The organism is uncultured Desulfovibrio sp. (assembly GCF_902477725.1).
Lineage (GTDB): Bacteria > Desulfobacterota > Desulfovibrionia > Desulfovibrionales > Desulfovibrionaceae > Desulfovibrio.
Genome location: NZ_CABSIF010000009.1, coordinates 67,501 through 154,197, shown reverse-complemented (window position 1 = coordinate 154,197; position 86,697 = coordinate 67,501). Strand labels below are relative to the sequence as shown.

Genomic DNA, 86,697 nt, shown 5'->3' with positions numbered 1-86,697 from the left:
TTCGGGGGGGATGCAAGGGGGGCCGAGAAGGGGGCGTAGCCCCATAACCGGCCCCGCCTTGCTGCGCGCCGCACAGGCGTCCCAAACCCCGCCGGAAGGCGGAAAATTGCGCCCGAAGGGCAGAAAAAAATAGTATCGTACAGATCGGCCGAAAACGCGCCTCATCTACGCCCAAAATATATCCCAAAACGTAAAAAGCCCCCGGCTCAAAAACTATGCGTTTCCGTCGGGGGCTTCACTCTGGCTTATAGGACAATATCTAGTGCAACACCTGCGCCTTGCGGAAGTTCACATAGGCCTCGCGCATGGCAATGTAGGGATCGACAGCCACGGTGTTCAGGTCTTCATACAGAGGCAGCACATCGCCAAGGGCGTTGAACCGCAGGCCGCCGCCAACGCCAAGGCCCAGTTCTGTGGGTTGCAGGTAGAAAAGCGGGTCGGCAAACAGATCACCAGCGCGGCCCACAGTGTCGCGCACGGAGCTTGGGCCAATGATGGGCCAGACAATGTAAAAACCATGCCCAAGGCCCCAGCGGCCGAGAGTCTGGCCAAAGTCTTCGCCTGTGGGATCAATGGGCACAATGGTTTTGTGTCCCTTTGCGACATCGGCAAAGCCCGCGCTGGAAGTGGTGTTGATGACAAACCGCCCAAATTCCACCCCCGCTTCAAAAAAGCGGAACTGCAGAATGTTGTTCACAAAACGCACAGGAAACAGAAGGTTGGAAAAGAAATTTTTCAACCCGGAACGCAACTGGTGCGGCGTGACGGTTTCCCATGCTGTGTAGGTGGGTTTGGCAACGTAGAGAAAGAAAATGTCGTTGAAGTGGAACCAGAACCTGTTCCAAGGCTCAATGGGGTCAGAAATGCTCTGGATCGGCTCGTTGTCGTAGTCGTCCAGGGTATTGTCTGCACTCATGGTTCCGTAGGGCGTTACTGTGATGGCCCCAGGCTGAAGCTGAGGTGACTTGCCGTACACAGTGGAGGGTGCAGGCGCCTGACTGGGGGCCGCACTGGCTGGCGCATGCCACAAGCACAGCAGTGCGGCCAGCAGAAAACCGGGCACATAGAGATGTCCCGGCAGCGTTGAGGAGTAGCTACTGGCCATTGCCCTGCCGGACCTCCTGCGCCTTGGCCTTGACCCTGGCAATAAGCTGGTCAGGGCTGCCGGTGTTCAGAATGTCCTGAAACTGGGTGCGATAGTTTTTGACCAGGCTGATATTTTCAATCAGCACGTCATAAACAAGCCATGATCCGTTTTTGGGGAGCATGCGATAAGCAACGGGGACTTTCTTCGAGTCCTTCATGGTGATGATTGTGCGCACTTCGGTGCGGTCGCCCTTGGGGGACGAAACCTCGCCAGTGTACACGACCTGCTCGCCATTGTAGCCGTCAATCTTGCTCAGGTAGGTATTCAGGAGCAGTTCGGCAAAGGCATCGCTGAACTGCTGTTGCTGCGCCGGGCTGAATGTGCCCCAGCGCGGCCCCACCGTGCGCGAAGAAAATTCTTTGAAATCAAAAATGTGCAGGACTTCATCTTCAATCTGCTGGCGTAGCGGGCGGCGCGTGGCAGGATTGACGTAGTCGGGGTTCTTGATGGAGTTGAGGATGCGGCTGATGGAAGTCTCCAGCGCCAGCTGCGCAGGAGAACTCGCACTGGCCGCGCCGGGCAACAGCGCAACCGTCAGCAGCGCAAGCAGAAAGCCTGCGGCTATATGGCGTGTGATCGCATGAATGGTCATTGTTATTTGACTCCTCCGAAGGCGTACTTGCCGATGAGGGAACCGAGGTCAACGGCGGATTCCGTTTCAGTAATTGTGTCGCCAGCCGCAAGGACATGCTCCGAACCACCGCGCGAAAGGCTGACATATTTGTCGCCAATGAGGCCACTGGTACGGATGGAGGCGATGCTGTCGTCCGAAAGTTTCAGGTCTTTGTCGAGCCGCAGGCGTACCACTGCCTGATTGCGCACCGGGTCTGGGTCAAGACCAATGCTTACCACGCGGCCCACCGGCACCCCGGCCATTTCAATATCCGCCCCGACCCGTAGGCCGGAAACAGAATCAAAGTTGGCAGAAAGTTCAAAGCCCTGCTGGTTGAAAACTTCCATCTTGCCCAGCTTGATGGTCAGGTAAGCAACGCATACAAGGCCGAACAGGACAAAAAGGCCCACAGCGGTTTCACGAACAGTACTCATAAGGTTCAGGTAGCTCCACAGATAATTCGGCAATAAGATCAAATCTCAGTATAAGTGCGCCATGACAAAGTTTCAAGCCCTACTGTTGAGTAGGGAATCGCGAATCGCCTGGTTATCGCAATTTATTATGCAGGCGGCGCATTTTTTATGATGCCAGCCAGCGGTCAAGGGCCTGCCGCACCGCCGGATCTGGCGCTTCGCCCATGGCGGCCTGCGTGTCGCCGGGTTCGCGCAGCAAAAATTGCCGCAGATACGGGTCATTGTTTGCTTCAAGCTCGGCCAGCGAGCCGGAAAAAAGCGCGCGGCCTTCGCCCAGCACCAGAACATGGTCGGCAATGGCCCGCAGGCTGGCAAGATCGTGGCTGACCACAATCACCGACATGTTGGTATATTGCCTGCGCATGGCAAGCAGTAGTTCGTCCATGCGGGCGGCGGTGATGGGGTCAAGGCCGGAGGTCGGCTCATCGCACAGCAAAATGCGCGGTTCGGCCACAATGGCCCGCGCAAGGCCCGCGCGTTTGCGCATGCCTCCAGAAAGCTGGTTGGGATAAAAATCGGCAAAATCTTCAAGACCCACCATGCGCAGCACGCGCAGGCCCGCCTCGCGAACAAGTTTTTTGGGAAGGTTCAGATGTTCTGTGAGGGGCAGGGTGACGTTTTGCACCAGCGACAGCGCGCCCAGCAGCGCGCCATCCTGAAACAGCACGCCCATGTTGCGGCGCATGCGCCGAAATTCTTTTTGGGGCAGGGCAAAGAGGTCTTTGTCGCCTATGAGCACATGACCAGCCTGTGGGCGCGAAAGGCCGATAATATGGCGCAGCAGGGTGGATTTGCCGCAACCGGAACCGCCAAGAATTACAGAAACCTTGCCGCCCGGAAGCACCGCATTGACATCGCGCAGAACCACATGCTCGCCGTAGCCCACGCTAAGAGCCCGAAATTCAATGTCCCATGCCTGCATGAATACCGCCTGTCGCCTCTGATATGGATTATCGGTTGGAGCAGATTATCATTGGAAGTATGCATCTGCTCTGCACGTTTTTTTGTAAAAACTCCCGCTAAAAAATATTTTGCCAGGCGAATCCGTTTCGCCTTCAAGCAAGTATTTCAACGTGAGAATGCCTTGATGTAGGAGCGCCGTCAGCAGGTGGATGGCCTGCGGGCCTTGTGACGCTTTGTCAGTATAACGCAGGGAGGCAGGAGGAACAAGTGCGGTTGATGCGCAACGCTGGAGGCACGGTCGGCGTGATTTTGCGAAGTTTGGCTGGCTGCGCGGGGGAGTGACCCGTCTTACAAACGGGATTCTCCCCCGCCAGACATCTCAAAGTGAATATGCGTTAGTCGGTGGGCATATCGTCGGGGAAGTCCGCGTTGGCATAGACATTCTGAACGTCGTCATTGTCGTCCAGCGCGTCCATGAGGCGCAGCACCTTCATGCCCACTTCGGCGCTCACAGCCACAAGATTCTGCGGAATCATGGCCAGTTCGGCTTCCTGCATGGCAATGCCGGCAGCTTCCAGCGCATCGCGCACAGCGGTGAAATCGGCCATGGCGGTGTGGATGGTCCACACGTCCTCATCATCGATGACATCGTCTGCGCCGGCTTCAAGAGCGGCTTCCATGATTTTGTCTTCGGGGTAGGCCGCCTTGTCCACGGCGATAACGCCCTTGCGGTCAAACATCCAGCCCACGCTGCCATTTTCACCCATGGCGCCGCCATGTTTGGTAAAAAGGTGACGAACTTCGGCCACGGTGCGGTTTTTATTGTCAGTGGCAACTTCCACCATGATGGCGATGCCGCTGGGCCCGTAGCCTTCGTAGAAGGTTTCTGTCAGGTCGCCGCCTGCGTCTTCACCCGTACCCTTGCGGATGGCTGCCTCAATCTTGTCCTTGGGCAGATTGACGGCCTTGGCGGCGGCTATGGCCGCGCGCAGACGGGAGTTGCCCACAGGATCGCTGCCGCCCTTGGCTGCGATGATGATTTCTTTGGCGGCCTTGGTGAAAATCTTGCCGCGCTTGGCGTCCTGGCGACCCTTACGGTGCTGGATATTGGCCCATTTACTGTGACCTGACATAAAACCTCCGAAACCTCATGTAGAGTATGTTTATATACCCGGCGGCGCGTCGTCGGCAACTTCGTGCGAAGTTTCCCCGGCGGTTTCGCCCGGCATGTGCGCCGTTGGGGCCGCGCCCGCCTGACCACGAAAACCAAGGCCGACAAAAAATGTTTCCTTGCTTTCGGCCCGCGAGCTTTTGGGCTTGAACGATTTGACCGCATCAAAAGCTTTGCGCATAGGTGCAAGCAGCTCCTGAATATCCGGCCCCATAAAAATTTTGACCACAAAGCTGCCGCCCTTTTTGAGGTGCAGACAGGCTACAGCCAATGCCTCAACCGTAAGCTCAAGAGAACGGGCCTGATCCGTAAAGCGCGTGCCCGTAGTGCGCGGAGCCATGTCGCTGATGACAACGTCGAAAGGCCCCAGCTCCTTGAGCTTGGCTTCAAATTCGGCAGAGCGGTTGAACACGTCTTCCTGCATGAATGTGACCTGCGGCGGAAACACCGTTTCGGTGCTCTGAATGTCGCAGGCAAGCACAAGTCCACGCGTGCCGACCTTTTCCGCTGCACCCATGGACCACGAGCCGGGGGCCGCGCCAAGGTCGAGAACCCGCTGGCCGAGGCGCAGCAGGTGGAACTTGGAGTCCAGCTCCTTGAGCTTGTAGACCGAGCGGGCGGGATAGTTCTCGCGCTTGGCCTTCAGAAAATAATGATCTCGGTATTCTTTCATGGTAAATTCCAACAGGGGATCATACCCTTTTTTCTTGCGCTCGCCAAGTGCGCAGTGCAGCCCCTCGTGATGAGCCGCGCAAAATTGCTGAACAGGTTGACCTCCAGGATTTATCAGGATATTTTTTCAATAAGTTTCCAGAACCTTTGATCTCGCACACTATCACCAGTAAGGAGAGGCTATGAAACGGATTCTGTTGGCCGCTTGTCTTGCGGGTTGCGCGCTCGCCTTTGGAGCGCAGACGGTACGGGCGGAAAGTGTTAAAGTTCCTGTGAACAAGATCAGCAGCGAAGGTGTTGGCGAGGCCATCGGCTTTGTTGTTTTTGAGGACGACGGCAAGGGCGGCATGGATATTATGGTTGATGTCGTCGGTATCCCTCAGGGCGACCACGGCATGCACGTGCATGAAAATCCTTCGTGCGCGCCCGCTGCCAAGGATGGCGTCAATGTGGCCGGCCTTGCCGCCGGGGGGCATTATGATCCCTCCCACGCTGGCAAACATGAAGGCCCCGGCAAGCATGGGCACAAGGGTGATCTGCCGCTTATAACCGCCGATGCGCAGCAAAATGTGAAGGCCAAGTTGCATGTGGCTGATCTGACCACAACCGACATCAAGGGCCGCTCGCTCATGATCCATGCTGGCGGCGACAACTATTCCGACCAGCCAGCTCCCCTTGGCGGCGGCGGGGCGCGTATCGCCTGCGGTGTGATCCAGTAGGATTATGTTTTTTGCGTTCACGCGGCAGAGAAGTTACCTGCTTGCGTGGATAGTTCATGCATTCCCTTGTGTGGGTCTTGCAGTTCTGGCAATGGCGCGCCATTATCGGCGCAAAGTATGCCAGCCACAGGGGAGAACCTCCGGCTGCCGTAATCGGCGCGGAGCTTAGGATTATTCTGCCCCGCTTGCTTGCCGCAGCGGGGCTTTTTATTGATGGGACAGTTCCGCAAGGAGCCTGCATTGGCGGAGAAGAAAATGGCCGAACAAAACAAACGCCCGCAGCGGGTTCGCCTGCTGGATTTTGCGGGCCGGGCCGTGAGCCTGCCCGATGGCCCGGAAGCCTGGACCTGCCGGGGAGAGGGAGATGCCGTGCTGCTGCTCGGGCTGGGGCCAGAATCAGGAGCAAACCTGCCGCAGGTTTTGCCCCTGATTACCAATGCTCCCGCCGTATACTGGCTGGAATCCCCACTTGTGGCCCGCGCCATGGAGGTATGGAGGCTGGAGGCCGGGCTTTTGCCACGCGAGCCGTTGCCCGCCAGCTGGCGCGCGGTCACCGCAGAGCAGGCAGCGACTCTGGCCGGGCAGTGCCTTTGCTGCTTTTACACGCCCGGCTTACGGCTTGATCCTGATTTTTGGGGGCCATTGCTGGGCCGCGTGGATGCGACCCTCGCCCTTCCTGCATCTGCTACGCCGAGTGGGCCCATGACGGCAGCGGGCAGGGGAGGCTTCCCTAGAGTTGGGGCAGGCGCGCGCGGGGCAGTTCTGCTGCCGGGTAACGATGGGCAGTTGCTGCATCAGGAATTACGCACGGCTCTCGCCGGGTGCGGTTTCGGGCCGGTGGTGGATGCCCAGCCTCAGCCTGTATCTGACATGAGCGGAAAGCGGGCGTCCCGTGAAAATGATTTCTTGGCCCGCTGGCGCGTCCTTTTGCGAGGAGGCAATCCTGCATTTATGCTCTCGGTCAACATGCGCGGGCTGGACGCTGACGGGCGCGTTTTTGAGCTTTGCCGGGCCCTTGGGATTCCCGTTGCCCTGTGGTTTGTGGACAATCCCTGGCATGTTTTGTCTGGTGTGCGGCTGCCCTGGTGGCGGGATGCCCATATTTTTGTGACGGATGTCAGCTTTGCGCACGGCCTTAGAGAACATGGCGCGGGCCAGGTTTTTCATCTGCCCCTGGCTGTTGCACCACATATGTGGCGCGATCTGCCGAGCTTTGCTCCGTCATCAATTAATATGGAGCCGCCCCTGTTTGTGGGGCGTTCCGCCTTTCCTGAAAAAGAGCGCTTTTTTGCTGCGGCCAGTGTGCCGCAAGCTTTGGAGGCTGAGGCCGCAGCGCTGCTTGAGGCCAGCACTGGGCCGCAGAATGCGCCGCATTTTTTCTGGTGGCACGACAAACTGGGGGGCAGGCCGTGGCCTGGTTATGATGTGCGCCGTCCGGGCCTCGGGGCCGAGCGTTGCGCGCAGGCCAACAGAAAACGCTGGCTTTTAGCCGCAGGGGCTGGCAAGGGCGGGCTGCGCGTCATCGGCGATGACGGCTGGAAGCCCCTGCTGCCTGGCACGGAAATACTGCCGCCAGTGGATTACTATACGGCACTGCCCGAAGTGTATGCGCGGGCAGAAGCCGTGCTGAACGTAACGAGCCTCCTGTTGCCGCACAGCTTGAGTCAGCGCCATTTTGACGTTTGGGCCAGCGGCGGATTGCTGCTCAGTGATGCCACATCTGGATTGGAAATCTTCCCTGCGGAATTGACCGAACCCATGACATTGCGCGGGCTGAGCGACTTTATGGTCAAGCGCGCATGGTTTCGGGCGCATCCGCAAGCTGCGTATGATCTGCGGCGGGCATGGCGCGAGCATCTGCGCGCGCAGCACGGCTATGAGCAACGTATTCAGCAGATTATCGAAACTTTTGCCTGACAGGCGGCGGAGGCTGGATGCACAGCTGAACAGGAGAAAGGCTTGACAAGTCGTGCGGTTTTGCCTATTGCTCATTTCCTGCGTTAAGCTTTCCATTGTGGGGAAGTAGCTCAGCTGGGAGAGCATCGCCTTCGCAAGGCGGGGGTCGAGGGTTCAAATCCCTTCTTCTCCACCACAATATCAAGGGGTTACGGATAATACCGTGGCCCCTTTTTTATGCGTTACATGTCCGTAAAGGCAGCTGTGCGGACTTTGAGGTTTTGTATGCACGGCGGTCAGATTCCGTACGGAGCCTGTATGCGTCAAAATACATTGGCAATCGGGCTGCAAGTTGGATAAAAGATATGCATTGTTCTTTTGGTCTGGAATGAAAAGGGCAATGCATCAATATAATTCAGAAGAGGGACGTCATGGGCAATTCACTTTCATGCTTCAAAGCCTACGATATCCGGGGCCGTGTGCCGGGTGTTCTCAATGCGCCGCTGGCGCGCGCACTGGGCAGGGCCGTTGTTGAAATACTGGGCGCAAAAAGCATTGTGATTGGCCGTGATGCCCGGCTTTCCGGCCCCGAACTGCGTGATGCGCTGGCCTTTGGTTTGCGTGAGGCCGGGGCGCAGGTAACGGACATCGGCATGTGCGGCACGGAAGAAATCTATTATGCCGCCGCCAACCAGCCCTTTGGCGCGGGCGTCATGATTACGGGCAGCCACAATCCGGCGGACGAAAACGGCTTCAAGCTGGTGCGCGGCGGGGCCATACCCATCAGCGGCGATTCCGGCCTGTTTGCCCTGCGCGACCGCGTGGAGGCCATTCTTGCCGAAAACGGCGACTCTGCCGAGTCCCTTGAAGTCTCCCCTCTGCACCATGCCTCGTTCCGTGCTGACTATGTGGCCTGGCTGCTGGAATACAGTGGTACAGCGCAGCTTGCACCAATTGCTGGACGCAAGCCCCTGAAGATTGTGGCTGATGCGGGTAATGGCTGCGCCGGACTAGTGCTGAAAGATCTGATGGCCTCGTTGCCCTTTGAATTTGTCTGCCGACAGATGCAGCCGGACGGAACTTTTCCCGATGGCGTGCCCAACCCCCTGCTGCCGGAACGCCGTGCGGCTACAGCCGCTGCCGTGCGCGAATCTGGTGCGGACATGGGCGTTGCCTGGGACGGCGATTTTGACCGCTGCTTTTTTTATGACGCGGACGGCAATTTTATTGAAGGTTACTACTGTATAGGCCTGCTGGCGCGGGAGCTGCTGCTGCGTGTGCCTGGCGGCAAGGTGGTGCACGACACCAGAGTGTACTGGAACACCCGAGAGGTGGTGCAGGCCGCAGGCGGGCAGCCCGTCATGGGCAAGACCGGACACGCCTTCATGAAGGAACGCATGCGCGCCGAAGATGCCGTGTATGGCGGCGAGATGAGCGCGCATCATTATTTTCGCGATTTTGCCTACTGCGATTCGGGCATGCTGCCCTGGCTGCTGGTGGCCTCGTTGCTGCATCGCACGGGCAAGCCCCTGGCCGCGCTGGTGGCAGAACGCATGGAGGCCTATCCGTGCAGTGGTGAAATCAACCGCCGGGTGCAGGATGCACCCGCGCTCATGCGGCAGGTGAGGGATCGTTATGCGGCTTCGGCTTTGCACGAAGACAGCATTGACGGCGTTAATCTGGAATTTGCCGATTGGCGTTTCAATCTGCGCATGTCCAATACCGAACCCCTGTTGCGCCTGAATGTGGAGAGCAGGGGGAACCGCGTACTAACGGAAGAAAAAACGGCTGAAATACTGCGGTTTCTGGAAGAACAGGGAGGGGCCATACCTGCCTGAGGTAACCTTTAGCGGTCCCCAATAGGCACGGCCGCCGGCGCTTGTTTGAGGGCGGGGGATGACGTAGCATGGGCTCGTTGACCCTTCTGGCGGTGTGTCAGATCGGCGTTCCAGCATTGACGCAATGGTGAGGAAATTTATGCAGAATATTGCCCCTGTGATTCTGTGCGGAGGTAGCGGTACACGTTTGTGGCCGCTCTCGCGCGAGACATACCCAAAGCAGTTTGTGGATCTGGGCGGCGGGAAAACGCTGTTCAGGGATACCGTGATGCGGGCGCAGCACACGCCGGACAGCCTGGAGCCTGTTATTGTGTGCAATGAGGCTCACCGTTTTTATGTGACCGCCGAACTGTACCAATGCGGCGTCCATGGCAAAATTCTGCTGGAACCTGCACCGCGCAATACTGCGCCGGCTATTGCACTGGCGGCATTTGCCCTGACGGAAGACGGCGCAGATCCGCCCATGCTGGTATTGCCCTCTGACCATGCCATTGGTGATGAAGATGCATTTTTTAAGGGCGTAAAAAATGCGGCGGCCCTGGCGGAACAAGGGTATATTGTCACCTTTGGCATCGCCCCCACCGGCCCGGAAACCGGTTTTGGCTACATCGAACAGGGCGCGGCCCTTGGGGCCAATGGCTACAGGGTTGCCCGTTTTGTGGAAAAACCCGATGCGGACAAAGCTACGGGCATGCTGGCCAGAGGCGGCTATTCGTGGAACAGCGGCATGTTTCTGCTGCGGGCTTCTGTGTATCTGAAAGAGTTGGAACGTTTTGCCCCCCAGATATACGCCGCCTGCAATGCCGCCTGGAAGGGCCGCAAGGATGATCAGGCATTTTCCCGCCCGGACAGCGAGGCATTCCTTTCCTCCCCGTCTGATTCCATAGACTATGCGGTCATGGAGCAAACGGGTCTGGCGGCTGTTGTGCCGCTGGGCGTCAGCTGGAGCGACCTTGGCTCGTGGGAAGCCTTTTATCAGATAGGGCAGCAAGACGCCGCCGGCAACGTATGCTCTGGCGATGTCATGACCGAGGGTGCCGAGGATTGCTATTTTAACGCCAACCACAGGCTGCTGGCGGCCATAGGCGTGAGCGGGCTCGTGGTGGTGGAAACGCAGGATGCCGTGCTTGTTGCACCGCGCGACCGTGTGCAGGACGTCAAAAAGATTGTTGGCCGCCTGCAAAGCGCACAGCGGCCCGAATGCAGGCAACATCCCCTGGTGTACCGCCCGTGGGGCAGCTATGAAACCCTTGTCATGGACGGGCGATTTCAGGTCAAGCGCATCATTGTGAACCCCGGTGCCGAGCTTTCTTTGCAGATGCACCACCACCGCGCCGAGCATTGGGTCGTAGTGAGTGGCACGGCAGAAGTGACCAACGGCGATCTGGTTAAGCTGTTCACGGAAAACCAGTCGACCTACATACCTGTTGGCACCATGCATCGTTTGAAAAATCCAGGTGTTATTCCTCTGGTGCTTATTGAAATCCAGTCAGGCTCCTATCTCGGTGAGGACGATATCGTGCGCTTTGCAGATGTATACGGGCGGGAAGGGTAACACGGCTGCCAGTATGGCTGCAGCACGACTGCTGTTTTGACCAGTGGACAATGGTAGTCTTGCAAGGTATTTTACCCGCCTCTTAGCTGGCAGCAGAGAGTTTCAGCCCTCGTAGCTTCACCATTAAAACGATAATATACTAAAATTATGAAAAAAGCGCTTATAACTGGCATCACCGGACAGGATGGGGCTTACCTTGCGGAGTTTCTGTTGCAGAAGGGCTACGAGGTGCACGGCATCAAACGGCGCGCCTCGTTGTTCAACACCGACCGCATTGATCATCTGTATGAAGACCCGCATGTCAATCGGCGGCACTTTGTCTTGCACTACGGAGACCTAAGCGACTCCAGCAATCTTGTGCGCCTTATGCAGGAAGTGAAGCCGGACGAAGTGTATAATCTGGCTGCGCAGAGCCATGTGCAGGTTTCTTTTGAGTCCCCCGAATACACTGCGGATGTGGACGCCCTCGGAACCTTACGCCTGCTCGAGGCCATTCGCATTGCTGGGCTCACGGAGACCACGCGTTTTTATCAGGCCTCGACCTCTGAACTTTTCGGGCTGGTGCAGGAAGTGCCGCAGACGGAAAAAACACCGTTTTATCCCCGCTCTCCCTATGCCTGCGCCAAGCTTTATGCCTACTGGATTACGGTCAACTATCGCGAAGCTTACGGCATGTATGCCTGCAACGGCATCCTTTTCAATCACGAATCGCCCATCCGTGGTGAGACCTTTGTGACCCGCAAGATCACCCGCGCCATGTCGCGCATGGTGCTTGGCTTGCAGGATTGCCTGTACCTCGGCAACATGGATGCCAAGCGCGACTGGGGTCACGCGCGCGATTACGTTGAAATGCAGTGGCTTATGTTGCAGCAGGAAAAGCCCGATGATTTTGTTATCGCCACCGGACGGCAGTTTTCCGTGCGCGATTTTGTCAATGCCGCAGCCGCAGAACTTGGCGTCTGCCTCAGCTGGCAGGGCACTGGCGTGGAAGAAACCGGCACCGTAACAAGCGTTGACGTGAGCCGCTTGCAGCAGGTTGCTGGCAACCGTCAGGGGCTGGAATGCCATCTCAAGCCCGGCGATGTTATTGTGCGCGTTGACCCGCGCTACTTCCGCCCCACAGAAGTGGAAACATTGCTGGGCCAACCGGCCAAGGCCAAGGAAAAGCTGGGGTGGGAGCCGAAAACATCTTTTGAAGACATGGTGGCCGAAATGGCGCGCGAAGATCTTGCCCTGAGCATGCGCGACGCCGTGTGCAAGGTGGCGGGATTTAAAACCTTCAGCCATAACGAGTAGGCCATGCTCAAGGATGCTCTGGTTTATGTGGCGGGGCACAGGGGGCTTGTAGGTAGCGCCCTGTGCCGTGCCTTGACGCGCTCTGGGTATGAGCGGCAGCTCACACGCACCCATGCGGAACTGGATCTGTGCGATCAGGCCGGGGTGCGGGCTTTTTTTGCCCAGCACAGGCCTGATGTGGTGATCCTTGCCGCCGCCAAGGTGGGGGGCATCCACGCCAATGCCACATATCCTGCAGAATTCATTTATCAAAATCTGCAAATCCAGAACAACGTCATCGACAGCGCATACCGCAACGGCTGTAAAAAGTTGCTGTTTCTTGGGTCGTCATGCATTTACCCCAAGTTGTGCCCGCAGCCCATTAAGGAAGAGTCTCTGCTTACCGGGCCGCTGGAGCCAACCAATGATGCTTACGCACTGGCTAAAATCTCGGGCATCAAGATGTGCCAGGCCTACCGCAAGCAGTATGGCTTTGACGCCATCAGCGCTATGCCTACCAATCTGTATGGCCCTGGAGACAACTATCATCCGGAAAACAGCCATGTAATCCCTGCGCTGATTCGCCGCTTTCACGAGGCAAAGGAAGGCGGAGCCGCCAAGGTGACCATTTGGGGTACAGGCAAGGCGTTGCGAGAATTTTTACACGTGGACGACATGGCGGAAGCCTGCGTGTTTTTGCTCGAGAACTATTCTGACTTTGAACACGTGAATGTGGGCTGCCAGCAGGAATGCACCATTATGGAAGTTGCCCGGCTTATTGCCAGGGTTGTGGGCTTCAACGGCGAGATCGATACTGATTCTGCCAAGCCGGACGGTACGCCCCGCAAGCTCATGGATTCGGGCAAGCTTTTGGGCATGGGGTGGAAACCCCGCGTTGGGCTTGAGGAAGGCCTGGGCGATGCGTACAGCGATTTTTTGCAAAACCAGCATAAGCGGGGTTATTAGCGTTTATGGCTCACGAGCTTGTCATTGAGGCCGGTCGCGCAGAGCGGCAATACTGGAAAGACCTGTGGCGTTATCGGGAGCTTTTTCTCATATTGACATGGCGCGATGTGGCTGTGCAGTACAAGCAGACCGTGGTGGGTATTTTGTGGGCTGTGCTGCGCCCTTTGCTGACTATGGCGGCCTTTACGTTTGTGTTTGCAAAGGTGGCAAAACTGCCTTCCGAAGGCGTGGCTCCATATCCACTGATGGTTTTTGTGGCCATGCTCCCCTGGCAGATGTTCGCCACGGCTATCGCTGCCATTGCCAACAGTCTGGTTGCCAACAGTAATCTGATTTCCAAGGTTTATTTCCCCAGGATTATCGTCCCCGCTGCGACCATGGGCGTAGCTGTAGTGGACTTTGTTATTTCTTTTGTGCTGCTGGCATTGATGATGGTGTTCTATCAGTATGTGCCACCCGTGCAAGTTCTGGCTGTTTTGCCCCTGACCTTACTCGCCGCCCTTGTTGCATTGGGGCCGGGGCTTATACTTTGCGCGCTTAACGTAACGTACCGTGACTTCCGCATCATTGTTCCCTTCATTACCCAGTTCGGCCTGTATCTGTCGCCCGTGGGCTTTTCGTCAGGCATTGTGCCGGAGAAGTGGCGTCTGCTTTACGAGTGCAATCCCATGGTCGGCGTTATTGATGGTTTTCGGTGGGCTGTGCTTGGCAGCATGGAATGCCCTGTTCGGGCGCTCTCCATCAGCGTGGGCTACGCGGTTGTACTGCTATTTTGCGGCATCAGAACTTTTCGCAATACTGAACGCACTTTTGCGGACGTTATATAGGACGAGTAGATGAAACCCATCATATCAGTTGAAGGGCTCGGCAAGAGCTATACCATCCGACACGAAGGGCAGACCCGCTACAAGTCTTTGCGTGAGGAACTTTTTAAGCTGCCCAAACGCCTACTCAGCAGGGGCGGGCAGAGTCAGGAAGAATTCTGGGCGCTCAAGGATGTGAATTTTGACATCATGCCGGGTGACCGCGTGGGGATTATCGGGCGCAACGGCGCGGGAAAATCCACCTTGCTCAAGCTGCTCTCGCGCATTACCGAGCCGACAACCGGGCGCATTACCCTGCGGGGCCGGGTAGCCAGCCTGCTCGAAGTTGGCACGGGCTTTCACCCGGAGCTGACGGGCCGGGAAAATATTTTTCTCAATGGCGCCATTCTAGGCATGAGTCGGGCCGAAGTTCGCCGCAAGTTTGATGAAATAGTGGATTTTGCCGGGGTGGAGAAGTTTCTGGATACCCCCGTGAAGCGCTATTCCTCCGGAATGTATGTGCGGCTTGCCTTTGCCGTGGCGGCCCATCTGGAGCCTGAAATACTTATTGTGGATGAAGTGCTGGCTGTGGGTGATGCCGAGTTTCAGAAGAAATGCATAAAAAAAATGGAAAAAAGTAAGAGCGACGATGGACACACCGTTTTGCTTGTAAGTCATAATCTAGCCATTGTTGAAAATTTGTGCAGTTCAATTTTTGTTGTTGATAAGGGCATGGTGCGCGGATTTTCAGACAATAATGCCGCAATAAAAAATTATATTGGGCACAATGCGATTGATGTTGCGCAAACAGAGTGTGAGCTTCAAGGTCATAAATTTAGATTTTACAGCACTGATGTTCATGGAAATCAAGTTGTAAAATTTAAAGTAGGCGAAGATATTATTTTTAGATTCGATTTTGAGAAGAGCGATTTTTTTCTTTCACAGATGAATTTTAACGTTGCAGTGTCATCAAATGAAAGCCGTATTCTTACCGTGAGTAGCCTTTTGATGGAAGGTAATGGCTTTGAGATCAATGGTGGCGATCGGTTGGTTGCAACGTTGGAAAAAAATTATCTTGCACCAGGAATATACACTGTTTCACTTGGCGCCTATGCAAATCGTGTCTTTTTGAAGAGTTGGGATGTCCTGCTGTCAATAGAAATAGTTGAAACAGATTATTATAAAAATGGAAAGATCCCGGACGCCGGAATGGGTTTGGTTTATCCAGACTTTACGTGGAGCAAGCTGAATGGCTGTGATATCTAATGCTGTAAAGAGATTGAAGATTGGATTGCGGGCTTTGCAGATGTCTTCTCGAGCCTGTCGATTCGTTGAGGCTGCTATTGCAGAAGACAGGATTATGCAATCTCTGAACAGACAAATTCAGTATATCCCAACCCCCACAAAAAGGGTCGAAAGGGCTGATGTGGATTATGTCTGGCAATTTTGGGGACAGGGGATCGAAAATGCTCCTCCGATAGTCAAGGTGTGTGTCAAATCTGTTTCTCATAATCTCGCGCACAAAAGGCATGTTGTGCTCAGTCGAGATACTGTTTGTAACTATGTTGATCTTCCGGCATATGTCTGGGATAAATACGAAAAGAAAATAATACCTGAGGCCCATTTTTCTGATATAGTCCGGTTGATGTTGCTGCGTAAATATGGAGGGACATGGATTGATGCCACCGTGTTGCTCACAAAACGGCCCCCAGATGCGTTTTTTACTGCACCTTTTTTTTGGTTTTCCTGCCCTCCTGAGAGCCTTTTAGGTGGGAGCAGAATACTGGGGTCTGTTTGGTATCTGCATGCAGCTAAGGGGCAAGAGCTTGTTCGAGCATCGCTTGATGCACTATTAGAGTACTGGAAAAATTATGATTACTTAGCTCATTACTACATTTTGCATTTAATTTTTTCTAATCTCATAGAGAATTATAAAGTGCTCTGGAAAGAATGGGAGAGTATTCCATTCTATAGTAGTGTGCCACCACATGTATTGCAGCTTGAACTATCAAAGCCATTTAATCAAAGTCGATTTGAGGATATTCTCGAAATGTCCGCAGTGCATAAATTGACATACTATGGAATTAACGGCGATAGGGAAAGCGGTATGATGACATTTTATGATTATTTAACCACTAGGTTTGGAGAGGGCGAAGATGTTATTTAGCCGTTCAGTTGTCAAAGAAGTGCCGTTAAAAAAGATTCTCCTTGGGGGTGAAAATGACCTTCCTGGGTATAAGTATTCATTGATGACTGGAAATTTCGTGCGTCCTTCCACTCGTGTAGAAGATGGGCCGCATGCGCTTTTGTTGAAGCAGTATGATAAAATTGGCGATAGTATATTCGACGATGAGATATTTAAAAAAACTGACTATTACATTAATGCTAGAGATTGCATTGAGCTTTTTGGAGAGTATTTTCCGAAAATTACCTCTGAAGACAAAATATTAAATTGCGCACAACGCTTTGTAAAGCTTTATAAAAATGAGTCAGTAGATGGATTTTTGTCCGAGGGGCACTCCAAGGATGGTGAAATTATAGAGTTGGCGCCGATTCAAGACTCTGACTGTTATCAGCTTATACAAGGTAATCATCGGTGTGCATTTGCAGTCGCGTCTGGGAAAAGTCATATCAAGGCAAAAATTTTAAAGAAAAAAATTACAAGGACACCAGTTCAATTTCTTTTGGAGAATTTGCAGTGGGAAGATGGTGACCGCATCCTTTACCAGCCTTTGGCGTGCCCTGAACTTGAAAGTCGTTGGGTGCTGGCTCGTCGTTGTTCGGATCGTTTTGGAAAAATGCATTCTTTTTTAAAGAAAAACTGTTCCGATGCAAGGTCAGTTTTGGATCTCGGCTCTTACTATGGTTGGTTTGTTAACGAGTTTGGTAAGGCTGGATATGACGCGTTTGGTGTTGAAAAAGACAATACAGCGATTATGGTAGGTAATATATTTTTTGAAAAAACGCGAAATAAAATTTTTAAAAATGAGATTGTGCGTTTTTTGACAACTTGCGAACAGTATGACGCAGTTTGTTGTTTAAGTATAATGCATCATTTTGTTACAGGCCGCATTCCTGGTGTCGCAGAGCACATGTTGCATCTTCTTGATGATGCAACGAAGTCTGTTTTGTTTTTTGAAATGGCAGATTCACATGAGCAGTGGTTTGCAGAGAGCTTGGCGGGCTGGACAGTAGACTCGATTGAAGCTTGGGTGCTTAAAAATTCTACATTTGAACATGCAGTCCGGCTGGGTGCAGACAATGATGGTGTTGGAGCTTTTAAAGGAAATTTTGGGAGGACTTTAATAGCTTTCACTCGCTAGACTTTAGGTTTACAGAACCCGATGATCATCCAGAAATTCCCCCCTTGCACAGCTTATTTCGGCTGCATCTGAATAAGCTGTGCAAGGCTTGGTCGGTGCTCTTACTTTCAGGAGTAAAACAACACTCTGTTATAAGCTTGCTATCTACCTTTCTTTAACATGATTGCGCAATTGCATCTTTAGTTGAACATGTGATTAGCGACAGGGCTCGTTATGTATATTTTTTATGCAACTATTGCTGTTTAGTTGATTGTTTGTGAAAATTAGGAGATTTTTGCATGGCTAAACTTAGCTTGAAAAATATTTTGCCTGGTCCTATCAAGCGCTGGATAAAGTTAATACCGAAAACTCTTCTGTGCAGTATATTTTTTTTGTTGAGTAAGTTGCCTCTTGGCTCTCTGTTCAGAAATGCTGGTGTATGGGCGCTTGAACGAAAATTTTTTCGGGTGGCGGAATTTATTGCAGTCGTTCTTTGCAAGCAGCAGCGGATGCAGGGGGGAGGGGCTTCACCTGATTTTTCCTGCTTTGGTAGTAATGATGTGGGTCAAATCAGGCTTTCAGTGATTATTCCGACATATAATCGCGCGGACATGCTTCCGGGCCTTTTTGAATCTCTTTGTCTACAGACTTTGAGTAATAATTATTTTGAAATTATTGTTGTAAACAATAATTGCTCCGACGAAACGGATTCTATTTGCGACAGTTATAAAAGTCGGTTTCGTTTTTTTCGAGTTGTTTATGAGCGGGATCAGTCGCTCTCAGCTGCTCGGCATGCGGGCTGGAGGGCTGCAAGGGCCGAAATTTTAGTTTTTTGTGATGACGATATTGAAGCTTTCCCTAGCTGGCTGGCCGCCATTGATAACGCATTCTCAACTAATGCGAGACTCGGCTTGGTGAGCGGAAATAACATTGGTAAGTTTACCTCTCCGTTGCCAATCTGGTTTGACATGTTGTGGAGCCAGGATACTTCTGGAATAAAAATTAATGTATATTATTCATTGCTTGAAGGTGTTGAAACGCCAACTTTTATTGCAAATCCTCAACTAGTCTTTGGCTGTAATTACAGTATTCGACGTAAGGCGCTTGAAGAACTTGAAGGATTCGAACCTGATTGCATGCCAAATGTGCTTTTTCAGGGGGGGGGGAGACTGGACCGAGTTTGAAGCTTAAAGATAACTGGCTTTTTTTGCTTCACCCTGATGCCTCAGTGTATCATAGAATGCCAGACAGCAGGCTTACATTCGAGTATTTGCGCAAACGTTCAGTTTTTTTTGCGGCAACACAGTTATATGATGCTTTCAGAAATTGTATATTACCGCCAAAATATTTGTTTGGGGATAATTTGTTGTGCAAATTGGGCATTGATTTACGCGCGAGTGTAGAACAATTAAGGATTAGCTATATTACGGCCCTGCTGAACTTTTCTGATTTTAGAATGTGGGTTACACGCAGAACATACTTTGATCATGAGATGCCTTCGCAAGAACTAATTTTGTGGGCAAACAAAACACTTTCAAATGTAAGCTGGCATGCACCAGTTGAAATTTTACAGCGCTGATTTTGAGTTGCAGGTGCTGTTTGTCTTTGAATTTTGTGCTTGGTGCGAAAATTTAATGTTTGGATAAACTGACTTTGGTCGGGCACTTCATTGATAGTTTTCATGCCATTTGGAGGCTTTCTTGGCTAAATTTCTTCCTGTCTGCGAACCGCTTTTGGCAGGCAATGAACTGGCCTATGTAACTGAGGCTGTTTCCACTGGCTGGATTTCCTCTGCTGGCAAATACGTTAAGGCCTTTGAAGAAGCCTTTGCCCAGTACTGCGGTGTTAAGCACGGTATCGCCGTGAGCAATGGCACGGTCGCCCTGCATCTGGCCCTTGTTGCTCTTGGAGTGGGCAAGGGAGATGAAGTTATCATCCCCGATTTTACTATGATGGCCTCCGCGCTCGCTGTTTGCTACACCGGGGCAATGCCGGTTTTTGTGGATGCCGATACGGAAACCTGGAATATTTCGCCAGCCGCCGTGGCCGCAAAAATTACCCCGCGCACCAAGGTTGTCATGCCTGTGCATATTTTTGGTAATCCCTGCGACATGGCCGCTCTTGAAAGTATCTGTGCTGACAAAAATATTATCCTTTTGGAAGATGCGGCCGAAGCCCACGGTGCCTCTTTTGGCGGTAAGCGGGCTGGCGGTCTTTCCCGCATTGCAGGATTCAGCTTTTTTGCCAATAAAAATGTAACTACAGGTGAGGGCGGCATGGTAGTCACAGATGATGACGACCTTGCCCAGGCCTGCCGTTACTACAAAAATCTTTGTTTCCCTCTGGATGCGCCGCGTACCTATCTTCATGCGGATATTGGCTTTAATTACCGTATGAGTAATATCCACGCGGCAATAGGCCTTGCACAGACCGAACGGGCCGATGACCTCAAGCAGCAGCGCCAAGCACACGGGCTACTTTATCGAGAGCGCCTGGCTGAAATTCAAGGTGTTTGTCTGCAACAGGATCAGCCTGGTGGCGAGAATGTGTTCTGGATGAATGGGCTTGCTGTTACGCCTGAATATGGCCGTTCGCGTGATGAACTCGTTGCGTACCTCAAGGAGCAGGCCATAGACACCCGCCTGTTCTTCAACGGCATGCATCGTCAGCCTGCGCTTGAGAAATACGGTTGCGATTGTCGCGGTGCGTATCCTGTTTCTGATATGTTAGCAGATAATGGCTTTTATCTGCCAAGCGGGAGCGGTTTGTCGAATGATGATATACATCGCGTGTGCGATGTGGTGGCCGCGTTCAGAAGATAATCCTGGAGATCAGAATGTCAGTATTTGGTGACTACGCGCGTTATTACAATCTGCTGTATAAAGATAAAGACTATCGGCAGGAAACGGGCTTCGTGCTTGAGCGATTGAAAGCATGCGGCTGCAATCCGCGTACGCTTATACTGTCTGGATGGCGCTGAAAAAATGAAGATTCGCATAGCAGTTATCAGTCGGATGGAGCGGGAAGGCGGAGGGAGCTTTCAGTACGGAGCTTCTCTGCTAGAGGCTTTGGCAAAACTGCCCAAAGATCAATATGAAATTTGCTTCTGGTATAACAGTGCCGCACTCGATGGCTTTGTAGAAAAGTTGCCTTATTTGCATGCGAAGCCAAAATGGTATTTTGTGCAATTACTTCGTGTTGTCATGAAGATTGCTAGAGTTGCAAATAAAATTTTAAAAAGCGACAGGATAAAAGACTGGCTGGAGTTTGATGCCCTTATTCGTGCTGCTCGTGCATGGAAGCCAGATATTTGCATATCGTTGGAACAGTCATATAATCCTCTTTCAAAAAACATTCGCGTAATTGGTCCTGTGCACGACCTTATGCACCGTTATGAAAGCTCATTTCCTGAAGTTGGCGCACCCGCGGAATACGAAGCAAGGGAAAAGCTCTTTAGTCGCCATGCGAGAAATGCTGCCGCTGTACTTGTAGATTCAAATGTTGGAAAGCAACAGCTTATTGAAAGCTATGGCATTTCGGCAGACAAGGTACACATTTTGCCTTTCGTTGCCAGCCCTCTCCTCGTAGAGTCAACATCTCCCCCACAATCCTTTGCTGGTGATCACGACCCGTTTATATTTTATCCGGCACAATTTTGGCCTCATAAAAATCACATGGCAATAATTCAGGCACTTTCGCTACTGCCAAGTGATTTGCCGCTGCACTGTGTTTTTGCCGGAACGACAGATAAAAATGCTTTTGGTCCTGTCCGCAATGCTGTTAGAGACGCAGGGCTCGAAAATCGGGTGCATATTCTTGGATATGTGCCTGATGCGGATGTTGTGTGGTTTTATAAAAATGCATTTGCGTTGGTGATGCCAACATTTTTTGGGCCAACGAACATACCTCCCTTGGAAGCTATGCAATATGGCTGCCCAGTAATTGTCTCAGGAATTTATGGAATGCCAGAACGCTATGGCGATGCAGCTCTTTATATCAATCCTAAAAATCCCGGGGAAATCGCTCATGCAATTTCTCGGATTGCATCTGAGCCGGGTTTGCGGCAGCGTCTTATAAGCAATGGCTATGCACAGGTTGCTAAATGGACCAAGGAGGATTTTCAGAAAAAAATTTTGGAAGTTGTTACATCTGTTAGCTCAAGCTTGGTTCGACCCTAGTAACGACAATTTTTTAAGATAGTTGGCCCATGTGTGTGCATGCACAAAAACTCGACTTAAAAGCGGCGCAGGTACAATCCGTGTTGAGGCGTATCGAAGTTGTTAACCTGTCCAACCAAGCCGAACCACCACCAATCAAAATTTTAGATCTTATTTTTTCCAACAGGGTGGCAACCCACGCAGTTGACGTATTTTGTCCAGTAGGGCGGCACCTCTTTCAGGTCCCAATGTACGGAAAGCGGTACTCACCAGACCTGCCTTGATAAGCATTCTCGCTCGATCAATCTCCCACACGTTGTGGAAATGTCGGGCAGCAATACGCGCGTTCTCCCATGCGGCGGAGAACTGGTTTGCAGGGTCTGACGAAATCCCCCCCTCAAGCATGATGCAAACATCAAAATCCAGGCCGACAGCTTTCTGATCGTCCCACGATCTGCATAAAAAATCGTAGTCAGCGCTAATTTTCAGGCTGGCATCAAACTGATTGCTCTCGGCAACATCCCGCCTGATAAACAATCCGGGAAACGCTGCAGGGGCGATGTATTTTAATCTTGAGCGTCCCCCGTTCAACACTGGCTTTGCATAAAGCGTGCAGTTGTCAAGGTTGTCCACCATACGCACTGCCCCAGCGCCGAAAGTAATATTGTCAGGCTGGGCTTGGAGAGTGTTGCTGGCTTTCTCTAATACGTCTTTTTCGGCCAGATGATCATCTGCTCCCAAGAACAATAACCACTGTCCTTTTGCTCTGCGTACAGCTTTGTTCCAAGCATCGTAAATACCAAGGTCACGTTCAGAGGTTATTTGCACCGCAGGCAGGCGGTGTGTTGCGTTGGCAAGGATTTCCAGTGTACCATCAGTTGAAATTGCATCCTGGACAACAAGCTCAAAATTTGTAGCACTCTGAGTTTCAATGCTTTTTAAAAGATTGGAGAGGGTGCTTTCAGCATTTTTTGTTGCTGTAATTATGGAGATGTATGGTGTCATATTGTTCTTTATTGTAAGAGTCATATTTGCTGGATTTATTAACTATTTGCGATGTTCATCAATGAGTCTGTGCAGCAATCGTTTGCATTCGCTAGGAGACCGTATGATGCTGCAAATTGTTTGAAATAATCCAGTGCAAAGAAGCGCAATAAAATCGAAGGCCCCTTTGACGATTGTTCTTCCTGCGATTTTTTCATGATGATGAAGATATAGGTAAAAACCACACAATTCTTTAGGCTTAAGCAATAACCAGCGCATGATTGCCCAGGCTTCTTTGCGAGCTTCAATCCGGTGTTTTTTCAGAAAAATAGCATCGTCCTGCCAGTGTGAGGCAACCATAATACGGCTGTGCAGGCGGGAACGGGCACGTACTTCAGCGCTCATGGTTCGTTGATGGCTATTCGGCACCAGTCGGATTTTTGTGAGTGGTTCGTCAACAAGGTGGGCTGGTCCGTACTGTGCCAGTCTTGCCCACATATCCCAATCTTCTCCACCAAAGTGTTGATCCTGATCAAAAAGACCTGCGTCAAGAAGCAACTTGCGACGGGTGACAACCGACGAGGCAGAACCTATGACAGAGTAAATGCCCAGACGGATGTTGTCAAAGCTCGGTGCGTAAATGTTAGTTTTATATAGGGTGGTTAAAATGGGTTTACCATATATGTCAATTGCTGAAGCTTGGGTATGAACAAAAGATAACTTCGAATTGGATAAAAATGGTGCCTGTTTATTTATTTTTTGTGGATCCCACATGTCATCCGCATCAAGGAATGCTATAAATTCTGCTTCTGATGCAGTAATTCCCTTGTTTCTCGCGGCACTTGCACCTTGATTTGTGCCGTTAAGCAGGATTATGCGCTTGTCTTTTTGAGCCAGTTTAGTTACTTTAAGCGGCCCGTCATCTGTCGAGCCGTCGTTGACCACAATTATTTTATCCACCGCCATTACTTGACGCTGTACGGAATAAATTGCGTATTCAATATATGATGTGCAATTGTACAGGGGAATAACAACATCTATACTATCCACAATTGCTCCTTAAGTTGTAAATTATGGACACTATCTCAGTAATTATTCCTGCATATAATGTCAATGGATATCTTCATGAGGCTTGCGAATCTGTATTGTCGCAAACATTTAACGATTGGGAATGTATCATTGTCGATGATGGTTCTACAGATGGTACGTTTTCTGTAGCAGAGCAGTATTGTCAACGAGACGCACGGTTTCGTGCAATCAGACAAGAAAACGCAGGTGTTGCCATTGCTCGCAATGTGGGGCTGAGTCAAGCTTGTGGCCCTTTTGTTGTCTTTCTTGATGCAGATGACGTGCTGGAGCCAACCGCGTTTGAGTGTTGGGTAAATGCCTTGCTGGCGGCACCTGAGTGTGTTCTTGCATGGGGGAGCGCCATACGCTTCGAGGATAAAACCAATATTGTTAAAGAGATTCCCTGGAAGAACTATTTGGCTACGGGTTGCGCGTGGCACGATATGCTGGTTCATGATTTTTTGCCAGTTGGAACATTTTGTCTTCGCCGCTCGGCACTGCCTGTAGGATGCCAGTTTAATCCCCTATTTACTCACGCTGAGGATAGGGATTTTCTTTTGCGGGTCTTGCGTGGAAATTGTATTGTGTATGCAAACCGTCAGGTTTTGCGATTCAGGCTGCGGGGGGATTCTGCCAGTAGCGACTTTCAGGCTGCGATTGAAAATGAACTGAACGTCATGCAGATGCATCTCGCAGATCCTGATGTGCCAAGCAAGATTAGGCGCAGGGCAAGATCTGCTCTGGCCTTTCGCTGTGCCGTTGTCGCGGCTTTTACCGGACGGCAGTATGCCAAAGCATGTGGCTGGTATCTTAAAGCGATTTTGATAGACCCCCTGAATGTTAATTTGTTTTTATTGCCATTAAGGAAATGCGCCATGGCTTTGCGCGAGAAATTAAGAAATATAAGTTAAGCTATATTCGTGCATTGTTTGTTGCTTGTTTTGACAGGAGTTTTATAATGATGGCTTCAATGAAAAATTGTGTTTTTTCAACTATCCATGTTCCGTGGCCTTGGATGCGGCAGACTTTGGATGGTCATGGGCGAATGGCTGACTGTGATATTCAGATAAATACTAATGATACCAATGCACAGTGGTTGGTTGTTTTTGATGAGCCGTACACTAATACAGTAACTTCTGTGCCAAAAGAAAGGCGTATACTTTTTATTACAGAACCTCCAGAAGTAAAACCATATCCTGCATCATATTTGCGACAATTTGGTAGAATTGTTTCGCCTTTTACTATTAAGAGCGTTCCGTCTGGCACTGTGCTGATAGAAAACCCATGTCTTAACTGGCACTACGGTGTGGAAACAGTCAGTGGCAATTATTCAAGCGAGTTCAGCAAGCTTGATGACTTTCGAAACATGTCCATTCCTGCAAAGGAAAAGATGCTTTCTGTCATCTGTTCGACTAAAACATACACAACTGCACAGCGCAAAAGAATTGCATTTGTAGAAAAGTTGCAGGCCCGTCTTGGTTCCAAGGTTGATATTTATGGTCGCGGAAGAAACCCGATATCAGACAAACGAGATGCCATTGCTCCGTACAAGTACCATCTCGTGCTTGAAAACAATTACAGCAATTTTTTTTGGACAGAAAAGCTTTCTGATACATTGATCGGGTTTTCTTATCCCATTTATCTTGGGGCCCCGAATCTTGGCAGTTTTTTTCCCAAAGGCTTTTTGTCATCTTTACAGCCAGATAGCGATGAAGCGAACATTGCCTTGATAGAAGAGCTGTTGAGCGATGACCCTTGGGAACGTTCCCTTTCTGCAATTGTTGAATGTCGCAACTGGATACTTGAGACAACAAATGTCTTTGATCGGGTGAACCGGTTTATCCGTGAGGGGGCCCAGGCGCCCATGTCTCCGAATCATGCGGAGCCTGTGCAAATTAAGCCAACAGGGCGTTGGGAAAAAGCTCTTTTGAGACGCGTTATGCGTTTGGGGCTATATAACCCGTTTGTATGAAGATGGGAAATTTACAGTTACCACCACTTTCTCCTGCAGGGCCCTCTATTGATCTGCTCGTGGCAACCATTGGGCGGGCAAATGAGCTTGACCGGCTGTTTACGTCACTTGAGGGGCAGTCGTACAAAAACTTCCGGATACTTCTGGCAGATCAGAATCCTCCGGGTTATCTGGATAATATGCTTGCCCGCCATTCCGGCTTGCCCATTACTCGTACTATGCTGCCCCCGCAGGGAGTTTCAGTTGCCCGCAATGTCTTGCTGGAACAAGCCAATGCAGACATCATAGTTTTTCCTGATGATGATTGCTGGTATGCGCCGGATACCCTTGAACGCGTGCGCGAAACGTTTGCCGCCTATCCTTTTTGCGGAGCTTTGCTGGGAGTGTGGACCTCCTCGCCCGATGTTTATGCCTCGGGAGTGCCCGAGGGGAGCGTCAGCCGGGCGGGGCTGTTCCAGCTGGCAGGAACATGCGTACAGTTCTATCGCAGAGAAGCCGTGACTGGTCTTCGCTTTGATCCCCTGCTTGGGCCGGGAACCGGCTTGCCCTACGGTTGCGGCGAAGACACCGACTATCTTTTGTACGCGTACGCCCGTACAGAGGTACGCCGGTATGCAAAAATTCGTGTGTTCCATCCTTCGCCGAAAGAAATTCAGCCCTCGCCGCAAAAGGTGGCAAGCTATGCAGCCGGGCGCATGTATTTGTTGAAAAAGCATGGTTTTTCATGGCTGTTTATGCTGTTCAATGTGCTGTACCCCCTCTGCGTGGCCCCCGTGGACGCCCTGCGATACGGGACGGCGCAGGGTGCCTATCGGTTGCGCATGTTCGTTGAGCGTCTGCGCAACTGGCGTTAACAAGGCTGGGAATCGCGGCAGTTTTCATACGCAAGGGGAATACCTCCATAGCCTGCCTGTGCAGCGTTTGATTGTGGAGCGGGATGTTGCTCATTTCTCTCTTTTCAATGCGCTGCCATTAGTGTAATTTTCTTTGTTGCATTGCCTTGGCGCGGCTGCATAATGCAGATCCGTTGAATGTATGCAGGCCGCCCATTCCGTGGCAGCACGAATACTACTCGTTTCCTCCGAGGCCCATAGGCCCCGGACCGTATGAAATAGCGGAATGAGACTGAAGGAAAGCATGCTGATTTTCATGTGATTTTTGTTCTTTTCTTGAAAATCAGGTGATCACAGAGTGTTCAAGGGTGTTGCAGCTTTACTGTTCATGCGGCATGTTGGCCAACGCTGCGATGCGGACTTTTTTACTTCACACAAGATTGCGTCTGTGGTTCCGTTGAAGGAATCCAGTAGTATTGAGGACAATCAGATGGTTTCATTTGAAGACCTGTTGGCAAAGAAATCTTCCGTGGCTGTGGTTGGCCTGGGTTATGTGGGCTTGCCCCTGGCTGTTGCCCTTTCCCATCACTTTGATGTCATTGGCTTTGATATCAATGTGGCGCGGGTAGATGCGCTCAACAAGGGACACGATGCCACCAATGAGGTTGACGATGCTTCCCTTACCGCCAGCACGGCCCGTTTTACCAGCGATGCAGCCGAACTTGCCAAGGCGGGCGTGATCATCGTGGCTGTGCCTACCCCGGTAGACAGCCACCGACAGCCAGATCTTACGCCTGTGGTGGGCGCAAGCCGCACGGTTGGACGCCATATGCCCAAGGGCTGCGTGGTGTGCTATGAGTCTACGGTATACCCTGGTGTTACCGAGGACGAATGCATCCCCCTGCTGGAAAAAGAATCAGGCATGCGCTTTCCTGCGGATTTTGCCGTGGGTTATTCGCCCGAGCGCATCAATCCCGGTGACAAGGTTCACCGGCTTGAAACCATCCGCAAGGTTGTTTCCGGCTCTGACGCTCCCACCGCAGACCTGTTGGTAAAGGTCTATGGCGCGGTGGTGACAGCGGGCATCCACAGAGCCTCGTGCATCAAGGTGGCCGAGGCCGCCAAGGTTATTGAAAACACGCAGCGCGATATCAACATCGCCCTGATGAACGAACTGGCCCTTATTTTCAACCGCATGGGGATTGATACGCTGGAAGTGCTTGAGGCCGCAGGCAGCAAGTGGAACTTCCTGCCGTTCCGTCCGGGTCTTGTGGGTGGGCACTGCATTGGCGTGGATCCCTATTACCTGACCTACAAGGCCGAAGAAATCGGCTGCCACCCCGAGGTTATTCTTGCAGGCCGCCGCATCAACGACGGCATGGGCAAGTACGTGGCAGAAATCTGCGTAAAGCGCCTCATCAATGCGGACAAGCATGTCAAGGGCGCGCGCGTGGGCCTGCTGGGCTTTACATTCAAGGAAAATGTGCCTGATATCCGCAATACCCGCGTGGTGGACATCATAGCGGAACTGAAGGAATACGGCATCACGGCTCTGGTGCATGATCCCGAGGCCGATGCTGCGGAAGCCCATCACGAATACGGGCAGACTCTATTGCCCCTGAGCGATCTCAAAAATCTGGATGTTCTTATCCTGGCTGTATCGCACGAGGGTTTCCGCCAGCTTGACCATGCGGCCATACGCGCCATGTTTGCAGGCGATGCGGTTACACTTATGGATATCAAGGGCTTCTGGAACAAGCAGGAAATGCTTGCTGCCGGGTTTGATCTCTGGAGGCTGTAATTTGAACGCGCGCATGCCCTGTCAGCTGGTTACTGGTGGTTCGGGCTTTATCGGGTCCTGCTACGTTCTTCAGGCCCGGCGGCAGGGTGTGCGCGTCATCAACCTCGACAAACTGACCTACGCCGGGAATCCTGCCAATCTGGCAGTACTGAAAGACGATCCGAACTACGTCTTTGTGCGAGGCGACATCGGCAATGCCGAGCTGGTTGCCTGGCTGCTGGAAACCTTCCAGCCTGATGGCATCGTGAATTTTGCTGCGGAAAGCCACGTTGACCGTTCCATTGTTGACCCCGATGCTTTTGTGCGCACCAATGTGCTGGGTACGGCCACGCTGCTGAGGGTGGCTGCCCAGTGGTGGCGCGCGCTGCCTGCGGAACGCGCTTCAGGCTTTCGCTTTCTGCACGTGTCCACCGATGAGGTATATGGCGCGTTACAACCGGGCGATCCAGCTTTTACTGAAGCGACCCCTTACAGCCCCAACAGTCCATATTCTGCTTCCAAGGCCGCCAGCGACCATATGGTGCGCGCTTTTCACGAAACCTACGGCCTCCCGGTGCTGCTTACCAATTGTTCCAACAATTACGGGCCGCGCCAGTTCCCTGAAAAACTCATTCCCCTGATGATCTGCAATGCCCTTGATGGCAAGCCTTTGCCTGTCTACGGCAAGGGGGCCAATATTCGCGACTGGCTACATGTAGAAGACCATTGCGCTGCCATAGCCCGAGTGTTTGAAGCGGGCAGGGTAGGGCGGTGTTACAACATCGGCGGGCATGCGGAAAAGACCAACCTTGAGGTTGTGCAGGCCGTGTGCTCCATCCTTGACCAGTTGGTTCCCTCGGCTCGTGGGTCTTACGCCGATCAACTTACCTATGTGGCCGACAGGCCCGGTCATGATTTTCGGTACGCCATAGACTGCAGCAGAATAGAAGCGGAGCTTGGCTGGAAGCCGAGCCACAAGTTTGATTCCGGCCTGCGTGAAACCGTTCGCTGGTATCTTGAACATACCGCGTGGGTTGAAAATGTCCGTAGCGGCGCTTACAGGGAATGGATTGCAGCCAACTACGCCCATCGCGCTTGCGGTGGGGCCAACTGAAAGAAGGGGGCGGCATGAGCGGCTGGAAAGGCATTGTTCTGGCTGGTGGATCTGGCTCGCGCCTGTATCCCCTGACCCTGAGCGTGAGCAAGCAGCTCATGCCCATCTATGACAAACCCATGATTTACTACCCGCTGTCTATTCTGATGATGGCGGGCATTCGGGATATCTGCCTTGTTTCCACCCCTGAGCATCTGCCCCTCTATAAGGCTTTGCTGCATGACGGCTCGCAACTGGGGTGCAATTTCAGCTACGTTGTGCAACCCCACCCTGAGGGGCTGGCCCAGGCTTTTTTGTTGGCGGAAGAGCACATTGCGGGGCACAATACCTGTCTGATTTTGGGTGATAATGTTTTTTTCGGGCATGGATTGCCAGCACTTACACATGCTGCCATGGCCCGCGAGTGCGGAGCGACCATTTTTGGCTACCATGTGCGCGACCCTGAGCGTTACGGCGTCGTGGAATTTGACGATGAGCGGAATGTGGTCAGCATTGAAGAAAAACCCGCCCTTCCAAAGTCCAACTTTGCGGTGACAGGCCTGTATTTTTATGACCAGAAGGTGCTGGATATCGCCCGCGCCGTACGCCCCTCGGCCCGGGGCGAACTGGAAATCACAGATGTGAACAATGCCTATCTGCAGCAGGGCAATTTGCATGTAGAGCTTATGGGGCGGGGCATTGCCTGGCTTGATACAGGCACGCATGATTCTCTCATGGATGCCGGAGCCTTTGTGCAGGCGGTAGAAAAGCGCCAGGGGCTCAAGGTGGCCTGCCTGGAGGAAATAGCCTGGCGCAACGGCTATATTGATGCGGACGCCGTACGCGCACTGGTAAAGCCCATGGCCAAGACCGGGTACGGGCAATATCTTCTTGAACTTGTGGATGCGGGGATTGGGCTGTGGAAGTAGTTCAGACGCCTATTGCCGGGGTACTGCTGATCAAACCCAAGGTATGGGGTGATCAACGCGGCTATTTTGTGGAAACCTGGCAGCAGCAGCGCTACGAAGCGGCAGGCATTGCCTTGCCCTTTGTGCAGGATAACCATTCCATGTCCGCCCGTGGCACTCTGCGCGGCCTGCATTATCAGAAAACACGTCCTCAGGGTAAACTGGTCTATGTTTCGCTGGGCAGTGTTTTTGATGTGGCTGTGGATATTCGGCGAGATTCCCCCACGTTCGGCAAGTGGTTTGGCGTAGAACTTTCGCAGCAGAACCAGTGGCAGTTGTGGGTACAGCCCGGCTTTGCGCACGGATTTGTGGTAACGAGCGAAACTGCCCATTTTCACTACAAGTGCACAGATTACTACTGCCCCGAGGATGAAGCGGCCATCCGCTGGAACGACCCGACCCTGGGCATTGTCTGGCCCGTGGACGAACCTCTGCTTTCTGCCAAGGATCAAGTTGCTCCGCTGTGGGCTGAGGCCATGCAGGCTGCCGGACGCTGAACCGGTTGCAGCTGACTGCGGCATACCCCCGTTAGATTTTACCCACTTGGGCATGTGACCGCTGCATTTCATCAGGTGGGCATTTCAAGATAGGGATCGCTCTGGGCCAGATAGGTGCCCACATACTCCGCAATGCCCTGTTCCAGCGATGCAAAGCGCACTGGGCAGTTTTTTTCTTGCATCCAGCTCATATCCGCCTGGGTGAAGTTCTGGTATTTTCCGCGCAGGGCTTCAGGCATGTCCATATATTCAATCTGAGGTTCTTTGCCCAATGCGGCAAATATGGCACAGGCCAGATCGTTCCAGCTCCGCGCCTTGCCCGTGCCCACATTGAGAATGCCATTGGTTGCCGGGTTTTCAAGCAGCCAGAACATCAACTCCACGCAATCCTTCACGTAGACAAAATCGCGCATCTGGCCGCCGTCGGCAAAATCCGGCGTGTTTGATCTGAAAAGCCGCAAACGCCCCGTAGTGCTGATTTCATGAAAGGCCTTGCAGGCTACGCTGCGCATGTCCCCCTTGTGGTATTCATTGGGGCCGTAGACGTTGAAAAACTTGAGGCTGGCCACGCTCTCTGTAAGTTTGTTATCCAGCAGCCACAAATCGAAAAGGTGTTTGGAGTAGCCATACATGTTCAGGGGCTTGAGGCGGCGGGTCGTTTCCGGCCTGTCAGAGAAACCCTGTGAACCATCCCCGTAGGTAGCGGCTGACCCTGCATTGATAAAGCGCGCTCCGTGTTCGAGGGCAAACCTGCACAGTTCCACAGTATAGGCCGTGTTGTTAGCCATCAGAAAATCTGCGTCTTTTTCTGTGGTGGAAGAACAGGCCCCCATGTGCACGATTGCCTCAACCTTGCCGCCCAGCGTGTTGCCTCGCAGCATTTCCAGGAATTCAGACCTGTGTACATAGCGGGCGTATCGCCGGTTGACGAGATTCTTCCATTTTTCCGTTGAACCGAGGTTATCCACCACCAGTATGTCGGTTATGCCTGCCTGGTTCAGCCTCCAGAGTATGGCGCTACCGATAAAACCTGCGCCACCAGTGATAATATACATGCAAACCTCATTGATCCAACATGTGGGCTCCTTGCGGAGCAAGGCGAAAAGTCAGCGTTTGTGCAATCGCGCAGGCCAATTATACCCCTGCCGGGCCAGACGCGTCAAAGCGCGCTCCTGAGCCTGATCCGGGCAGATATTCATATGCGGTTGCGCGTATCTTTGCCCCTGCAACAGCCCTTTTCGCAAGAAATTTTTTGGCGATGGGCAATGACAAGGGGAGAATATTGCAATGCGGCTGTTCCTGCTATAAGAAATTACGTATAATTCCTGCAAGAGAACCAGCGAGGTAGACATGGTCAAATTTTTCCACACCGCATTCTGCTGCCTGCTTCTGCTGCTTCTCGCCTGTGCGAATCTGGCATTGTGCGCTACGGATTCTTCCAAGGCTGCCAGCGCCGACCCCATCACCATTGTCTGCATGAAGGATAACGAGCCGCTGTCTTTTGTTTCAAAAACAGGAGAACCTGTCGGCCTGATGATTGACCTGTGGCGTCTGTGGGGCGAAAAAGTAGGCAGGCCCGTGAAATTCATCATGGGCGACTGGCAGGATTCGCTTGATGCCCTCCATTCTGGGCGGGCCGACATCCACTTCAGCATGTATATTACTCCCGACAGAGCCCGCTGGGCAAAGTTTGGCCCGGCCATTTCTCCCGGCATGGGGGGGCTGTTGCTCTCTGCATCTGCCGGGCAAAGAATTACTGACCCAAGCCAGTTGGGGGATGCGGCCATTGTCGTGCTTGAAGGCTCGTTGCAGGAAGATTACATGCGGGAGCACTTCCCCAATGTTCAATTGCTGGTGGTGCGCAACGGGGCAGAAATGTTTTTGTCTGTGGCCAACGGGCTGGCAGACGGCATTTCGAGCAACTTTCCTTCCGCGTATGGCACCATTGACCGGTTGGGACTCAACAGCTTTTTTATGCCACAAGCCATGCCCCTTTTTACGCGCAACCTTCATCCGGCTGTGCTGCGTAACAGGGATGATCTTGCCCTTTTGATGGACGAAGGGCTTTCGCGCATATCGCGCGCAGAAATGGTGGCGCTGGAAGAACGATGGGTGCGCAATCCCGCGCACCGAGTTTGGGGCGACATGCCGCGCTCCCTGCTGCTCACCCCTGCAGAGCGTGAATGGCTGGCAAGCCATCAGACCCTGCGGGTTGCCATGGAAGAAGACTGGCATCCCATTGAATTTATGGACAGTGAGGGTACTTACAACGGTATTGGCATGAACCTCATGCAGGTTGTGGGGCGTTACCTTAATGTTGCCATACAGCCTGTTTCTTCCAATGTGCTGAAAGAAAGCACAGGCCCTCGCCGTGCGGACGTTGAGCCTTTTCTGGAAGGGACGCCGCCAGAGGGTGGCCCCTGGCTGTTTACCAATTCTTTTTTGCAGCTGCCGCTGGCCGTTGCTACCCTTGACTCCGAGCGTCTGGTCACCAGCCCTGGCGATCTGGCCGGCAAAAGTGTGGCAGTGCATGATCACGCAGGCCTTGCAGGGTATTTGCGCGTTCAGTTGCCGCGATCAAAAATCGTGGAGATCTCCAGTCTGGCAGAGGGGCTTTCTGCGGTTCAGAGCGGGCAGGTCGACGCTATGGTGGGCATTGCTCTTTCTGTGGAATATGCGGTGGTGAACAAAAACCTGCGCGATCTGCGCGTGGGCCTGCTGCCGCAGTTGCAGTATTCCGCCCGGGTGGCCGTACGCTCAGACTGGCCGCAGCTTGTCGAAATCATGAATAAAACACTGGACAATATCCCCCATGAGCAGATGGCCGCAATTATGAAGCGTTGGGCCAATCTGCGCATTGAGCGCTCCATGAACTGGATGCTCGTCTTGCAGATCGGCGGGGTGGCGGCAGTATTTCTGGGCAGCCTGCTTGCGGTTATTTTGATCTGGAACCGCAAGCTCGCACAGGAATCGGCAGAACGGCAAAAAGCTCTGGAAGCGGCCCGAGCAAGCGCCTCAGCCTTGTGGCAGCGCAAACAGCAATTGCGCAGCATTGTGGATAACCTGCCAAGCCTCATGATGTTGAAGGATTCGCAAGCCCGCTACATCATGGCGAACAAGTATTTTGAAACATTCACCGGCTATGCCGAATCCTACGTTGTGGGAAAAAACATAGCCGATCTGCTTTCCCCGGAGCATGCAGAACAGGGAATGCGATTGGATAAACTGGTCATAGAAACCGGTAAGGTGCATAAAACTGAAGAAGTTCGGTATGATGCCGTTGGCGAGCAACATATCCTGGATGTAGTGCGTGTCCCGCTGTTCGAGCCGGATGGCACCGTTTACGGCATGGTCTACATGGGGACAGACGTGACGGAACGCCGGGCCGCAGAACAGGCCCTGCGCCGCGCCCAAATGGAAATGTCGCAGATATTCAATGCCGCCGGCAGCGCCATGCGGGTTATTGACCGTAACCTGATAGTCAAGGAAATCAACGATACCTACGTAAACTGCTTTGGCTATTCGCGCGAAGAAATGGTGGGCCACTGGTGTGGCGAATACCCTAGTGGTTCAGAATGCGGCGCGGATTGCGTGGGCAAGCGTATTCTTAACGGCGAGCCTCGGGCTGCCATCCGTCAGCAGCGGCAAAAAAAAGACGGTACATGGGTATTTTGCGATCTGGTTGCCACGCCATTTCTTTCGCCTGATGGCGAGCTTCTCGGCATTATTGAAGATTGCCGGGATATTACCGACCTTGTGGAAAGCCAGCAGGCGGCGGAACAGGCCAGCAGGGCCAAGAGCGAATTTCTTGCCAATATGAGCCATGAAATCCGCACTCCCATGAATGCCGTTGTGGGCCTTACCCATTTGACCCTGCGCACGCCTCTTAATGCAACACAGCGTAATTATTTGAAAAATATAGACAGTTCCGCAAAATCCCTTTTGCGGATCATTGACGACATCCTTGATTTTTCCAAGATTGAAGCTGGCCGCATGGACATGGAATATCTGGACTTTAACCTGGAAGAAGTCCTTCTTGGTCTCTCGAGTCTGGATACGACCAAGTCTGGCGGCAAAAATATTGAGCTTTTGTTGCGCATCGATCGGGAGGTCCCCTTGTTTTTCAAGGGCGATCCTTTGCGGCTGGGGCAGGTACTGGTCAATCTTGTGGGCAATGCCATCAAATTTACCCCTTCGGGGGAGGTTGTGGTGCGCGTTGCGCTTGAGGAGCAAAAAGACCAGAAGGCGCAGTTGCGTTTTACCGTCACAGACACAGGTATTGGCATGGGGCAAGAGCAGCTGGACAAGCTGTTCCAGGAGTTTACCCAAGGGGATTCATCCACAACACGGCGTTTTGGCGGCACCGGCCTTGGCCTTTCCATCAGCAAGCGGATTGTGGAGATGATGGGCGGCGAAATAGGCGCAGAAAGTGAACTCGGCAAGGGCAGCACGTTTTATTTTACCGTCAGTCTGGATATGCAGGAAAACCCCCAGCGCAAACCTGTCTCGGCCATGAAAAATCTTTCCGAGCGCAGGGTTCTTGTGGTGGACGATTCCTTCTCAAGCCGCGAAATACTCCGGCAAGAGCTGGAAGATATGGGCCTGCGGTCGGGCACGGCTGACTGCGGCGATGCTGCGCTGGAAGAGCTGGTGCGCGCCGCTGAAAGCGGCGACCCCTATGATCTGGTGCTGATGGATTGGAAGATGCCCGGCAATAACGGCATTCAGGTTGTGCGGCTGCTGCGCGGCTGCCGCGAACTGCCCTACATTCCGACCGTCATCATGGTTACGGCCTATGGGCGGGAAGAAATCATGGAAGAAGCTCAGGCCGAGGGCATCAGCCATTTTCTCATCAAGCCTGTCAGCCCTTCACTATTGCAGCATGCCATCCTGGATGTTTTTGGGCAGCGGGTAGTTGAAGAAGATTCATCCGGCCTGCCCCAGGAATTGCGCATCCCGGCCAAATACAGAGGCCGCAGGGTGCTGCTTGCCGAAGATAATGAGGTCAATCAGCTGGTTGCCAGGGAACTGCTGGAATCATCAGGCTTTGTTGTGGACATTGCCAGTTCCGGTCTTGAAGTGCTGCAAAAGGCGGAAGGTGCAGACTATGCAATGGTGTTTATGGATATCCATATGCCGCAGATGGACGGCATCGAAGCTGCAAAACGGCTCCGTGCCCAGGCACGCTATGCCCACACACCGATCATTGCTCTCACCGCCGACAGCATGGTGGGCGACCGGGAAAAAAGTCTTGCAGCGGGTATGAACGACCATCTTGCAAAACCCATTGATCCCTACCGTCTGATTGAGGTGGCCGTGCAGTGGCTGGAATGGGGGGCAGATCAGATTGCCCAGGCTGGTAATTCAGGCCAATCCGGCCAGTCTGAATAAGCCAGACAAGCTGAAAATGTTCTGTAAAAAGCTGATGCGGTCGGCAAGCCGACCGCATCACAAAAAGGTTTGATCTCGCAATCGCACTGGCTACATCAGCGGCAGCCGCTGCACTATCCAGACTGCCACAGGTGCCAGAGCCGCAGTAAGAATACCTGCCAGAATCATGGCCAGGCCGCCCATTGCTCCCTGTTCCTGCCCTTCCTGCAAGGCAACAGCTGTTCCCTGAGCATGCGAAATTGTGCCCATGGTCAGCCCCCGCGCAAAGGGATCCTTGATGCGGATGACGTTCAGCCCCCACAATCCCAAAAGGGAGCCAAGCGTACCGGTAGCCACCACAAAGGCCGCAGTCAGGGACGGAATGCCGCCATACATGGAGGCCACCTCCACGGCAAAGGGGATGGAAACGCCCTTGGGAAGGATGGAAATTACCACGTCTTCCGGCAGACCGCCCAGTTTGGCAATAACCCCGGCAGAGAGCATGGCTGCAAAGGCCCCCGCGCACACGCTTGCAAGAATGGGCAAGGCATTGCGCAACAACAGGTGTCGATAACGGTACAAGGGCAGCGCAAGGCTGACCGTTGCCGGGCCAATAAGCAAGGTCATGACCTGTCGGGCTGGCTCATAGGTTTCATAGGGAACATCGCACAGCACCAGCACTGCAATGACTATGGCGGCGCTGCCAGCCACGATATTGATGAGTGGATGCTTGAAACGCATGTACAGGCTGCGCACCAGCGCATATGCCAGCACGGTGCCCGCTGTGCACAAAAAAATGTTTATGATCTGCATGGTGCTTTTTCCTCTTTCTTTTCAGGCGTAGCGCGGCGCAGGGCCCGGGCCATAAAGCCCACAATCACCAGCGGCAGGGCTGTACTGCCCACAATGGCAGCCGCAAGCACCCATCCGTAATCATAAAAAACGCTCCCCCATTGCATCAGCCCTACCGCAATGGGCACAAAAAAGAACACGAGATGCTTCAGTAGAAATTCTGCCGCCATGCTGATGTGGCTTTCTTTTACAATGCCGGTGAGCAGCAGAAAAAACAGTACGATTATGCCCAGCACGTTGCCGGGGATGGGAATGCCTGTCAGCCGTGTAAGCTGATCGCATCCCCAGAATATGCCTGTCAGAATTGCGGTCTGCCAAAGCAGTTTCCATGTTGCGCGCATAGGGTATTCCTGATGTTCGAGGTTTCTGCCGCCTCCCGTTGTCGTTGGCAGAAATTTGGCAAGTGAGGGTTTTTTCTGCCAACGACAACGGGCGGCTTGCGGCATAAGATATGAGATGATAGTCATCATGGCAAATGAATAAAAATGAAAGAAACAGTCATAAATGGTGAACAAATGGAAGTGTCAGACCTGCGCACATTCATGGCCGTCATGGAAACCGGCAGCATAAGCCACGCCGCCAAGGCTTTGCACCGGGTGCCCTCGGGCGTTACCGCCCGCATCATGCTGATGGAAGAAGAACTGGGCATCCAGCTGTTTTTACGGGAAAAAAAGCGCTTGCTGCCCACTGCGAGGGGGCAGACGCTTTACACCTATGCCCGCCGGATAACCGCGCTGATGGATGAAGCCGAGCTGTGCGTGAAGGGTATGGAGCCGGGCGGCAGGCTACGCATTGGCGCACTGGAAAGTGCGGCTGCGGCACGTTTGCCCGAAGTTCTGGCCCGCCTGCACGCGGAATATCCCGGCATTGAGCTTGAGCTTGTGATAGGTACCAGCAGTTCCCTGTACGGGGATATTCTGGAAAACAGGCTGGATGCGGTATTTGTGGTTGATGCGCCCAGCGATGAACGGCTGGAAAGGATGGAGGCCTTTACTGAGCGGTTGGTGCTGATTGCCACCAGGGAGCATCCGCCCATCCATACGCCGGACGACATAGGGCGCAAGGCCGTGTTGGCTTTTCAGGGAGGGTGCGCCTACCGGAACAGGCTGGTGAACTGGTTTCGGGCCTACGGGTGGGAACCGCAGCATATCGTTGAGCTGGCTTCGTACCACGCCATTGTGGGGGGCGTTATTGCGGGCATGGGGGTTGGTGTAGTTCCGGCATCGGTTCTTGAATTGTGCCGCACCAACGGCATGCTTTCCGTGCATACGCTCGAACATCCACTGTGCGATGCCGTAACCGAGCTTGTGTGGCGTAAGGGTATGGCCTCGGCCAACGTGGCGGCGGTCTGTCGTTGCCTCACAAGATGTGAGCAAAAAACGGCTGCCATTTCCGCAGGATAGCTGACGTGGGCTCCCCTCATTTGCCGCCGGGGCTGCGGTGCCAGCAGCAAGGCTGAATCACCCCTTGAGCATTGCCTCAAAACGATCTGCGGAACGGCCAATGCTTGCTGTTCCTCTGTCCGATCTGAACCGGCTCGAACTGGACGCGTCTGTTGGGGCCAGTTCGGGCTTATGCCAAAGGCGCGGTTTCAAAAAAGGTATACGTGTCCTTGCCCTTCTGCTTGGCGCGGTACAGGGCTGCATCTGCACTTGCATACAGCTCGCTGAAGTTTTTGCCATGCAGGGGAAAGAGCGCCACGCCCATGCTTGCGGCAAGGTGGTGCTGCCCCTCGCCTCCGTAGGTGGTATGGCGGATGCGGTTGCAGAGTTCTTCAAGCTTTGTGGTCAAGGCCTCAATGCTTTGCTGGCATGTAAGAACAATAAATTCATCGCCGCCGATGCGGCCCACCAGATCACTGGGCGCAAAGGCCGCCCGCAGACTCTGGGCAAACTCCTGAATTATTCTGTCGCCCGCAACATGGCCCAGCGAGTCGTTGAGTTCCTTGAAGTTGTCTATATCAAGCATAATCATGGCAAGCGCGCCGGCGTCGCACTGATGTTCCGTCAGGTGTCTGTCAATAAGCACTTCTGTGGTCATTTTGTTGTAAAGACCAGTTAGGCCGTCCTTTTGGGCCATATCCTGAAGGCTGAGTTCCTGCCTTTTGTCTTGGTCAATGTTCTGGCGGCAAATGACAATGTGGATGGAATCATTCTCTGCCCAGCGCAAAATATAGCCGGTTTCCCTGAACCAGATGTACTGACCGTTGCTCTGCATGCACTGGAAATCGCAACTCAGCTTGTTACGCTGCTCCTGCAGGGCTGTGCGTATGGATTCCGGGCTGAAGGTTTTCAGGTACAGGTTCACATGCTCGGGCAGGATATGCTTTGCCACAATGGTTTGCAGCATTGTGCTGTATGATGTGCTTGGCTTGAGGCCCAACTGCTGCATAAACTTTTTTGTGCCCTCGCCGCAGGCAACATCATTGGTTATGTCAAATTCAACAATGCTGTCATAAATGTGCGATGTGGCGTTTTGAAGTATGGCGTGATACTTCAATTCTTCCGCAATGGTGAGGGAAATTATCTTGTTTTTATATCTACGTATTATTGCTGTTACAATAAAAATGACAATTATCATTGTAAAGCCAACAACAATAGCACCAGTGTAGTATTTTGTTCTGATCTGTCTGATTATCTCAGAAGTGTTTTTGTCTGTAATGAGGAAAAGATCAGGGGCTGGAAGGTAGCGCGTGACAGCATAGCCGTCGGTGCCATGGCCAGAATACCATGAGTCTGAAATTTCTGTGCTGTTCTTTTTCAGGGTATTTTTTACTGCGGCAAAGGTCTGTGCGGAATAAATATCTTCGGCAGATATGCCCTGCGCGGATGAAGATATCTGGATGGCTCCATTGGCGTTCACAAGATATGATTTAACCGCAAATTGCTGCTCATACTTGATAAGCATGGCCTGAATGGAGGTTACAGTAAAGCCAACCCCCACTATCCCCACGGTTTCATTATTCTTGTTTTTAACAGCACAGTTTACAAATACAGTAATGGTATCGTGCGCAGCTTTGTCGTTATCAATATTGAGTGAATATTCCTGATTGCTTGCAATAAATTCCCGTACCCATTTGTTCTCAGGATTAGAATGGTCAACAATGCGGTCAACACCAGAAAAATTGTAGTAACGGTCTGTCTGCATGGAAACAAGAAAGACAGAATCATAATTGTATTTTTTTCTGTAGGCAGCAAGGTATTCCCTGATGTTCAGCGTATACGCCGGGTTTTTCAGGTTTTCCTTTTCCTGCGAGAGAAAATTTATCAAAAAACTGTCGTGCGCCATTGTCAGCGAAATATGTATGGATTGGGCAAAAATGGCGTCAATCTGATACATCATGCCTTCTGAGGCCAGGCGCGTCACGCTTTCCGCTTCTTTTTTCAGGGTGTCCACATTGGAACGGTAGCCTATTACAGACGTGACAGAAAAGCCGATAACAATAATCAGGCAGATTATGAAATTGGTACGGAAGGCGTAGTTCTTGTGCATGGAGCTTCCTGAAGCGTGAGGCAGACATGTCTGCAACGAGTGATGAGACGGGATCCGGATGTCCGAAAGCGAATGCGCCGGTGCTGGACGGCAAAGCGCCTTTGCCTGTGCGGGAATGTCTCCCTCCCTGCAACACGGAATGCCGTTTTGTATATCGTATTGCAGAAAGGAAGCCAAGGCGTCTACTTGGAAATATGCCGATGGGCATAAGAAAAAGCCGCCACGACCCAGCAGCCGTGGCGGTACTTTTACCGCGTATTCACGGGGCCTGCCCCGCAGCCAGCGCACTGTGAGCCGGGAGGGTGAGGCTTAGCCCAGATTCACGTTGGACTTAAGGTAGAATTCGTCCTCGCGCGCCCAGTAACGCAGGCCGGGATGGTCGCGGAACTGCTCAAGCGCAATATTTTGCGACATGGCATCGGGGCCTTTGAAACGTATCTTGACCTGACGCATGCCATCGTTTGAAGCCGACGACAAGACAGAAATAATGCTCATGCCATGCGCCTTGAGCCTGTCGAGCAGTTCGCGCAGAGTGCCTGGCTGATAGGGGACCACAAAGCCCACCTCAACGCCGGGTTGTTCTGCGCCGCTTATGTCGAGCAAGGCCTTGAACACATCCCATCCGGTGATGATGCCCACCAGTTTTTCCTCGTCGTTCACTACGGGCAGGCAGGCAACATGCTTGTCGATCATCCTTTTGGCAGCCTGCTCAATCGTGCTTTTGTACGTGATGGTCACCGGGTCTACCACCATGACATCCCTGACTTTAGTTTCGCTCATGATTTCCAGAAGCTCAATAATTTCGAGCCCCGTGGACTTGTTGGGAGCAAAGCTGCGGACATCGGAGGACGAGATAAGCCCAACAACGACATTGTTGGAATCAACCACAGGGAGTCGGTTTATCTTGTGTTCCTTGAACAGCTTTCGGCTCTGGAGCAGGGTTGCGGTCGGCGGAATGGATACTACCTTGGATTGCATCCAGTCGAGTACTAGCATGGCATCCTCCCTGAGGGTTGTGCGAGGGTAACCCCTCCCGTCTGGTGGAAATGGAATGGGCGGCTTACGCCAACCCATTCCATGAGGGAAGCGTTGTTATTTGGAACAGCCGCATCCACAGCCCTGCAATTTGTTACGTATAAATTCAGGCAAAATACCGCGCACAGACTCCATGGTCACCATGCGGCGCATGATGCCCAGTTGATCCTGAAGCGGCAGTTGCTTGGGGCATACATTGTCGCAGGCCAGCAGGCCCATGCAGCCAAATACGCCGCTGTCATCGCCGATCAGTTCATAATAGTCCGCAGGGGTGCGGTTGTCGCGCGGGTCAATGTAGAAACGCGCCATACGGTTGATGGCCGTTGCGCCAATAAAGTCCTCGCGCATGCGGGCCGTGCCGCAGGCCGCCACGCAGCAGCCGCACTCAATGCAGCGGTCAAGTTCGAATATCTGGGTGGCCAGTTCATTATCCATGCGCTCTTCCTGCGCCTTGGGGTCAAACTCTTTTGTGGTGTGTATCCACGATTCGATCTTGGCTCCCACATTGCGAAACCACGTACCCGTATCCACCGAGAGGTCGCCCAAAAGCTTGAAGACCGGCAGGGGATGCAGGGTGATGTGGCTTGGCAGGTCGCTTGTCTGCGTGTGGCAGGCCAGACCGGGCCGCCCGTTGATGACCATGCCGCACGAACCGCAGATGCCGGCGCGGCAACAAAAGTCGAACTGCAAGGAGGCGTCCTGCGTTTCGCGGATCATGTTCAGCGCAATAAACAGCGTCATGCTGTTGTGTTCTTCAAGCTGGAATGTCTGCATATGGGGATGCGAGAGCGGATCCAGCGGATTGTAACGGAATATTTCAAACGTCAGATTGCGTCCCATATGGCTCTCCTTACCCCTGTTGTGCGTACGGTACGATTTTTTCCGGGCTGATGTCGGCGGTTATGATCTTGCCGCCGCCGTATCCACGGTCGCCGGGGGGCAGAATATAGAACGGCGTTGCCGGTTCGTACTTGAGGGTGGGCAGGGTGTCGCCTTCCTTCCAGTAGGCCAGGGTACGGTTGAGCCATTCCTTGTCGTTGCGCTCGGGGTAATCCTCGCGGGCATGCGCGCCTCGGCTTTCTGTACGCATCAGCGCGCCGTAAGCCGTGCACAGGGCCAGTTTGAGCATGCCCGGTACGCGCAGGGCCATGGAAAGCTCTGCATTGGGGCCGGGGATGTTGCCGCTGGCAAGGCGCATGTTCTTTGTGCGCTCCAGCAGTTCCTGCAACTTGGCAACGCCTGCTTCCAGATCCTTGCCGTTACGGAAAATACCCACATGCTCCATCATGATGTCCTGCATGGCGTTGCGCAGGGTGTAACAATCATCGCCGGTACCGCGCATCAGGGCAGAGATGCGCTCCTTGACCTTGGTGGCGGCATCCTTCATTGCCTGGGTGGAGAAAACAGTTTCGTAACCTTTGAGGAATTCCACCAGTTTTGCGCCGACAATGCGGCCGGAAACAATGGTTTCTGCCAGTGAATTGCCGCCAAGACGGTTGAAGCCGTGCATGTCCCAGCAGGCCGCCTCGCCAGCGGAGAACAGCCCTTCCAGCCCATAGGCGTGACCGTCCTTGTTGATGCGCACGCCGCCCATGCTGTAGTGGTGAGTGGGCCTCACAGGAATAAGCTGGTGGATGGGGTTTACGCCCAGGAAGTGCGTTGAGATGTCATACACTTCGCGCAGGTTTGTGGTGATGTGCTTTTCGCCCAGATGGCGGATATCCAGCCACAAGTGCTCACCATAGGGGCTTTGTACGCCAAGGCCCTTGCGCATGTGCTCGGTCATGCGGCGTGACACCACGTCGCGCGAGGCAAGCTCGGCCTTTTCCGGCTCATAATCGGGCATAAAGCGGTATTCGTTCACGTCCAGCAAAGTGCCGCCGTCGCCGCGGCAGCCTTCTGTGACCAGAATGTCCGTGGGCACGGTGCCTGTGGGGTGAAACTGCACGGCTTCCATATTGCCCAGAGGCACAACGCCCGTTTCAAGGGCCGTGATCTGGCCGCCGCCGTCGCAGATGATGGCATTGGTTGTGGCCCGGTAAATACGGCCATAACCGCCCGTGGCGATAAGCGTGCCCTTGGCGAAATAACCCACCAGTTCGCCGGTGCGCAGGTCGCGGGCAACGCAGCCCATGCAGCGCTGTCCATCGTGGATCAGAGCCTCGGCCTGCATGCGGTCATGCACGTCAACGCCCAGTTGCAGCAGACGGTTATCAAGGGTGAACAGCACGGCGTGGCCTGTGCCGTCAGAGGTGTAACAGGTGCGCCACTTGGCCGTGCCGCCAAAGGCGCGTGAGTGAATCAGCCCCTCGTTTTCCTTTTTTTCCGTTGCCTGAAAGGGCTTGCCGCCTTTGTAGTAGGTGTGTTCGCCGGGCACAACGCGGCTCCAGGGCACGCCCATCCAGGCCATTTCGCGCATGGCGATGGGGCCTGTCTCGGCGAACAGGCGGGCTACTTCCTGGTCGCAGCCCCAGTCGGAACCCTTGACCGTATCGTTGAAGTGCACCTCGGGGCAGTCGCCCTCGCCCATGATGGAGTTGCCCAGCGCCGCCTGCATGCCGCCCATGGCGGCTGATGAGTGCGACCGCTTGGGCGGCACCAGTGAAAGACAGATAACGCTGAAACCCGCCTGCGCCGCTTCCACGGCAACGCGTTCCCCAGCCAGGCCGGCGCCTATGCAAAGAACATCGCTTTCAAAAACTCGCATACGCACCCCCTATCCCAAGAACCACACGCGGGTCAGAGCCGCCGCGCCGAGCAGAAGATAACAGCCCATGACAATCCAGGTCCACTTGCGCCACGCCGGGCGCGTGGCCTTGACGCACACGCCGAACTTGACGGCCAGGCGGTACACGCCAATGCCCGTATGCAGAATGACGCAAGGTAGAAAGAACACGTAGAAGGCCAGCCAGCCCGAGTGCAGGCGTTTGGCGCTGCCCGCCACATTGATGGGCAGGTCGGTCATGACGCCGTAAATGTGGTAGAAAGCGCCTGCCAGAATAACGATGGCCGTAAAAACCTGCACCAGCCACAGCCACGTATCCACTTCCTTGAGGCCCTTGCTGTGCTGCACAAACACGCCAAGCTCATTGGCGCGGAAGGGCATTTTGCGGGCTGCAATGTAAAAATGGAACAGGATTAGCAGCATGATGACGGGGGCCGCCACCTGTGCAAGCATGGTTACTTCAAGCAACCATGCAATACCGTTGGTCAGTGCGGGGCTAAGGACGACCGTCCCTTCCAGCACGAGATGCACGCACACAAAAAGCGCCAGCACCGCGCCAGAAGCCGCTTGCCAGAAATCAAGGCGGGTTCGGTCATCGACAGGGGATCTGCTCAAGGCCATACCTACTCCTTCATAAAGATATCAGGCATTATAAAACGGCGCGGCAGCCCGCGCCACGTTTCAGCACTTGGCATGCACAGGGGCGGCCGCAGGTCAGGATCTTCTGTATGGGGCCTGCCCTGTCTCGTAGTAGTTGTCGCCCGTGCTATCAATGACCACAATGGCGGGAAAATCTTCCACTTCCATGGCGGCCACGGCTTCCGGGCCAAGGTCTTCGTAGGCCAGCACCGTGTATTTTTTGATGCTGCGGGCGATCAGAGCGCCTGCCCCGCCCACGGCGGCAAGATACGGCACGCCATGTTTTTTCATGGCTTCCACCACTTCGGGCTTGCGGTAGCCCTTGCCGATCATACCTTTCAGGCCTTGATCAAGCAGGCGGGGGGTGTAGGCATCCATGCGCCCCGAGGTTGTAGGCCCGGCAGCGCCGATCACTTCGCCGGGTTTGGCCGGGCTTGGCCCCACGTAATAGACGACTGCGCCCTTCAGATCCACGGGCAGGGGTTCGCCCCTGTCCAGTGTTTCCACCAGGCGTTTATGGGCCGCGTCGCGCGCGGCAAGAATGGTGCCCGAAATCAGTACCCGGTCGCCCGCGCGCAGTGAGCGTGCGGTGGCATCGTCAAAAGGAGCGCGTATTTTTTTCATCTGGTTTTCCGACATGGCGGCCTCCTACAGCGTAACTTCGGCGTGGCGCGCCGCGTGGCAGTTGATGTTCACGGCCACAGGCAGGGAGGCAATGTGGGTGGGCGCCCACTCCACATGCACTTTCAGCGCCGTAGTCAGCCCGCCAAGGCCCTGAGGGCCGATGCCGGTCTTGTTGATAAGCTCAAGCAGTTCTTCTTCAAAGGCCGCATAGCGCGGATCATGGTTGCGGCTTTCAAGGTCGCGGGCGGCGGCGCGCTTGGCGCAGATGGCGGCCATTTCCATGGTGCCGCCAAGGCCAACGCCCACCACCATGGGCGGACAGGAATTGGGGCCTGCTGCCAGCACGGCATCCAGCACAACCTTGCGCACGCCTTCGATGCCGTCAGCGGGCACGAGCATTTTGACCACGCTCTTGTTTTCAGAGCCTGCGCCCTTGGGGGCCAGGCGCAGGCGCAGCGAATCGCCGGGCACAAGGCGGGTGTGGATGACGGCGGGTGTGTTGTCGCGCGTATTTTTGCGTTCAAACAATGGTTCCGCCACACAGGATTTGCGCAGGTAACCGTCCACATAGCCCCGGCGCACACCCTCATTGACGGCGTCTTCAAAGGCCCCGCCCACAATGCGCACATCCTGTCCCACGTCGGCAAAAACCACGGCAAGGCCGGTATCCTGACAAATGGGGATGCCGTCGCTGGCTGCGATAGACGCATTTTCCAGCAGTTGCTCAAGAATGTTTTTACCCACGGGCGAGGGTTCCGCCTCATGCGCCCTGCGCATGCCGTCCACCATATCCTGCGGCAGGCGGCAACAGGCGCGCACCGCAAGGTCAGCAACAGCGCGCGCTATGTCCTCAACACTGATTTCCTTCATGTCTTCCTCTTTGTCTGTACGACTACTGCTGGCCTATCCATGGAAAGGCCAGATCAGCGGGATAAGCAGCCAGCACATAATGAGCGAAATCAACTGCAAAGGCCAGCCAGCCTTGACATAATCCATAAAGTTGTATCTGCCGGGGCCAAGCACGATGGTGTTGGGCGGGGTGGCAATGGGCGTCAGGAAGCAGCATGATGCCGACATGGCAATGCCCATGGCGATGGGCAAGGGTGAAATGCCGCTGGCAAGAGCAATGGGCAGGGCCAGCGGGGCCATCAGGGCCGCAGTGGCGGTATTGGACATGAAGTTGGTGATGGCGGCGGTGAGGGCGCAGCACACAAACATGAGCATCCACGGGTCATTGACCGTGCTCACCACAGCGTTAGCCACAATGGCGGCTGCGCCGGACTTGTCCATGGCGGCCGACATGGAGAGCATGCCCGCAAACAGAAAAATTGTTGTCCAGTCAACGCTGCGGAAGGCTTCGCGCATGGTCATGCAGCCTGTTATGACCATAAGGCAGGCGCCCAAAACGGCGGCGGTGGTCAGGGGCATGAGTTCGCTGGCCATCATGGCGACCACAAAGGCAAAAACTAGCACCGAGTGCCACATTTTGTGTTCGCGACGGATCTTGGCGTCAACTTCAATGTCGTCTTCGCTGTCGTCATGCAGTTTTTCCGGCAAAAATTTGTGGCCGATAACCGCATAATAGAGCAGGCCAACGATCAGCAGGGGCATGCCGATAAGGCCAAATTCAAAAAAACCAAAGGGGCTTTGCCCGGTCTGGGCCAGCATGGAGTTGATAATGCCGTTGGGGGGCGTGCCTACAAGCGTTACCGTGCCGCCCAGTGAAGAGGCAAAGGCAACGGGCATAAGCACCTTGCCGGGCGCGAGCTTGGCCTTGATGCACATGCCAAGCACCATGGGCACGGCCACAACTGTGGTGCCGGTGTTGGAAAGCACGGTGGAGAGCAGGCCGATGGCCGCCATGGTGTATACGATGAGTTTAACCGGATTACCCTTGGAAAGCTTGACGGCCAGGCCGCCTACCTTGTCCGCAAATCCGGTTATAAACGTGGCTTCGCCCACGATGAACATGGCCATGAAGAGAACAACGGTGGGGTCGCCAAAGTAGCCAAAGGCAACCTTGGACGAAATCACATTTGTGAGCGACAGAGCCACCGGTACAAGCAGCGCCGTAATGGGCAGGGGGACAATTTCCGTAAAAAACATCACCGCAGCAACCAGCAGGATGCCCAGGGTGATGTATGCCTTGGTGGGGTCTTCAGGAAGTTTGATGCCAAGGGTGGAGGCGGCAAAGGCTTCGTGCCCGGCTAGAAGTGCAAGCACAAGCGCAAGCAGCATCAGCATCCACGGTGATGATTTTTTCATCAGCTAACCTCCTGCAGCATAAAAATTACGGTTCCCTGTACTCTCTTTGAGCAACTCGGCAGGCAATGGCAGGGAAAACAAATGGATATCATCAATAATGCCAGATATGAAAAATCGTGGCAACAATATTATGCTGAATGATTGATCAATCTTTATAATTTATTCAGTGTATGCAGTATGAAATGTATGAAAAATTTTTATGTCCAATAGTATGTAATAAAAATCACAAATATGCATATTGTGCTGTCTAAATATTTATAAAATTAAAATATTGTAGTAAAATGATCTTCATTAGTTGTCATATTGTATAAAATTTATATTGCTATTTTAAGTGAAGGTGTTTCTTTTTGCACAAGGCGCATGTTCAGCGCGAATGAACATGCATATGGTCTCAAAGATAAATCGCAGATGAGCGGATAAAACTTTATCAGCTTTGCCGCGATGTTGGATGTTGCAATTCTCTGCATGCAACGCGTGTGAGGGATTATGCCAGAGCGTATTCGGAGGCTTGGGCGCGGTGGCCCACAAGCCGAGATACGTTGTTGCATAAAGCGTGGGGACGTAAAACGAACAGGCGGGCAATAAAAAGGCTGCCCGAAAATATTTTCGGACAGCCTTGATCACTGGTATCTGTCTGTCACTGTGGGGTTGAGGTTGCCCCGCAGGTTGACTGGTGTTGCAGGAATCCCCGCACAACGTCTCAAATCGTACTCTATTCTAGCGGATAAAGTTGGTGGGATCCCACGGTTCAGGGGTTGGGGTTGCCACGCCAGCGGCCTTGCCAGCGGCAATGCACTTGAGCAGCCACGCCATGTTGTCGCCAAGGGTGCGCATGATCTGCAAGCCTTCCTTGTCCTGCATTACCTCGTCCGGCGTATTGCCGTGCACAGCGTTCCAGTACTGGGAAGAAACCACGGGCATGCGCGCAATGGTAAAGTATTTGTTCAGCCGGTCAAAGGATGCGCTGGCCCCGCCACGGCGGCAGCTCACCACTGCGGCGGCGGGCTTGAAGGCATAGTGGAGGGACTTGCCATAGAACATGCGGTCAAGAAAGGAGCACACGCCGCCGTTGGGGCCGGCGTAGTAAACAGGAGAACCCACAACAAAGCCGTCTGCCTCGCGCAGCAGGTCAATGGCCTCGTTAACGTGGTCGGCATTGAACACGCAATGCCCGGTATCCTTGCACTTGCCGCAGGCAATACAGCACTGTATGGGCTTTGCGCCCAACTGGAGCATCTGCGTTTCAACGCCGTTTTTTTCAAGCTGCGCCGCAACCGTGGACAGGGCGGTAAAGGTACAGCCCTTGGGATGCGGGCTGCCGTTGAGCATGAGTACCTTCATGGAAATCTCCTTTTGGGTGCAAAATACCCGCCCGCGCGATGCGCGAAACGGCGAGGCCAGTGAACCCGTATCGATTTTTGTTGGTAAAGCCAGCCAGATGTCGGGCTGTGCAGGCACGGCGGCAAGCCTGTGCGTAATTTTGTCTCTGATTTCTTGACCTGCCAACAGTACGCAATGCCTTTCACGTGCGCAAGCAACGCTGGGGCCTGCCGCCATTGACCCTTGTGGGTTTATACGTGTTTGCCGACTCTGCACCAGCCACGGCTTCAGAAACAACCACGTCTGCAAGTCAACATTAGCCAGCAATATCTCTTGCGGCCAGCCGCAGGGCGTCCGGCGAGAGATTTTTCAGAAAGGTCAGAAAGTCCGGCACATTATTTGCGCGGCATGCCATGTAGCACAGGGTATATTCCCTGTGCGTGAGCAGGGAGTGGAAGATGGGCCAGTTTTTGTCCGCGCTGGCAAAGGGCAGGCGCAGCGCGCTCCCCACCGCCGGATGGATGGGCAGCCAGAAATCTTCAAGTGGGTGAACATATGCCCCGCGTGTGGAGGGGGGCAGAGCGCCAAGGCCCAACAGACGCAGCAGGCTGTCTGCCATGTGGAACAGCAGTTCGCGTCCTGGGTGGTTGACCGTGATAAACATCTGTTCATCACGCCAGCGCTCGCGCAGCAGCGGCGCGCAACGTATGGGGGCATCGGCCTCCTTGGCTTCCTCACGCGCAAGCGATTCTTCAGCCTGCGCGTTGAGCGCGTCCGCATTGCCCAGCAGCGAGGCTGCGCCGCGCAGATAGAGGGTCAGCGCCTCTTGCGGCGTGACTTTTTGCAGCAGCGTCTCCAGCAGGCTGTCGGCAAAGTTGATGCGCTCATCGCGGGACCAGAAGGGCCAGTAACCCTTGAAAAACAGATTGGGAATCTCAATGGTCTGGCAGTGTTGCGGCAGGCGCGGCAGCATCTGTTCTGTGGAAAGGTCGCCCCACTTGGGCGCAAGGCGCTGGTAGAGAAAAAGCTCGCAGCGTTCAATATCGCTGTCTGCAATACTCTGCCGGGTGTAATTCACATACTGGCGGATGTAAAAATGACTGGCAAAGGCCGGGGTGTTTTCCAGCAGGGGGCGCAGGGCATCGCCCTGGCAGTTGGCGTGCAGAAGACACAGAGCCTTGGTCATGTTGGTTCCGTCTGTCTTGGGTGAGAGGGGGGCGTATTCTTGGGGTGCGCCAACGTCCGACCCCATGCGCGACCTGAATCAGTCGTCTACTTCCATGTAGGTGGCGCTTTGCGCGGCTTTTTCAGACACTGTGACGCTGTAAAGCCGCACTTGCCGGGCCTGAGGATCTTCATGTGTTGCCAGCAGTTCCGCCATGCCCCGCCAGATATGCCGGGCAAGATTTTCTGAAGAAGGATTCATGACGTCAAAGGGCGGCGTTTCGTTGAGCAGGCGGTGGTCGAGTGCGTCAAGCACGGTTTTAAGGCCGCTCTTGAGCGTTTTAAAATCAAGCAGCATTTCAGTGTCCGGGGTCAGGCGCTGCCCCTGCACGGTCAGTTCCACCGCAAAATTGTGGCCGTGCATGCGCTCGCACTTGCCCTCGTAATGCCGCAATGCATGACCAGCAGAAAAATCGTCCCGCACGGTCAGCCGCCAGAAAGCGCCCTTTGTCATGACAGTATCCAGTAGACCACGAAGGCCGAAATAATGACAACAATGATCGCCAGCATGATGCGGGCGTTCTGGTTCCATTCAAAGCCTGGATGTGGATCATCCAGATCAGGGTCGCCAGTGGAGGGCGGCGTGAAGAGGCTTTGCATCCAGGAAAAGAAAGACATGAATTTCCAGTTTGTTACAGGTTGTTGATTGTGCTCGCCTGTAAGCATAACAATTGCGCCGGATAAGTCAAAATGCACGTCAGAGCGATGGTTTCAGGCAGGCCGCATGCCCCGTGCAGTTGACGAAGCCGCGCAGCCCTGAAACACTTTGGGCATGAAATGGCGTACTGCACAGATAACCACCGCATCGGGGCAGACAAGCAACGCTGTTGCTCCGGAGATCATTGCGGCCAGCCGGGCAACGGATATTCCGGCTTTTTACGCACCCTGGTTTATCAACAGGTTGCGCGCCGGATACGCCCGCTGGATCAATCCCTTCAACAATCGGCCCCAGTTTGTGTCCTTTGCAAACACGCGGGTTGTCGTGTTCTGGAGCAAAAATCCGCGACCCTTGCTGCCCTTGCTGCCGGAGGTGGAGGCGCGGGGACTCGCCTGGTATCTGGAATTTACACTCAATGATTATGAGGCTGAAGGCTGGGAATCCAATCTGCCGCCGCTTGCCCAACGTATCGACACCTTTCGCCGTTTTGCGGACGCGGCAGGGCCGGAAAGGGTTGTGTGGCGCTTTGACCCCCTGATGCTGGCCGGGCAACTGGCGCAAAATCCTGACGGTTGCCATGTGTTGCTGGACAAAATGGCCCGCATCGGCAGAGCCCTGAAAGGCTGTACCCGCAAGCTGGTGTTCAGCTTTGCCGACATCGCCGACTACCGCAAGGTGCGGGAAAATCTGCGCCGGGCGGGCCTTGCCTGGCGTGATTTTACGCAGGCGGAAATGCAGGCCGTGGCAGCGGGGGTAGCCGCTCTTGCTGCGGAAATGGGCGCGGAACCCTGCACCTGTGGCGAAAAGGGGGACCTCTCGGCATGGGGCATCAGCCATAACCGCTGCACAGACCCGGAACTCATCCTCAAGCTCACCAACAGGCACCCGGACATGCTGCGCCTTTTTGGCATTGCGCCGCAGCGGCAACTGGGCCTGCCCCTGGAAATGCCCTCAGGCGCAAACATTGCCAGCACACCGCATGAGTATCCGCGCGACCCCGGCCAGCGTGCCGTGTGTCTGTGCGTACCCTGCAAGGATGTGGGCCAGTACGACACCTGCCCCCACGGCTGCGTGTACTGCTACGCCAATACCTCGCCCGCCGTTGCGGCCCGGAATTTCCGGCGGCATGACCCGGAGGGGGAGAGCATTTTTGCAGAACCGGAACGGCCCGCCTGACATCGGGCCTGATTCATCTGCCTGATTTTGCGCTGGGCGCAGAGCCAGAGCGGGCTACTGAAAAAATTTGCTGCGTGCGCTGTCAATGCGTTCACGCAGCGGTGCATCCACAAAAAACAGCTCGCAAGCAAGAGCCAGTTCCTGCGCCCGGTGCATAAAATACGCGGCTGCAGTAATGGAATGCTCACTGACAGCGCCAGCATTTACTTCTAAAAAATTGAAGGACAACTGTACCTTCACTGCACCGAATCGGCGGCAGATCTGGAAAAACTGCTCAACGTCGGCGATCTTGTTGTTTTCTTCAAAAATTATGTATTTGATATCAATTTGTTCTGGCGTGATTGCTGCAACAAAATACTTTTCCATCGAAGCCATCACGTCATTCCACCAGTCGCCGCCCTTAACGCGGGCATAGGCTGCGGCATTGCCGGAATCAAGACTGATGTTGATTTTGCCGCCGCCGCTGGAAAGCAATTCGTCAATCCAGGCAGAATGTCGCAGTGCATTGGTGTGCACGTACTGAAAGTAGTCATGCTCGCGCAGCCAGCGGCCTGTCGCTTCAAAATCGGGCAACAGGGTGGATTCTCCCCCGCCCCAGCTTATGGCGCAGTTCTTTTCCAGTGCGTCCTGCTCGTACAGACTCTGGATGGCGGGAAGAATGGCGATGGGGCGCGGGTGTTGTCCTGGCTTCCACAGGTCGCAGTAGACGCAGCGGCAGTTGCAGATGTGCCTGTGGTGATTCAGGGAAAGAACGGCAAATCGCAGCTTGGGCACACAAACGGAATGCGAAAGGGGAACAAGATCGGGGCAGCCCGCGCATACCTGGGGATTCTGCTTCTGTACTTCCTGCGCAACGCTGGCGATATGGCGGGTATATGCCTCCATATCCACCGCGCCGCCTGCAAAAGAAAAACTCGGCACCACGATATTGTGCGTATTGCAGCAGGGTTGCAAGGCCCTTTCTTCAAACACAAGTTCCCGAACAAACCTGGAGCAGAATAACACGCGGCCTCCTTCCGGAACAAGATGTCCGGGGCGTCGATCATCCCGTGGCGATAGCTATGGAGCGGCATTGTCCGCAGAAGCAAAATGCACCGTAACCAGCAAGACCTCAGCGCGGCCCGTGGTACGCAGGGGCGGCCCCCATGTGCCAGTGCCTGCGCTGACGATAGAGTGGAAGTTGCCTTTTGTCAGCAGGCCCAGCGGGTTTTCGTATCTCAGTTCCGTCACAAAGTTAAAGGGCCAAAGCTGCCCGTTGTGCGTGTGACCTGACAGCACGAGCGCAGCGCCCGCCTGACGGGCTTCGTCAAGGGCGGCGGGCTGGTGATCCATGACCACAAGGGGGAGGCTGCGATATTTTTCTGGCAGGTCGGCCAAAATTTCTTCCATGCTGCCCCGCTGGATGCCCGTAAAACCGGGCTTGCTCAAATCATCCCTGCCAGCAAGCACAAAGCTGTTGTCCACCACGGCCCACTGGTCGCGCAACACCTGCATGCCCACAGCGCGCAGAAAATCCAGACTTTTATCGATGGAACCAGAGATATATTCGTGGTTGCCCGGCACAGCCCAATGCCCAAGGCGCGGCTGGGCCACAGCAAGCGCTGCGGCGGTGGCTTCCACATCCAACTTTATATGGTCGTCAATGATGTCGCCAACATAGAGGATTGCGTCCGGCTGCTCCGGGGCCAGCAGCTCGATGGCTCTGCCTAGCCGACCAGCGGTGAGAAGGCGCCCCAGATGCATGTCGGTAATAACGCCCAGTTTCAGGGGTTTGTCCACGTAGGCGCTGGGTACTGGGCCTTGTGTGCGGACAGTGATGTCGTAGTGCCGCAGTACGGGGAAGGCCGCGTTGAACCAGCTGCCCACACCCAGCAGCAAGGGCAGGCCCATGACCAGCAACACAGCGCCCCAGCGTGGGGTGGCGGGCGGCATTGCGCCAAACAAACGTGCCCCAAGGCCCCAGATGTCGGCAAGCAGCACAAGCGCAAAGGCGTAGAAAGCCACGCCCATCCAGAATGCCCCGGCCCGAATCAGCCACACATGGGCAAGGGTATCGCCATGCCCCTTGTAGAGCAGGGGAAAGGCCGCGCCCAGAGCGAGCACCAGGATGCAGAGCGCGATGCGCAGCCAGCCAGTGCCGGAAAGCGCGCGCCACAGCCACCAGGATATCCAGCCGTTGATAATGGCCAGGCCGATGCCTGTTACCAGAAAAAATCGGAACATATGGTTTTATGAAGCCCAGGCGGCAAGAGCTTTATCCAGATCCGGCCCGGGGCGTACTTTCAGAGTGTTGTCGAGGTGCAGGATGCACACGTGCCCATCAAGAAAAACCTGGGCATGCGCTTCCACCGGGCCGGGGAATTTTTCCAGAAGGTTGCGCAGAGCCAGCATGTCTTCTCGCCCAAGGCGGTGCTGCGGTATCTGTACGCATATAGGGGTGTCGCTTTGCCCGCAGGCTTCGGCCAGCGAGCGGGCGGTCTGGCCCATCAGCTTGATTTCGCGCGGACCTTCGTCTGCTTCTTCATCCATATCGCCGTTATCCCCGTTGTCTGCCTGGCTGTCGAGCCGCGCCACAAGGCAGATGGGCTGTTCTGAACGTAAAAGATCGCGGCATTCGGCGTAAGGGCGGGGAAAAAAAGTCACTTCGGCGTGGCCGGTGAGGTCTTCAATCCCCACAAAGGCCATGCGCTCGCCCTTGGATTTTGTCAGTACTTCCTTCACGCTGACCACCAGCGCCGCGCAGCGGATTTCCGCACCGGGGAACAGTTCGCGTGCGTCTTCCAGCGTGGTGAGGCCCAGGCGGCGGATCTCGCGAGAGAAGGGTTGCAGCGGATGGCTGGTCAAAAAGAAGCCCAGGGCTTCCTTTTCTGCCCGCAGTTTGTCGTCGTCAGCCATTTCGGGCAACGAGGCTTCGGGGCAGTCAAGGCCGATACCGGGTTGGGGCGCGCTTTCCACCACCGGGGCCATGGAGAGCAGCGATACCTGGTTGGATGTTTTGTCCTTGGCCTTTTTTTGCGCGCGGGCAACCACAATTTCAATGGCCGCCAGCAGGGCGGCGCGGGGTACGCCAAAGCAGTCGCAGGCGCCGCCTTTGACGAGCGATTCAAGCACGCGCTTGGTGACCTTGCGCAGGTTTACCCGGCAGCACATGTCGAACAGCGAGGCAAATTCGCCGCCTTCGGCCCTGGCTTCCACAATTTCGCGTATGGCTTCATCGCCCACGTTCTTGATGCCGCCAAGGCCAAAGACCACCTTTCCGCCGTGGGCCGTAAATTCGCGCTGGCTCTGGTTTACCGAGGCCTGCACCACATTGATGTCCATGTCCTTGCAGCACGAGACATACTTGAGCAGCTTGTCCTGATTGCCCATTTCAGAGGTGAGCAGGGCGGCCATGAACTCGACCTTGTAATGAACCTTGAGAAAGGCCGTGTAGTACGAAATGAGGGCGTAGGCGGCGGAGTGCGACTTGTTGAAGCCGTATTCGGCGAACTTTTCCATCAAGTCGAAAATTTCGTTGGCCTTGTCCTTGTCGATGTTGTTCTTTTCCGCGCCGGTAACAAAATTGACGCGTTCCTTGGCCATGGCTTCGGCTTTCTTTTTGCCCATGGCGCGGCGTAGCAGGTCGGCCCCGCCAAGCGTATAGCTGGCGATGATCTGGGCGATCTGCATGACCTGTTCCTGATAGACGATAACGCCGTAGGTATCGCGCAGGCATTCTGTAAGCGACTGGTGCGGATACACCACGGGCACCTGCCCGTGCTTGCGCTTGATGAATTCGTCCACCATGCCCGAACCGAGCGGGCCGGGGCGGTACAGGGCCAGCATGGCGATGACGTCTTCAAAGCACGAGGGCTTGAGCATGCGCAGATACTGCCGCATGCCCGAACTTTCCACCTGAAACACGCCGTCCGTGTCGCCACGGGCGTAAAGCTCGTAGGTTTCCGTATCCGTAAGCGGCAGGTTGTCAAGATCCGGCGGTTCATGGCCCTGAAGGCTGATGTTGTCCAGGGTGTCCTGAATCAGGGTCATGGTTTTCAGGCCAAGAAAGTCGAACTTCACAAGCCCGGCTTTTTCCGTCATGGGGCCGTCAAACTGGGTCACAAGTTCGCCGCGTTTGCCCTGATAGAGGGGGAGGTATTCCTCCATGGGCTTGTCTGAAACCACAAGCCCGGCGGCGTGGGTGGAGGCGTGGCGGGCCAGGCCTTCAAGGCGGCGGGCCGTGTCCAGCAGGTGTTTGACCTTGGGGTCGGAGTGGTAAATGTTTTCCAGCTCCGGCTCTGCCTCCAGCGCCTTCTTGATGGTCATCTTGAGGTCGGCGGGCACCAGTTTGGCGATGCGGTCAGTCTCCGCAAAGCTCATGCCCAGGGCGCGGCCCACGTCGCGCACAACGCCCTTGGCCTTCATGGTGCCGAAGGTGGTGATCTGCGCCACCGAGCCTTCGCCGTAGGTTTCCACCATGTGCTTGATGACCTCGACGCGGCGGCGTTCGCAAAAGTCCACGTCGATATCGGGCAGGGAGACGCGTTCGTTGTTCAGAAAGCGTTCAAACAGCAGATTGTAGGGGATGGGATCAAGGTTGGTGATGCGCAAAGCCCACGCCACCAGCGAACCGGCGGCGGAACCACGCCCCGGCCCCACGGGAACATTGTGGTTTTTTGCCCAGTTGATGAATTCCTGCACGATGAGGAAGTAACCGGGAAAACCCATTTCAAGGATAACGCGCAGTTCGTACTGCAAGCGGTCCCGGTAGAGCTGAACATCAATCGTGTCTCTGTCGGGATGTTTCTCCAGCCGTTTTTCCAGCCCTTCTTCTGCCAGCCGCCGAAATTCGGAATCAAGGCTGGCCCCTTCCGGCAGCTTGTACACAGGGAAGTAGTGATGGCCGAAGTCCAGCTCCACATTGCACTGCTCGGCAATGCGCATGGTGTTGGCCAGGGCTTCGGGCACGTGGGCAAAGGGCTTTTCCATCTCTTCGATGGATTTGTAGTACAGCTCATGGGTGCCAAAGCGCATGCGCTTTGGGTCGTCCATGGTAGTTTGCGTCTGAATGCAGAGCAACACTTCGTGGGCTTCGGCATCGTCAGCGGTGAGATAGTGGCAGTCGTTGGTGGCAACCAGCGGCACGCCCGTGGTTTCCGCCAGTTCCAGAAGGGCGTTGTTGGCCTTGGTCTGCTCGGGCAGGCCGTTGGACTGCAACTCAAGATAAAAACGGTCGGGATAGATATCCGCGTATTCCCGGGTGAGGTTCAGGGCCTTGTCCATGTCGTCCGCAAGAATGGCGCGGGGGATTTCGCCCGCGATGCAGGCCGAAAGGCAGACAAGGCCTTCGGAATACTTGCGCAGCAGGGGTTTATCCACGCGGGGTTTGTAATAAAAACCCTCGAGGTAGCCCTGTGTGACCAGCTTGACCAGATTGTGGTAGCCCGTGGTGTTCTGGGCCAGCAGAATCAGGTGGTTGCGGCGGCGCGCCAGAGGCGAATCCGTGCTTTTATCCTTGTGGTCGTGGCAGACGTAAACCTCGCACCCAAAGATGGGTTTGACGCCGTAATCCTTGCAACCCTGATAAAAATAGGCCGCGCCAAAGAGGTTGCCGTGGTCGGTGATGGCGCAGGCGGGCATGCCGAAATCCTTGGCGCGGGCGCACAGATCCTTGATGCGGATGGCGCCGTCAAGCAGGCTGTATTCGGTGTGGCAATGAAGATGGACAAAATCTGACATGAAAACTCCAGAAGCGGAAAAGGCGGGCGTTACCGGCGCAAAGGCCTGACAGGCGTGCGCCTGAACAGGGTGCGGCAGCGCCAGAGCAGCTTATAGCACAGGCAGGGGGGGCCTTCAAGGCGGGGCCGTGAGGTCAGAAATGTGGGCTTGACGGCGTGGGGAGGTTCAACGCCTCAGGCGCGCTGCAAATGCAGCAGGGCCGCAGCTCCGGCAAAAATGGGGCGGCGCTTGTGCACCAGCGCATTGCATTGGTGCACAAGCCCCTCAATGCCGCCCCTTTGAATAAAACTTGCTTGAGGTGCCCCGTCTGCCACTGCTGTTCTGCGCGTTTTCGTTAGCGTCATGAGGGCGCGCGCCGCCAGCGTTGCGGGCAGCTCGAGGTTGCGTTCCGCCAGCTTGAAATCAGCTACCAGGACTATTTCAGCGCTTTCAAGCGCGAGCCGCAGCAGGGCCTCTGCCTGCGCCTCTGGCAGATAAAACAGCGCAAAAGCCATGCGCACACAGGCCAGGGGCGCATGGATGGCGCTTCGCAATGTCTGCGCATCAGGATTGAGCGGGGCATGCGCGTGCGCATCCGGCCACGGCACACGCCGCGCCAGCGCCTCCTGCGGAAAAAATGCAGGGCAGACAGGCAAAGCGTCAAGGCTGGCTGCCATGTGCGCTGACGTCACTGCGCATTCTCCAGAATATGCAGCAGACAGTCGCGGGCTTCGGCCTGCGGAACGTCGTCCGGCATGCGGCGCAGCAGATTTTGCGCATGCCCGTCCTTAAGGAATTTGCGGCGGCTTGAAGCAAAGTGCAGATCAAAAAACCATGTCCCCAGCAGCAGGCGAAAATCGTTGACGCAGCGCAGGTCCACATAGGCCGCTACGCGTTTTTCGCGCACAGCCGTGAGAACCGCCTCGCTGGCGATGGTGGGGTCGTCCGGCTGTTGCAGCACTACCGTGGGATTATATGGGGCTGGGCCGCTCAAGTGCTCGTCCATGACCCGCAGAATATCCAGTTTGTCCGCATCGCGCACCACATTGGTGACCAGAGCGATGTTCTCCGGCGTCCCCTTGGGCAGGGCAAAACGGTTGTGCATGCCCACCGCCGCCATGACCAGCTTGCGCATTTGCGGCGTCTCGCTGACGAGGCGGCGTTCGGCCTTGAGAACACGTACGCCCATCTGTCCGTGATTGCACGATTCCCTGTCTCTGAATGTGTGGTAGCGCAGATACTGCTCAAACCGGCCCACATCATGATACAGGGCTGCCAGCAGGCAGGCCCGCGCGGTCTGCGGGTCAAAGCCCTCGCCTTCAACGGTGTGCCGGGCATTTTCCAGCACTTCAAGGGAGTGCCGGAGTTTGAGATCCATGGGCGAGGCATCGCCTTGTTCCAGGGCTGTTTTGGCGGCGGCATATGCAGTAAACCACGCCAGATGCAAGGATATGTCGGCGGATGCTGTGACAGTGCAGTTCATGGGTAATCAAATACGCTCTGGTTTTACGCAATGCAAACGGCTTGACCGGGGCACGTGGGCTGTTGGGTTATTCCCCCGGCGGGGCAGGCGAGAGCAGCTTTTCAGGCACCTCGCCGGGGCCGGGAATGACCAGTGTTTCCGGATTCATGCTGTACCATGCAAACCACATGGAATACGCGCCGTAAAACTGCGGCATGGACGCGCCCTTCATGTTGCCGTCAAGCGCCACGCCCGTGGCAGGATCCCACTGGCTGCGCGTGGTCAGATCCATGAGCTTGCCGTTCTGGGATATGAACAGGAATGGCTCGGCCCATATCTGGCGGTTAAAAAGACGCACAACCTCAAGGCCCCGGTCATAGACTGCCAGAAGGGCATTGGGCCCCACAAAAAAATTCACGGCCCCCTTTTTGCGCACATAGCCTATGTCGATAGCCAACAGGTATCCCTCATATTCGATGCACAGCATGGGCGTTTTGCGGGCAAAACGTTTGTCCGTGCGCTCCACTGGATAAATGAGCCTGTCGTTATCGTAGTAGGTTCCCTTGCGCAGGTAGTTGCCGTAGGGATCGCGCCCGTAGGGCTTGTTGCCGTTAGGCTTGGCAAGTACCAAGGCATGCGGAAAGGTGCGCTTTGCCGCGCCCCAGGTTGTCCAGTATACAGGCACCATGGGGAGCCCTCGGCCCAGCAGGGGGCCGTCAAAGGCCATGCCTGTTTCCTGTAGCCAGAGACTGCCGGAATTGCGGTCAATCAGAACGCTGTTGCCGTCGTAGAGGCGGCCTTCCGTGTCAAAAATAAGGTTCAGGCCCCCCATGGAAGAATCATAGGCCATGAAGGTGCCGGTGGTGGGACAGTAGGTGATGGCGTAGGCCTTGTCGTCCACGATTTCGTTGACAACCTGATGCCATACCATGATGCGTTGCGGGTAAACGCGCGCCCCCCCTTGCAACATGGCGATAAACACCACCTCGTCATCGCTGAGGCTCAGGTTTGCATCCTGAATGCGGTCGTAGCGCGGGCGGTACAAGGAAGGGATGGAGCCGTATTTGACGCCTGTTTCAATCAGCTTGCCGTTGACGGCGGCAAGCTCCTGCAAACTGCGCGGCCTGGCCTGAGCGTCATCGGCATTCCAGAGCGCGGTCAGCGTGAACAGCGTGAGGGCCGCCGTGACCATGCAAAGCGCCCGCCATGCGGGCAGGCTGGCTAAAAGCCGCGCAGGGCAAGGGCCTGGTATTGTCACTGCGTCCCGCCTTTGCTGGTGTGCGCGGGCAGGTAGTCGCTAAAAACATAGTCTCGCAGGGCCTGGGGCCACGGGCGAGGAGACTTGCCAAGAAAGGCGGCCAGCTTGCTGTTGTCCAGCACGGAAAACACGGGACGGCGCGCTTTTTGAGGCCATTCCGCCGAATCAATGGGCACAACCCGGCACGGGGCCCCGGCCAGAGAAACAGCTTCGCAAGCCAGATCACACCAGCTTGCCTGCCCGCCGTTTACCGCATGCCAGATGCCTGTGGCCCTCTTTTCGGCCAAGGCGATGCTCCAGTGCGCCAGATCAAGCGTGTAGGTGGGAGAACCTGTCTGGTCATGCACCACGTTGATGGAATCGCGGCGCTGGCAGGCGGCAAGGATAGTATCCACAAAATTTTTGCGGCCTGGGCCAAAAAGCCATGCGGTACGTATGACGCACGAGCGGTCCGGCAGTGTTTCCAGAACGGCCTTTTCGCCTTCAAGCTTGGTGCTGGCGTATACAGATGCCGGTTGGGGCGTATCTGTTTCTTTCCAGGCGGTGTCGCCCGCACCGGAAAAAATGAAGTCCGTGCTGAACTGCACGAGAAATCCGGCCCCCTGCGCCTTGAGGCAGCGCGCAATGGAGGCGGGCAAGGCGCGGTTGAGCTGGCAGGCTTCTTCCTTATGGTCTTCGGCATCGTCAACAGCCGTCCAGGCCACAGTGTTGAACACCACATCCGCCTGCGCCTCTGCAATGGCAGTTTGCAGAAACGCCATGTCCAGCAGATTGCCGTTTTGGCGGCCAAGTGTTGCAACTTCCCACTCGCGGGCTTTGAGCACTCGCGTCAGGGCCTGGCCCAGAAGGCCAGTTGCCCCCCCAAGTACCAGAGCTTTTGCCATGCGACCCCCAATGTTTGCCCGCCAGCGCTGTGCTGGCGGTATCCAGGCCATTCTCCGGCACATTATCCTCGCATTGATGCCGGGGTCAATACAATACAGGCAGGTCAACATCAATTTCATACGAAGCCGCTTGGGCATTGCCCGCCGCAGATGGCCTCCTTGCTTCAAGGGCGCAAGTGACGTACAAAAAAGCCCCATGAGACACGCTATTCTTCTGGTCGCCTTTGGCGCAAGCAGCTCGCAGGGGCAGAACGCCCTCAAGGGGTTTGACGCCCTTGTGCGCCAGCGTTATCCCGGTATTCCGGTACGCTGGGCCTATACTTCGCTGCTCTTGCGCGAACGCATGGCGCAGGCCCGCCAGAAGAGTGATTCTGTTTTTAAAGCAGTGTGCCGTCTTGGGCTTGAGCGGTTCGAGGCCGTGGCGGTGCAGCCCTTGCAGACCATACCCGGTCAGGAGCATGGTGATGTGCGCGCCGCAGTTGAAGAAGCCGCCGAGCACGAGCACCTGCTTTGCCGGATTGGCGCGCCCCTGCTCGCCACGGCGGGTGATGTGCGCGCGACGGCGCGGGCGCTGGTGCGGCATCTGCCCGCAGAGCGCGGCGCAGATGAAGACGTTGTCTTTATGGGGCACGGCGCGGAACACGAGGCGGTTGCCCGCTATGTGGATCTGGCCCGCGCTGTGCAGGAGCTTGACAGCCGCGTGCATGTGGGGGCCATGAACGGCGCTGTGACGCTTGAAAGTATTTTGCCCAATCTCGCTTCACGCCGGGTATGGCTTATGCCGCTTTTATCGGTTGTGGGCCGCCATGCTCTGGAGGACATGGCGGGCGAGAACGGGCACAGTTGGCGCAGTCGCATTGAGGCCCAGGGCCACCAATGCCTGCCCGTGCTCATGGGGACGGCGGAATACGCCGATGTGGCTGAAATATGGCTGCGGCATCTTGAGGATGCCGTGCAATCCCTTGCCGCTGGCTGGGAGAAGAGGTGACGTATGCGCGGATTTTTGGCGGCTATACTGGTTTCAGGTCTGTTGTTGGGGGGATGCGGCGCTATGGGCACGGGCGATTCCGGCCCTAAAGAAAAAGTAAACCTTGCGGCTGGGGTGCAGAACGCCAAGGCCAACGCTTTTAACCCCTACCTGCGTACTTCCTTGCCCAACCTGCGCACGAGCGATGCAGAGAGCCAGGCCATGCTGCAAAAAATGGGCGGGCGTGTTAGCTCCATTGAGGGCGAAGCTGCCTATCGGCCCCAGTGGAAAAACGAGATATACCCCGTATTTTTCGGCGAGCCCAAGGCTCCTCACGAAGTATTGGTACTGCTCGATTTTGCCTCGCCGCAGAGCGAAAAGGTCTGGCATGCCGTGGCTGAGGCCAGCCGCTCGGTTTCGCCCCAGCAGTGTAAGGTGGCGGTTTTTGCCAACAGCAAGGAATATTACGGCACCGACCTCATGGGCATGGGCATCTGGGTTTCTTACTCCCGCCCCGGCCAGGGCATGGCCTACATGACCTACGCGCTCTCGCGCTGGAACGAGATCAAGGCTGCCCAGAAGAAAAAAGGACACGTTGTGGTCTTTAACAACGAATACGACGCCACGGCGGAATCCTCTGACTTCCCCATCCACTACAGCTATATGAGCAAGCTGCGGCCCCCGGTGAACCCCGCCGAAGAACTGGCCGTGGGCAAATACTGCTACAATGCGGGCAATGTGAACCTCTATCAGGCCCAGCAGATCGCCCAGTATTTTGGCATCAAGACCCTGCCTGCAGTGATTGTTGACGGCAACGTGCTGTCGTCCGTTTCTGCCAGCAGCATTCTCAAGGCAATGGAATAGCCCGCTTGACGCAAAACATTCAGGCTGCCCTTGGCCTTCTGAAACTGCACGTATAATGCCGCAAAGCCCGCTCGAAAGAGCGGGCTTTGTTTTTACCTTTCACGGACGGCAAAATCCGTTGCAGGGGCAGGAATCGGAATGGAGTGGAATGAAGGGGGCCGCAGCAGCCGCATAGCGAACACTGGGTGCAGCCCTTGTTCTGGCAGTACCATTTACCGGCAGGGCAGACTATAAGCTGCAAGATTATTGGGGCAGTGGAAAATTATTTGTCCGGGCCGGATACCTGGGCAAAATGTCCGGCTAGTGCGCCCGGTGGCCGGAGCACATGGTGGCGAGGAGCACGGGGCGCGGCTACAGAAGGTTGTGGTCGAGGCGGTAGATCATTTCAATGGGATTAAGCAGCACGATGCGTCTGCCCGAGCCCACAATAAGCCCTGCATTGCGAAACTGCTGCAAGGTGGCGCTGACCGTGGGCTGGGTGGAGCCGACCATGGAGGCCAGCTGCTCCTGAGGAATGCTCAGCGGGATTTCGCAGGGCTTGTTCCAGCCTTCGGTGGTGCGCAGGGTTTCGTAGGCCAGAGAAATAAGCAGGCTTGCCAGCCGATTGGCAACGTCGCTGTTCTGGCGGCGCACCAGATCGCCCATCTGGCGCAGTCTGCGCCCAAGCAGGGTAATGACGCTACGCGCCAGCGGATAATGCTCCTGAAGCATGCTTTCAAAATCCTGCCGGTTGATGGCGTACAGCACGGATGCGCTGGCCGTCTGCGCGCTGGCCTTGCGCGGAGAATTGTTCAGCACTTCTGAAATACCGAATATTTCGCCCTTCATGCGCAGCGAAAAGGTCATTTCCTTGCCTGCGCGGTCCAAGCAAAAGATGCGTATCAGGCCGGATTCTATATAAAAGCAGGAGTCTCCTGCGTCACCCTCAAGAAAGACCATTTCATTTTTGGACAGTTCAAGGCGCTGGGCATTTTTTAAAAAGGCGCTCTTGGCCTCGTCAATGCCCTTGAAAAAGTCTTCTTTTTCCAGATGCCAGAATGTGTCCATGGATGCCCTTCCCTGTGTGATGCGCCAGCGTCCCGCCGTGCAGGAACGGCGGGACGCTGGCGACTATTTTCAATAATACTCCGCGCTATCAGGCCTTGTCCAGCCTGTTCACATAACGGTAGGTCTGTTCCTGCCCGTTGATGTCGCGGCATTTCCAGATAATGAAGTTGGAGCCCATGATGGGACGCAGCGTGGCCTTGAAGTAGCCCAGCTGGTAGGGCATCTTGATCTCAAGCGCGCCCGCAGGGCAGGCCTTGATGCAGGACATGCAGTCCCAGCAGTCGCGGGCGGCCCGCAAGTAGGCCTTGCCCGTGGCGGGGTTCAGAGCCATGAGATCGCCGGGGCAGATTTCTTCGCAATGGGTTTCTTCGCGCCCGTTACAGCCGTTGCATTTGTGCGTGTCAATTTTTGGCGGCATTGTCTTTCTCCTGACTTAGGGCTTGTACCTGTCGCCGGGCAGCAACTGCTCGTAAGGACGGGTAAAGGTTGTCATTTCTCCTGTGGCGGGATCGCGGCGCGACTCCACAAAGCAGTCAAAGTTTTCATCGTCGCGCTGGGGGTAGTCCGAGCGGGTCTGCCAGCCAGCCCAGCGGGTTTCCTTGCGGGCCTTGAGGTGGTGCACCACGGCTTCGGCCACGTCCACGCGGTCCATGGTTTCGTTGGCCTGCATGAGATCGTGCAGATCCTTGGCGCGCAGATGCTTGAACTGGCTTTGCAGAATCTTGATGTGCCGCAGGGCGTAATCAAGCTGCTGCTCGTTGACGCGATAAAACTGGCTGGAACCGCCAGCGTATTCATCCATGAGCCTTTGCAGGCGTTCCTTCATTTCCAGCGGGCTCACGCCTTCCTCTTCGCGCGTGAGCAGGGGAGCGTACACGCGTTCCTTTTCCTGCGCGATCTGAGCGGCATCAAGTACCGGCGTATCGGCTACGGCCATGTAGGCAAGAGCGCCGCGCGCGGCCAGCTTGCCCTCGGCGCAGCAGCCGCCCACAAACTTGTTGGGGTTGCCGCCAGCGGTTTCGCCCGCTGCAAACAGGCCGGGCAGGGTTGTCATGCGTTCCATGTCCACCCAGTAGCCGCCGCCGGTGTGCCCGCCCATGATATAGGGATCGGAACCGAAGATTTCGATGGGTTCCTTGGACGGATCCTGCCCACGGCTGGCAAGAAAGAGCACGAAAGAAGGACGCTCGTTGAGGTAGTCTTCCATCATGGCCTTGGTTTTTTCCGGGGTCATGCTGGTGGTGTCGCAGAAGCAGGGGCCGCGACCAGCCAGCCATTCTTCCATGGGTGCGTTGGCGCGGATGTAGCGCGGGGCCGCATCGCCGCCAACGCTTTCGTAGCGGCTCATGACGCGCTCGCCCAGGGAGTTGATGATGGGCGCGCCGTACCCCACGGAGATGGTATCCACGGGGCCGCAAAAATCTTTGGTACGCGTGGCAACCCATCGCTGTTCAAGGCTGCTGAGCTCCGCACCCTGACGCAGGCCCATGGCGTAGCCGGAACCAACGCAGTAGGGGCACATCCAGATTTGCGAGCCGCTGTCGGTGGAGTCGGCGGTGTAGGACTTGTAAAGTGTGCCCGCGCCGCCGGTGCTCACCACTGTGGCCCGTGCGCGGAACACGTAGAACTTGCCGTCGCGTACGCCAAAGCCCGTGGCTCCTGTGCAGCGGCCATTATGCACCAGCAGGGCCGTTGCCGCCACGCGGTTGTAGACATCAGCGCCGGTTTCAAGGGCTTTTTCTGCCATGATGGGCTTGAGTTGCTCTCCGTGGATGGAAATATCCCACTTGCCACGGTAGCGGATGTTGCCCTGCTCATCCCTGAGAATGGGCAGGCCCCAGCGCTCCAGGTCATCAACGCATTCGTTGAGTTCCTGAGCGTTGGAAAGGGCCAGATCTTCGCGCAGGGGGCCGCCGCCAACCTGTGAGCGGCTCCAGCGCACGAGATCTTCGGGCGTCTTGTTGGGCGGGATATAGGTGTTGATGGCGTCCATACCGGCAGAACACGCGCCGGAGCGCATGATGTCGGCCTTTTCCACAATAACGATCTTGGCTGCGGGGTTGAGACGAGCAGTTTCCGTTGCCACAAAGCAGCCGGCATTGCCGCCGCCGATGATCAGCAGATCGGCGGTTACCTCGACGGTTTCAATGTCGTTCAGGCTGGTTGGCCGAAAATCGACCGCATGCGTTGTTTTTATGCGTGCCATAATGTCCTCTCGGGCAAAGGGTTGGGGCGATTAAAAAGGCCAGGCGGCGGCGGGATCCCACACGGGCATGCCGAGCAGCGCGTACCAGGGGGCCATGACGCAGACACCATAGACAATGGCGATAAGCACGGCCACGGAACCCACTTTGGCGTAGTCGGCGGTGGAGAAGGTTTCTGTGCTGTGCGCGATGACAGCGGCGGTGATCTGGGTGGGCAGCAGGTAGGCGAACGTATCAGTATCGCACACCAGCATGGTAAAGGCCACAGGGTGCAGGCCAAGCTTGGGAGCCATGGCAAATACCACCGGGGCAAGCATGGCCACGGCAGCCACGTTGGAGAGCATGCCAAGGCGGATAATGTGCGTGCCCACCATCATGGTCAGCACGGTCTGCCACCAGTTCATACCTACAACCATACTGTGGATGTGGTCGGCAAGCCATTGCGCCACGCCAGCCTGAGTCATGGCGGTGGTCATGGTCATGGCGCCGCCCAGCAGCAAGAATGTGCCCCAGATGGTCTTTTGCTGCACGGCCTTCCAGGAGCAGGGCATCATGCCGGGGGCAAACAGCACCATCATGCCTACCAGGCCGATAACGCCCAGGGGCTGTCGGTGCAGTTCATAAATAAAACTGCCCTTGCCCGTCACAAACATGAATCCGACCAGCAAAAAAATGCCCAGCAGGGTTTTTTCTGCGGTGCTCATGGGGCCAAGTTCTTTGTAGCTTTTTTCGATGGTGGCGGAGCCGCCCGCAATGGAAACGCAGTTGGTCTTGAAGTAGTAGCGCGTCCACCAGTTTGTCAGCACAAACATGCCCAGATACGGGAACTGCAGGAGCATCCAGTTGAGAAAGTTGATGTTGGTAAAGCCGTTCTTTTCAAAAATGCCCACCAGAATCATGTTGGGCAGGTGGGCAGTCATGATGAACATGCCGCAGATCATGGAGCCGTAAACCAGAGACTGGATGACAAGAGCCTTTTTAGCGGCGCGTTCTTCGGGCGTATCACCCAGCAGATTGCAGATGCCCTGCACCACGGGCAGCAGGGTGGCGGCGCGGGCGTTGGCCGCAGGCACCAGAAAGCCCAGAACAATATTCACAAAGAACATGCCCCAGATAACCCGGCATACGGACGAAGCCTTGAAGCGGGCCAAAATGCCCAGAGCGATGCGGCGGTCAAGGCCAATGAGCTGCATGACCGCTGCCACCATAAAGGCAAACAGGCACAGCCAGATAACGTGGTCGGTGAATCCGGCAAAGATGATCGCCATGGGCGGCTTGCCGTTGTTCCAGGGCAGAGCCTGGGTGATCAGCAGCATGGTGGGGATGGAAATACCAGTTACGCCTGCGGGCATGGCCTCGCTGACCCACATGATGCTGGCCCACACCACAATGCCCAGAACGGCCATGCCGTTGTGCGTCAGCCCGTCAAATGGGGGGATCACATTCCACAACAGGAAAAAAGCAACCCATGCCAGGGCAAAACCAGCGAAAGCGCGCAGGGGATTTTTGCCCCTATTACGAATATTTTCACAAAGATAGCCCAAAAAAGACCGCCCTGCGGCGGAAGGAACCTGTGTCATATACCTACCCCACGATAAAAGAGTGTCAGTACGCGCGTGGGCACTGACACTAGGTTAGTTTGTTCTTCCATTCCATGTTCTGGATGATAATTCTGAGAAAATTTTTTGGCCTGGCTGTAGGCTTTGCGGCAATTTTTAAGGCTGGAAAGTCATCTGACGGCTATGACAACTTACTGAATTGCTATGTAAAAATGGCAAAAAAAGGAGCAGCCCGAACCTCGTGCCCCAGCTGCTCCATGCCAAATTTTTTTTGCCCTGCTGCAAAAATTTTTTTCAGATGAAAAATGCCCGCAGCGAAAAATTACAGTGTGAAAAACTCCAGGGCCGGGGCCTTGGCGATCATGCCCGCATCTGCCAGCATTTGATAAAAAAGGCTCAAGCCGCGCTGTTCTTCTTCGCCCAAGGTGTAAACAAGGCCCTTGCTGTAGTAGAAGGCCAGCTCCTCGCGTGAGAGGGGGCAACCGTGGGCCGTGAGGTCAAGGATGACGTTCATGTGCTCAAGGCCCCAGTCGCGGCCCTGCCGCAGCAGCGCGCCGGGGTCGCTGGTAAAGAGCTTTGCCTCTGCGGCGGCGCGGCTGACCACCCACAGGCCGAAAATAAAGGGCAGGCCTGTCCAGTCGCGCCATGCCTCAGCCAGGTCGAGACGGTGCGGATACTCGGGATGGTTGCGCAGGCGCAAGGCTTCATCGCCAATGGCCAGAAAGGCCACGGGCGGGTTTTCGCCGCGCAGGGCCGGGGTAACTTGCCCTGTGGAGAATGTGACGTTGAGCTTGAATCTGTCGCGCATGATAAGGCGCAGCAGGGCCACCGAGGTGTGTGTTTCGCCGCTGATGAGGATTTCCTGCCCTTCAAGCTGTTCAAAGGGCACGCGCGAGAGCAGCAGCACGCTCATGACCGGGCCGTGGGAGCCTATGGAGAGGTCTTCCACAAGCTGGTAGCGCTCCGGGCGGCTGGCGTATTCAAAACATGAGCAGGACGAAACGTGCAGTTCGCCGCGCGCCATCATGGTGTTGAGCAGGGCTGGCGGGCCGGAAACAAGCTCGTAATCGTGGGGCAGAATGCCAGCTTCCAGCGGGTGATAGATGGGCAGTACGTTGAGATAGCCAATGCGGCCCATGCGCAGTACGGGGGGAGTTTTTTTTTGCTCGGTCATGGGGCGGAGTACCTTTTGCCAGGGGCAAAGCCGATGGGCGAAATTTGAATGTGCGGCCAAAACGCGTTTCCGGGGGCGAACCCCCGGAAACGTGGAATTAACAGTGCGTCGGAAGCCTTACACTTCAGGCTGGGGAACCACGGGAGTGTAGTCCATGGTGCGCTGCACGGGGGTAAAGCCCGCAGTGCGGATGACCTTGTGGATGTCGCTGCGGTCCATGTGGAAGGAAACCCCGGCTGCGGCCACCACGTTTTCTTCAATCATCAGCGAGCCGAAGTCGTTGGCGCCGTAGAACAGGGCCAGTTGGGCCACCTGCGGGCCCATGGTCACCCACGAGGCCTGGATGTTGGCGATATTGTCCAGCACCAGACGCGAGACTGCCAGCAGGCGCAGGTAGGCGGGGGCGGGCAGCGGGTCAACATCGATGCGCGTGTGCGCTGGCTGGAATGTCCAGGGGATAAAGGCCGTGAAGCCGTGGGTGCGGTCCTGCACCTCGCGCACGGCAAAGAGGTGATCCAGCCTGTGGGCAGGTTCTTCTTCATGCCCGAACATCATGGTGGCGGTGGTGCGCAGGCCCAGCTTGTGGGCTTCTTCCATAACGCCGAGCCACTGTTCGGCAGTGCATTTGTTGGGCGAAACCTGGGCGCGCACTCCTGTGTGCAGAATCTCCGCGCCGCCGCCGGGCAGGGATTGCAGGCCTGCTTCTTTCAGGCGGCGCAGCACCTCTGGCACGGAAAGGCCGAATTTTTCAGCCCAGAAGAAAATCTCCGGCGGCGAAAAGGCGTGGATATGCAGTTGCGGCCATGTTGCCCGCATCCAGCGCAGCAGGTCTTCGTACCATTCCAGCGGCAGGTCGGGGTGATGCCCGCCCTGGAGCAGCACCTGGGTACCGCCGAGGGCAAGGGTTTCCTCAATCTTCTGCGCCATTTCGTCTCGGCTGATGACGTAGCCGCCGTCCTGATCTGGCGCGCGGAAAAAGGCGCAGAAGCGGCAGGCGCACACGCACACGTTGGAATAGTTGATGTTGCGGTCGCCCACGTAGGTGACAATGGGGTCAGGGTGCAGACGCAGGCGCATGGCATGGGCCAGTTGGGCAAGCGTGTGCAGGCTGGCCTTGTAGTACAGGGCTTCGGCGGCGGCGCGGTCAAGGCGCTGGCCGCTGGCGGCAAGGGCTGAGGCCTGGCGCACGTCTTCAAATTCTGCGCCCTGTTCGTCAAAGGGGCTGTGCGCGGGGAAAAACGTACTCACTGGCGCGCCTCCGTGGATTCGTCGTTCAGGGTATTGAAGGTGGCGTTGCGCCGCACCGGGGTAAAGCCCGATTCGCGGATAAGGTGCTCAAGTTCCTCAATGGTCATGCCCTGGGCGGACTGCGCGCCCGCCATGTGGCCGATGCGCTCTTCAATGATGGTGCCGTCCAGATCGTCCGCGCCGTACCACAGGGCCACCGGGGCCAGCTTGGGGGCCATCATGATCCAGTAGGCCTTGAGGTGGGGGATGTTGTCGAGCATGAGGCGCGAAACAGCCACCGTGCGCAGCTGATCCAGCCCGCGCTGGGGGCCGACCTTGTCTTCCGGCAGCTTGAGGCGGCTGTGATCCGTAAGGAAGGGCAGGGGGATAAAACAGGTAAAGCCGCCGCTTTTGTCCTGCTGCTCGCGCAGACGGCAGAGGTGGTCGATGCGGTGCTCGTATGTTTCTATATGCCCGAACAGCATGGTGCAGTTGGTGGCAATGCCGAGGCTGTGAGCCTCGCCCTGAATGCGCAGCCATGCCTTGGCGTCGGCCTTGTGCGGGCAGATCTGCGGGCGCAGTTCTTCATCAAAAATTTCCGCGCCGCCGCCGGGCATCATTACAAGGCCCGCGTTCTGCAAACGCTTGAGTACCTCAAGGGTGCTGATGCCTTCAAGGCGCGCAAAGTGTTCAATCTCTACGGCGGTAAAGGCCTTGACCGGCAGGTTGGGGTTGAAGGCCCGCACCGCGCGGATCATGTCTTCAAACCAGGCAAGGGGCCGCGTGGGGTGGCAGCCGCCCACAATGTGCAGTTCGTCCAGATGCAGGGGGGTCGCGTCTGCAGCGCGCAGGCGGGCCAGCACGTCGTCGAGGCTCATGGCAAACGCGCCCGGCTCGTCCTCCCTGTCGCGGCGGAAGGCGCAAAAGGTGCAGCCGTTGACGCACACATTGGTATAGTTGATCTGCCGGTTGACCACATAAAAGGCCTTGTGGCCGTGCAGGCGGCAGCGCACGTGCAGCGCAAGCGCGCCCACGGCGGTAATATCGGGGCAGTTGAACAGTGTCAGCCCGTCTTCGGGCGAAAGCCGCTCCCCGGAGAGCACCTTTTCGCGGATAGACGAAAGGCCCAGTGCGGCGTAGTATGTTGCGTCTAGCATATCTGAATCCTGTGCATGGATTGGGGGCAAAATGCCGCTCGCAGATTAAGCCCCGCCGCCGCACACTGTCAACGTGAGGAAAAAATGTCTGCCTTGCCGCCGCCAAATCTGTCATTCGGTCTTTCGCCCTGCCCCAATGATACCTATATTTTTCATGCCATGCTGCACGGGCTGGTGCCTGTTCCCGCGCCTATCACCCCGCATATGGCCGATGTGGAAGAACTGAACAATCTTGCCCGGCAAAAGGCGCTGGACGTCACCAAGATGTCGCTTGGCGCAACCACTGAAATCATGCAGGATTATGCCCTGCTGTCTTCGGGCGCGGCGCTTGGCTGGGGTTGCGGCCCCCTTGTGGTGGCGCGCAAAAACCTCAAGCCCGAAGACTGGCGCAATGCCACTGTGGCGGTTCCCGGCCTGCTGACCACTGCCAATCTTCTGCTGACCCTGCACGGCGGTTTTCAGGGGCCGCGCAAGGAAATGCTGTTCAGCGATGTTATGTCTGCCGTGAGCAATGGCGAGGCTGATCTTGGTCTGATAATCCACGAGGGGCGCTTTACCTATGCGCGTCAGGGGCTTGTAAAACTGCTTGATCTGGGGCAGTGGTGGGAGGCGGAGTTTTCTCTGCCGCTGCCGCTGGGCGCCATTGCCGTGCGGCGCGACCTGCCCATACCCCTTGCCCGCCGCGTGCAGAATACCATCACTGCCAGTCTGGCTTACGCCAACGCGCACCCCGGTGATTCGCGCGAATTTATCCGCTCTCATGCGCAGGAGATGGAAGAAAGCGTCACCAGCGCCCACATCAAGACCTTTGTGACGGATTTCAGCCTTGATCTCGGCCCGGCGGGGCGTGCGGCCATTCAATCCCTTGTGGGCCGGGCTGCGGATATCATGGGCAAGCCCCTGCCTTCTGAAGGGCTGTTTTTGCGCTAGGGGCTGTTTCTAAATAATTCTTTTGGCCAACTGGCTGCGTCAAAAGGCCATTTTTTACTCCAGTCATGTACCGTAAGAGTACACTCCTTTCGTAAAAAAAGCCTTTTTCCTTGCCCTTGGCACAAAATCATTTATTTAGAGACAACCCCTGAAGCAGGTTACGAATGAAATGAGTTAACTGCTCTAGCCAGGCAGGGCAAACCCGGCCCGTAACCCTTTTACCTCCCATGTTTCGCGCGTTGCGGCGCGGACGGAACACGTTTTACCCCGGACTTTTCCGGCTTGCTCTGGCGCTGGCCCTGACGCCCGCCACGGATCACCTGCGAGAACCCTATGTTTGAAAAAATATTCTCCCTTTCAGAGGCCCGCCGTTTTTATGCGGTGGGGCTGCCCATCTTCATTGCCCAGCTTTCGCAAACGGGCATGACCTTTGCCGATACTGCCATGAGCGGGCTCTACAGCGCTCAGGCTCTGGCCGCTGTGGCCGTTGCGGGTTCCATATGGGCCCCTGTGGCCCTGCTTGGCATTGGCTGCCTGCTGGCGCTCTCTCCCCTGAGTGCGCAATTTGTTGGCTCCGGACGGCCTGACCGAGCGGCGCACCTGCTGCGGCAGGGCCTGTGGCTTACTCTTGGCCTGAGCGTTGTGCTGGTGAGCTTTTATTACGCAGTTTCGTTCCATCTGGACCTTTTTGGGCTTGAGCCCGCGCTTGCTGACATGGCAGGGGCGTACCTGCGCGCCATCATGTGGGGTTTGCCGGGTTTTCTGCTTTTTGTGAATCTGCGCAGCTTTCTTGAGGGCTTTTCCCGCACTCGTCCCGCCATGGTCATAGGCCTGCTCGGGCTGGCGCTCAATGTTCCCTGCAACTACGTATTCATTTACGGCAAGTTCGGTTTGCCGGAGCTTGGCGGCGTGGGCTGCGGCGTGGCCTCTGCCATCAGCTTCTGGTTTATGGGCCTGTGCATGTTGTATTATCTGCGCCGCGACCCGCAGTATAAATGCCTGGGGCCGGTGTTTGCTCCCCTGTTCCGTGGCGGCAGCGCAGAAGAGCCGCGCTTTGATGGTGCGCTGGTCTTGCGGGTGTTCCGCATTGGCTTTCCCGGCGCGCTGGCCCTGTTTTTTGAAGTTTCGCTCTTTGCCCTCAGCGCTATTCTGCTTGCTCCTTTGGGTACGGTCATGGTGGCTGGGCATCAGATTGCCCTTAACTTTGGGGCGCTGGTGTTCATGGTGCCGCTTTCCATCAGCATGACGGCCACCATACGCGTTGGCCGCTACCTTGGGGCGCAGCAGGCCGAGCGCGCTAAAATTGTGGCCCGCACGGCCCTGACCCTGAGCGTTGTTTTTGCGCTGCTCATTGCTACGCTTACAGTGCTGTTCCGACATAGTATTGTGGCCATTTATACCCAGGATGCGGCGGTGGCCGCCCTGGCCATGCAACTCCTGCTTTATCAGGCCGCTTACCAGATTGTGGACGGCTTGCAGGTGACGGGCATCGGCATTCTGCGCGGGCATAATGATACGCGGATTATTTCTGTCATCTGCTTTGCAGCCTACTGGATTATCGGGCTGCCCTTGGGTTTTGCGCTGGCGCGTACAAATCTTCTGGTCCCCTCAATGGGTGCGGCAGGCTTTTGGATTGCCTACATCGTGGCCCTGGGATTCGGGGCGGCATGTTACCTCTGGCGGGTGCGGCATCTGCACTCGCTCACAACCGAAGACATGCTCCAGCGCGTGAAGCGTTAGAGCGGCACCATCGCGTTATCCCGACTGCGTCAGAATATGTTTTTCTGCGGCCGGGTACGGTATGAGCGTAAAAAGAGGCGCAGGCGGGCAAAGCCCGCCTGCGCCTCTTCAATACTGGCTACGCTGGAGAAGAAATACCGTCAGGCCTTTAGCTGTTATTTACGGAAGGCCTGCTTCCAGGTAAATTTTACTATGGACATCATGTCCGTGAGGCTGCTCTTGCCGCCAATCAGGCTTCCGGAGCTCTTGCCGCGCGCGAGCGGGTCAAGCAGCGGCGGGATGGGGGTATTGCCTGAAATGGCAGGCTGTGCGTCTTGTGCGGTGCGGGTGTTCTGCGTTGATTGGGCTGCGCCCTCGTGCTCACCCCACAAGGGGATGACTGGCGAGGATGCACCCTGCCCGGCGCGCAGATTGCCTGATTTGGCGGCAGAACCCTGCTGGGAGGGCATATCCGGTTCGTCCTCGTCGGCAAGGGCAATGCCAACTTGCCCGCGTTGCCGTGCTCCAGCCTGGGGGGCTGTGCCTGCGGCCTGTGCCTGATTGGCCTGCGCATTGCCCATTTGAGCCTGACCCACCTGCATCAAGGGGTCATTTGCCCATTCTGCGGGCGCGCCTTCTGCGTCCCCACGCTCCCTGGCGGCCTGACGGCCTGCCCGCCACTGGCGTTCTGCCGCGTCTTCAAGCTTTTTGGCCTCGGCCTCGCGGGTCAGGGCTTCAAGCGTGGTGCGGATTTCTGCGCTCAAGGCTTCGGCGTCAGCGCCCAGGGCCTGTTCAAGGCAGGCTTCCATGCTTTTCAGCATGTCGTCCGGGGTATCTGTTGCAAGGCATATCTGAGCCATGCGCTCACTGATCTGTTCTCTGGGGGTGATTTCGTACCCCTGAGCCAAAATTCCTGCTGCAAAATCAAAGTTGCCCTGGCGTATCTGCTGCAAGGCCTCGGACAAAAACGGGCTTCGCGCTGCGGGATCTTCCTGAAGCATGCGGGCATAAACCGCGCGGGCGCGGTTCCACTGCCGCGCGCGCACAAATGTGGCTGCCGCCAGCGAAAGATAGTGGCGGTAGCGGGCCATGTCGCCCTTGCCCTTCCACGCCGCGGCCATGCCCAGCTCCGCCTTGCCCTGAATAAGCGCGCCGCGCATGGCCCGCTGGAAGGCATTGATGGCGCTGTTCCATTTGCGTTGTTCAAGGCACTGCATGCCCACGCGAAAATAGTCTTCGGGCTGGCGAATGGGCTTGAGCAGGATGCCGTAGGTGGCCACGGCTTCGTCAAAGGCTCTGGTGTCTGCAAGGTGGGCGGCTTTTTCCAGATCATCAAGCGAAGAACGCGAGTTGGCCAGAAAATCAAGATGGGCCTTGAGCTGGCTGAACGAGTAAGGCCTTGATATGAGGGCGCTTGCACCGCAGCCGAGAGTGCGGAGCTGCTCCACCTCGCTGTCGTGGGGCAGAATCAGCAGCACGGGCATGTCGAGCAGCAGGGGGTGCAGACGCAAAATGGCGCAAAACTGTTCGCCGTCCATATCAGAAAGACGCTGCGAGCAGATGACCACATCGGGCTTGAAAGAAGGGGGAAATTCGTCAAGGCCAGCCAGCATGCGGGCTGCCGCCACGCCGGAGGTCAGACCTTCAGTGCGGTCAACCCCGACTTCGCGCAGAGCGCGTCTGTCCAGAGCGGCCATTGATTCGCTTTCGCTGAGAAGAAGAACATGGATCTGCCGTGGGCGGGTCATGCTTGTCCTTGTCGGAATAACCAGTTGAAAAGCTGCCGGCAGGAAGGGCTGGCAGTGGCTTCCGTAAATGCACTATACCCGCTGGAGCGGGCTTGCGCAAGAAAACAGGGCCGTGAAATTTGATGAATGCCTGTCGCGAATGGGCGTAATGGCTTGTTCCTCCATAAAAAAACACCTTGTCGCTGGTCGTGGCGGCAAGGTGTTTATGTGTTTGATCTGTCAGAACCAGCTTAATTGGCAAAAGGTATTATGCGCGCACGTGGCTGCGCATCCTCGCTGCCGCAGAATTCCGGCGGGCAGGAGAGAACTGCGTGACAGTAGGGGCAGTGCAGCGTGCCATCTGCCCGTTCAAGGCGGATAAGCCCACCCTCGTTTTCATAGCAGCGCGGGCAGAACGGCCCAAGATTGATATCCTTGGCCTTGAGCCAGTAGAGACCGTTGCGGCGGAACAGGTTGCTGGCAAGCTCAACGGCTTCTTCAAGGGTCTTCAGGCGGGTCTGCAGCAGGTTAAGCTCATCGTGCAGGGCTATGCTGCGCGATTGCACTTCCATGAGCAGGCGGCGGGCCTGTTCGACATGCCCGGAGGCAAAAAGGTCGTTGATTTCTTTGAATAGTCGATAGTGCAGCATGGTTCTCTTCCCCATTGCTGCTAATAATCGGAGCAAGACGCTATATCTTTAGGGATCGGAAATCGGCTATTGGCGCGGGATGAAAAAATTTATTCATGATTTTAGCCAGTTGGTGAAGCATTTTTTATTTAGAATATTTTTAGAGTTCTGGAAAAAACCTGAATCTGCCGGGTGCAGGCCTGACCGCACCCGCCCCGGCATGCCCGCAAAGGCTGCCGTATCGCCTCTGAAAAACGCTGCCTGAGCGAAAAATGGGGGAAAACAGAAGATGCCCAAACCCACGCGCACATTCATGCAAACGCGGGTGTGGTAAAGATAAAGAGAATTGTTGCCGCTGGTTACATCTTTCGGCGTGAAATCGGATCAAGAGAACGCAGCATCTCGCGGTATCGGGTTTCTTCATCCGCAGAGAGGGAGGGGGGCAGCTCACCGTGGCGCAGCAGGGCGCCGCCCAGCATATCCGCCTCTTTTTGGGCACCAACGCGGCGCACCATGTCAGTGGCGGCATCAGGAGTCGGCGTGGTAACTTCCACGGCAGTGCTTTGTTCTGCCCGTTGCTGCTCTTCGGCAGAAAGGCGCAGTACTTCTTCTTCCACAAGAATGGGTGCCCCTGCGCGCATGGCCAGGGCAATGGCGTCCGAGGGGCGGCAGTCCACTCGCGTTCTGCCTTCCGGGCCGGAAAGTACAAGCACCGCGTAGAAAGTGCCTTCGCGCAGGTCGTTGATCTCCACGCGCCGCAGTTCGGCCTTAAAGGCTTTGAGCGTCATGAGAAACAGGTCGTGCGTGAGCGGGCGGGGCAGATTTTCGTTGTTGAGCACCAGAGAAATGGCCATGGCCTCCATGGCTCCCACCCAGACGGGCAGCACGGCATCGCCGCTGGCTTCGCGCAACACCACGATGGGCGTTTTGCTCTGCGGGTCGATGGTGAGCCCGAAAACGCGCATTTCTACCATGGTTCCCCCAATCGTTGGGCCATGAGGCTGTGCTTTTTGGCCTCTGTAATCCTCACCCGCACCATGCGGCCCGTGTGATCCACTTGCGGCGGCAGCTCCACATGCACGGGCGCGCCGTAGGGGTCGCGACCTTGCCAGCTTGGCTCCGGCCCCTGGCCTTCCTTGGGGCTGCGGTTTTCGATCAGCAGGGTGGTTTCGCCGCCTACCCGCTGCTGCAACCAGCGCGCGCCAAGTTCATCCTGAAGGGCCTGGAGGCGCAACAGCCTGTCCTGGGCAACATCGGCGGGGATTTTGTCGGGGAACAGCGAGGCCCGCGTTCCTGGCCTGTCTGAGTAACAAAAGGAGAAGCTGGACATGAAGTTGCTGGCGCGCATCATCTGCAACGTGTCCTGAAAATCCTGCTCGCTTTCACCGGGAAAGCCCACAATAAGATCAGTGGAGAGGGCCAGATCGGGCCGGGCTGCGCGCAGGCGTTCCACCAGATCAAGAAAGGCCCCGCTGTCGTAGCGGCGTTTCATGCGGGTCAGCACCGCGTCCGAGCCTGCCTGCATGGGCAGGTGCAAGCGGGGGCAGAGCTGGGGCAGCTCCGCAAAGGCGGCGATATCTTCCGGCCCCATATCCTTGGGATGCGGGGTAACGTAGCGCAGGCGCTCAAGGCCCGGCAGGGCGGCAACCTTGCGCAGCAGGGCGGCAAAGCTTGTGCCGTCGCCGCTTTTATCCTGCCCGAATGCGTTGACGTTCTGCCCAAGCAGGGTGATTTCTCTCGCGCCGTTGTCGATCAGCGCCTTGCATTCGTCAAGAATGGCCGTACTGCTGCGCGATTTCTGGCGGCCCCGGGTGAAGGGCACAATGCAGTAGGCGCAGAAATTGTCGCACCCCTGCATGATATTGGCGTAGGCTACGGAACCGCTGACCACGCCGGGTTCGGTTGTGCCTTCGCGCTCCACATACTGGCTTGTAAAATCAAGCAGGGAGAGGCGCTGCGCGGGGTTTTCCAGCAGGCGCTCAATGGCCTGAGGGGCATTGCCTATGCCGTCGCTGCCCGCCACAAGGCGCACCTGGCTTTCTTTTTCAAAGATGCTTTCGCCAAGTTGCTGGGCCACGCATCCGGCCACGCACACCAGCACGGCGGGGTTGCCGCCCGAAACCTGACGGATGCGGCCAAGCGTGCTCATAACCTTTTGTTCCGGCTTTTCACGCACGGAACAGGTATTGACCACCACCACCTGCGCGTCTTCAAGCGGCGCTTCAAAAAAACCGCGCGCGCCGAGCGCACGCCCCAGCCAGTGGGAGTCGTGCACGTTCATCTGACAGCCAAAAGTGATGATGTGGTAGGTCTTTTCAATCATGATCTTGTATTACTGCTCAATGTCCAGGTCTGCATCGTACATGCCATGCGCGCCTTCTTCTTCAAGGGCGGCCACGCGGTCTTCAAGCCAGTCAAGCACGGCGCGGGCCGTGTGGTAGTTGAGCAGCACGCGGCTGTGGATGCAGCGGTTCACTTCGCGCGCGTCCATCTCGCCGGGGGTAATTTCGTGGCCGATGGAGCCGTCGGGGGCCACCAGCTGCTCAGAGAAAGCGGGCAGGGCATCGCTTTCGTGATAAAAATTCATCTCGATCTCGCCCTGCGGATTTATGCCGCCCCAAACGCCGTGGGCTGTTTGCAGTCTTGCGTTTTCATCCATCTGATATTTATAGCGGATCTTTGCGGGGTGGTCACTGGGCTTGTTCATGCGGCATCCTTGTGGTGTGTGGTATCAGGGGCCTGGCCGCAGGCTGAGGCTCCGTTAGCAACGACATCAGCTGTGCGGCAATTGCATATGATAAAAAAGAGGCCCTGCCAAGTAAAGGCAACATGCTCTCCACGCTGCGGGCGGCATTGTTTTGCATGGATCATGCCCGGTCAGCCCGCTGTAAAAAAATTGGAGCGAAAGAATCAAATGACCGCAAAAAGCAGCGCCAGCCCCGCTCTGCGGCCCATGCAACAGCCTTGCTGCGGCAAACATGCTCTTGACGATGTGCCTTGCATGGATAGAATATCTGCTGCGGCTCATAAGCACGGTCAGGCGCGGCAGCGCGCGGGCTAATCAGGCAATGAGCATCCAAGGAGAACAAGTGAGCGAGGCAAGCAGCAAACCGTATGAAATCCGGCGGCATGAAATGCAGCCCTACTTTGATCTGGAAGCCTTCATGTCCATGAGCAAGGAAACGCGCCTTGGCGGTGCGATTCTTGAACGTCTTGTGGGCCTGTGGGGCGAATGGCTGCCGCAACTGAACGTTTGTGAGATTGCGGCTGGCAAAATTTCGTATCTGGCTGTCTGGCTGCCGGAAGAAGTGGAAAATTTTGTGGATGAAGCCTGGGGAAAATCTGCCTCTGACGGCTTTATGATCAACAACCTTGCCCAGTTTATGTGCATGGCTGCCGTGCAGGAGGCCCTGCCCCAGGTGGAAGATGCCGGTTGCGCGCCTTCGCCGCGGCCCACGGAAACGCTGCGCGAGGCGCTGGCCTCGTTGGGCATTGAATACCGCGAGGCGTTCGGCACCCTTACGCGCCGTTATGCTGTTGTGACGCACTATCCCTTCAAGGGCGGCTGTGAGATTTGCCATCTTCAGGCCCAGTGTCCCAAGGGGCAGGGTCAGGCTGAAAGCCCGAGCATTCTGTTGCCGGGGCATGAGGCCGATTCGGGCGATAACTAAGTGCTGGAACGGGCGGCTGTTTCCGAAAATGCCGTTTCTGCTCCCGGCTGCGCGCCGCAAAGCGCGATCAACAACCACGCGGGGCACAAAATGCTTTTCGGCAACAGCCGCTAACGGCCTTCCATCACAAGGGTGCGGGCTACTCCGGCAGGAGTGCGCACCACAAGTTCTACAGTGCGGGCATTGCGGGCAACCGATTCAACGAGGCAGGTTTCCGTGGCGTCCTTGTCATAGTTGCGCACATCCACCGTGTCGCCCTTGGAGGGAACGCGGTCGGGGATGACCTCGACAAGGTCGGCGGAATCGGCGTCAAAGCCGTCCCAGGCCAGCGCGGGAACGGTCATGCAAAGGCAGCCCAGCAGGGCGGCTCCGAATAGCAGGTGTTTCATGCAAGCATGTGTAAATCCATTTGCCCCTCTTGGCAACTGTGCCGCCCCCGGAGAAGAACTCGCGCCACTGGCGCATCCTGCCCCTCTGTGTGATGGGCACGGCCGCGTGGTGCGGTATCTGCGCCTTTCTGTCACTGACCGCTGCAATCTGCGCTGCGCCTATTGCCGCAGCGAGATAAACCAGAAGTTCATTCCGCACCCCAAGGTGCTGCGCTATGAAGAAATGGCGCGCCTTGTGGGCATGATGGCCGCGCTGGGCGTTTCCAAGGTGCGGCTTACCGGGGGCGAACCCTTTGCCCGCAAGGGCTGCGACGAACTGCTGCATCTGCTGCATACGCGCTACCCATCCCTTGATTTGCGCCTGACCACCAACGGCACACTGCTTGAGCCGCACATTCCGCTGCTGCGCTCTGTGGGCGTGAGCGCCGTCAATCTTTCCCTCGACAGCTTTGACCGCGAAACCTTTGCCAGAGTGACCGGGCGCGATCTGCTGCCCGCTGTTCTCGCCTCGCTGGACGGGCTGCTGCAAGCGGGCATTCGCGTAAAAATCAACGCTGTCGCCATGCGCGGCGTCAATGACGGGCAGATGGACGATTTTGTTCATGCCGTGCGTACCATGCCCGTTGATCTGCGATTTATCGAATTTATGCCCATGGGCAGCGGCACCCTCTGGGGGCCGGAGACGTTCTGGTCTGCCGGAGACATCCGGGCCGAAGCCGAGCGACGTGTGCGCCTTGATCCCGTGCAGGACAGCAGCGCGGAGGCTGGCCCCGCCAAGATGTTTGCTGTGCAGGGTGGCAAGGGCCGCATGGGATTTATCACCGCTGTATCCTGTCATTTCTGCGGCACGTGCAACAGGCTGCGGCTCACCAGCGACGGCAACCTGCGCACATGCCTGTTTGACGACAGGGAATATCACTTGCGGGGGCTTCTGCGTAATCCGCGTTTTGATGACGGGCATCTGGCCCGCGTGGTCCGCCTGGCCTGTGCTGGCAAACCCATTGGGGCCGATCTGCTCAAGGCCCGCAAAAAAGGCTCCGCCGTGGCAGACAAACAGATGGTGGGCATTGGCGGTTAACAGAGAGCTCCCCATTGGAAGATTATGATTGACTCTCAATATTAAGTATACTTATTATAAATATACTTATTAAATGCAGCGCAAAGGAGTACGCCATGCTCAAGATGTCACTTGAATTGCCGGTAAACGCCACGCCGGAAAATATTTGGAGAGTCTACAGCGAATTTTCACTTCGAAGACAATGGGAAACAGATCTGGAATCGTATGAGCTTGACGGGCCATTTGCCGAGGGTGTGGGCGGTACCATGCAGCTAGAAGGCATGCCGCCGATCCGATTTGTTTTTACAGAGGTGCAGACCAACAAGAGTTTTCGGGATGCCGTTGACCTTGGGGGGATGGGACGGCTAGAGTTCGGGCATGAAATTTCAGAGCGCGATGGGCGACGCTTTGTGGAACATTCCATCTCGCTTCTGCCAAAATATTGTGAAATAACAAACGAAAATTATGCATTTTTCCAAAAAGTCACTGGGGATATGACGGATGTGTTATGGCGTTTGAAAATTCTGGCGGAAAGCCTGTAGTTTTTCCTTCACAGTTTCAGGGGGAGGCTGGAGCCTCCCCTGGTTTGCTTTTTATACGGGCATATAATCGCTGGCACGGTATTATCCGAAGAGCGCTCGCCAAGTGCGGCCTCACGCACCCTCAGTTCGTTTTTCTGGCCTGTACCGGCTATCTGGCGCAAAATGAGGAGTACGTGACCCAGAGCATGGTGGCAAACCTTGCCGATATGGATTTGATGACGATTTCACAGCTTGCGGTATTGTTGGAAAAAAAGGGGTTGATTCTGCGCACGACACACCCGCAGGACAGCCGCGCCAAGTCTGTGAGCCTTTCAGATGAGGGGCAACTCCGGCTGAGCAACAGCCTGCCAACGGTCGAGGTTATAGATAAGGAATTTTTTGGGGCCCTGGGGAGCGGGCAGAAAGATTTTGTGCAGATGCTCCGTGTTCTTTCAGCCGTAACCGATGGGAACATCCCTGGCATTGAACCTGACGTTATTCCCAAATAAGGCAATTTCGGGTCAAAGTTCCACTGGGGGCGGCGGCGCCATACACGGCAAGCGCCATTTGAAACCCTTCGCCTTTCAGTCTATGCTCTGGCGGTAGCAACCTTTACTTCTCGCAAGGAATCCATGATCGCCTATCTTGAAGGCCGACTGGCCGAAATATGGGGCAATGCCTGCCTGATCGTCACCGAGGGGGGCGTGGGATACGAAGTGGCCCTGCCCGCCCACACGCTTGCCAGCCTGCCCGGCAGGGGGGAACCCCTGGCGCTGTACACCAGCCTTGCCGTGCGTGAAGATGCGCTGGAGCTTTTTGGTTTTGCCACCTTTGAAGAACGCCAGACCTTTGAAGTGCTGGTCTCCATCTCCAAGGTGGGGGCGCGCACGGCCCTTGGCATCCTTTCCATCTTTCGTCCTGACGACCTGCGCCGGGTTGTATTTGAGGATGACGTGCTGGCCCTTACCCGCGTTTCGGGCATCGGCAAAAAAACCGCCGAACATGTGTTTCTTGAGCTGAAATACAAGCTCAAGGTCGAGGACGCCCCGCAGGCGGCGGCGTTGACCACGGGGACGCGGCCCGGTTCCGTGTTTCGCGATGTGCTGGACGGCTTGGGCAATCTTGGCTATGAGCCGGACGAATGCGCGCCCTTGGTCAAAAAACTGCTGCACGAAGAGCCTGATCTGGATGTGACCGGCGCGCTGCGCGCCACCCTCAAGGCTCTCGCCAAGGGGAAGGTCTGATGACCGATCTTGCGAACCCGTGCGTTGCGGAGTGCACCACAGGCATTGACGAAAGCGTACGCCCGCACAGCCTTGACGACTTTATCGGGCAGAATGAACTGCGCGCCAATCTGCGCGTGTATCTGGGGGCTGCGCGCGAGCGCGGCAAGGCGCTGGACCACACGCTTTTTTACGGCAATCCTGGGCTTGGCAAAACCACGCTGGCGCAGATCATGGCCTCCGAGCTGGGGGTCAATCTTATCTGCACCTCCGGGCCGGTGCTTGAGCGCAGCGGGGACCTTGCCGCCATCCTCACCAATCTGAACAGGCACGACATCCTTTTTGTGGATGAAATCCACCGCATGCCCATTGCCGTGGAGGAAGTGCTGTATCCCGCCATGGAAGATTTCAAGCTCGATCTGGTCATCGGGCAGGGGCCTGCGGCGCGCACGGTCAAGATTGATCTTGAGCCCTTCACCCTTGTGGGGGCGACCACGCGCATGGGCTTGATCTCTTCGCCCCTGCGTGACCGATTCGGCATTGTGGCGCGGCTGGAATATTACAGCCCGGAGGACCTTGCCCGCGTGGTGCAGCGCACGGCGCGCATCCTGGGCGTGGAGGTCTCCACTGACGGCGCTGCGGAAATTGGCCGCCGTTCACGCGGCACGCCCCGCATTGCCAACCGTCTGTTGCGCCGTGTGCGCGACTTTGCCCTGGTGCACGGTGACGGGCTTGTGACTGGCGAACAGGCTTCGGCGGCGCTCAAGCGCATGGACGTGGACGAGCTGGGGCTGGATCAGATGGACCGCAAGCTGCTGGAGGTGCTCATCAAACACTATGACGGCGGCCCGGTGGGTATCAAAACTCTGGCCGTTGCCTGCTCGGAAGAAGTGCGAACCATTGAAGATATTTACGAGCCGTACCTTATCCAGTGCGGCTTTTTAAAGCGCACCCCGCGTGGGCGCATGGCAACAGCTTTGGCCTACAGGCACTTGAAAATGCTGCTTTCTTAGGTATATGATCTGCCCGACCAGTTTTTACACCGAACTGAATGAAAAGGCGGAGAAAGCATGCTCTTGCAAGTAATTGAAGGAAAATTCAGCGTCTGCAAGGTGGAAAACCTGCGCGCCGTCAATTTTCATGTGCCGTGGTTGTTTGTGGGCAAAACTGATGCGGAAATTTCGGTGGTCTGCTTGACTGCGGATATTCCCCACGCCACACTGGCGCGGGAAGACGGCTGGCGCGCACTGCGCGTAGCGGGGCAGATGGATTTTGGCCTTACCGGTGTGATGGCGGGCTTGTCGGCCACACTGGCGCAGGCGGGCATCAGCATTTTTGCCGTGTCGACCTTTGATACGGACTATATATTGATGAAGGCGGAAAAGCTTGTCCCGGCTATTGAAGCGCTGGAGGCGGGCGGCTACACCGTGGAGCGCTCTGCCGTGTAAAGGGTTTGCAGCCGCAGCAGGATGCCGGATTCCTTTTTTGAGAAGATTTGCCCGCCAGTGTCGCTGAGGTGCAGCACGGAACAGGGCAGGACAGAATATAAAAATCGGGGGAAGGGGTTTTGTGGCCTCTTCCCCCGATTTGCTTGCTAGACGTCTATCTTGCCAGCGCGGGCCGCGTTGAGCACAGCCATGAGGGCCACGCCCACATCGGCAAACACAGCTTCCCAAAGGCCGGAGAGGCCCACGATGCCCAGCGCCATGAACAAGGCCTTGATGCCCAGCGCCATAACAATATTCTGCCACACAATGGTGCGTGTGCGGCGCGCTATGCGCAGCAGCTCTGGCAGACGGGCGGGGTTGTCGTCCAGAATGACCACGTCTGCGGTTTCAATGGCGGCTTCTGCGCCCAGACCACCCATGGCCACGCCCACGCCTGCCGTTGCCAGCACCGGAGCATCGTTGATGCCGTCGCCCACAAAGATGGTGTTCTTCACCGGGCCAAGTGCTTCAAGCGCTCCGGCCTTGTCTTCGGGCAGCAGGTCTGCGCGCAGGGTGTCCAGCTTCAGACGCTGGGCCACGGGGCGGGCCTGTTCTTCCCTGTCGCCCGTAAGCATGGCGATAGTCTGGATGCCGAGGCGGCGCAGTTCCTGAATGGCTTCGGGCGACTGCGGCTTGATACGGTCTGCCACCACCAGCGCGCCCAGCAGTTTGCCGCCCTTGGCGACCTGCACCACGCTGCCGGGCATGCTGACATCCATAGGCGCAATGCCACGGCTTGTGAGCAGGGCGGCATTGCCTGCCAGAAGTTCATGGCCACCAGCAGCGGCAGCCACGCCCATGCCGGGGATTTCTTCCATGCCTGTGAGTGATGCATCATCGACCATAATGCCTTCCTGCTGCGCAGCGCGCATGACAGAGCGGGCAATGGGGTGGTTGGAGCGGCTCTCCGCCAGCGCGGCGGCGGCCAGCAGATCATTGGGGGCAACACCTGCGGCGGGCAGCACGGCGTTTACTTCAAACACGCCTTCGGTGAGGGTGCCGGTCTTGTCCAGCGCAGCCACGCGGATGTCGCGCAGGTTGTCGAGCACCGCGCCGCCCTTGATAAGGATGCCCCGGCGCGAAGCCGCGCCAATGCCGCCAAAGTAGCCCAGCGGAATGGAAATAAGCAGGGCGCAGGGGCAGGAAATGACCAGCAGCACAAGGGCGCGGTAAATCCATTGAGAGAAGGGGCCAAGTCCGAACAGGGGGGGCAGCACCGCCACCAGAAAGGCAATGCCCGTCACTGCGGGGGTGTACCAGCGGGCCATGCGGGTGATGAAGCGTTCCGTAGGGGCCTTGCGGGCCACGGCGTTTTCGACCATTTCCAGAATGCGGGCAATGGAGGAGTCGGCAAAGGCCGTTGTCACTTCGACCCGAAGGGCCGCATTCAGATTGATGGTGCCCGCGAGCACCCTGCTGCCGGGGGCAATGCGCTGGGGTACGGATTCGCCCGTAAGCGGCGAGGTGTCCACCTGCGAATCGCCTTCAAGCACGGTACCGTCCAGCGGGATCTTTTCGCCGGGGCGTACAAGGATGTGACTGCCGGGGCCAAGGGCTTCGGGTTCCACATCACGTGTGGCGCCGTTGTCCAGCATCTCGTGGGCAATGCTTGGCCGTGCGGCCAGCAGAGCCTTGACCGACCGACGCGAACGCCCGGCGGCGCGCTCCTGTACAAATTCACCCACGCAATAAAAGAGCATGACGCCAACCGCTTCGGGTAATTGCCCAAGGGCTATGGCCGCGATGGTTGCACCGCCCATCAGCGTAAATTCGTTGAAA

The 86,697-nt window shown here is 55.9% G+C and carries 81 protein-coding genes and 1 tRNA gene (1 of these 82 only partly in view); 38 read left to right on the top strand and 44 right to left on the bottom strand.

The genetic code is table 11. The annotated features are described in order from the left end of the window. Positions 1–259: 259 nt before the first annotated feature. The 6 genes from RDK48_RS10285 to RDK48_RS10260 all read right to left on the bottom strand — a co-directional run bounded on the left by RDK48_RS10285 (position 260) and on the right by RDK48_RS10260 (position 4,980). A complete protein-coding gene (locus RDK48_RS10285; protein ID WP_298994804.1) occupies positions 260–1,105 on the bottom strand; it encodes a VacJ family lipoprotein in 846 nt (281 codons plus the stop codon). After that, entirely contained in the window at positions 1,095–1,739 is a 645-nt protein-coding gene (locus RDK48_RS10280) for an ABC transporter substrate-binding protein (protein WP_298994803.1), read from the bottom strand. Before RDK48_RS10280 ends, RDK48_RS10285 begins: the two co-directional genes overlap by 11 nt. 2 nt (positions 1,740–1,741) lie before the next feature. Further along, a complete protein-coding gene (gene mlaD, locus RDK48_RS10275) occupies positions 1,742–2,194 on the bottom strand; it encodes an outer membrane lipid asymmetry maintenance protein MlaD (protein WP_022659649.1) in 453 nt (150 codons plus the stop codon). Positions 2,195–2,339: 145 nt separating this feature from the next. Continuing rightward, complete coding sequence (locus RDK48_RS10270; RefSeq protein WP_298994802.1) at positions 2,340–3,155, bottom strand: ABC transporter ATP-binding protein; 816 nt, start codon at positions 3,153–3,155, stop codon at positions 2,340–2,342. A 376-nt stretch (positions 3,156–3,531) separates the two neighbouring features. Then, complete coding sequence (locus tag RDK48_RS10265) at positions 3,532–4,269, bottom strand: YebC/PmpR family DNA-binding transcriptional regulator (RefSeq protein WP_298994801.1); 738 nt, start codon at positions 4,267–4,269, stop codon at positions 3,532–3,534. Between the two features lie 30 nt (positions 4,270–4,299). After that, complete coding sequence (locus RDK48_RS10260) at positions 4,300–4,980, bottom strand: RlmE family RNA methyltransferase (RefSeq protein ID WP_298994798.1); 681 nt, start codon at positions 4,978–4,980, stop codon at positions 4,300–4,302. Between the two features lie 181 nt (positions 4,981–5,161). Between RDK48_RS10260 and RDK48_RS10255 the strand changes: the two genes are divergently transcribed. The 15 genes from RDK48_RS10255 to RDK48_RS10185 all read left to right on the top strand — a co-directional run bounded on the left by RDK48_RS10255 (position 5,162) and on the right by RDK48_RS10185 (position 21,511). Further along, positions 5,162–5,698, top strand: coding sequence for a superoxide dismutase family protein (locus RDK48_RS10255; protein WP_298994783.1), 537 nt, complete (start codon positions 5,162–5,164; stop codon positions 5,696–5,698). A gap of 255 nt (positions 5,699–5,953) precedes the next feature. After that, entirely contained in the window at positions 5,954–7,615 is a 1,662-nt protein-coding gene (locus RDK48_RS10250) for a glycosyltransferase (RefSeq protein WP_298994780.1), read from the top strand. A gap of 99 nt (positions 7,616–7,714) precedes the next feature. After that, positions 7,715–7,790 (top strand) — tRNA-Ala (locus RDK48_RS10245). Between the two features lie 235 nt (positions 7,791–8,025). Beyond that, the gene (locus RDK48_RS10240; RefSeq protein WP_298994777.1) at positions 8,026–9,432 is read left to right on the top strand and encodes a phosphomannomutase; all 1,407 of its coding nucleotides are present in this window, start codon (positions 8,026–8,028) and stop codon (positions 9,430–9,432) included. Between the two features lie 139 nt (positions 9,433–9,571). Beyond that, a complete protein-coding gene (locus RDK48_RS10235) occupies positions 9,572–10,987 on the top strand; it encodes a mannose-1-phosphate guanylyltransferase/mannose-6-phosphate isomerase (RefSeq protein WP_298994774.1) in 1,416 nt (471 codons plus the stop codon). 147 nt (positions 10,988–11,134) lie between these two features. Beyond that, positions 11,135–12,283, top strand: coding sequence for a GDP-mannose 4,6-dehydratase (gene gmd / locus RDK48_RS10230; protein WP_298994772.1), 1,149 nt, complete (start codon positions 11,135–11,137; stop codon positions 12,281–12,283). 3 nt (positions 12,284–12,286) lie between these two features. Further along, complete coding sequence (locus RDK48_RS10225; RefSeq protein ID WP_298994769.1) at positions 12,287–13,228, top strand: GDP-L-fucose synthase; 942 nt, start codon at positions 12,287–12,289, stop codon at positions 13,226–13,228. Between the two features lie 5 nt (positions 13,229–13,233). Continuing rightward, entirely contained in the window at positions 13,234–14,055 is an 822-nt protein-coding gene (locus tag RDK48_RS10220; RefSeq protein WP_298994762.1) for an ABC transporter permease, read from the top strand. A 9-nt stretch (positions 14,056–14,064) separates the two neighbouring features. Continuing rightward, positions 14,065–15,297, top strand: coding sequence for an ABC transporter ATP-binding protein (locus tag RDK48_RS10215; RefSeq protein ID WP_298994758.1), 1,233 nt, complete (start codon positions 14,065–14,067; stop codon positions 15,295–15,297). Beyond that, on the top strand, positions 15,281–16,198 hold the full coding sequence (locus RDK48_RS10210) for a capsular polysaccharide synthesis protein (RefSeq protein WP_298994755.1): 918 nt from the start codon (positions 15,281–15,283) through the stop codon (positions 16,196–16,198). The genes RDK48_RS10215 and RDK48_RS10210 overlap by 17 nt, the downstream gene beginning before the upstream one ends. Further along, the gene (locus RDK48_RS10205) at positions 16,188–17,354 is read left to right on the top strand and encodes a bifunctional 2-polyprenyl-6-hydroxyphenol methylase/3-demethylubiquinol 3-O-methyltransferase UbiG (RefSeq protein ID WP_298994753.1); all 1,167 of its coding nucleotides are present in this window, start codon (positions 16,188–16,190) and stop codon (positions 17,352–17,354) included. The genes RDK48_RS10210 and RDK48_RS10205 overlap by 11 nt, the downstream gene beginning before the upstream one ends. A 278-nt stretch (positions 17,355–17,632) precedes the next feature. Beyond that, entirely contained in the window at positions 17,633–18,517 is an 885-nt protein-coding gene (locus tag RDK48_RS10200) for a glycosyltransferase family 2 protein (protein WP_298994751.1), read from the top strand. Further along, a complete protein-coding gene (locus tag RDK48_RS10195) occupies positions 18,514–18,912 on the top strand; it encodes a hypothetical protein (protein WP_298994748.1) in 399 nt (132 codons plus the stop codon). The genes RDK48_RS10200 and RDK48_RS10195 overlap by 4 nt, the downstream gene beginning before the upstream one ends. Positions 18,913–19,033: 121 nt before the next feature. Further along, a complete protein-coding gene (locus RDK48_RS10190; RefSeq protein WP_298994744.1) occupies positions 19,034–20,155 on the top strand; it encodes a DegT/DnrJ/EryC1/StrS aminotransferase family protein in 1,122 nt (373 codons plus the stop codon). 162 nt (positions 20,156–20,317) lie between these two features. Further along, positions 20,318–21,511 carry a glycosyltransferase family 1 protein gene (locus RDK48_RS10185; RefSeq protein ID WP_298994739.1) on the top strand — a complete coding sequence of 398 codons (1,194 nt, stop codon included), beginning with the start codon at positions 20,318–20,320 and terminating at the stop codon, positions 21,509–21,511. 150 nt (positions 21,512–21,661) lie between these two features. On the opposite strand, the gene RDK48_RS10180 is transcribed toward RDK48_RS10185, so the two are convergent. Beyond that, the gene (locus tag RDK48_RS10180) at positions 21,662–22,495 is read right to left on the bottom strand and encodes a glycosyltransferase (protein WP_298994736.1); all 834 of its coding nucleotides are present in this window, start codon (positions 22,493–22,495) and stop codon (positions 21,662–21,664) included. A gap of 42 nt (positions 22,496–22,537) precedes the next feature. Then, positions 22,538–23,524, bottom strand: a complete 987-nt coding sequence (locus RDK48_RS10175) for a glycosyltransferase family A protein (protein WP_298994733.1) — start codon at positions 23,522–23,524, stop codon at positions 22,538–22,540. Between the two features lie 23 nt (positions 23,525–23,547). Between RDK48_RS10175 and RDK48_RS10170 the strand changes: the two genes are divergently transcribed. From RDK48_RS10170 to rfbC, 7 genes are all read left to right on the top strand, one after another. Continuing rightward, entirely contained in the window at positions 23,548–24,453 is a 906-nt protein-coding gene (locus RDK48_RS10170; protein ID WP_298994730.1) for a glycosyltransferase, read from the top strand. 47 nt (positions 24,454–24,500) lie between these two features. After that, positions 24,501–25,514 (top strand): glycosyltransferase family 10 domain-containing protein, encoded by a 1,014-nt coding sequence (locus RDK48_RS10165; RefSeq protein WP_298994725.1) that lies wholly within the window; start codon positions 24,501–24,503, stop codon positions 25,512–25,514. A 59-nt stretch (positions 25,515–25,573) separates the two neighbouring features. After that, complete coding sequence (locus RDK48_RS10160; protein WP_298994722.1) at positions 25,574–26,368, top strand: glycosyltransferase family A protein; 795 nt, start codon at positions 25,574–25,576, stop codon at positions 26,366–26,368. Positions 26,369–26,837: 469 nt separating this feature from the next. Beyond that, positions 26,838–28,148: a nucleotide sugar dehydrogenase gene (locus RDK48_RS10155; protein WP_298994719.1), complete on the top strand. Its 1,311-nt coding sequence runs from the start codon at positions 26,838–26,840 to the stop codon at positions 28,146–28,148. Between the two features lie 13 nt (positions 28,149–28,161). After that, the gene (gene rfbB, locus RDK48_RS10150) at positions 28,162–29,241 is read left to right on the top strand and encodes a dTDP-glucose 4,6-dehydratase (protein ID WP_298994920.1); all 1,080 of its coding nucleotides are present in this window, start codon (positions 28,162–28,164) and stop codon (positions 29,239–29,241) included. Between the two features lie 14 nt (positions 29,242–29,255). Further along, positions 29,256–30,149 (top strand): glucose-1-phosphate thymidylyltransferase RfbA, encoded by an 894-nt coding sequence (rfbA, locus tag RDK48_RS10145; protein WP_298994718.1) that lies wholly within the window; start codon positions 29,256–29,258, stop codon positions 30,147–30,149. Beyond that, positions 30,140–30,685, top strand: a complete 546-nt coding sequence (gene rfbC / locus RDK48_RS10140) for a dTDP-4-dehydrorhamnose 3,5-epimerase (protein ID WP_298994716.1) — start codon at positions 30,140–30,142, stop codon at positions 30,683–30,685. The genes rfbA and rfbC overlap by 10 nt, the downstream gene beginning before the upstream one ends. Before the next feature lie 71 nt (positions 30,686–30,756). Here the strand turns inward: rfbC and rfaD are convergent, their stop codons facing one another. Then, positions 30,757–31,740 carry an ADP-glyceromanno-heptose 6-epimerase gene (gene rfaD, locus RDK48_RS10135; RefSeq protein WP_298994714.1) on the bottom strand — a complete coding sequence of 328 codons (984 nt, stop codon included), beginning with the start codon at positions 31,738–31,740 and terminating at the stop codon, positions 30,757–30,759. Between the two features lie 295 nt (positions 31,741–32,035). On the opposite strand from rfaD, the gene RDK48_RS10130 reads away from it, so the two are divergent. Beyond that, a complete protein-coding gene (locus tag RDK48_RS10130; protein ID WP_298994711.1) occupies positions 32,036–36,076 on the top strand; it encodes a response regulator in 4,041 nt (1,346 codons plus the stop codon). Between the two features lie 90 nt (positions 36,077–36,166). On the opposite strand, the gene RDK48_RS10125 is transcribed toward RDK48_RS10130, so the two are convergent. After that, the gene (locus tag RDK48_RS10125) at positions 36,167–36,868 is read right to left on the bottom strand and encodes an LrgB family protein (RefSeq protein ID WP_298994709.1); all 702 of its coding nucleotides are present in this window, start codon (positions 36,866–36,868) and stop codon (positions 36,167–36,169) included. Beyond that, entirely contained in the window at positions 36,856–37,248 is a 393-nt protein-coding gene (locus RDK48_RS10120) for a CidA/LrgA family protein (RefSeq protein ID WP_298994705.1), read from the bottom strand. The genes RDK48_RS10125 and RDK48_RS10120 overlap by 13 nt, the downstream gene beginning before the upstream one ends. Positions 37,249–37,392: 144 nt before the next feature. Here RDK48_RS10120 and RDK48_RS10115 point away from each other — a divergent pair, with 144 nt between their 5' ends. Further along, entirely contained in the window at positions 37,393–38,310 is a 918-nt protein-coding gene (locus RDK48_RS10115; RefSeq protein ID WP_298994703.1) for a LysR family transcriptional regulator, read from the top strand. A gap of 169 nt (positions 38,311–38,479) precedes the next feature. On the opposite strand, the gene RDK48_RS10110 is transcribed toward RDK48_RS10115, so the two are convergent. The 9 genes from RDK48_RS10110 to RDK48_RS10070 all read right to left on the bottom strand — a co-directional run bounded on the left by RDK48_RS10110 (position 38,480) and on the right by RDK48_RS10070 (position 49,028). Next, complete coding sequence (locus RDK48_RS10110) at positions 38,480–40,399, bottom strand: sensor domain-containing diguanylate cyclase (RefSeq protein ID WP_298994701.1); 1,920 nt, start codon at positions 40,397–40,399, stop codon at positions 38,480–38,482. 309 nt (positions 40,400–40,708) lie between these two features. Next, positions 40,709–41,395, bottom strand: coding sequence for a CBS and ACT domain-containing protein (locus RDK48_RS10105; RefSeq protein ID WP_298994699.1), 687 nt, complete (start codon positions 41,393–41,395; stop codon positions 40,709–40,711). Positions 41,396–41,491: 96 nt separating this feature from the next. After that, positions 41,492–42,274: a fumarate reductase iron-sulfur subunit gene (locus tag RDK48_RS10100; RefSeq protein WP_192113719.1), complete on the bottom strand. Its 783-nt coding sequence runs from the start codon at positions 42,272–42,274 to the stop codon at positions 41,492–41,494. A 10-nt stretch (positions 42,275–42,284) separates the two neighbouring features. Beyond that, a complete protein-coding gene (locus RDK48_RS10095; RefSeq protein ID WP_298994696.1) occupies positions 42,285–44,141 on the bottom strand; it encodes a fumarate reductase flavoprotein subunit in 1,857 nt (618 codons plus the stop codon). A 9-nt stretch (positions 44,142–44,150) separates the two neighbouring features. Next, a complete protein-coding gene (locus RDK48_RS10090) occupies positions 44,151–44,780 on the bottom strand; it encodes a succinate dehydrogenase/fumarate reductase transmembrane subunit (protein ID WP_298994693.1) in 630 nt (209 codons plus the stop codon). A gap of 93 nt (positions 44,781–44,873) precedes the next feature. After that, positions 44,874–45,437 carry a Fe-S-containing hydro-lyase gene (locus RDK48_RS10085; protein WP_298994690.1) on the bottom strand — a complete coding sequence of 188 codons (564 nt, stop codon included), beginning with the start codon at positions 45,435–45,437 and terminating at the stop codon, positions 44,874–44,876. 9 nt (positions 45,438–45,446) lie between these two features. Next, positions 45,447–46,292 (bottom strand): fumarate hydratase, encoded by an 846-nt coding sequence (locus RDK48_RS10080; protein WP_298994687.1) that lies wholly within the window; start codon positions 46,290–46,292, stop codon positions 45,447–45,449. A gap of 33 nt (positions 46,293–46,325) precedes the next feature. Beyond that, positions 46,326–47,687 carry an SLC13 family permease gene (locus tag RDK48_RS10075; protein WP_298994684.1) on the bottom strand — a complete coding sequence of 454 codons (1,362 nt, stop codon included), beginning with the start codon at positions 47,685–47,687 and terminating at the stop codon, positions 46,326–46,328. Between the two features lie 717 nt (positions 47,688–48,404). Continuing rightward, complete coding sequence (locus tag RDK48_RS10070; protein WP_298994683.1) at positions 48,405–49,028, bottom strand: flavodoxin family protein; 624 nt, start codon at positions 49,026–49,028, stop codon at positions 48,405–48,407. Between RDK48_RS10070 and RDK48_RS10065 the strand changes: the two genes are divergently transcribed. Continuing rightward, positions 49,027–49,185, top strand: coding sequence for a hypothetical protein (locus RDK48_RS10065; RefSeq protein WP_298994681.1), 159 nt, complete (start codon positions 49,027–49,029; stop codon positions 49,183–49,185). The two genes, RDK48_RS10070 and RDK48_RS10065, sit on opposite strands and share 2 nt — an antisense overlap. A 138-nt stretch (positions 49,186–49,323) precedes the next feature. On the opposite strand, the gene RDK48_RS10060 is transcribed toward RDK48_RS10065, so the two are convergent. From RDK48_RS10060 to RDK48_RS10050, 3 genes are read right to left on the bottom strand one after another with little or no spacing between them, the layout of a single operon-like run. Continuing rightward, the gene (locus RDK48_RS10060) at positions 49,324–50,259 is read right to left on the bottom strand and encodes a WcbI family polysaccharide biosynthesis putative acetyltransferase (protein WP_298994680.1); all 936 of its coding nucleotides are present in this window, start codon (positions 50,257–50,259) and stop codon (positions 49,324–49,326) included. A 12-nt stretch (positions 50,260–50,271) separates the two neighbouring features. Then, positions 50,272–50,685, bottom strand: a complete 414-nt coding sequence (queD, locus tag RDK48_RS10055; protein ID WP_298994679.1) for a 6-carboxytetrahydropterin synthase QueD — start codon at positions 50,683–50,685, stop codon at positions 50,272–50,274. Beyond that, entirely contained in the window at positions 50,682–50,849 is a 168-nt protein-coding gene (locus tag RDK48_RS10050) for a hypothetical protein (RefSeq protein WP_022657287.1), read from the bottom strand. Before RDK48_RS10050 ends, queD begins: the two co-directional genes overlap by 4 nt. A gap of 154 nt (positions 50,850–51,003) precedes the next feature. Between RDK48_RS10050 and RDK48_RS10045 the strand changes: the two genes are divergently transcribed. After that, a complete protein-coding gene (locus RDK48_RS10045; protein ID WP_298994677.1) occupies positions 51,004–52,065 on the top strand; it encodes a DUF1848 domain-containing protein in 1,062 nt (353 codons plus the stop codon). A 54-nt stretch (positions 52,066–52,119) separates the two neighbouring features. Here the strand turns inward: RDK48_RS10045 and RDK48_RS10040 are convergent, their stop codons facing one another. The 7 genes from RDK48_RS10040 to rfbD form a co-directional block, all read right to left on the bottom strand. Further along, positions 52,120–53,070, bottom strand: a complete 951-nt coding sequence (locus RDK48_RS10040) for a radical SAM protein (RefSeq protein WP_298994676.1) — start codon at positions 53,068–53,070, stop codon at positions 52,120–52,122. Positions 53,071–53,124: 54 nt separating this feature from the next. Further along, positions 53,125–54,288: a metallophosphoesterase gene (locus RDK48_RS10035; protein ID WP_298994675.1), complete on the bottom strand. Its 1,164-nt coding sequence runs from the start codon at positions 54,286–54,288 to the stop codon at positions 53,125–53,127. Positions 54,289–54,294: 6 nt separating this feature from the next. After that, entirely contained in the window at positions 54,295–57,783 is a 3,489-nt protein-coding gene (gene dnaE / locus RDK48_RS10030; RefSeq protein ID WP_298994673.1) for a DNA polymerase III subunit alpha, read from the bottom strand. Positions 57,784–57,956: 173 nt separating this feature from the next. Then, a complete protein-coding gene (locus RDK48_RS10025; protein WP_298994671.1) occupies positions 57,957–58,454 on the bottom strand; it encodes a hypothetical protein in 498 nt (165 codons plus the stop codon). Beyond that, positions 58,451–59,245: an HD domain-containing protein gene (locus RDK48_RS10020; protein WP_298994668.1), complete on the bottom strand. Its 795-nt coding sequence runs from the start codon at positions 59,243–59,245 to the stop codon at positions 58,451–58,453. The genes RDK48_RS10025 and RDK48_RS10020 overlap by 4 nt, the downstream gene beginning before the upstream one ends. A 67-nt stretch (positions 59,246–59,312) precedes the next feature. Beyond that, positions 59,313–60,482 carry a DUF3179 domain-containing protein gene (locus RDK48_RS10015; protein WP_298994665.1) on the bottom strand — a complete coding sequence of 390 codons (1,170 nt, stop codon included), beginning with the start codon at positions 60,480–60,482 and terminating at the stop codon, positions 59,313–59,315. Further along, entirely contained in the window at positions 60,479–61,366 is an 888-nt protein-coding gene (gene rfbD / locus RDK48_RS10010) for a dTDP-4-dehydrorhamnose reductase (RefSeq protein WP_298994662.1), read from the bottom strand. The genes RDK48_RS10015 and rfbD overlap by 4 nt, the downstream gene beginning before the upstream one ends. A 196-nt stretch (positions 61,367–61,562) precedes the next feature. On the opposite strand from rfbD, the gene RDK48_RS10005 reads away from it, so the two are divergent. Together RDK48_RS10005 and RDK48_RS10000 are read left to right on the top strand one after the other, a co-directional pair. Then, a complete protein-coding gene (locus tag RDK48_RS10005; protein ID WP_298994659.1) occupies positions 61,563–62,354 on the top strand; it encodes a sirohydrochlorin cobaltochelatase in 792 nt (263 codons plus the stop codon). A gap of 3 nt (positions 62,355–62,357) precedes the next feature. Continuing rightward, positions 62,358–63,197, top strand: coding sequence for a hypothetical protein (locus RDK48_RS10000; protein WP_298994655.1), 840 nt, complete (start codon positions 62,358–62,360; stop codon positions 63,195–63,197). Positions 63,198–63,548: 351 nt separating this feature from the next. Here the strand turns inward: RDK48_RS10000 and RDK48_RS09995 are convergent, their stop codons facing one another. The 7 genes from RDK48_RS09995 to mqnE form a co-directional block, all read right to left on the bottom strand. Next, entirely contained in the window at positions 63,549–64,244 is a 696-nt protein-coding gene (locus RDK48_RS09995) for a Crp/Fnr family transcriptional regulator (RefSeq protein ID WP_209817900.1), read from the bottom strand. An 88-nt stretch (positions 64,245–64,332) separates the two neighbouring features. Beyond that, positions 64,333–64,662 (bottom strand): 4Fe-4S dicluster domain-containing protein, encoded by a 330-nt coding sequence (locus RDK48_RS09990; RefSeq protein ID WP_192113735.1) that lies wholly within the window; start codon positions 64,660–64,662, stop codon positions 64,333–64,335. Positions 64,663–64,677: 15 nt separating this feature from the next. Then, complete coding sequence (locus RDK48_RS09985; protein WP_298994650.1) at positions 64,678–66,450, bottom strand: adenylyl-sulfate reductase subunit alpha; 1,773 nt, start codon at positions 66,448–66,450, stop codon at positions 64,678–64,680. A gap of 30 nt (positions 66,451–66,480) precedes the next feature. Further along, entirely contained in the window at positions 66,481–68,028 is a 1,548-nt protein-coding gene (locus tag RDK48_RS09980) for a DASS family sodium-coupled anion symporter (RefSeq protein ID WP_298994647.1), read from the bottom strand. A gap of 301 nt (positions 68,029–68,329) precedes the next feature. Then, positions 68,330–69,181, bottom strand: coding sequence for a menaquinone biosynthetic enzyme MqnA/MqnD family protein (locus tag RDK48_RS09975; protein WP_298994644.1), 852 nt, complete (start codon positions 69,179–69,181; stop codon positions 68,330–68,332). Positions 69,182–69,298: 117 nt separating this feature from the next. Continuing rightward, positions 69,299–70,429, bottom strand: coding sequence for a cyclic dehypoxanthinyl futalosine synthase (gene mqnC / locus RDK48_RS09970; RefSeq protein ID WP_374042262.1), 1,131 nt, complete (start codon positions 70,427–70,429; stop codon positions 69,299–69,301). After that, positions 70,426–71,565, bottom strand: coding sequence for an aminofutalosine synthase MqnE (mqnE, locus tag RDK48_RS09965; protein ID WP_298994640.1), 1,140 nt, complete (start codon positions 71,563–71,565; stop codon positions 70,426–70,428). The genes mqnC and mqnE overlap by 4 nt, the downstream gene beginning before the upstream one ends. 84 nt (positions 71,566–71,649) lie before the next feature. On the opposite strand from mqnE, the gene RDK48_RS09960 reads away from it, so the two are divergent. Continuing rightward, positions 71,650–72,495 carry a 1,4-dihydroxy-6-naphthoate synthase gene (locus tag RDK48_RS09960; RefSeq protein ID WP_298994637.1) on the top strand — a complete coding sequence of 282 codons (846 nt, stop codon included), beginning with the start codon at positions 71,650–71,652 and terminating at the stop codon, positions 72,493–72,495. 333 nt (positions 72,496–72,828) lie between these two features. Then, the gene (locus RDK48_RS09955; RefSeq protein ID WP_298994634.1) at positions 72,829–74,235 is read left to right on the top strand and encodes an MATE family efflux transporter; all 1,407 of its coding nucleotides are present in this window, start codon (positions 72,829–72,831) and stop codon (positions 74,233–74,235) included. A 155-nt stretch (positions 74,236–74,390) separates the two neighbouring features. On the opposite strand, the gene RDK48_RS09950 is transcribed toward RDK48_RS09955, so the two are convergent. After that, positions 74,391–75,962, bottom strand: coding sequence for a response regulator (locus tag RDK48_RS09950; protein WP_298994631.1), 1,572 nt, complete (start codon positions 75,960–75,962; stop codon positions 74,391–74,393). 230 nt (positions 75,963–76,192) lie between these two features. Further along, positions 76,193–76,591 (bottom strand): hypothetical protein, encoded by a 399-nt coding sequence (locus tag RDK48_RS09945; protein WP_298994628.1) that lies wholly within the window; start codon positions 76,589–76,591, stop codon positions 76,193–76,195. 79 nt (positions 76,592–76,670) lie between these two features. On the opposite strand from RDK48_RS09945, the gene RDK48_RS09940 reads away from it, so the two are divergent. Then, positions 76,671–76,835, top strand: coding sequence for a hypothetical protein (locus tag RDK48_RS09940; protein ID WP_298994625.1), 165 nt, complete (start codon positions 76,671–76,673; stop codon positions 76,833–76,835). Positions 76,836–76,929: 94 nt separating this feature from the next. On the opposite strand, the gene RDK48_RS09935 is transcribed toward RDK48_RS09940, so the two are convergent. The 3 genes from RDK48_RS09935 to RDK48_RS09925 are packed head-to-tail and all read right to left on the bottom strand — an operon-like array spanning position 76,930 to position 79,277. Beyond that, on the bottom strand, positions 76,930–77,544 hold the full coding sequence (locus RDK48_RS09935; protein ID WP_298994620.1) for a bifunctional nuclease family protein: 615 nt from the start codon (positions 77,542–77,544) through the stop codon (positions 76,930–76,932). Further along, positions 77,538–78,893, bottom strand: a complete 1,356-nt coding sequence (gene miaB / locus RDK48_RS09930; protein WP_298994617.1) for a tRNA (N6-isopentenyl adenosine(37)-C2)-methylthiotransferase MiaB — start codon at positions 78,891–78,893, stop codon at positions 77,538–77,540. The genes RDK48_RS09935 and miaB overlap by 7 nt, the downstream gene beginning before the upstream one ends. A 9-nt stretch (positions 78,894–78,902) precedes the next feature. After that, positions 78,903–79,277 carry a hypothetical protein gene (locus RDK48_RS09925; protein ID WP_022657263.1) on the bottom strand — a complete coding sequence of 125 codons (375 nt, stop codon included), beginning with the start codon at positions 79,275–79,277 and terminating at the stop codon, positions 78,903–78,905. Positions 79,278–79,704: 427 nt separating this feature from the next. Here RDK48_RS09925 and RDK48_RS09920 point away from each other — a divergent pair, with 427 nt between their 5' ends. Then, the gene (locus RDK48_RS09920; protein ID WP_240825017.1) at positions 79,705–80,241 is read left to right on the top strand and encodes a hypothetical protein; all 537 of its coding nucleotides are present in this window, start codon (positions 79,705–79,707) and stop codon (positions 80,239–80,241) included. Positions 80,242–80,351: 110 nt separating this feature from the next. On the opposite strand, the gene RDK48_RS09915 is transcribed toward RDK48_RS09920, so the two are convergent. Further along, positions 80,352–80,630, bottom strand: coding sequence for a DUF5334 domain-containing protein (locus tag RDK48_RS09915; RefSeq protein WP_298994609.1), 279 nt, complete (start codon positions 80,628–80,630; stop codon positions 80,352–80,354). On the opposite strand from RDK48_RS09915, the gene moaA reads away from it, so the two are divergent. The 6 genes from moaA to RDK48_RS09885 all read left to right on the top strand — a co-directional run bounded on the left by moaA (position 80,629) and on the right by RDK48_RS09885 (position 84,879). After that, entirely contained in the window at positions 80,629–81,708 is a 1,080-nt protein-coding gene (moaA, locus tag RDK48_RS09910) for a GTP 3',8-cyclase MoaA (protein WP_298994607.1), read from the top strand. The two genes, RDK48_RS09915 and moaA, sit on opposite strands and share 2 nt — an antisense overlap. Before the next feature lie 95 nt (positions 81,709–81,803). Next, positions 81,804–82,229 (top strand): SRPBCC family protein, encoded by a 426-nt coding sequence (locus RDK48_RS09905; protein ID WP_298994604.1) that lies wholly within the window; start codon positions 81,804–81,806, stop codon positions 82,227–82,229. Beyond that, a complete protein-coding gene (locus tag RDK48_RS09900; RefSeq protein WP_298994598.1) occupies positions 82,196–82,717 on the top strand; it encodes a MarR family winged helix-turn-helix transcriptional regulator in 522 nt (173 codons plus the stop codon). The genes RDK48_RS09905 and RDK48_RS09900 overlap by 34 nt, the downstream gene beginning before the upstream one ends. A 123-nt stretch (positions 82,718–82,840) precedes the next feature. Next, positions 82,841–83,452 (top strand): Holliday junction branch migration protein RuvA, encoded by a 612-nt coding sequence (ruvA, locus tag RDK48_RS09895; RefSeq protein ID WP_298994593.1) that lies wholly within the window; start codon positions 82,841–82,843, stop codon positions 83,450–83,452. Continuing rightward, a complete protein-coding gene (ruvB, locus tag RDK48_RS09890) occupies positions 83,452–84,444 on the top strand; it encodes a Holliday junction branch migration DNA helicase RuvB (RefSeq protein ID WP_298994588.1) in 993 nt (330 codons plus the stop codon). Before ruvA ends, ruvB begins: the two co-directional genes overlap by 1 nt. A 57-nt stretch (positions 84,445–84,501) precedes the next feature. Continuing rightward, positions 84,502–84,879 (top strand): ACT domain-containing protein, encoded by a 378-nt coding sequence (locus RDK48_RS09885; protein WP_298994584.1) that lies wholly within the window; start codon positions 84,502–84,504, stop codon positions 84,877–84,879. A 146-nt stretch (positions 84,880–85,025) separates the two neighbouring features. On the opposite strand, the gene RDK48_RS09880 is transcribed toward RDK48_RS09885, so the two are convergent. After that, on the bottom strand, positions 85,026–86,697 hold the 3' portion of the coding sequence (locus tag RDK48_RS09880) for a heavy metal translocating P-type ATPase (protein WP_298994582.1). 338 nt of this gene lie beyond the right edge of the window; 1,672 of the gene's 2,010 nt are visible here — the last part of the coding sequence; its start codon lies off the right edge, out of view — the gene reads right to left on this strand; its stop codon occupies positions 85,026–85,028.

Bases quoted from the DNA above. Each gene is read 5' to 3' on its own strand.
- RDK48_RS10285 (WP_298994804.1), bottom strand. From the start codon at position 1,105: ATGGCCAGTAGCTACTCCTCAACGCTGCCGGGACATCTCTATGTGCCC.
- RDK48_RS10280 (WP_298994803.1), bottom strand. From the start codon at position 1,739: ATGACCATTCATGCGATCACACGCCATATAGCCGCAGGCTTTCTGCTT.
- mlaD (WP_022659649.1), bottom strand. From the start codon at position 2,194: ATGAGTACTGTTCGTGAAACCGCTGTGGGCCTTTTTGTCCTGTTCGGC.
- RDK48_RS10270 (WP_298994802.1), bottom strand. From the start codon at position 3,155: ATGCAGGCATGGGACATTGAATTTCGGGCTCTTAGCGTGGGCTACGGC.
- RDK48_RS10265 (WP_298994801.1), bottom strand. From the start codon at position 4,269: ATGTCAGGTCACAGTAAATGGGCCAATATCCAGCACCGTAAGGGTCGC.
- RDK48_RS10260 (WP_298994798.1), bottom strand. From the start codon at position 4,980: ATGAAAGAATACCGAGATCATTATTTTCTGAAGGCCAAGCGCGAGAAC.
- RDK48_RS10255 (WP_298994783.1), top strand. From the start codon at position 5,162: ATGAAACGGATTCTGTTGGCCGCTTGTCTTGCGGGTTGCGCGCTCGCC.
- RDK48_RS10250 (WP_298994780.1), top strand. From the start codon at position 5,954: ATGGCCGAACAAAACAAACGCCCGCAGCGGGTTCGCCTGCTGGATTTT.
- RDK48_RS10240 (WP_298994777.1), top strand. From the start codon at position 8,026: ATGGGCAATTCACTTTCATGCTTCAAAGCCTACGATATCCGGGGCCGT.
- RDK48_RS10235 (WP_298994774.1), top strand. From the start codon at position 9,572: ATGCAGAATATTGCCCCTGTGATTCTGTGCGGAGGTAGCGGTACACGT.
- gmd (WP_298994772.1), top strand. From the start codon at position 11,135: ATGAAAAAAGCGCTTATAACTGGCATCACCGGACAGGATGGGGCTTAC.
- RDK48_RS10225 (WP_298994769.1), top strand. From the start codon at position 12,287: ATGCTCAAGGATGCTCTGGTTTATGTGGCGGGGCACAGGGGGCTTGTA.
- RDK48_RS10220 (WP_298994762.1), top strand. From the start codon at position 13,234: ATGGCTCACGAGCTTGTCATTGAGGCCGGTCGCGCAGAGCGGCAATAC.
- RDK48_RS10215 (WP_298994758.1), top strand. From the start codon at position 14,065: ATGAAACCCATCATATCAGTTGAAGGGCTCGGCAAGAGCTATACCATC.
- RDK48_RS10210 (WP_298994755.1), top strand. From the start codon at position 15,281: ATGGCTGTGATATCTAATGCTGTAAAGAGATTGAAGATTGGATTGCGG.
- RDK48_RS10205 (WP_298994753.1), top strand. From the start codon at position 16,188: ATGTTATTTAGCCGTTCAGTTGTCAAAGAAGTGCCGTTAAAAAAGATT.
- RDK48_RS10200 (WP_298994751.1), top strand. From the start codon at position 17,633: ATGGCTAAACTTAGCTTGAAAAATATTTTGCCTGGTCCTATCAAGCGC.
- RDK48_RS10185 (WP_298994739.1), top strand. From the start codon at position 20,318: ATGAAGATTCGCATAGCAGTTATCAGTCGGATGGAGCGGGAAGGCGGA.
- RDK48_RS10180 (WP_298994736.1), bottom strand. From the start codon at position 22,495: ATGACACCATACATCTCCATAATTACAGCAACAAAAAATGCTGAAAGC.
- RDK48_RS10170 (WP_298994730.1), top strand. From the start codon at position 23,548: ATGGACACTATCTCAGTAATTATTCCTGCATATAATGTCAATGGATAT.
- RDK48_RS10165 (WP_298994725.1), top strand. From the start codon at position 24,501: ATGATGGCTTCAATGAAAAATTGTGTTTTTTCAACTATCCATGTTCCG.
- RDK48_RS10155 (WP_298994719.1), top strand. From the start codon at position 26,838: ATGGTTTCATTTGAAGACCTGTTGGCAAAGAAATCTTCCGTGGCTGTG.
- rfbB (WP_298994920.1), top strand. From the start codon at position 28,162: ATGCCCTGTCAGCTGGTTACTGGTGGTTCGGGCTTTATCGGGTCCTGC.
- rfbA (WP_298994718.1), top strand. From the start codon at position 29,256: ATGAGCGGCTGGAAAGGCATTGTTCTGGCTGGTGGATCTGGCTCGCGC.
- rfaD (WP_298994714.1), bottom strand. From the start codon at position 31,740: ATGTATATTATCACTGGTGGCGCAGGTTTTATCGGTAGCGCCATACTC.
- RDK48_RS10130 (WP_298994711.1), top strand. From the start codon at position 32,036: ATGGTCAAATTTTTCCACACCGCATTCTGCTGCCTGCTTCTGCTGCTT.
- RDK48_RS10125 (WP_298994709.1), bottom strand. From the start codon at position 36,868: ATGCAGATCATAAACATTTTTTTGTGCACAGCGGGCACCGTGCTGGCA.
- RDK48_RS10120 (WP_298994705.1), bottom strand. From the start codon at position 37,248: ATGCGCGCAACATGGAAACTGCTTTGGCAGACCGCAATTCTGACAGGC.
- RDK48_RS10115 (WP_298994703.1), top strand. From the start codon at position 37,393: ATGAAAGAAACAGTCATAAATGGTGAACAAATGGAAGTGTCAGACCTG.
- RDK48_RS10110 (WP_298994701.1), bottom strand. From the start codon at position 40,399: ATGCACAAGAACTACGCCTTCCGTACCAATTTCATAATCTGCCTGATT.
- RDK48_RS10105 (WP_298994699.1), bottom strand. From the start codon at position 41,395: ATGCTAGTACTCGACTGGATGCAATCCAAGGTAGTATCCATTCCGCCG.
- RDK48_RS10100 (WP_192113719.1), bottom strand. From the start codon at position 42,274: ATGGGACGCAATCTGACGTTTGAAATATTCCGTTACAATCCGCTGGAT.
- RDK48_RS10095 (WP_298994696.1), bottom strand. From the start codon at position 44,141: ATGCGAGTTTTTGAAAGCGATGTTCTTTGCATAGGCGCCGGCCTGGCT.
- RDK48_RS10090 (WP_298994693.1), bottom strand. From the start codon at position 44,780: ATGGCCTTGAGCAGATCCCCTGTCGATGACCGAACCCGCCTTGATTTC.
- RDK48_RS10085 (WP_298994690.1), bottom strand. From the start codon at position 45,437: ATGTCGGAAAACCAGATGAAAAAAATACGCGCTCCTTTTGACGATGCC.
- RDK48_RS10080 (WP_298994687.1), bottom strand. From the start codon at position 46,292: ATGAAGGAAATCAGTGTTGAGGACATAGCGCGCGCTGTTGCTGACCTT.
- RDK48_RS10075 (WP_298994684.1), bottom strand. From the start codon at position 47,687: ATGAAAAAATCATCACCGTGGATGCTGATGCTGCTTGCGCTTGTGCTT.
- RDK48_RS10065 (WP_298994681.1), top strand. From the start codon at position 49,027: ATGGAAATCTCCTTTTGGGTGCAAAATACCCGCCCGCGCGATGCGCGA.
- RDK48_RS10070 (WP_298994683.1), bottom strand. From the start codon at position 49,028: ATGAAGGTACTCATGCTCAACGGCAGCCCGCATCCCAAGGGCTGTACC.
- RDK48_RS10060 (WP_298994680.1), bottom strand. From the start codon at position 50,259: ATGGGGTCGGACGTTGGCGCACCCCAAGAATACGCCCCCCTCTCACCC.
- queD (WP_298994679.1), bottom strand. From the start codon at position 50,685: ATGACAAAGGGCGCTTTCTGGCGGCTGACCGTGCGGGACGATTTTTCT.
- RDK48_RS10050 (WP_022657287.1), bottom strand. From the start codon at position 50,849: ATGTCTTTCTTTTCCTGGATGCAAAGCCTCTTCACGCCGCCCTCCACT.
- RDK48_RS10045 (WP_298994677.1), top strand. From the start codon at position 51,004: ATGAAATGGCGTACTGCACAGATAACCACCGCATCGGGGCAGACAAGC.
- RDK48_RS10035 (WP_298994675.1), bottom strand. From the start codon at position 54,288: ATGTTCCGATTTTTTCTGGTAACAGGCATCGGCCTGGCCATTATCAAC.
- dnaE (WP_298994673.1), bottom strand. From the start codon at position 57,783: ATGTCAGATTTTGTCCATCTTCATTGCCACACCGAATACAGCCTGCTT.
- RDK48_RS10020 (WP_298994668.1), bottom strand. From the start codon at position 59,245: ATGAACTGCACTGTCACAGCATCCGCCGACATATCCTTGCATCTGGCG.
- rfbD (WP_298994662.1), bottom strand. From the start codon at position 61,366: ATGGCAAAAGCTCTGGTACTTGGGGGGGCAACTGGCCTTCTGGGCCAG.
- RDK48_RS10005 (WP_298994659.1), top strand. From the start codon at position 61,563: ATGAGACACGCTATTCTTCTGGTCGCCTTTGGCGCAAGCAGCTCGCAG.
- RDK48_RS10000 (WP_298994655.1), top strand. From the start codon at position 62,358: ATGCGCGGATTTTTGGCGGCTATACTGGTTTCAGGTCTGTTGTTGGGG.
- RDK48_RS09995 (WP_209817900.1), bottom strand. From the start codon at position 64,244: ATGGACACATTCTGGCATCTGGAAAAAGAAGACTTTTTCAAGGGCATT.
- RDK48_RS09990 (WP_192113735.1), bottom strand. From the start codon at position 64,662: ATGCCGCCAAAAATTGACACGCACAAATGCAACGGCTGTAACGGGCGC.
- RDK48_RS09985 (WP_298994650.1), bottom strand. From the start codon at position 66,450: ATGGCACGCATAAAAACAACGCATGCGGTCGATTTTCGGCCAACCAGC.
- RDK48_RS09980 (WP_298994647.1), bottom strand. From the start codon at position 68,028: ATGACACAGGTTCCTTCCGCCGCAGGGCGGTCTTTTTTGGGCTATCTT.
- RDK48_RS09975 (WP_298994644.1), bottom strand. From the start codon at position 69,181: ATGACCGAGCAAAAAAAAACTCCCCCCGTACTGCGCATGGGCCGCATT.
- mqnE (WP_298994640.1), bottom strand. From the start codon at position 71,565: ATGCTAGACGCAACATACTACGCCGCACTGGGCCTTTCGTCTATCCGC.
- RDK48_RS09960 (WP_298994637.1), top strand. From the start codon at position 71,650: ATGTCTGCCTTGCCGCCGCCAAATCTGTCATTCGGTCTTTCGCCCTGC.
- RDK48_RS09955 (WP_298994634.1), top strand. From the start codon at position 72,829: ATGTTTGAAAAAATATTCTCCCTTTCAGAGGCCCGCCGTTTTTATGCG.
- RDK48_RS09950 (WP_298994631.1), bottom strand. From the start codon at position 75,962: ATGACCCGCCCACGGCAGATCCATGTTCTTCTTCTCAGCGAAAGCGAA.
- RDK48_RS09945 (WP_298994628.1), bottom strand. From the start codon at position 76,591: ATGCTGCACTATCGACTATTCAAAGAAATCAACGACCTTTTTGCCTCC.
- RDK48_RS09940 (WP_298994625.1), top strand. From the start codon at position 76,671: ATGAAAAAATTTATTCATGATTTTAGCCAGTTGGTGAAGCATTTTTTA.
- RDK48_RS09935 (WP_298994620.1), bottom strand. From the start codon at position 77,544: ATGGTAGAAATGCGCGTTTTCGGGCTCACCATCGACCCGCAGAGCAAA.
- miaB (WP_298994617.1), bottom strand. From the start codon at position 78,893: ATGATTGAAAAGACCTACCACATCATCACTTTTGGCTGTCAGATGAAC.
- RDK48_RS09925 (WP_022657263.1), bottom strand. From the start codon at position 79,277: ATGAACAAGCCCAGTGACCACCCCGCAAAGATCCGCTATAAATATCAG.
- RDK48_RS09920 (WP_240825017.1), top strand. From the start codon at position 79,705: ATGCAGCCCTACTTTGATCTGGAAGCCTTCATGTCCATGAGCAAGGAA.
- moaA (WP_298994607.1), top strand. From the start codon at position 80,629: ATGCAAGCATGTGTAAATCCATTTGCCCCTCTTGGCAACTGTGCCGCC.
- RDK48_RS09915 (WP_298994609.1), bottom strand. From the start codon at position 80,630: ATGAAACACCTGCTATTCGGAGCCGCCCTGCTGGGCTGCCTTTGCATG.
- RDK48_RS09905 (WP_298994604.1), top strand. From the start codon at position 81,804: ATGCTCAAGATGTCACTTGAATTGCCGGTAAACGCCACGCCGGAAAAT.
- RDK48_RS09900 (WP_298994598.1), top strand. From the start codon at position 82,196: ATGGCGTTTGAAAATTCTGGCGGAAAGCCTGTAGTTTTTCCTTCACAG.
- ruvA (WP_298994593.1), top strand. From the start codon at position 82,841: ATGATCGCCTATCTTGAAGGCCGACTGGCCGAAATATGGGGCAATGCC.
- ruvB (WP_298994588.1), top strand. From the start codon at position 83,452: ATGACCGATCTTGCGAACCCGTGCGTTGCGGAGTGCACCACAGGCATT.
- RDK48_RS09885 (WP_298994584.1), top strand. From the start codon at position 84,502: ATGCTCTTGCAAGTAATTGAAGGAAAATTCAGCGTCTGCAAGGTGGAA.